This is a genomic window from Bradyrhizobium macuxiense (assembly GCF_007993935.1).
GTDB lineage: Bacteria > Pseudomonadota > Alphaproteobacteria > Rhizobiales > Xanthobacteraceae > Bradyrhizobium > Bradyrhizobium macuxiense_A.
The window spans coordinates 56,169-145,913 of sequence record NZ_VITY01000021.1; the positions used below are offsets into that span (position 1 = coordinate 56,169).

The 89,745-nt window shown below is 63.4% G+C and carries 100 protein-coding genes and 1 pseudogene (1 of these 101 cut by a window edge); 36 read left to right on the forward strand and 65 right to left on the reverse strand.

What is annotated here, in order from left to right; translation table 11 throughout:
• Positions 1 to 531 carry the 5' portion of an isochorismatase family protein gene (locus FBZ93_RS37330; RefSeq protein ID WP_146992477.1) on the reverse strand. 3 nt of this gene lie to the left of the window's left edge, so 531 of the gene's 534 nt are visible here — the first part of the coding sequence; it begins with the start codon at positions 529 to 531; the stop codon falls past the left edge of the window.
• 4 nt (positions 532 to 535) lie between these two features.
• Positions 536 to 1,150, reverse strand: a complete 615-nt coding sequence (locus FBZ93_RS37335) for a TetR/AcrR family transcriptional regulator (RefSeq protein ID WP_246667799.1) — start codon at positions 1,148 to 1,150, stop codon at positions 536 to 538.
• A 91-nt stretch (positions 1,151 to 1,241) separates the two neighbouring features.
• Between FBZ93_RS37335 and FBZ93_RS37340 the strand changes: the two genes are divergently transcribed.
• Positions 1,242 to 2,789: a 4-hydroxyphenylacetate 3-hydroxylase family protein gene (locus FBZ93_RS37340; RefSeq protein ID WP_146992481.1), complete on the forward strand. Its 1,548-nt coding sequence runs from the start codon at positions 1,242 to 1,244 to the stop codon at positions 2,787 to 2,789.
• A 234-nt stretch (positions 2,790 to 3,023) separates the two neighbouring features.
• Here the strand turns inward: FBZ93_RS37340 and mdlC are convergent, their stop codons facing one another.
• The 4 genes from mdlC to FBZ93_RS37360 form a co-directional block, all read right to left on the reverse strand.
• Complete coding sequence (gene mdlC, locus FBZ93_RS37345) at positions 3,024 to 4,652, reverse strand: benzoylformate decarboxylase (protein WP_146992483.1); 1,629 nt, start codon at positions 4,650 to 4,652, stop codon at positions 3,024 to 3,026.
• Between the two features lie 302 nt (positions 4,653 to 4,954).
• On the reverse strand, positions 4,955 to 5,839 hold the full coding sequence (gene blaBJP, locus FBZ93_RS37350) for a BJP family subclass B3 metallo-beta-lactamase (protein ID WP_146992484.1): 885 nt from the start codon (positions 5,837 to 5,839) through the stop codon (positions 4,955 to 4,957).
• A gap of 132 nt (positions 5,840 to 5,971) precedes the next feature.
• Positions 5,972 to 6,355, reverse strand: a complete 384-nt coding sequence (locus FBZ93_RS37355; RefSeq protein WP_146992486.1) for a tautomerase family protein — start codon at positions 6,353 to 6,355, stop codon at positions 5,972 to 5,974.
• A 112-nt stretch (positions 6,356 to 6,467) separates the two neighbouring features.
• Complete coding sequence (locus FBZ93_RS37360; RefSeq protein WP_146992488.1) at positions 6,468 to 6,974, reverse strand: winged helix-turn-helix transcriptional regulator; 507 nt, start codon at positions 6,972 to 6,974, stop codon at positions 6,468 to 6,470.
• Between the two features lie 113 nt (positions 6,975 to 7,087).
• Between FBZ93_RS37360 and FBZ93_RS37365 the strand changes: the two genes are divergently transcribed.
• The 4 genes from FBZ93_RS37365 to FBZ93_RS37380 are packed head-to-tail and all read left to right on the forward strand — an operon-like array spanning position 7,088 to position 10,084.
• Positions 7,088 to 7,693, forward strand: coding sequence for a VOC family protein (locus FBZ93_RS37365; protein ID WP_146992490.1), 606 nt, complete (start codon positions 7,088 to 7,090; stop codon positions 7,691 to 7,693).
• Positions 7,694 to 7,748: 55 nt separating this feature from the next.
• On the forward strand, positions 7,749 to 8,399 hold the full coding sequence (locus FBZ93_RS37370) for an isochorismatase family cysteine hydrolase (protein ID WP_146992492.1): 651 nt from the start codon (positions 7,749 to 7,751) through the stop codon (positions 8,397 to 8,399).
• Positions 8,396 to 9,769: an epoxide hydrolase family protein gene (locus tag FBZ93_RS37375; protein WP_146992494.1), complete on the forward strand. Its 1,374-nt coding sequence runs from the start codon at positions 8,396 to 8,398 to the stop codon at positions 9,767 to 9,769. The genes FBZ93_RS37370 and FBZ93_RS37375 overlap by 4 nt, the downstream gene beginning before the upstream one ends.
• A 21-nt stretch (positions 9,770 to 9,790) precedes the next feature.
• Entirely contained in the window at positions 9,791 to 10,084 is a 294-nt protein-coding gene (locus FBZ93_RS37380) for a putative quinol monooxygenase (protein WP_146992496.1), read from the forward strand.
• A gap of 18 nt (positions 10,085 to 10,102) precedes the next feature.
• Here the strand turns inward: FBZ93_RS37380 and FBZ93_RS37385 are convergent, their stop codons facing one another.
• The 6 genes from FBZ93_RS37385 to FBZ93_RS37410 all read right to left on the reverse strand — a co-directional run bounded on the left by FBZ93_RS37385 (position 10,103) and on the right by FBZ93_RS37410 (position 15,713).
• Positions 10,103 to 10,294, reverse strand: a complete 192-nt coding sequence (locus FBZ93_RS37385) for a hypothetical protein (RefSeq protein WP_050423827.1) — start codon at positions 10,292 to 10,294, stop codon at positions 10,103 to 10,105.
• A 117-nt stretch (positions 10,295 to 10,411) separates the two neighbouring features.
• Positions 10,412 to 11,302 (reverse strand): MBL fold metallo-hydrolase, encoded by an 891-nt coding sequence (locus tag FBZ93_RS37390; protein WP_146992497.1) that lies wholly within the window; start codon positions 11,300 to 11,302, stop codon positions 10,412 to 10,414.
• A 94-nt stretch (positions 11,303 to 11,396) separates the two neighbouring features.
• Complete coding sequence (hisC, locus tag FBZ93_RS37395; protein WP_146992500.1) at positions 11,397 to 12,449, reverse strand: histidinol-phosphate transaminase; 1,053 nt, start codon at positions 12,447 to 12,449, stop codon at positions 11,397 to 11,399.
• Positions 12,450 to 12,552: 103 nt separating this feature from the next.
• Complete coding sequence (locus FBZ93_RS37400; protein ID WP_146992502.1) at positions 12,553 to 13,404, reverse strand: FAS1-like dehydratase domain-containing protein; 852 nt, start codon at positions 13,402 to 13,404, stop codon at positions 12,553 to 12,555.
• Between the two features lie 27 nt (positions 13,405 to 13,431).
• On the reverse strand, positions 13,432 to 14,532 hold the full coding sequence (locus FBZ93_RS37405) for a CaiB/BaiF CoA transferase family protein (protein ID WP_146992503.1): 1,101 nt from the start codon (positions 14,530 to 14,532) through the stop codon (positions 13,432 to 13,434).
• An 11-nt stretch (positions 14,533 to 14,543) separates the two neighbouring features.
• The gene (locus tag FBZ93_RS37410; RefSeq protein ID WP_146992505.1) at positions 14,544 to 15,713 is read right to left on the reverse strand and encodes an acyl-CoA dehydrogenase family protein; all 1,170 of its coding nucleotides are present in this window, start codon (positions 15,711 to 15,713) and stop codon (positions 14,544 to 14,546) included.
• Positions 15,714 to 15,880: 167 nt separating this feature from the next.
• Here FBZ93_RS37410 and FBZ93_RS37415 point away from each other — a divergent pair, with 167 nt between their 5' ends.
• Complete coding sequence (locus FBZ93_RS37415) at positions 15,881 to 16,804, forward strand: LysR family transcriptional regulator (protein WP_146992507.1); 924 nt, start codon at positions 15,881 to 15,883, stop codon at positions 16,802 to 16,804.
• Positions 16,805 to 16,963: 159 nt separating this feature from the next.
• Here FBZ93_RS37415 and FBZ93_RS37420 read toward each other — a convergent pair whose 3' ends face one another.
• From FBZ93_RS37420 to FBZ93_RS37435, 4 genes are all read right to left on the reverse strand, one after another.
• Positions 16,964 to 17,554, reverse strand: a complete 591-nt coding sequence (locus tag FBZ93_RS37420) for a thiamine pyrophosphate-dependent enzyme (protein WP_146992509.1) — start codon at positions 17,552 to 17,554, stop codon at positions 16,964 to 16,966.
• Positions 17,554 to 18,114: a thiamine pyrophosphate-binding protein gene (locus tag FBZ93_RS37425; RefSeq protein WP_146992511.1), complete on the reverse strand. Its 561-nt coding sequence runs from the start codon at positions 18,112 to 18,114 to the stop codon at positions 17,554 to 17,556. Before FBZ93_RS37425 ends, FBZ93_RS37420 begins: the two co-directional genes overlap by 1 nt.
• Positions 18,115 to 18,343: 229 nt before the next feature.
• Positions 18,344 to 19,147 (reverse strand): isocitrate lyase/PEP mutase family protein, encoded by an 804-nt coding sequence (locus FBZ93_RS37430; RefSeq protein ID WP_146992513.1) that lies wholly within the window; start codon positions 19,145 to 19,147, stop codon positions 18,344 to 18,346.
• A 71-nt stretch (positions 19,148 to 19,218) separates the two neighbouring features.
• Positions 19,219 to 20,118: an alpha/beta fold hydrolase gene (locus FBZ93_RS37435; protein WP_146992514.1), complete on the reverse strand. Its 900-nt coding sequence runs from the start codon at positions 20,116 to 20,118 to the stop codon at positions 19,219 to 19,221.
• Between the two features lie 107 nt (positions 20,119 to 20,225).
• On the opposite strand from FBZ93_RS37435, the gene FBZ93_RS37440 reads away from it, so the two are divergent.
• Positions 20,226 to 20,735, forward strand: a complete 510-nt coding sequence (locus FBZ93_RS37440) for a MarR family winged helix-turn-helix transcriptional regulator (protein WP_146992516.1) — start codon at positions 20,226 to 20,228, stop codon at positions 20,733 to 20,735.
• Between the two features lie 243 nt (positions 20,736 to 20,978).
• Complete coding sequence (locus tag FBZ93_RS37445) at positions 20,979 to 21,224, forward strand: hypothetical protein (RefSeq protein ID WP_146992519.1); 246 nt, start codon at positions 20,979 to 20,981, stop codon at positions 21,222 to 21,224.
• A gap of 94 nt (positions 21,225 to 21,318) precedes the next feature.
• On the opposite strand, the gene FBZ93_RS37450 is transcribed toward FBZ93_RS37445, so the two are convergent.
• The 4 genes from FBZ93_RS37450 to FBZ93_RS37465 form a co-directional block, all read right to left on the reverse strand.
• Positions 21,319 to 23,118 carry a class I SAM-dependent methyltransferase gene (locus tag FBZ93_RS37450; RefSeq protein ID WP_246667800.1) on the reverse strand — a complete coding sequence of 600 codons (1,800 nt, stop codon included), beginning with the start codon at positions 23,116 to 23,118 and terminating at the stop codon, positions 21,319 to 21,321.
• 114 nt (positions 23,119 to 23,232) lie between these two features.
• Positions 23,233 to 24,507, reverse strand: coding sequence for a cytochrome P450 (locus FBZ93_RS37455; protein WP_146992521.1), 1,275 nt, complete (start codon positions 24,505 to 24,507; stop codon positions 23,233 to 23,235).
• A 30-nt stretch (positions 24,508 to 24,537) separates the two neighbouring features.
• A complete protein-coding gene (locus FBZ93_RS37460; RefSeq protein ID WP_146992522.1) occupies positions 24,538 to 25,809 on the reverse strand; it encodes a cytochrome P450 in 1,272 nt (423 codons plus the stop codon).
• Positions 25,810 to 26,049: 240 nt separating this feature from the next.
• Positions 26,050 to 26,439, reverse strand: a complete 390-nt coding sequence (locus FBZ93_RS37465) for a hypothetical protein (RefSeq protein WP_146992524.1) — start codon at positions 26,437 to 26,439, stop codon at positions 26,050 to 26,052.
• Between the two features lie 274 nt (positions 26,440 to 26,713).
• Here FBZ93_RS37465 and FBZ93_RS37470 point away from each other — a divergent pair, with 274 nt between their 5' ends.
• Genes FBZ93_RS37470 through FBZ93_RS37480 form a run of 3 tightly spaced genes read left to right on the forward strand, consistent with a single transcriptional unit; the run spans position 26,714 to position 29,262 of the window.
• Complete coding sequence (locus FBZ93_RS37470) at positions 26,714 to 27,862, forward strand: DUF898 family protein (RefSeq protein ID WP_146992637.1); 1,149 nt, start codon at positions 26,714 to 26,716, stop codon at positions 27,860 to 27,862.
• 4 nt (positions 27,863 to 27,866) lie between these two features.
• Entirely contained in the window at positions 27,867 to 28,985 is a 1,119-nt protein-coding gene (locus tag FBZ93_RS37475) for a M48 family metallopeptidase (RefSeq protein ID WP_146992526.1), read from the forward strand.
• 31 nt (positions 28,986 to 29,016) lie between these two features.
• Positions 29,017 to 29,262, forward strand: coding sequence for a hypothetical protein (locus FBZ93_RS37480; protein WP_146992528.1), 246 nt, complete (start codon positions 29,017 to 29,019; stop codon positions 29,260 to 29,262).
• A gap of 15 nt (positions 29,263 to 29,277) precedes the next feature.
• On the opposite strand, the gene FBZ93_RS37485 is transcribed toward FBZ93_RS37480, so the two are convergent.
• Positions 29,278 to 30,426 (reverse strand): ABC transporter substrate-binding protein, encoded by a 1,149-nt coding sequence (locus FBZ93_RS37485; protein ID WP_146992530.1) that lies wholly within the window; start codon positions 30,424 to 30,426, stop codon positions 29,278 to 29,280.
• A 366-nt stretch (positions 30,427 to 30,792) separates the two neighbouring features.
• Between FBZ93_RS37485 and FBZ93_RS37490 the strand changes: the two genes are divergently transcribed.
• Positions 30,793 to 31,005 (forward strand): hypothetical protein, encoded by a 213-nt coding sequence (locus FBZ93_RS37490; protein ID WP_146992532.1) that lies wholly within the window; start codon positions 30,793 to 30,795, stop codon positions 31,003 to 31,005.
• 186 nt (positions 31,006 to 31,191) lie between these two features.
• Positions 31,192 to 31,701: a lipocalin-like domain-containing protein gene (locus FBZ93_RS37495; protein ID WP_146992534.1), complete on the forward strand. Its 510-nt coding sequence runs from the start codon at positions 31,192 to 31,194 to the stop codon at positions 31,699 to 31,701.
• A 65-nt stretch (positions 31,702 to 31,766) separates the two neighbouring features.
• Here FBZ93_RS37495 and FBZ93_RS37500 read toward each other — a convergent pair whose 3' ends face one another.
• The 5 genes from FBZ93_RS37500 to FBZ93_RS37520 all read right to left on the reverse strand — a co-directional run bounded on the left by FBZ93_RS37500 (position 31,767) and on the right by FBZ93_RS37520 (position 36,566).
• Positions 31,767 to 32,261 (reverse strand): nuclear transport factor 2 family protein, encoded by a 495-nt coding sequence (locus tag FBZ93_RS37500; protein ID WP_146992536.1) that lies wholly within the window; start codon positions 32,259 to 32,261, stop codon positions 31,767 to 31,769.
• 111 nt (positions 32,262 to 32,372) lie between these two features.
• On the reverse strand, positions 32,373 to 33,368 hold the full coding sequence (locus FBZ93_RS37505; RefSeq protein ID WP_146992537.1) for a LysR family transcriptional regulator: 996 nt from the start codon (positions 33,366 to 33,368) through the stop codon (positions 32,373 to 32,375).
• 87 nt (positions 33,369 to 33,455) lie between these two features.
• Positions 33,456 to 34,487, reverse strand: a complete 1,032-nt coding sequence (locus FBZ93_RS37510) for a MerR family transcriptional regulator (RefSeq protein WP_146992539.1) — start codon at positions 34,485 to 34,487, stop codon at positions 33,456 to 33,458.
• 615 nt (positions 34,488 to 35,102) lie between these two features.
• Positions 35,103 to 35,900, reverse strand: a complete 798-nt coding sequence (locus FBZ93_RS37515) for a DUF2927 domain-containing protein (RefSeq protein ID WP_146992639.1) — start codon at positions 35,898 to 35,900, stop codon at positions 35,103 to 35,105.
• A gap of 93 nt (positions 35,901 to 35,993) precedes the next feature.
• Positions 35,994 to 36,566, reverse strand: a complete 573-nt coding sequence (locus FBZ93_RS37520; protein ID WP_146992541.1) for a L,D-transpeptidase — start codon at positions 36,564 to 36,566, stop codon at positions 35,994 to 35,996.
• A 225-nt stretch (positions 36,567 to 36,791) separates the two neighbouring features.
• Between FBZ93_RS37520 and FBZ93_RS37525 the strand changes: the two genes are divergently transcribed.
• Complete coding sequence (locus tag FBZ93_RS37525; protein WP_146992542.1) at positions 36,792 to 38,339, forward strand: acetolactate synthase large subunit; 1,548 nt, start codon at positions 36,792 to 36,794, stop codon at positions 38,337 to 38,339.
• A 138-nt stretch (positions 38,340 to 38,477) separates the two neighbouring features.
• Positions 38,478 to 39,014 (forward strand): hypothetical protein, encoded by a 537-nt coding sequence (locus tag FBZ93_RS37530; protein WP_146992544.1) that lies wholly within the window; start codon positions 38,478 to 38,480, stop codon positions 39,012 to 39,014.
• A gap of 363 nt (positions 39,015 to 39,377) precedes the next feature.
• Here FBZ93_RS37530 and FBZ93_RS37535 read toward each other — a convergent pair whose 3' ends face one another.
• Positions 39,378 to 39,605, reverse strand: a complete 228-nt coding sequence (locus FBZ93_RS37535; RefSeq protein ID WP_146992546.1) for a hypothetical protein — start codon at positions 39,603 to 39,605, stop codon at positions 39,378 to 39,380.
• Between the two features lie 184 nt (positions 39,606 to 39,789).
• Here FBZ93_RS37535 and FBZ93_RS40935 point away from each other — a divergent pair, with 184 nt between their 5' ends.
• Positions 39,790 to 39,930, forward strand: coding sequence for a hypothetical protein (locus FBZ93_RS40935; RefSeq protein ID WP_157863344.1), 141 nt, complete (start codon positions 39,790 to 39,792; stop codon positions 39,928 to 39,930).
• 57 nt (positions 39,931 to 39,987) lie between these two features.
• Here FBZ93_RS40935 and FBZ93_RS37540 read toward each other — a convergent pair whose 3' ends face one another.
• Positions 39,988 to 40,359: a DUF4118 domain-containing protein gene (locus FBZ93_RS37540; RefSeq protein ID WP_146992548.1), complete on the reverse strand. Its 372-nt coding sequence runs from the start codon at positions 40,357 to 40,359 to the stop codon at positions 39,988 to 39,990.
• Positions 40,360 to 40,539: 180 nt separating this feature from the next.
• On the opposite strand from FBZ93_RS37540, the gene FBZ93_RS37545 reads away from it, so the two are divergent.
• Positions 40,540 to 40,839: a hypothetical protein gene (locus FBZ93_RS37545; protein ID WP_146992550.1), complete on the forward strand. Its 300-nt coding sequence runs from the start codon at positions 40,540 to 40,542 to the stop codon at positions 40,837 to 40,839.
• A gap of 508 nt (positions 40,840 to 41,347) precedes the next feature.
• Entirely contained in the window at positions 41,348 to 42,679 is a 1,332-nt protein-coding gene (locus tag FBZ93_RS37550) for a tyrosine-type recombinase/integrase (RefSeq protein ID WP_146992551.1), read from the forward strand.
• Here FBZ93_RS37550 and FBZ93_RS37555 read toward each other — a convergent pair.
• From FBZ93_RS37555 to yhhA, 6 genes are all read right to left on the reverse strand, one after another.
• Complete coding sequence (locus tag FBZ93_RS37555) at positions 42,666 to 42,932, reverse strand: hypothetical protein (protein ID WP_246667801.1); 267 nt, start codon at positions 42,930 to 42,932, stop codon at positions 42,666 to 42,668. The genes FBZ93_RS37550 and FBZ93_RS37555 overlap by 14 nt on opposite strands.
• Positions 42,933 to 43,142: 210 nt before the next feature.
• The gene (locus FBZ93_RS37560; protein WP_146992555.1) at positions 43,143 to 43,712 is read right to left on the reverse strand and encodes a hypothetical protein; all 570 of its coding nucleotides are present in this window, start codon (positions 43,710 to 43,712) and stop codon (positions 43,143 to 43,145) included.
• Complete coding sequence (locus FBZ93_RS37565) at positions 43,713 to 44,201, reverse strand: GNAT family protein (protein WP_146992556.1); 489 nt, start codon at positions 44,199 to 44,201, stop codon at positions 43,713 to 43,715.
• Positions 44,198 to 45,136: a hypothetical protein gene (locus FBZ93_RS37570; protein ID WP_146992558.1), complete on the reverse strand. Its 939-nt coding sequence runs from the start codon at positions 45,134 to 45,136 to the stop codon at positions 44,198 to 44,200. Before FBZ93_RS37570 ends, FBZ93_RS37565 begins: the two co-directional genes overlap by 4 nt.
• A 73-nt stretch (positions 45,137 to 45,209) precedes the next feature.
• On the reverse strand, positions 45,210 to 47,330 hold the full coding sequence (gene yhhB / locus FBZ93_RS37575; protein ID WP_246667809.1) for a cyclophane-forming radical SAM/SPASM peptide maturase YhhB: 2,121 nt from the start codon (positions 47,328 to 47,330) through the stop codon (positions 45,210 to 45,212).
• A 17-nt stretch (positions 47,331 to 47,347) separates the two neighbouring features.
• Positions 47,348 to 47,521, reverse strand: coding sequence for a YhhA family cyclophane-containing RiPP (gene yhhA / locus FBZ93_RS42045; RefSeq protein ID WP_433995476.1), 174 nt, complete (start codon positions 47,519 to 47,521; stop codon positions 47,348 to 47,350).
• Between the two features lie 144 nt (positions 47,522 to 47,665).
• Between yhhA and FBZ93_RS37580 the strand changes: the two genes are divergently transcribed.
• Entirely contained in the window at positions 47,666 to 48,769 is a 1,104-nt protein-coding gene (locus FBZ93_RS37580) for a glycosyltransferase family 2 protein (protein WP_146992562.1), read from the forward strand.
• Positions 48,770 to 49,136: 367 nt separating this feature from the next.
• Here the strand turns inward: FBZ93_RS37580 and FBZ93_RS37585 are convergent, their stop codons facing one another.
• The 8 genes from FBZ93_RS37585 to FBZ93_RS37620 all read right to left on the reverse strand — a co-directional run bounded on the left by FBZ93_RS37585 (position 49,137) and on the right by FBZ93_RS37620 (position 58,217).
• Positions 49,137 to 49,946 (reverse strand): hypothetical protein, encoded by an 810-nt coding sequence (locus tag FBZ93_RS37585; RefSeq protein WP_246667802.1) that lies wholly within the window; start codon positions 49,944 to 49,946, stop codon positions 49,137 to 49,139.
• 31 nt (positions 49,947 to 49,977) lie between these two features.
• The gene (locus FBZ93_RS37590) at positions 49,978 to 50,814 is read right to left on the reverse strand and encodes a S1/P1 nuclease (protein WP_167529406.1); all 837 of its coding nucleotides are present in this window, start codon (positions 50,812 to 50,814) and stop codon (positions 49,978 to 49,980) included.
• A 54-nt stretch (positions 50,815 to 50,868) separates the two neighbouring features.
• Positions 50,869 to 51,879: a DUF3616 domain-containing protein gene (locus FBZ93_RS37595; protein ID WP_146992565.1), complete on the reverse strand. Its 1,011-nt coding sequence runs from the start codon at positions 51,877 to 51,879 to the stop codon at positions 50,869 to 50,871.
• A 297-nt stretch (positions 51,880 to 52,176) separates the two neighbouring features.
• The gene (locus FBZ93_RS37600; RefSeq protein WP_146992567.1) at positions 52,177 to 54,237 is read right to left on the reverse strand and encodes a phospholipase D-like domain-containing protein; all 2,061 of its coding nucleotides are present in this window, start codon (positions 54,235 to 54,237) and stop codon (positions 52,177 to 52,179) included.
• A gap of 147 nt (positions 54,238 to 54,384) precedes the next feature.
• Positions 54,385 to 55,194 (reverse strand): S1/P1 nuclease, encoded by an 810-nt coding sequence (locus tag FBZ93_RS37605; RefSeq protein WP_146992569.1) that lies wholly within the window; start codon positions 55,192 to 55,194, stop codon positions 54,385 to 54,387.
• Between the two features lie 725 nt (positions 55,195 to 55,919).
• On the reverse strand, positions 55,920 to 56,546 hold the full coding sequence (locus tag FBZ93_RS37610) for a BRCT domain-containing protein (protein ID WP_146992571.1): 627 nt from the start codon (positions 56,544 to 56,546) through the stop codon (positions 55,920 to 55,922).
• Positions 56,547 to 56,636: 90 nt separating this feature from the next.
• Positions 56,637 to 56,879, reverse strand: a complete 243-nt coding sequence (locus FBZ93_RS37615) for a hypothetical protein (RefSeq protein ID WP_146992573.1) — start codon at positions 56,877 to 56,879, stop codon at positions 56,637 to 56,639.
• Between the two features lie 96 nt (positions 56,880 to 56,975).
• Positions 56,976 to 58,217, reverse strand: coding sequence for a tyrosine-type recombinase/integrase (locus FBZ93_RS37620; protein ID WP_246667803.1), 1,242 nt, complete (start codon positions 58,215 to 58,217; stop codon positions 56,976 to 56,978).
• A 399-nt stretch (positions 58,218 to 58,616) separates the two neighbouring features.
• Between FBZ93_RS37620 and FBZ93_RS37625 the strand changes: the two genes are divergently transcribed.
• Together FBZ93_RS37625 and FBZ93_RS37630 are read left to right on the forward strand one after the other, a co-directional pair.
• Positions 58,617 to 58,952, forward strand: coding sequence for a hypothetical protein (locus tag FBZ93_RS37625; protein ID WP_246667804.1), 336 nt, complete (start codon positions 58,617 to 58,619; stop codon positions 58,950 to 58,952).
• Positions 58,953 to 59,168: 216 nt separating this feature from the next.
• Entirely contained in the window at positions 59,169 to 59,495 is a 327-nt protein-coding gene (locus FBZ93_RS37630) for a hypothetical protein (protein WP_146992575.1), read from the forward strand.
• 12 nt (positions 59,496 to 59,507) lie between these two features.
• On the opposite strand, the gene FBZ93_RS41805 is transcribed toward FBZ93_RS37630, so the two are convergent.
• Positions 59,508 to 59,642, reverse strand: coding sequence for a hypothetical protein (locus FBZ93_RS41805; protein ID WP_283810882.1), 135 nt, complete (start codon positions 59,640 to 59,642; stop codon positions 59,508 to 59,510).
• Positions 59,643 to 59,676: 34 nt separating this feature from the next.
• On the opposite strand from FBZ93_RS41805, the gene FBZ93_RS37635 reads away from it, so the two are divergent.
• Entirely contained in the window at positions 59,677 to 60,357 is a 681-nt protein-coding gene (locus FBZ93_RS37635) for a ParA family protein (protein WP_021081815.1), read from the forward strand.
• A 194-nt stretch (positions 60,358 to 60,551) separates the two neighbouring features.
• On the opposite strand, the gene FBZ93_RS40940 is transcribed toward FBZ93_RS37635, so the two are convergent.
• Together FBZ93_RS40940 and FBZ93_RS37640 are read right to left on the reverse strand one after the other, a co-directional pair.
• Positions 60,552 to 60,698 (reverse strand): hypothetical protein, encoded by a 147-nt coding sequence (locus tag FBZ93_RS40940; protein WP_167351861.1) that lies wholly within the window; start codon positions 60,696 to 60,698, stop codon positions 60,552 to 60,554.
• A 147-nt stretch (positions 60,699 to 60,845) separates the two neighbouring features.
• A complete protein-coding gene (locus FBZ93_RS37640) occupies positions 60,846 to 61,142 on the reverse strand; it encodes a DUF4282 domain-containing protein (protein WP_050422462.1) in 297 nt (98 codons plus the stop codon).
• Between the two features lie 321 nt (positions 61,143 to 61,463).
• Here FBZ93_RS37640 and FBZ93_RS37645 point away from each other — a divergent pair, with 321 nt between their 5' ends.
• The 3 genes from FBZ93_RS37645 (at position 61,464) to FBZ93_RS40945 (ending at position 62,808) form a co-directional block, all read left to right on the forward strand.
• On the forward strand, positions 61,464 to 61,928 hold the full coding sequence (locus tag FBZ93_RS37645) for a MaoC family dehydratase (RefSeq protein WP_146992577.1): 465 nt from the start codon (positions 61,464 to 61,466) through the stop codon (positions 61,926 to 61,928).
• An 82-nt stretch (positions 61,929 to 62,010) separates the two neighbouring features.
• Positions 62,011 to 62,493: a MaoC family dehydratase gene (locus FBZ93_RS37650; RefSeq protein ID WP_146992579.1), complete on the forward strand. Its 483-nt coding sequence runs from the start codon at positions 62,011 to 62,013 to the stop codon at positions 62,491 to 62,493.
• Between the two features lie 171 nt (positions 62,494 to 62,664).
• Entirely contained in the window at positions 62,665 to 62,808 is a 144-nt protein-coding gene (locus FBZ93_RS40945; RefSeq protein ID WP_016841369.1) for a hypothetical protein, read from the forward strand.
• A 180-nt stretch (positions 62,809 to 62,988) separates the two neighbouring features.
• Here FBZ93_RS40945 and FBZ93_RS40950 read toward each other — a convergent pair whose 3' ends face one another.
• The 3 genes from FBZ93_RS40950 to FBZ93_RS37660 form a co-directional block, all read right to left on the reverse strand.
• A complete protein-coding gene (locus FBZ93_RS40950) occupies positions 62,989 to 63,126 on the reverse strand; it encodes a hypothetical protein (protein ID WP_167350178.1) in 138 nt (45 codons plus the stop codon).
• Positions 63,127 to 63,352: 226 nt separating this feature from the next.
• Positions 63,353 to 63,772: a hypothetical protein gene (locus tag FBZ93_RS37655; protein ID WP_021081820.1), complete on the reverse strand. Its 420-nt coding sequence runs from the start codon at positions 63,770 to 63,772 to the stop codon at positions 63,353 to 63,355.
• A 154-nt stretch (positions 63,773 to 63,926) separates the two neighbouring features.
• On the reverse strand, positions 63,927 to 64,856 hold the full coding sequence (locus FBZ93_RS37660) for a hypothetical protein (protein ID WP_146992581.1): 930 nt from the start codon (positions 64,854 to 64,856) through the stop codon (positions 63,927 to 63,929).
• Between FBZ93_RS37660 and FBZ93_RS37665 the strand changes: the two genes are divergently transcribed.
• Entirely contained in the window at positions 64,825 to 65,118 is a 294-nt protein-coding gene (locus FBZ93_RS37665) for a hypothetical protein (protein ID WP_146992582.1), read from the forward strand. The two genes, FBZ93_RS37660 and FBZ93_RS37665, sit on opposite strands and share 32 nt — an antisense overlap.
• Before the next feature lie 13 nt (positions 65,119 to 65,131).
• On the opposite strand, the gene FBZ93_RS37670 is transcribed toward FBZ93_RS37665, so the two are convergent.
• The 4 genes from FBZ93_RS37670 to FBZ93_RS37685 form a co-directional block, all read right to left on the reverse strand.
• Complete coding sequence (locus FBZ93_RS37670; RefSeq protein WP_146992584.1) at positions 65,132 to 65,566, reverse strand: nuclear transport factor 2 family protein; 435 nt, start codon at positions 65,564 to 65,566, stop codon at positions 65,132 to 65,134.
• Between the two features lie 201 nt (positions 65,567 to 65,767).
• Positions 65,768 to 66,028: a hypothetical protein gene (locus FBZ93_RS37675; protein ID WP_146992586.1), complete on the reverse strand. Its 261-nt coding sequence runs from the start codon at positions 66,026 to 66,028 to the stop codon at positions 65,768 to 65,770.
• A 125-nt stretch (positions 66,029 to 66,153) separates the two neighbouring features.
• Positions 66,154 to 66,597, reverse strand: coding sequence for a nuclear transport factor 2 family protein (locus FBZ93_RS37680; RefSeq protein ID WP_146992588.1), 444 nt, complete (start codon positions 66,595 to 66,597; stop codon positions 66,154 to 66,156).
• A 477-nt stretch (positions 66,598 to 67,074) separates the two neighbouring features.
• Positions 67,075 to 67,896, reverse strand: a complete 822-nt coding sequence (locus FBZ93_RS37685; RefSeq protein WP_146992590.1) for a hypothetical protein — start codon at positions 67,894 to 67,896, stop codon at positions 67,075 to 67,077.
• 140 nt (positions 67,897 to 68,036) lie between these two features.
• On the opposite strand from FBZ93_RS37685, the gene FBZ93_RS37690 reads away from it, so the two are divergent.
• The 3 genes from FBZ93_RS37690 (at position 68,037) to FBZ93_RS37700 (ending at position 69,361) form a co-directional block, all read left to right on the forward strand.
• Positions 68,037 to 68,273 (forward strand): hypothetical protein, encoded by a 237-nt coding sequence (locus FBZ93_RS37690; RefSeq protein WP_146992592.1) that lies wholly within the window; start codon positions 68,037 to 68,039, stop codon positions 68,271 to 68,273.
• Between the two features lie 80 nt (positions 68,274 to 68,353).
• The gene (locus tag FBZ93_RS37695) at positions 68,354 to 68,545 is read left to right on the forward strand and encodes a hypothetical protein (protein ID WP_246667805.1); all 192 of its coding nucleotides are present in this window, start codon (positions 68,354 to 68,356) and stop codon (positions 68,543 to 68,545) included.
• 429 nt (positions 68,546 to 68,974) lie between these two features.
• The gene (locus FBZ93_RS37700) at positions 68,975 to 69,361 is read left to right on the forward strand and encodes a hypothetical protein (protein WP_146992595.1); all 387 of its coding nucleotides are present in this window, start codon (positions 68,975 to 68,977) and stop codon (positions 69,359 to 69,361) included.
• A gap of 13 nt (positions 69,362 to 69,374) precedes the next feature.
• Here FBZ93_RS37700 and FBZ93_RS37705 read toward each other — a convergent pair whose 3' ends face one another.
• The 8 genes from FBZ93_RS37705 to FBZ93_RS37740 all read right to left on the reverse strand — a co-directional run bounded on the left by FBZ93_RS37705 (position 69,375) and on the right by FBZ93_RS37740 (position 76,597).
• Positions 69,375 to 69,656: a hypothetical protein gene (locus tag FBZ93_RS37705; RefSeq protein ID WP_146992597.1), complete on the reverse strand. Its 282-nt coding sequence runs from the start codon at positions 69,654 to 69,656 to the stop codon at positions 69,375 to 69,377.
• A 9-nt stretch (positions 69,657 to 69,665) separates the two neighbouring features.
• Positions 69,666 to 70,433 carry a DpnI domain-containing protein gene (locus tag FBZ93_RS37710; protein WP_146992599.1) on the reverse strand — a complete coding sequence of 256 codons (768 nt, stop codon included), beginning with the start codon at positions 70,431 to 70,433 and terminating at the stop codon, positions 69,666 to 69,668.
• Between the two features lie 45 nt (positions 70,434 to 70,478).
• Positions 70,479 to 70,895, reverse strand: coding sequence for a pyridoxamine 5'-phosphate oxidase family protein (locus tag FBZ93_RS37715; RefSeq protein WP_146992600.1), 417 nt, complete (start codon positions 70,893 to 70,895; stop codon positions 70,479 to 70,481).
• A 3-nt stretch (positions 70,896 to 70,898) separates the two neighbouring features.
• Positions 70,899 to 73,823, reverse strand: coding sequence for an excinuclease ABC subunit UvrB (gene uvrB / locus FBZ93_RS37720; protein WP_146992602.1), 2,925 nt, complete (start codon positions 73,821 to 73,823; stop codon positions 70,899 to 70,901).
• Positions 73,824 to 73,933: 110 nt separating this feature from the next.
• On the reverse strand, positions 73,934 to 74,125 hold the full coding sequence (locus FBZ93_RS37725; protein WP_146992604.1) for a hypothetical protein: 192 nt from the start codon (positions 74,123 to 74,125) through the stop codon (positions 73,934 to 73,936).
• Between the two features lie 11 nt (positions 74,126 to 74,136).
• Positions 74,137 to 74,373, reverse strand: a complete 237-nt coding sequence (locus tag FBZ93_RS37730; protein ID WP_074130212.1) for a hypothetical protein — start codon at positions 74,371 to 74,373, stop codon at positions 74,137 to 74,139.
• A gap of 78 nt (positions 74,374 to 74,451) precedes the next feature.
• Positions 74,452 to 75,702, reverse strand: coding sequence for an NAD(P)-binding domain-containing protein (locus tag FBZ93_RS37735; protein WP_146992605.1), 1,251 nt, complete (start codon positions 75,700 to 75,702; stop codon positions 74,452 to 74,454).
• A complete protein-coding gene (locus tag FBZ93_RS37740) occupies positions 75,695 to 76,597 on the reverse strand; it encodes a LysR substrate-binding domain-containing protein (RefSeq protein WP_146992607.1) in 903 nt (300 codons plus the stop codon). The genes FBZ93_RS37735 and FBZ93_RS37740 overlap by 8 nt, the downstream gene beginning before the upstream one ends.
• Positions 76,598 to 76,703: 106 nt before the next feature.
• On the opposite strand from FBZ93_RS37740, the gene FBZ93_RS37745 reads away from it, so the two are divergent.
• Positions 76,704 to 76,937 carry a hypothetical protein gene (locus FBZ93_RS37745; RefSeq protein WP_074130215.1) on the forward strand — a complete coding sequence of 78 codons (234 nt, stop codon included), beginning with the start codon at positions 76,704 to 76,706 and terminating at the stop codon, positions 76,935 to 76,937.
• Between the two features lie 9 nt (positions 76,938 to 76,946).
• On the opposite strand, the gene FBZ93_RS37750 is transcribed toward FBZ93_RS37745, so the two are convergent.
• Positions 76,947 to 77,582, reverse strand: a complete 636-nt coding sequence (locus tag FBZ93_RS37750) for an SCO family protein (protein WP_146992609.1) — start codon at positions 77,580 to 77,582, stop codon at positions 76,947 to 76,949.
• On the reverse strand, positions 77,579 to 78,694 hold the full coding sequence (locus FBZ93_RS37755) for an MBL fold metallo-hydrolase (protein WP_146992611.1): 1,116 nt from the start codon (positions 78,692 to 78,694) through the stop codon (positions 77,579 to 77,581). The genes FBZ93_RS37750 and FBZ93_RS37755 overlap by 4 nt, the downstream gene beginning before the upstream one ends.
• Positions 78,695 to 78,914: 220 nt before the next feature.
• On the opposite strand from FBZ93_RS37755, the gene FBZ93_RS37760 reads away from it, so the two are divergent.
• Positions 78,915 to 79,622, forward strand: coding sequence for a glutathione S-transferase N-terminal domain-containing protein (locus FBZ93_RS37760; RefSeq protein ID WP_146992613.1), 708 nt, complete (start codon positions 78,915 to 78,917; stop codon positions 79,620 to 79,622).
• A 120-nt stretch (positions 79,623 to 79,742) separates the two neighbouring features.
• Here FBZ93_RS37760 and FBZ93_RS37765 read toward each other — a convergent pair whose 3' ends face one another.
• Positions 79,743 to 80,528, reverse strand: a complete 786-nt coding sequence (locus FBZ93_RS37765; protein WP_146992614.1) for a crotonase/enoyl-CoA hydratase family protein — start codon at positions 80,526 to 80,528, stop codon at positions 79,743 to 79,745.
• 89 nt (positions 80,529 to 80,617) lie between these two features.
• On the opposite strand from FBZ93_RS37765, the gene FBZ93_RS37770 reads away from it, so the two are divergent.
• Positions 80,618 to 81,214 (forward strand): TetR/AcrR family transcriptional regulator, encoded by a 597-nt coding sequence (locus FBZ93_RS37770; protein ID WP_146992616.1) that lies wholly within the window; start codon positions 80,618 to 80,620, stop codon positions 81,212 to 81,214.
• Between the two features lie 77 nt (positions 81,215 to 81,291).
• Here the strand turns inward: FBZ93_RS37770 and FBZ93_RS37775 are convergent, their stop codons facing one another.
• A complete protein-coding gene (locus FBZ93_RS37775; RefSeq protein WP_146992618.1) occupies positions 81,292 to 83,073 on the reverse strand; it encodes an adenylate/guanylate cyclase domain-containing protein in 1,782 nt (593 codons plus the stop codon).
• 81 nt (positions 83,074 to 83,154) lie between these two features.
• On the opposite strand from FBZ93_RS37775, the pseudogene FBZ93_RS37780 reads away from it, so the two are divergent.
• A pseudogene (locus FBZ93_RS37780) lies at positions 83,155 to 83,463 on the forward strand (TetR/AcrR family transcriptional regulator); the annotation flags it as partial.
• A gap of 1,313 nt (positions 83,464 to 84,776) precedes the next feature.
• Complete coding sequence (locus FBZ93_RS40955) at positions 84,777 to 85,697, forward strand: hypothetical protein (RefSeq protein WP_349643279.1); 921 nt, start codon at positions 84,777 to 84,779, stop codon at positions 85,695 to 85,697.
• Between the two features lie 117 nt (positions 85,698 to 85,814).
• Here FBZ93_RS40955 and FBZ93_RS37790 read toward each other — a convergent pair whose 3' ends face one another.
• Positions 85,815 to 86,489 (reverse strand): HAD family hydrolase, encoded by a 675-nt coding sequence (locus FBZ93_RS37790; RefSeq protein WP_146992620.1) that lies wholly within the window; start codon positions 86,487 to 86,489, stop codon positions 85,815 to 85,817.
• A gap of 328 nt (positions 86,490 to 86,817) precedes the next feature.
• Here FBZ93_RS37790 and FBZ93_RS37800 point away from each other — a divergent pair, with 328 nt between their 5' ends.
• Positions 86,818 to 88,380: a DUF1800 domain-containing protein gene (locus tag FBZ93_RS37800; protein WP_146992623.1), complete on the forward strand. Its 1,563-nt coding sequence runs from the start codon at positions 86,818 to 86,820 to the stop codon at positions 88,378 to 88,380.
• A complete protein-coding gene (locus tag FBZ93_RS37805) occupies positions 88,377 to 89,606 on the forward strand; it encodes a DUF1501 domain-containing protein (RefSeq protein ID WP_146992625.1) in 1,230 nt (409 codons plus the stop codon). The genes FBZ93_RS37800 and FBZ93_RS37805 overlap by 4 nt, the downstream gene beginning before the upstream one ends.
• Positions 89,607 to 89,745: the final 139 nt, after the last annotated feature.

Sequence of the window (89,745 nt, forward strand, 5' to 3'; positions counted from 1 at the left end):
CTTGATCAGCGCAATCGCCTCGCGAAACCGGGGATGCGCCGCGGTTTCCAGCCATTCGAACACCACCATCTCGGTGGTCACAATCTCGGCGCCGTGCCGCTCCATGCGGCGGATCGCGGTTTCCTTGTCTTCGGCGCGGCGCGAGCCCAGCGCATCGCGCACGACATAGACCTTGCGGCCCGCGTCGATGAGGCCGAGCACGGTCTGCTGCACGCAGACATGCGCCTCGCAGCCGGCGACGACGAGGTGCCTGTCGGGTGGGACCGCGCCGAGGAATTCGCGCTCGCGGACGGCGTCGAAGGTCATCTTGTGGATCAGTCGCACCTCGGTGGTCGCAAGCTCGGCGACGGTCGCGCCGAGGCCCTTGGCATTCTGCTCGGTGAAGACCGTGGGAATATCGACGAGCCCGGCCATGTCGATCAATCGCCGCGCATTCCTCACCGCTGTCGTGCCCTGATCGATCGCCGGCATCAGGCGGGACTGGAAGTCGACGATCAGCAGCAGCGACCTTCTCGGATCGATCGTCAGCATGGCCTCACTCCTTGCCGAGTTGCGCGATCTTCTCGCGCAGATAGGCGTCCATCAAATCGGGCGCCGAGGCGCCGAACATTCGGATGCGGCCGGTGTGCAGCAACAGCAGCAAGCCGGTCGCATGCGCGAAGCAATCCACCATCACGGTGTTCGCCTTCTGCCTGGACGCGCCGAGCGCCTCGGACGCTTCCGCAATCGGATGCAGCGCGGCCTCCAGCGCGGCGTTCAGTTCGTGGTCGCGATCATGGCCGAGACCGGCCGGCTTCATGCCGCCGCGAAACAGATAGAAGCCGAGATCGAGGTCGCGCGGGTTCTCCGCGTAGTAGCGGAAGAAGGCCATGCCCGCCGCATGCAGCCGCTGTTTGGCGCCGCGCGTCGTCGCGACCGCGGCGCTGACGGCCTCGCCGAGCGAGGCCAGCGATTGCCGCAGCACCTCGGCATAGATCGCTTCCTTGGACTCGAAATGGAAATACAGCGCCGCCGGCGTGTAGCCGGCCCGCGTCGCGATCGCCCGCAGGCTCGCGCCCTCGAGGCCTTCTTCGGCGAACACGCTGCGCGCCGCATCGAGGATCAGCTCGCGCTTGTGGCGGCTGATCGCTTCCTTCCTGCTCTCGCGCATCTGCATATCGGGCCGAATCCGTTCTTGACTCAATTCTAACAGTGTTCAATAATTTAACAGTGTTCAAATAAATGAGCAAGGGAGAAGCGCCATGCTGATGACGGCCGCGGACTACCGGGAATCCCTGCGCCGCTACAAGCCGCGAGTGTTCGTCAACGGCGCGGCCGTGGCGAGCGTCGCGGACGAGCCGCTGCTGGCGCCCGGTGTCGCGGGTGTCGGCGTGACCTACGATTTCGCGCATCGCGCCGAGCACATGCCGATCATGACGGCGCGGCAGGCGACCTCGGGCAAGACCGTCAACCGCATGCTCCACATCAATGAGAGCGCGCAGGACCTGCTCTACAAGCTCGAGGCCGTGCGGCTGGTGTGCCGGACCTCGGGCTGCGCCCAGCGCTATCTCACCCATGATGCGCTGAACGGGCTCTACCAGGCGACGAAGCTGACCGACGATCGGCACGGCACCGACTACAGCCAGCGCTTCCTCAACTACCTGCACGAGGTGCAGGACCAGGACCTGACGCTCGGGGTCGCGATGACCGACGCCAAGGGCGACCGCTCCAGGCGCCCGGGCCTGCAGGCCAATCCGGACGTCTACGTTCATATCAAGGAGCGTCGCCCAGACGGCATCGTGATCCGCGGCACCAAGGCGATCGTGACCGGCGCGCCCTACATGCACGAATTCCTGGTCATGCCGTGCCGTACCCACGTGCCCGACGACAAGGATTTTGCAGTGTGTTGCGCCGTGCCTGTCGATGCGCCCGGCGTCACCATCGTCGCACGCCCGGCCGGCCGGCCCGGTGAGGCCAGCGCAAAGTTCTCGGCGAAGTATGGCCAGTCGGTCGGCGTCGTGATGTTCGACGACGTGTTCGTGCCGCATGACCGTGTCTTCCTCGCCGGAGAGACCGAGGAGGGCGGCTTCCTCACCACGTCCTACGCCACGCATCACCGCCACTCCTGCATCGGTGCACGCGCCGGCTTCGGCGATCTCCTGATCGGCGCCGGCGCGTTGATGATCGAGGCCAACGGGCTCGATGCCGAGAAGCACGCCCATATCCGCGAGGCGATGGTCGAGCTGATCACCATCACCGAGAGCTTCTATGCCTGCGGGGTCGCCTCCTCAGTCTATTGCACCAGGGACCCGGCGGGCTCGGTGATGCCGGATGCGGTGTTCTCGAACATCGGCAAGCTGCTGCTGGCGACCAAGATCTACGACATGCACCGCGTCGCGCATTACGTCTCCGGCGGTCTGATCGTCGCGTTGCCGGGCCCCGACGAGGACCACAATCCCGAGACGCGCGCCTCGCTCGCTGCCGTGATGGGCGGACGGCCGGATATTCCGGCCGAGCAGCGCGCCGAGGTGGCGCGGCTGATCGAGGACCTCACGGTCTCGCATGAAGCCGGCTGGTATTCAGTGATCTCGCTGCACGGCGGCGGCTCGCCGGAGGCGATGAAGCGCGAGATCTGGCGCAATTATCCTGTCATGGAGAAGGCCGAGCTGGTCGAGAATCTGCTCGGCCGCGGCCTCGTCGACGAGGGCCAGCGGGTGTCGAAGCAGCCCGGCCGCTGCTGCGCCACCGGCTGCGAGGTGCCGACGCCGTCAGCGGTTGTGTTGGAGAGTGAGAACGCCCTCGTGAGGTGAGCACGCTAATCGGGCTCCCTCCCCCCTTGCGGGGGAGGGCTGGGGAGAGGGGTAAGCCCCGGGCGAGATGATTGCGGTGAGTCTCGCTTTCGCAATTCCGATCGGGTTTCGTTGAGACTCACATTGAGAGAGCACGCCGTGTGGCACCCCTCTCCCTAACCCTCCCCCGCAAGGGGGGAGGGAACCTGGCCGCCGGTGCCTTCCTTACGAGTGCGTGGGAGTCGCGCTTATCCCCTAGCTCTTCTGCGTGTAGAGCAGCGGCACCGCGGAATCCACCATCACCTCGATCAGGCTGGCACCCTGATGCGACAAAGCGCGCTGGTAGGCGCCAGGAAGCTCGGCCGATTTGGTCACCCGCACCGCGTCGCAACCCATGCCTTCGGCGAGCTTGACGAAATCGATGCCGGGCAAATCGAGGCCCGGCACGTTGCGCACCTGCATGACCTGGCTGAACGAGCGCATCGCGCCGTAGCCGGAATTGTTCATCACCACGACCGTCAGCGGCAGCTTGCGCTGCGCCGCGGTCCATAGCGCCTGGATCGAATACATCGCCGAGCCGTCGCCGATCAGACAGACCGTGCGACCTGTGCCGCGGCCGAGCGCCATGCCGACCGCCGCCGGCAGGCTGTAGCCGAGGCCGCCACTCGCCATGGTGTAGAAGCTGTCCTGGCCGCGCATCGGCATCGCCTTCTGCATCAGCGGACGATGCGACGGCACTTCCTCGACCAGCGCATCATGCGGCCCCATCGCGGCCGACAGCGCGTGCAGCGCGTATTCGGCGGGGATCGGATCGCCGGCCGCGGGCGCCGGCGGCAGGATGCGGCCGGCCGGCGCGATGCGCCTGGTCTCGGGCAGCAGCTCGAGCAGCGCCGTCAGTGCCGGCTTCATCGTCGCGACGATGCTGTGGCCGGTCGGCGTCATCGCGGCGGCGTCGGCATCGTCGGTGATCTGGAAGATCGTGGTCGCGCCGTCGAAGATCGCGGCATGGCCCTCGACATGGAAGGTGAAGACCGGCGCGCCGACCACGACGACGAGATCGTGATCGCGCAAGGCATCGGAGAGCTGGCCAGGCGCGGCGTGCAGGAAGCCGGCAAATTGCGGATGCCGTTCGGGGAACGAGCAGCGCGCCGAGAACGGGCTCGCCCACACCGCGGCCTTGGTCTTCTCGGCGACCTTGACCATGAGATCGACGGCCTCGGCGCGATCGACGGCGGGGCCGACGACGAGGGCAGGGCGCTTGGCCTCGCCTAGCGCGGCCACCAGTGCCTGCATCGCGGCCGCATCGGGGCCGATTTCGCGGCTGACCTGGCGGGCGTCGAGCGGCTGTGTCGCGTGCGCCCAGTCGTCGATCGGCACCGAGACGAAGGTCGGCCCGCAGGGCGGCTGCATCGCGACGTAATAGGCGCGCGCGATCGCGGCCGGCACGTCCTCGGCGCGCGCCGGCTCGACCGCGAATTTCACGTAAGGGCGCGGAAATTCGGAGGCGCGCTCGGCATAGAGGAACGCCTGCAGCGGCATGATCGAGCGCGCCTGCTGGCCCGCGGTGATCACCATCGGCGTCTGGTTGCGGTAGGCGTTGTAGATGTTGCCGAGCGCGTTGCCGACGCCGGCCGCCGAATGCAGATTGACGAAGCCGGCATTGCGCGTCGCCAGCGCATAGCCGTCGGCCATGCCGACGACCGAGGCCTCCTGCAGGCCGAGCACGTAATCGATGTCGTCGGGCCAGTCGCTCAGGAACGGCAGCTCGGTGGAGCCGGGATTGCCGAAAACCTTCCTGATGCCCCACGCGCGCAGCAGCCCGAAGGTGGCGTCCTTGACGCTGACGGTCTTGCCTTTGCTGGCGGCGGGTTTGCGCGACGACATCGGGCGGCTCCCATTTCTGTCTTGTTTGGTTCCGTCATTGCGCGCGGCAAAAGCGGAAAGGCAATCCACCTGTCGATGGATTGCCTGACGATGTCAAGCCGCGGCGGCCTGGTTGCCGCGGCAACGGCTGAAAATTGCCAAGGCGGTCCACGTCATCCCCGCGCAACGGCTACGCCGTTGTCGCTGGAGGTGCGAGCGGAGCGAGCCTCGAAGGATGCGTGGCCCGAGTGTGGCCGTCGATCCTTCGAGACGCGCGCTGATGCGCGCTCCTCAGGATGACGGATGACGTTCCCGCTGTGCAGCTAGTTGGCCTTCAGCGCCGCGGTCTGCTTGGCGAGCTGCTTGTCGAAATCCTGCTCCAGCCCCGCCACATAGCTGGCGTTCTCGCCCGGCTTGACGAACGGGTTCGGTGCGCCGTCCTTCATCTGCGCGCGCTTGGCCTGCATGTCGTAGACCTCCGGATGCGGCCCGAGCAGCACGTCGACCTTCATCGCCTTGACCTTGGCGAAGGTCGAGCGGTAGTCGTCGACGATGCCGGGATAGGTCGGACGGCCGACCAGCCGGTTCAGCGCCACGGTTCCGCTGCAGAAGAACAGCACGTTGCGCTGCGCGTTGCCGTCCTTCACGGTCATCTCCCAGCTGGTGCAGCCGGGCGAATGGCCGGGCGTCGCGTGCGCGGTCAGCGTGGTGTCGCCGAGCGTCACCTTGTCGCCTTCCTTCACGGTGCGGTCGACCTTGACAGGCGTAAAGGCCAGATCGGCGTTGCTCTCGTCGCCCGGATAGTAGCCGCCCTCGAGCAGGGGCTTGTCGCGCTCGCCGGCGATCATTTGCGCGCCGGTCTCCTTCTTGATCTCGGCAAAGCCGCCGGTGTGATCGAGATGGGCGTGGCTGTTGAGGATGATTTTGATGTCGGCGACCTTGAAGCCGAGCTTCGTGATGTTGTCCTTGATCATGCCGGTCGACTGCTGCATCGCGGTATCGATCAGGATCAGGCCTTGCGACGTCTTGATGATGTAGACCGCGATCCCGTCGGTGCCGACATAGTAGATGTTGTCGATCAGCTCATACGGTTCGAACGGCGCGGTCCATTTCTTCATGACCGTGGCCATGAAATCCTTCAGCGTCTGTGCCTGCGCACCGGTTGCGATCAGCGCGAGCGCGCACAGCGCGGCTGCGATCGTCCTCATGGTTTTGCCTCCCCTGCCTGTTATTGTTCGTGCACGGGCCGCACTATGCGTGCTGGCAACGCCGGGAGCAAGCGGCCGGCGGCAAGCCGCCGGACAAGGCGACCCGCCGTCCGGCGCATGCCTGTTCTGCGATCAGCTCGCGTATTGCGCGATGCCGTTGCCGAACGACCAGTTTTCCTTGGCAACCTCGACGAGGTTGATGAAGACATCGTCCGGGCGTACCTGCAGCTGGCTCTGGAAATCGTCGGCGATCCGCTTGTAGAACGCTTTCTTCATCTCGATCGAACGCCCGGCATTCAGGGTGATCTGGATGAAGATGAGATCGTCGCTGTAGGTGTTGCCGAGATAGTTGTCGGCGTAGTTCAGGTCACCGCGATCATGCTCGGTGATGATCTGAAACTTGTCGTTCTCCGGCACGTTGATGATCTCCCGCATCGCCTTGTAGACGATCTCGCCCAGTGTCTTGCGATACTCGGCGGACCTGCCGCGCTTCAGGTCGATACGAACGAATGGCATGGTGGTCTCCTGTATGATGCGGGACCCGGCCGGATCGGCCCCGTGTGATCGAGACGCTGCGGCGGCGCGAATGTTTTGCGCGTCGTCCGCCTGCGCCGGCGGCGTCGGAAATTCAGCGGGCCGCCTTGAAGGCCTCCCAGCGCGCGTCGCGTTCCCTTTGGTATTTCGGCGTCCGTTCCCCGGCCATGTCCTCGCGATGTACCGGCTCGCCGCAGGACTCGCAGACCGGGCCGAGCCCGGCCGGCTTGCCGCAGACGAGGTGTGTGTAGTTCATCGAGCGCCCCTCCCTCGGTGATTTGCACCAGGTCTCGCCCCAGGCGCGCAGCGCCATCAGCACCGGAAAGAACGCCGCGCCCTTCTCGGTGAGGTGATATTCGTGGCGCAACGGGTGCTTGTTGTAGACGCGCCGCGTCACCATGCCGTCCGCTTCCAGCTTTTTCAGCCGCGCAGCGATCATCTGCGGCGTGCCGCCGGTCTGCGCCTGGATTTCCTCGAAGCGATGACTGCGCGCGAACAATTCGCGCAAAACCAGTACAGTCCAGCGGTCGCCTACGACGGTTTCGGCGCGGGCGACCGGACACAGCGTTTGGTCAGTCGTGTTGTCCTTGATTTTCGCCATCACGATTTCTTCATCGGTCTTGTGACTATGAATTTCATAGCAATATGGCCCGGCATCGTCGCAAATGCAATGGGCCGCATTCGGCCCGGTCTTTCATCACCAAGGAGCGAGCCATGACCACCGAACAGGCGCCGGCAGCGGCGAAAGTCGATCTGAAGCTCGAGGTCGTCGTCATTCCCGCCGCCGACGTCGACCGTGCCAAGCGCTTCTACCAGGACCTCGGCTGGCGGCTTGATGCCGACTTCGTCAGGCCCGACGGCTCGCGCGCCGTGCAACTCACGCCGCCGGGTTCGCCGACCTCGATCCATCTCGGCTCGGGAGCCGGGCTGCCGCGCTTCCTGATCGTCAACGACATTGAGAGGGCGCGCGCCGAGCTGATCGCGCGTGGCGCCGACGTCAGCGAGGTGTTTCATCGCGGCGCCGAAGGTCGCATCAAGGGACCGGATCCGGAGCGCCCGAGCTACGGCTCGCTCGCCACCTTCAACGATCCCGACGGCAATGTTTGGCTGCTGCAGCAGGTCACGCAGCGGCTGCCGGGCCGCGTCGACGGCAACAGCACGACTTTCAATTCATCTGCGGATCTCGCCGCCGCGCTCCGCCGCGCAGCGGCAGCCCATGGCGAGCATGAGAAGCGGACCGGCGGACACGATGCGAACTGGCCGGACTGGTACGCCGAATACATCGTCCGCGAGCAGGCCGGCAAGCCGCTGCCCGAATGACCGGAAGGTCGCCACAACACTCGCAACAGGCCGCGCGCGGCCAGGGAGACATTCGATGCCTGAGACCGTTTATCCGCGCGAGAGAACCGCGCTGCTGCTTGTCGATCCCTACAACGATTTCCTCTCCAAGGGCGGCAAGGTCTTTCCCCGCATCAAGCCGATCGCCGATGAGGTCGGGCTGCTCGACAATCTGCGTCGGCTGGATGGCGCGGCACGCGCCGCCGGTGTGCAGGTCGTGATCGTCCCGCACCGGCGCTGGGAGCCGGGCGACTATGAGGATTGGGATCACCCCAACCCGAGCCAGCGGCTGATCATGCAGCGTCACAGCTTCGCGCGCGGTGAGTGGGGCGGGGAATGGCATCCGGACTTCGCGCCGAAACCGGGCGATCTGATCGCCGGGGAGCATTGGGGGCAGAGCGGCTTTGCCAACACCAATCTGGATTTCCTGCTCAAGCAAAAGGGCATCACGCATGTGATCGTGGTCGGTCTGCTCGCCAACACCTGCATCGAGTCGACCGCCCGCTTCGCCATGGAGCTCGGCTACCACGTGACGCTGGTGCGCGATGCGACCGCAGCCTTCTCGCACGACATGATGCACGCCGCGCATGAATTGAACGGCCCGACCTACGCGCATTCCATCCAGACAACCACGGAGGTGATCGCGGCTTTGCCGGCGGCATCTCGCTCAAAGGAGCCAGTGCAATGACCCCGACATCTGAGACATCAGGCGCAATCGCAGCAAGCCAATCGAACCGGGAAGCCATCGACCAGGACAGACGCAGGCTGCTCACCGGCGCGGCGCTGGGCCTGGCTGCCGCCGGCGCTGCCAGCCTGTTTCCGGCGCGCCCGGTTGCCGCGGCCGCCAATGATGCGATCCGTCCGTTCCATATCAACATTCCCGAGGAAGACCTCGTCGACCTCCGCCGCCGTCTCGCGGCAACCCGGTGGTCCGACAAGGAGACCGTCAATGACGACTCGCAGGGCGTTCCGCAGGCGATGCTGCGCGATCTCGTCAGCTACTGGCAGACCGATTACGACTGGCGCAAGGTCGAAGCGCGGCTCAACGCCCTGCCGCAGTTCATCACCGAAATCGACGGGCTCGACATTCACTTCATTCACGTTCGCTCGAAGCACGACAATGCCTTGCCGCTGATCGTGACGCATGGCTGGCCGGGTTCTGTCATCGAGCAGATGAAGATCATCGGCCCGCTGACCGATCCCACCGCGCATGGCGACAGCGCATCGGACGCGTTCCATCTCGTGATCCCGTCGATGCCGGGCTACGGCTTCTCCGGCAAGCCGACTACGGTCGGCTGGGATCCCCAGCGCATCGCGCGGGCCTGGGTCCAGTTGATGAAGCGGCTCGGCTACAGCAAGTTCGTGGCGCAGGGCGGCGACTGGGGGTCGCCGGTCTCCAACGAAATGGCCAAGCTCGGTGCGCCGGAGCTGCTCGGCATCCACGTCAATCTGCCCGGCGTCGTTCCGCCCGAGGTCTTCAGGGCCGTCTCCACGGGTGGTCCCACGCCGGACAATCTGTCGGCGGAAGAGCAGCACGCCTTCGAGCAGATCAAGCTTCAATTCGCCAAGCGGCGTGCCTATGCGCAGATCATGGGCACCCGCCCGCAGTCGCTGGCGGCGTTCGCGGATTCACCGGCGGGCCTTGCCGCCTGGCTGCTCGATCACGGTGACGGCTATGCCCAGCCGGCTTCCGCGATGCAATCAGCCGTGCTCGGACATGCCGTCAACGGCCATTCCGCGGGTGCACTGACCCGCGACGACGTGCTCGACAACATCACGCTGTACTGGCTCACCAACAGCGCGATCTCCTCGGGCCGCCTGTACTGGGAAAACAAGACCAACCTTTACCTGCCTGCCAATGTCACGATCCCCGCCGCGGTCACGGCGTTTCCCGGCGAGAGTTTTGTGGCGCCGCGGAGCTGGGCGGAAAAGGCCTATCACAAGCTGATCTACTTCCATCAGGCCGAGGCCGGCGGGCATTTCGTGGCATGGGAGCAGCCCGACATCTTCAGCAGAGAAGTTCGGGACGCGTTTCGGCCGCTCCGCAGCCTGATCTGAGAATTGAAAGGAACATCCGTCATGCCGAAACTTGCACTTATCGCCACGGTCGAGGTCGCGCCGGAGAAGCGGGACCAGGTCTTGTCGCTGCTATCGGCGCACGGCGCCCGCTCGCTCAGGGATGAGCCGGGCACGCTCCACTTCGACATCCTGGTGCCGCGCGAGGACGGGTCGAAGCTGCTGATCTACGAGGTCTATCAGGACGACGCCGCGTTCGAGGCGCATCGCAATGCGCGATCGATCGCACAGTTCCGCGAGGAGAGCGCCGGGCTCGGCATCAAGATCACCGCAACGCGGTGCACGCCCGCCGTTTAGGTGCCGTTGCGAGCGGCGTCATGCCCGGTTGAGGCTGGCGCCGCGCTCGGACAAAACCTTCTCGGCCTTCGGCGTCAGCTCGTAGAGGTCGCCGTCCTTGGCGACGTACCCCTCCTTGATGAGCCGGTCGACTTCGCCCTGCACGTCATCGGCAAAGGCGATGGATTGCGCGATGTCGCAGAGAACCGCGACCTGTTCGTCTCTAAGCATGGCGTCCTCCGTCAGGGCGGGGAACGCGCAGGCCGGCATTCGGTTCCAGCGGGTCGGATCATACGGCAGAACTTCGCACACACTAACCGTCAGCCGCGACGCACGCGCCTTGGAGCTTCACCGAGGCACGGTGTCGAACACCGGTGCGAAGCCACCGCCGTCTGGGCGAATATGGGCGCAGCGGGCACCGCGGAAGTGGGCTGGTATGACGAGCCGGCCGCTATCCGCTGCTTCTGCCAGGATTTTCACGCGTGTCTCGCGCGCGAGCTGCGGGTCGGTGCAGGATGAGGTGGACAGATCGGGCTGGAAGATCTGCACCGGATTGTGCACGGCATCGCCGCAAAAGATTGCGCGATGCTGCGCGTAGTCGATACGTAGCCCCATCTGCCCGCTGGTGTGGCCCGGCAACGGGACCAGCCGCAGGCCCGGTCCCAACTCATGGCCGTCGTCGACCAGATCGACGCGGCCGGCCTCGACGATCGGAATGACGCTTTGCTCCAGCGCGCGGGCGTGGATCGGCGGAGCGCGGCCGGCATCATGCTGCGTCATCCAGTCGGCAAGCTCGCGGCGGCCGAACAGATAGCGCGCGTTGGGAAAGGTCGGCGCCCAGCGGCCATTGTCCTGGCGCGTGTTCCAGCCGACGTGATCGACATGCAGATGGGTGCAGAACACCAGATCGATATCGCCTGGATCGACGCCGCTCGCACGCAACCGATCAAGGAAGCCGCTGCCGCACCGCCGATGCCAAGCCGGAATCTCCGGGATGTCCTTGTGCTCGCCGATGCAAGCGTCGATCAGCAGCGTTCGTCCGCCCGCTCGGATCACAAAGCTCTGGATCGCGTGCTTCGCGATATCCCGGGCGAGATCGATGAACACCGGCTCCAGCACATCACGATGCGCTTCGATCAATCCGCGATCGTATCCCGGCAGGAACTCGGACAGCGGAAGCCCGAAATCGTCGTCGTCGACGATGACATCGACCGTTGCGTCGCCGATCGCAAACCGCATGACAGCTCCTTCCCGAAGAACCGTGCATCTTGCCGCGCGGTCACTATGCAGGTTGGCGCCATCGATCGCAAGCTGCGCCGTTGCCGAACGGCTATCAGACCATGTCGCGCAGCAGCTCGATCAGGCGGCCGCATTCATCGTCCGTGCCGACCGTGATGCGCAGGAAATCCTCGATCCGCGGCTTCTGGAAATGCCGCACCAGGACGCCGCGCTCGCGCAGCTTCGCGGCGAGATCCGCGCCGCGATGGCCGCCATGGCGCGCGAACACGAAGTTCGCAAGGGACGGCAGCACCTCGAAGCCGAGCGCGCTGAGGCCGCGGACCAGCGCCTCGCGACTGCTGACGATGCGTTGCCGGGTCTCGTCAAACCACCCATCGTCCTCGATCGCGGCGACCGCACCCGCGATCGCAAAGCAGTCGAGCGGATAGGAGTTGAAGCTGTCCTTGACGCGTTCCAGCGCCTCGATCAGCGGACGCTGGCCGATCGCGAAGCCGACCCGCAATCCCGCCAGCGCGCGCGACTTGGACAGCGTCTGGATCACCAAAAGATTGTCGTGGCGCGCGACCAGCGGCACCGCGCTCTCGGCGCCGAAGTCGACATAGGCCTCGTCGACCACCACGAGACGGTCGGGATGCTCGACGACCAGCGCCTCGATCGCGGCACGCGGCAGCGCGACGCCGGTCGGCGCGTTCGGATTGCACAGCAGGATGGCGCTGCCCGGCCGCCGGTAGTCGGCGAGATCAATCCGCATCGCGGCATCGAGTGGCACCAGTTCGTATCGCGCGCCATAGAGGCGGCAATAGACCGGATAGAAGCTGTAGGTGATGTCGGGGAACAGCAGCGGCGCGTCGTGCTTCAGCAGCGCCGGGAAGCTGTGGGCCAGCACCTCGTCCGAGCCGTTGCCGACGAATACCTCGTCTGACGTGACGCCGTAGCGCGTCGCGATCGCCTCGCGCAGGGCGGTTGCGCGCGGATCCGGATAGAGCCGCAGGCGATCCGCGGTCGCAGCGATCGCGGCCAGCGCGCGCGGCGACGGCGGGTAGGGATTCTCGTTGGTATTGAGCTTGATGAGGCCGTCGATCTTGGGCTGCTCGCCGGGCACATATGGCGACAGATTGTGGACGACCGAACTCCAGAAGCGACTCATGATCTGCGATCCAGGGATGAATGCGATCACAATACGGAAGACGAGGCGCTGATGAAAGCGCCTCTTTTTCCCCTCGCACTCTGATAGGTGTCGAGCTCGCGCCTTACCAGGTCGCGGTGCCCTTCATGGTCGGCTGGCCCTCGGCATTGGCGGTCCACAGCTCCATGCCGCCGTCCTTGTCGTTGGCATTGACCGAGAACTCGCTGCCTTCGAACAGCGGCTGTACGCCGCGATAGGACAGCTTCTTCGGCGGCTTGCCGCCACGGAGTTTCGCGGCGAGCTCGACGATGAAGGAGGCCTGCAGCGGGCCGTGGAAGATCAGGCCCGGATAGCCCTCGACCTTGGTGACGTAGTCGCGGTCGTAGTGGATGCGGTGGCCGTTGAAGGTCAGCGCCGAATAGCGGAACAGCAGCACCGGATCGGAGACGTGGCTCTCGCGGTGCTGCGCGACCGGGGGCGGCGGCGCCTTCGCGGGCGATGCCGCCGGCGTGCTCGTCATCTCGCGATAGACGATGTCCTGCCGCTCGCGGATCGCGAGCCCGCGCGAGGTGGTCACCTCGTGATTGACCGAGACGAAGCACAGCGTGCCGGTCGAGCCGGATTTCACCGTGACGTCGGCGATCTTCGAGGTGCGCTTGGCTTCATCGCCGATGCGCAGTGCATCGAAAAATTCAAGCTCGCCGCCGGCCCACATCCGGCGTGGCAGCGGCACCGGCGGCAGGAAGCCGCCGCGGGTCGGGTGACCGTCGGGGCCGAGCTGCGACATCGGAAACACCGGCTGCGCCAGGCACCAATGCGTGGTCCACGGCGCGGCATCGCCGGCCTTCGGCTCGCCGATCTCCTGGAACAGCGTCGCGCGCAGCCCCATGACGAGATATTTGGTGACGACGTCGGAGGCTTCCGTCGTCTTGCCGATCCATTGGCGGAGATGATCGAGGTCGAGTTTGTCGGTCATGACTGTGTTGCCCGGGCAGGAGAAATCTCAGGAACGTTTGATGCGCTCGCCGATCGCGGGCACCTTGCCGTAGTGCCTGTGCTCGCCGACCACGATCGCGCCCGGTGCCGGATAGCTGACACGGCCGTTCGGCGTGTCGACCTCGATGCGGCGCAGATGCGGATGCCTGGCGAGGTCGTCCATGCTGTTGACCTCGGCAAAGGCGATGTCGGCCTCGACAAGCTTGGCCAGCAAATCCTCGCGCGTCAGTCTGCCGAAGCTGTCGCTGACGATCTGGTCGGTCACGGCGCGGTTGCGCACGCGCTCGACCATGTTTGCAAAGCGGGGGTCGTCGGGGAGAGTGGGCTGGCCCAATATCTTGGCGCACAGCGCCTTCCACTCGCGCTCGCTCTGGACCGAGATCAGGATCTCCTTGCCGTCCTTCGAGCGGAACACGCCATAGGGCGCGATCGAGGGATGGGCGAGGCCGATCCGTTTCGGCGCCTTGCCGTCCTCGGCATTGAGCAGCGGCACGGTGAGCCAGTCGGCCATCACGTCGAACATCGAGATCCGGATGTCGGCCCCCTCTCCGGTGCGGCCGCGGCCGATCAGCGCCTCGAGGATCGACGCATGCGCGGTGGCGCCGGTCGCGACGTCGACGATCGACATGCCGACGCGCGAGGCGCCCTCGGGTCCGCCGGTGATCGAGGCAAGGCCGCTGTCGGCCTGGATCAAGAGGTCATAGGCCTTGCGGTCGGCATACGGTCCGGTGTCGCCATAGCCCGTGATCGTGCACATGATCAGCTTCGGATAGGCCTTGCGCAGCCGCTCGCGCGAGAAACCGAGCTTGTCCATCGAGCCGGGCTTGAGGTTCTGCAACAGCACGTCGGCGCCTGCGATCAGCGCCTCGAGCTGCGCGCGGCCTTCCTTGGTGGTGAGATCGACCACCGCGGAATCCTTGCCGCGGTTGAGCCAGACGAAATAGCTGCTCTGGCCCTTCGCGGCGGCGTCGTAGCCGCGGGCGAAATCGCCCTCGGGCCGCTCGATCTTGATGACATGGGCGCCAGCGTCGGCGAGGCGTGACGAGCAGAACGGCGCGGCAACCGCCTGTTCGACGGCGATGACGGTCAATCCCTCAAGCGGCAGCATGATCAGACAACTCAGTAGGAGCGGGGCATGCCGAGCACGTGCTCGGCGACGAAGGAGAGGATCAGGTTGGTCGAGATCGGCGCCACCTGGTAGAGCCGCGTCTCGCGGAATTTGCGCTCGACGTCGTATTCCTCGGCGAAGCCGAAGCCGCCATGGGTCTGCACGCAGGCGTTCGCCGCCTCCCAGGAGGCGTCGGCCGCCAGCATCTTGGCCATGTTGGCCTCGGCGCCGCAGTCGAGCCCGGCCTCGTATTTGCGGGTGGCTTCCTTGACCATCAATTCGGCCGCGCGCATCGAGGCGTAGGCCTTGGCGATCGGAAACTGGATGCCTTGATTCTGGCCGATCGGCCGGCCGAACACGCTGCGCTCCTTGGCGTAGTTGGTCGCCTTGGCGATGAACCACTTGGCATCGCCGACGCATTCGGCCGCAATCAGGATGCGCTCGGCATTCATGCCTGAGAGGATGTAGCGGAAACCCTTGCCTTCCTCGCCGATCAGGTTCTCCGCCGGCACCTTCATGTCGGTGAAGAACACCTCGGTCGTGGCGTGGTTCATCATGGTGCGGATCGGGCGGATCTCCAGCCCCTTGCCCTTCACCTCGCGCATGTCGACGATGAACACCGAGAGCCCGTCGGTGCGCTTCTTCGATTGCTCCTTCGGCGTGGTGCGCGCCAGCAGCACCATCAGGTCGGAATATTCGGCGCGGCTGGTCCAGATCTTCTGGCCGTTGACGACGTAATGGTCGCCCTCGCGGCGCGCGAAGGTCTTCAGCGATGAGGTATCGGTGCCGCTGGTCGGCTCGGTGACGCCGAACGCCTGCAGCCGCAATTCGCCGGTCGCGACCTTCGGCAGATATTTCGCCTTCTGCGCGTCGTTGCCGTGCCGCAGCACGGTGCCCATCGTGTACATCTGGGCGTGGCAGCCGCCGCCGTTGCAGCCGGCGCGCTGGATCTCTTCCAGGATCGCCGCCGCCGCCGACAGCTTCAGGCCGGCGCCGCCATATTCCTCGGGGATCAGCACCGAGAGATAGCCGGCTTCCGTCAGCGCATCGACGAATTCCTTCGGATAGGCCATCTGGCGGTCGAGCTTGCGCCAGTATTCGCCGGGAAACTGCGCGCAGAGCTTTGCGACGGCGTCGCGGATGTCGGAATGGTCGTCGGTGTGTTGATCGTGTGCGGTCATTGTTTCGTCTTGTTGGGTTCTGTCTTGCCGAGAGGTTGCGCCAGAGCGTTTTCGAGCGACGTGGAAGCCAATTCGCGTGAAGAAAACGCCCGCTGTTGTGGGGTCCCGGTAAACTCCCTATGCTGTTTTGTTATAGCGTATGAACCTGCCTTCCAGGATTGGCAAGTATGGATTTCCGCCAGCTTAGGACCTTTGCGTGCGTCGCGGAACTCGGGAGTCTGAGCAAGGCATCCGATACCTTGCGGGTCGCGCAGCCGGCGCTGAGCCGGCAGATCAAGCTCTTGGAACATGAGCTGCGCACCGAATTGTTCACGCGCAACGGCCGCGGCATGGTGCTGACCGATGCCGGCCGGCTGCTGCTGGCGCGCACCGGCGGTATCGTGCGGCAGATCGACCAGATCCGCGACGACATCCAGTCCGCCGGCGGCGCGCCGTCGGGGCGCGTCGTGCTCGGCCTCGTGCCGACGGTGAGCTGCGTGCTGTCGGCGCGGCTGGCGCGGCGCACCGTGGAGCGCTATCCCGGCATCTCGCTCTGCATCGTCGAGAGCTACAGCGGCCATCTGATCGAGTGGCTGCATCGCGGCGAGATGGATCTTGCGGTGATCTACGGCCCGTCGGTCGACCTGCATCTGGCGGTGCAGAGCCTCGGCCGCGATAGCATCGTCGCGGTCGGCCCGCGCGGCAGCGGGCTGAAGCAGAAGAAGCAGGTGGAATTCGGTTGGCTGATGCGCCAGCGCCTGGTGCTGCCCAGTCATTCGCACGGCCTTCGTGCGCTGCTCGAACATGCAGCGGCCAGAAAGAAGATCGATCTCGACGTCAAGCTCGAGGCGGATTCGTTCCGCGTGCTGACCAGCCTGGTCGAGGAGGGGCTCGGATACACCATGCTGCCGCCGTCCTCGGTGCGCGCCGAGGTCGCGGACGGCCGGCTCGAGACCGCGCCGATCGCGCGACCGGCGCCGCGGCGCGAGCTGACGCTGGCTTCGCCGGTCGAGCATCCCGGCTCCAACGCGATGACGTTGATCGCAAGATTGCTGCGCGACGAGGTCGCCGCCCTGCGCGCCGAGGGGCTCTGGGATATCCAGCTCGCCTGAGCGCGGCGGCACTCATTTCCGTCATTGCGAGCCACCCGGTCGGCGCGTAGCGCCGCCGGATGACAGGCTCCGCGAAGCAATCCATCGCACGGCATACGCGAAGGCATGGATTGCTTCGTCGCTGTCGCTCCTCGCAATGACGACATAACGTACACGTGCTCAGCTCACCTTGAAGCCGAGATGGCCGCGGAAGCGGTTCTTGAGATAGGTGCCGTCGCGCGGCGGCAGCGCGCGCTCGACTTCGCCGGACGCAATGCGAATGCGCGCGAGCCGTGGGCCGCCGGCGAGATCGCGCAGGCTGTTGCGGAAATTCTCGATGCCGGCCATGTCGGCGATGTCAGAGACATTGCGAATGCCCGCGCCGCTCGCGATCACCTCGAGCTTTGCCCCTAAGCCGGAGTGGCTGGGCTGCATGCCGGTCTCGCCGAAATGGCCGTTGTCGAGCACCGCGATCGAGAGATTGCCGGGCTGCTTGGTGGCGATCGTGAGGAGGCTGCCGATCCCCATCAGCTGCTCGCCGTCGCCGGTGACGACCAGCACCGGGCGCTTCGGCTGTGCCAGCGCGAGGCCGAGCCCGACCATCGCGGCGCCGCCCATCGCGCCCCAGAGATAGAAGTTGCCGGGATGCTCGCCGGCATCGAACACGTCGTAAGAGGAAGAGCCGAGCCCGGAGATCACGAGCAGGTCGCCGCGGTCGGCAAGCAGCGCCTTCACCGCGGCGCGGCGGTCGAGTGTGCCGGTTGCTGACATCAGTGCGTCTCCTTGGTCCACTTCTTGCGGCCGATCATCCGCTGCGAGATCAGCACCGCGACCTGCTGGTCGCCGTCATAGGCGAGCGAGGCGGCGGCCGAGATCACTTCCTCGGCGTCGTCGGGGTTCTCCAGCCGCAGCACCGTGGTGCCCATGATCTCGAAGGCCTGCGGCGTCGCGCGGCCCATCGGGATCTGCCAGGGATTGAACTCGGCCCATTCGCCGCGCATCGTCACCAGCGTCAGCAGCGGAAAGCGGCAGCTCGCCATCAGTGAGAGCATATTGACGCAATTGCCGACGCCGCTCGATTGCATCAGCAGCACCGCGCGATCGCCGCCGAGCCAGGCGCCGGCGGCCAGCGCCACGCCTTCCTCCTCGGTGGTCAGCACCGTGGTCTTGATGCCGGCATCGGCGTGCGACAGCTTGATCAGCTTGGAATGTCCGGCGTCGGGGACGTAGCACACCTGCGCCACGCCGAAGCTCTTCAGCGTGCGGTAGATCGCAACCGGCCAGTCGGTGCTGGTCGCGCTGTCCTGGTGAACGGCAATCTGGTCCATCATGGCCTCGGTAAGGGGCGCGCAGTGGCGCGTCCTCATACCGAAGCCTTAGCGTGCGGGGAGGTTTAGCTCCCGTCGCATCTGTTTCGCGCAGCTATGCCGGAATTGTATATCTCTGTCATTGCGAGCGACGCGAGGCAATCCATCTCTCCTCACGCGCGGAGGGATGGATTGCTTCGTCGCTTCGCTCCTCGCAATGACGGGGAAGCAGCGCGGCCAGTGACCGTCGAACTCAGCCGTTCGGCTGCAGGAACGTGCCGTATTGCTTGCTGGCCGCGACCGCGGCGGCGGCCTGTCCGATGACGCGCATCGCCGCCATCATGGGCCAGGGCCCAAGGCTGATCCTGCGCACGCCGGCGCGGGCGAGATCGCCGATTTCGGGAACGCCCTGCGTCACCATGATGTTGACGGGCAGCGGCGTCAATTGCACGAACCGCTCGATCAGCGCGAGGTCGGTGAGCCCGGGCACGAAGATTCCATCGGCGCCGGCATCGGCATAGACCCTCGCGCGCCGTGCCGCCTCATCCAGGCATTGCTCCGGCGAGCCGAACTTCAGCAGAAACGGGTCGGTGCGCGCATTGATGAAGAGATCAATTCCAAGTTTTTGCGCGGCACCCCGTATAGCCGTGATCTTCGCGGCTTGCTGCGCGGGATCGACGAGCTGCCGCTTTCCGCCAACAAGCCCGTCCTCGAGATTGATGCCGATCGCGCCGGCCTTCAGGATCCTCGCTGCCGAATGCGCGGCGGCCTCCGCCGTGTCGCCATAGCCCGCCTCCAGATCGATCGACACCGGAACCGGGACGGCGGCGGTCATCCGCGAGACCAGGCCTTCCACCATGTCGAGCGGGGCGTTCTCTCCGTCGGCATAGCCGAGCGCAGCCGCGACCGCTCCGCTGCTGGTCGCCACCGCCGGCGAGCTCTTCGCGATGGCCTTGGCGGTGGCGACGTCCCAGGCATTGAACAGGACGAGCGGATCGCCCTGCTTGTGCAGACTGCGAAACGTTTCGGCGTGGTGTTGCTGTGTCGTGGCGTCCATTGCGCGCACTCCTTCTCAGAGAATTTGAAAATCGCGTTGGTTGGCACGGCCGCTGGTTGCGGTGCGCCTGCTCAGGCGGCGGCGTGCGTCGTGAACCAGTCCATGATCAGACCGGTGACCACGGCCTCACGCTCGAGGTGCGGGAAGTGCCCGACATCGGGCAAGACAACGCGCTGATGTGGCCCCTTGAAGAGCGGTTCTTCCTGCATCGAATACCGTGCTGTCGGATCGTTGCCGCCATAGATCGTCAGCGTCGGCGTATGCATGTCCTTGATCGGCAGCCGGCCCGCAACTCCCGCATCGACCAGGCCGTTGTAGTATTTCAGCGCCGCCTTCATGGTACCGGGAGAGCTGAGCGTCTCCTTGACCGAGCGGAGATGCTCGTCGTTCTGCAGGGTTGGCGACCACAGCTTCCAAAGGTAGTCGACGAAGGGAAGTCCCTCGATGTTGACCGCCGAGTGAGCGCCGGGCACCGTGAAGAAATAGACATGGAAAACCGATCGAACGGCATCGGGATCGCTCCTGAGGCTCGGGATTGTGATCGGGTGCGCGGTGTTCATGACCACCGCGGCCTTGATCGCCGACGGTGCCGTGGCCAGCGCCTGGAAGGTTGACGTGCCGCCCCAATCCATGCCGACGACGCAAGCCTGTCCGTCGTCGCTCAGCGCGGCGATCAGCGCTTCGAGGTCTTGGCCCAGTGCGATCGGATCGAAGATGCCGTCGGCCGGAATTTCAGTCGGCGCATAGCCGCGCAGGAACGGCGCGACCGCACGATAGCCGGCAGCCGCGAACGCCTGCAGCTGCTTGCGATATGACCAGGCGTTGTCGGGAAAGCCGTGCATGAACATGACCAGCGGTCCGCTGCCCTGTTCGAGATAGGCAAACCGCACGCCGTTGGCCTGCACGTATTTCAGGGCGGGTTCGCTGCCTGCGGTCTCAGGCGTTGCCATTGCGCTGCTTCGGGTCGTCATCGCCGCTCTCCATTTTTGGTCGTTGTCGCTCTTCCGGTTAAATATGTGCGTAGCGCACATATCTGGTCAAGTTGTTTTTTGTGCGCAGCGCACATATTGTTGGCGGCATGGAAAACGGAATCGCCAATCTGCTGGGCGCGCTGTCGCTCGCCGTCATGGATCGCATCGAGCAGGGTGCGCGCGAGGTGGTCGGCCGCGGCGGCGAGACACCCGCGGCGCTGATCGTCATCGGCTATGGCCAGGGCATGACCAACGACAAGCTGAGGCGGATCCTCGGCCTGTCGCATTCCGGAACGGTCCGGCTGGTCGATCGCCTGGTGTCCGATCGGCTGGTCGAGCGCCGGGCCGGCAAGGACGGCCGCGAGGTCGCCTTGCACCTGACGCCGTCAGGCGCTGCATCTCGCAACGAGCTGCTGGCGTCGCGGATTTCGGCCGTCACGTCGCTGCTGGATGTGCTGTCATCGGCCGAACGGAAGCAGCTTGCAACGCTGATCCACGAATTGCTGGCAAGGCAGGACACCTCCGAGATGGATCGCTTCACGATCTGTCGGATGTGCGACGACCGGGTCTGCACCAATTGCCCGTTGCCGACCAACAAGGGCCAGCACGCTCGCTAGAGGGATGTCTTCACTGTGAAGGAAGCGGCGACAAGAGGAGCGGCAAACTAATTTATGCCGCTTGCTTTACCCGTTTGAGTTGAGAGGTTAGCCTCGGACGTTTCTTTAGGGAGTGCTCATGAAACTATTGGTTTTTACTGCCGCTTCGGTGGCATCCATCATGTTCAGCGTAGGGACGGCTTCGACTGAATGGACTCCGGCTGGCGTCGCCTGTGTCAATAAGAAAACGAAGAGGGGGGAGATATGAGAACAATTGCACTCGTGCCGTTTGTCACGGTTGCGCTTGCGCTCAGCCTGTCTCCAGCCTCAGCAGCCAAGAAGGGCTACGCTGCCGCTCGCGCTGCTTGCCTCGCGCAGGCTGGTACGACGGAAGCCATCTTCTCGGCACGCAAGGCGACTTATGCCCAGGGCGGCATCTACAAGGAATGCATGACCGGGAAGGGCTTCGATGTGACGGTCCGGAAGAGTAATGGGGATCGGCTGTACTGACGGACGGCTTACGAGAGTTACCAGGCGTCCTACGGGGCGCCTTTTGTTTGCAATCATTGCGCACGTCGTCTCGTCACGCTCTGGCTCCTTGCCGTCAGTTCGTGCGCTTTTGCGCCGTGAACACGTACATGTCCCAGAACGTCTCGGGATGATCGACCTCGAAGCGGTGCCACTGCTCCAGATCGGTCTCGTCGGCCGCGCCCGCAAACTGCTTGTGGAATTTTTCCAGCAGCGCCGGATCGTCGAACGGCTCGAAACCCCCAAACGACAGGCCATGATCGTTCAGGAACGCGGCGATCTCCGGAATGGTGAGGCGGTGCTCCATGACGTTGAACAGCAAATCGCGGCAGCCGCTCATGCTGTAGAAATCCTTGGCGCCGATCAGCGGTCTCCATTGCTCGGCCTCGCGGAAAATCTCCTGCCGGCACCGCCTGATGTCGTCGGCACTGGCGCGATAGTTGCGCGCCGTGATGCGGGCACGCGCTTCCACAATGACGCGGCGCGCCAGTTCGCTGTACAGGCCGATGCGCATCGTGCCGCCCGGCCGCAGCAGCGAGGCCAGCACGTGCCAGCCGGCGAAAGGTTCGGCGAGATGATGCAGCACGCCGACCGACTCGATGCTGTCGAAGGCGCGGCCGATCGAGCCCAATTCCAGGATGTCCGCCTGCGCATACTCGACATTGCGCAAGCCCAGCTCGCGCGTCTTGCGGCGCGCATAGGCGAGGCTGGTCGTGCTGATGTCGACCGCGAGCAGGCGTGCGTTCGGATAGACCTGCGCGATCTGGATTGCGTGCGAGCCGGTGCCGCAACCGGCGATCAGAATATCCCGTTCGGCTTGCTGTTCCGCGGTCGCGACCGTCTTTCCCCGCGTCCGATCTGCGACGAATGCCGTCAGCGGGTTCACGGTCCAGCGCGGATAGGGATTTTCCTCGTACTGGCGCATCACCTCGACCGATACGTCGTTCTTGATCGGGGTGAGCGTTGCAATGGCGCCGCGTTCGTCCATCTCCTCGCGCGGCTCGCGAAGCTGCACCCGCAACAGGCCGGTTGTGGCCGCAGGCCAGTCCCGGCGCAGCAGCGCGTCCGCCGCCGGCAGGGCATGAAGCGGGAAGTAAGCCGCGACCACGGCCAGCGTGAGCGGCGTGATCGCGGCGCCGGATGCCAGGTCCTGCAGCAATCGCTCGCGCAGTGCGCCCGCGCGTTCGGCCTCCGCCTCGGTCTGTGCATGGACATATTCGTTGATGAAGCATTGCCGGGCGAGCGCGCATGCAAAGCCAACGATATCATCGTCGGCTTCATGCTGCTCCTGCTCGCTCGCGAGCCGCAGCAGTTCCGCCCGTGCATGTCCGAGCAGCACTTCGAGCTGCATGCTCGCCAGCGTCGTCGTTTCCATCGCGCAGCGCAGAAACAGATCGCTGGCCAGCGGAGTAACGCCTTCGGTGCCGAACAAGTCGGCGTTCGTCACCGGTAGCGGCCACTTGCCGGCGATCCGCTGGACATAGCGGGTGACGGTTGGGCTCTGCAGGATGAAGCCGACGGCCTTCGCGTCCATGCCGAGCGCAAGTGCCTTACTGAAATGCGCGGCGGCTTTGCCGCGATTGCCCAGCGCCTGGTAAGAATTGCCGGCATTGTAGTGGCAGGCGGCATTCACGTCGTCGGCGGCAATCGCTTTCGCGAAGGCCTTCACGGCGGCCCGGTGGTCGCCGGCGGCCTGCGCCATCAGGCCGAGCAGGTTCAGGCTCTGCACATGGGCAGGCTCGCGCGCAAGAATGTCCCGACAGATCTGCTGCGCTTCGTTGAAGCGGCGCATCCCATAGACGCGGCTTGCCTCGGCGGCAAGGTCGGCGATGCTGAGGCCTGCGGAGCCGAAGCCAGGTGCACTCTTGCCGGACACGTCCCGCTGCTTACCGGCCGCACGCCGTTCTTTTCGGTTCATGATCCGTCAACTGGCCCAGGCTGCAAGACGCGGCAAGACATAGGGCCGATCGCCATTGCAGCCAAGGATTATTCAGCCCGGGATCCGCACCGGCAGGTTCTCGATGCCGCGGACGAAGCTGGAATAGACCCGCTTCGGCTCGCCGACCACCTCGATGCGGTCGAAGCGCTTCAGCATCTCCTGCCAGACGATCTTGAGCTGCAGTTCGGCGAGCCGCATGCCGACGCAGCGGTGGATGCCGAAGCCGAACGACAGATGGATGCGCGGCCGGGCGCGATCGATGATGAACTCGTCGGGACGGTCGATCACCTCGTCGTCGCGATTGCCGGAGACGTACCACATCACGACGCGGTCGCCCTTCCGGATCGTCTTGCCGCCGATCTCGGTGTCGACAAGGGCGGTGCGCCGCATATGCGCCAGCGGCGTCTGCCAGCGGATCACCTCCGGCACCATGGTGTCGATCAGCTCGGGGTTCTCTTTCAGTTTCTGGAATTGGTCGGGATGTTCGTGCAGCGCCAGCACCGAGCCGCTCATGGTGTTGCGCGTGGTGTCGTTGCCGCCGACGATCAGCAGGATGATGTTGCCCATCAGATTGTCGGGATCCATGTGCCGCGTGGCGTCGCTATGCGCCATCATCGACAGCAGATCGTTGCGCGGGGCCGAGTTGACGCGCTCGTTCCAGAGCTTGGAGAAATAGGCGTAGCACTCGTCCATCTCCTGCCGGCGCTGTTCCGGCGAGTCGACGATGCCGCTCTTCGGCAACGCGGTGGAGACGTCGGACCAGCGCGTCAGCTTGCGCCGTTCCTCCCAGGGGAAGTCGAACAGCGTCGCCAGCATCTGGGTGGTCAATTCGATCGAAACGCGCTCGACGAAATTGAAGGTCTCGTTGCGCGGCAGATTGTCGAGCACGCTGGCCGAGCGCTGGCGGATCAGCTTCGCCAGCTCGTCGAGATGGGTCGGCGTGAACATCGGCGACACGGTCTTGCGCTGATGGGCGTGCTTCGGTTGGTCCATCGCGATGAAGCTCGGATAGTCGTAGCCGGGCGGCACGTCGCGGATCGAGATGCCGCCGAGCGTGGAATCCGAGGAGAAGATGCCGTGGCTGGTGTCGACATGCATGATGTCGTTGTACTTCACCACAGACCAATACGGCTCGATCGGCGCATTGGTGCAGTAATGCACCGGCTCTTCCTTGCGCAGCCGCTCGAACCACGGCCACAGCGTGTCATTCTGGAATAGCCTTGGCGCGCCGGGATGGAAATCCTTCAATGGCGTCGCATAGGCTTCCTCGCGCGCCTGGCGCTTTAGCTCGGCCCGGTCGGCACGGATGGCGGTCTGGACGTTCATGGCTCTCGATCCCGGTTGGCTCGCGACGCGTCAGGCGGCAATGCGCACGGGCAGCGTCTCGTAGCCCTTGATGAAGCTGGAATACACCCGCTGCGGCTCCTCGACCACCTCGATCGTGTCGAAGCGCTTGAGGATCTCCTCCCAGATGATCTTGAGCTGCAGCTCGGCGAGGCGCAGGCCGACGCAGCGGTGGATGCCGAAGCCGAACGAGATGTGGGTGCGCGGCCGGGCGCGATCGATCAGGAACTCGTAGGGCTTCTCGATCGCCTCCTCGTCGCGATTGCCCGAGACGTACCACATCACGACCTTGTCGCCCTTCTTGATCTGGCGGCCGCGGAATTCGAAGTCGGCGAGCGCGGTGCGCCGCATATGCGCCAGCGGCGTCTGCCAGCGGATCACCTCGGGCACGAAACTGTCGATCAGCGCGGGGTTCTCCTTGAGCTTGCGGTACTGCTCCGGATGCTTGGCGAGCGCATAGATGCTGCCGGACAGCGTGTTGCGCGTGGTGTCGTTGCCGCCGACGATCAACAGGATCAGATTGCCGAGAAAGTTCTTCGGATCCATGTTCCGCGTGGCGTCGCTGTGCGCCATCATCGAGAGCAGATCGCTCTTCGGCGGCTGGCCAGAGCGCTCCTTCCAGAGCCGCGCGAAATAGCCGGCGCATTCCATCAGCTCGGCCTGCCGCTCATCCTCGGTGGCGACGAGGCCGCCGGCGCCGGGCAGGGTGGTCGCGACGTCGGACCAGCGGGTCAGCTTGCGGCGGTCCTCCCAGGGGAAGTCGAACAGCACCGCGAGCATCTGGGTGGTCAGCTCGATCGAGACCTTGTCGACCCAGTCGAACACCTCGCCGCGCGGCAGATTGTCGAGGCACTCGGTCGAGCGCTTGCGGATGTTGATGGCGAGCTCGTCGAGATGCGTCGGCGTGAACATCGGCGCCACGGTCTTGCGCTGCGCCGAATGGCGCGGCTGGTCCATCGCGATGAAGCTCTCGCGGCGCAGATCCGGCGGCACGTCGCGGATGGTGATGCCGCCGAGCGAGGCGGCCGAGGAGAACACCGAATGATTGGTCTCGATGTCCATGATGTCGTTGTAGCGGGTGATCGACCAGTATGGACCGAACATCGAGTCCTTGCAGTAGTGCACCGGATCCTCGCGGCGCAGCCGGTCGAAATACGGCCAGAAGGTATCGGTCTTGAACAGCTCGGGATGGCCGGGATCGTAGTCCGACAGCGCCAGCGTGTTGGCGCGTTCGCGTGCGGCATCCAGATCGGTGGTGTCGACGAGATCGATGGTCCCGTGCATGAGCGGCTCCTCAACCGTTGCAGCAGCCGGGGCATCGCCGGCGCGCCATGTTTTACCGAATTACATTCTCATTCCGCGGTTTGCGCAAGGGGCCTCAACGCGCATTTGGCCGCATTGGTAGCCGGCCAAAGCGGCCGAATCCGGGCCTTTCCGGCCGTGGAGCGGCATGGCGGTGACCACGCCCGTTTGAAACGCCGTTTGATTTGGTCTGATGGTGTCGTGCGAACAGTGCAGGGGCAGCTATTGACTGGCGGGTTTTTCGCCGCCGGTCTTTTCGCTGGCGGGTTTTTCGCAGGGGTAGGTGTCCTGCATTCCCCACAGCAGCAGCGACGCGATCGCGACATCGCCCTTCGCTGCCCGCTTTTCGGCTGACTTGAGCATGATCTCTTCGGTCTGCTCGGTGGTCAGTGCGAGGTCGCCGGGCATGCAGAACAGCATTTGGCCGCCATGGCGTTTGAGCCAGGCATTGGAAGCCATCATGCCGCCCCTTGCGCCGTCCAGGTACATATAATTGAAGATGCGATAGTTCTCGCCCTTCGGATTGCGGTAGGAGTCGAGGCGTATATCGGCGGCCGCAGCGGGAGCTGCCGCGATCGCCAAAATCCATGCCGACAAGATCCACTTGTTCATCGCCATCTTCCCTCGCGTGCGGCGGCGTGTTCATCGCCTGATTCGTAAGTCATGCAATTGCCTCCCTGGGTTCGAAGCTCACGCTCGACCGGCAAATGGGGCAGGAAAGACCGCGCCGCTTCCGGCGGTCCCGTTAAGGCATAGCCAACCGCACCCGGCCAAAAACCGCCCCTGGCTCTCGACCCCGTGTGAAACCTGGATCACACTCGCAGCGACAAACCTGTGCTTTTGATGCGCAGAGATTGTCCCGTCCTGGAGCTGTTCCGTGAACGACATGAGCTGGACCCCGCCGGGGCCACCGCCGCCGCTGCCGCAACCGGTTCCGCCGCCGATGCCGGTGGCGTTTTCAGGGAGCCGGAAGGAGTTCTTCCGCCTGGTCGCGCGCGGCGCCGGGCTCGAGCTCGTCACGGTCGGCTTCTACCGGTTCTGGCTCACCACCGACATCCGCCGCCACCTCTGGTCGAACACCCTGATCGACGGCGACGGAGCGGAATATACCGGCCGCGGCAAGGAGCTCCTGATCGGCTTTTTGGTCGCGCTCGCGATCCTGGTGCCGGTCTATCTCGGCTACGCCCTGCTCGTCATCGAGGCCGAGCACGGCCAGACTTTCTCCTCGTTTCCGCTGGTCGCCTTCTTCTATCTGTTCGGCCAGTTCGCGATCTACCGCGCGCGGCGCTACCGGCTGACCCGCACGGTGTGGCGCGGCGTCCGTTTCTGGATGAGCGGCTCGGGCTGGATCTATGCGCTGAAGGCCTCGCTATGGGGCTTCCTGGTCGTGATCACGTTCGGCTTTGCGCTGCCATGGCGCGAGGCGGCGCTCGAACGCTACAAGATGCGGCACTCCTATTACGGCGATCTGCAGGGCTCGTTCGAGGGCCGCGGCTGGGATTTCTTCAAGCGCGGCTGGTGGCTCTGGCTCCTGATGCCGTTCGCGATGGTGACGATCTTCGGCCCGTTCGCCTATGCCGCGTTCAAGGCGATCGAGTGGCGCTGGTGGCTGTCGGGCATCCGTTTCGGCGAGGTCAGGCTTGAATCCACCATGCGGCGCAGCGCGCTGATCGGCCTGTACTGGAAGGTGATCGGCTGGGCCATGCTGCTCGGCGCCGTGTTCTCGGTCTATCTCGTGCTCTGCATCTTCCTGGCGGCCAGCATCGACGGCTCCTCGATCGAGACCTTCTTCAAGACCGAGGCGTTCGCCAAGAGCATTCCGCTGATGGTCATGCTCGGCATCGGCTATCTCGCCCTTGCACTCGCGATGAACGTGGTGATGCGGGTCTATCTGATGCGCGATCTCTGGGTCCGGGTGCTGTCGACGACCATCGTGCATAACATCGGCGCGGCGGCCAACGTCACCGCGCGCGGCGATCTCGCCAATGCGCTCGGTGAAGGTTTTGCCGACGGCCTCGACGTCGCGGGATTCTAGCGTCATGGAATCCGATCTCGACCAGGCCAATTCCGCGGCGTCGCCGGTCCCGGGCGCGGTGTTCTTCGACGGCGCATCGAGCCGCCGGCGCAGCGTCGCGCTCAGACTGTCCGATGCGCTGGAGATCAGGGAAGACGGCGAACTGCTCGCGCGCTGGGCGTTCGCCGACATCCGCCGTGCCGACAGCCCGTCCGGCCTGCTGCGGTTGAGCTGCCTGACGGCTCCGGCGTTGGCGCGGCTCGAGATCCGCGACGCGCAGCTGATCGCCGCGCTGGTCGCGCGCTGCGACAAGCTCGAGCAGGACCTGCCGAACCGCAAGGGCGTCGCCGGCATCGTCGGCTGGTCGCTCGCGGCCGCGGTGTCGATCGTGCTGGTGGTGCTGTTCGGCGTGCCGCTCGCCGCCGAGCGGCTGACGCCGCTGGTGCCTGATTCCTTCGAGCGCCGCCTCGGCGACGTCGCGGAAGCGCAGGTCAAGGTGGTGTTCGACGGCAAGCCGTGCAGCAACGCGGCGGGACAAGCGGCGTTCGAGAAGCTGATCGGCAAGCTGCGGGAAACCGCGGGGCTCGACAATTCGGTGCAGTCGGGCGTGCTGGCAACGCCGGTGCCGAACGCCTTCGCGCTGCCCGGCGGCAAGGTCTATTTGTTCGAAGGGCTGCTGGAGAAGGCCGAGAACCCCGACGAGATCGCCGGCGTCGTCGCGCATGAGCTCGGCCATCTCCGCCATCGCGACAGCATGCGCGAGCTGATCCACAATGGCGGCACCTCGTTCCTGATCGGGCTGTTGTTCGGCGACATCAGCGGGTCCGGCGCGCTGATCTTCGCCTCGCGCCAGCTGGTGACGTCGTCCTATTCGCGCGATGCCGAGACCAACGCCGATACGTTCGCGATCGAGACCATGCACAAGCTCGGCCGCCCGGCCAAGCCGATGGGCGAACTGATGTTCCGCGTCACCGGCAAGGAAGGCGGCAAGGGACTCTCGCTGGTCTCCAGCCATCCGCTGACCGAGGATCGCCTCGAACGCATGGGCCGGGCGGACGCCGACACTCTGACGATCGGCAAGCCACTGCTGTCGGCCGCCGAATGGCAGGCGCTGAAGGGCGTGTGCGCATCGGGCAAGACGTGAGGCGAGGGGATTTCGACGCTGGAGCAATCCCATGCCGCGTGACGACAGATACTGGTTTCCCGCCAAGCGCTACGGCTGGGGCTGGGGACCTCCGAGCAACTGGCAGGGCTGGGCGGTCCTCGCCGGCTTTGTGGCGCTGGTCGCCGTCGGCGCCGCGACGATCCTGCCGCATTCTCCGGCGCGCTTCGTCGCCTACGTTGTCGTGCTGAGCGTCCTGCTCACCGCCGTGTGCTGGTGGAAGGGCGAGCCGCCGCGCTGGCGCTGGGGCGGCGACTAGCCCAATTTTGTACGCCTACTTCACCAGCCGGAACTTGCCGCCCTCGACCTTGATCAGGAACGCCGAACGCTCGTCATAGCCGTTGTGGTCGGTTGGGCTCATGGTCGAGAGGCCGTTGTTCAGATAGACGTCCTTGCCGCGCTCCAGTTCGTCGCGCAGCGCGGCGCGGAATTCAGCCGTGCCGGGCTTAGCGGTCTTCAGCGCATTGGCCGCCGCCCGCTTGAACAGCGTGACCGCGTCCCACAGATGCGCGCCGAAGATGTTCGGGCTCGAGCCGTTGGCCTTCTCGTAGGCCGACACGAACGCGTCGCGCGCCTGGCGGAACGGATCGCTCGCCGGCAGATCGTCGGCGATCGTGAAGGCCTCGCCGGTGAAGATCGCGCCCTCGACATTGGCGCCGCCGAGCTTGATGAATTCCTCCGACGCGACGCCGTGGGTCTGGAAAATCTTGCCGGCATAGCCGCGGCTGCGCAGCGCTTCCTGCGGCAGCACGGCCGGCGTGCCGGCAGACGCAATGAACACCGCCTCCGGGTTGGTTGCGATCACCTTCAGCGCCTGGCCCATCGCGCTGGTGTCCGAACGCGCATAGACCTCATGCGTCGTGACGGTAATCCCGAGCGGAGGGGCGAGCCGCGACACCTCCTTGTAATAGCCTTCGCCATAGCCGTCGGAGACGCCGATATAGCCGAGCGTCTTGATGCCCGACTTCGCGATGTATTTCAGGATCGCCGCCGCCATCAGGTCGTCGTTGGGTACCACCTTGAACGCCCAGCGGCGGCGCTCGTCCATCGGCTGCACGATCGCGGTCGCCGCCGCGAGCGAGATGATCGGCGTCTTGGCTTCGAAGGCGACGTCGAGCATCGGCATGGTCACGGGGGTGAGCGAGGAGCCGATCAGGATGTCGACGCCGTCCTGGATCACGAGCCGCCGGGCGTTCTGCGTGCCCTTGGTGGGATCGGACTCGTCGTCGAGCGCGATATAGGTGACCTTCTCGCCGCCGATCTCCTTCGGCAGCGCAGCGATGGTGCGCATCTGAGGCTGGCCGAGCGCCGAGCCCGGTCCGGATCCCGACACCACGACGCCGACCTTGATGTCGGCACGTGCATCCGGCGCGACCAGCATCGCGCCCGCCAGTACCCAGAGTCCGGCCACAGCCAGCTTCATTGCAAATCCTCCCAGCATGTTCTTTTTGTAGAATGGCGGCCGATGATAGCCGACCGGTGTCCGGTTTCGCATCATATTGATTCCGCCGCATCGGTCTGTCCCCCTGATTGGGGACAGCCGGGCGGCCAGAACCGCCGTTGCCCGAAGCGTCCTGAACCTCGCGTTTACCAATCCCCTAAAGGCCGCGGGAACCAGTTTCCCTAATCGGGCGGCAATCTCCGCCTGTTATCCAGGGATCGGAAAAGGGAGTACGAACCATGTTCAGCATTGTTCGGATCCTCGTCTTGATCGCATCAGCGTATGCGGGATCCGTGGTAGCGGAAGTGCAGTTTGACGGCGCGCCGCCGTCGCCAGCGGTCGACGTCCATGAGTGAACCTCATCCGATCGCGCCCGAGCACGCGCGCGCCATCTGCGACGAGATTGGCGAGAGGCTGCGCTATGCCCTGCGCGGCGATTACGCCGATCTGCCGCCAAGGCTGCGCGAACTCATGGACGAATTGTCGCTGCAGGATTGCGAGGCGCCATCGCTGGTGCCGGCTATGGCCGACATGATGCGGCCGCTGGTCGTCGCAGCCTAGGTCTTGGCTCATCGATAAGCTGCTGATGGTCTCATCTTGACCAGAGCGGATATCGCAGCGGCGCGGAATGCGCTTTGATCCGACGCATCTTCCAAGCGAACGCGCGCTACGTCGTAGTAGCGGTTTGTGCTAACGTTGGATGACTGCGTACCTGACCGATTGGCTTCGATCTTCTCTGAGGCATCAATGACCTTGCGCGCGATTCTTGCAGCATGCTCGATGGCAGCTCTTGGAGTTCTCACGATGGCATCCGACGTGCTGGGCCAAAAGCAATCTTTCAAAGAGCAGCTGGTGGGGACCTGGACCCTGCTCTCCTGGGAGCAGAAGAAGGCTGATGGCACTACGCTCGAGCATTATGGGAAGGCTCCAAAGGGCATCGCCTTCTTTGATGCGGATGGACGGTACATCATCACGGTGATGAAGTCGGATCGCGCCAGGTATGCGAGCAATGCCCTCAGGCAGGGCACCCCTGAAGAATACAAGGAAACTGCCGAGGGCACGATAACCTACTTCGGGACCTATTCGGCGAACGAGGCCGATAGCAGCATCTCGATCCACGTCGAGGGCAGTTCTTTTCCGAACTGGAATGGTTCAGATCAAAAGCGCTTTGTCGCGATTGCGGGAAATCAACTGACGCTGACTGTCCGTCCCCCGGGCGGCGATGTCGTTGAAGTGATTTGGACACGGGCAAAGTGATCGAGCCGGGTCGATCCGCTTCCGAGCCCCGAGCGGATCTGCCGTCGGTCGTCTCCGCTCGCCAACTATTCGAGCCGAAAGGCGTCTTTCACGGGATAACCCAGATTCACGCCTATCTTCCAGGCGCCATCTATCTTGCTCAGCAAATAGGTCCCGCCCGATCTGTTGAGTTCGCTGCCGTCCGCCTTGTAACGCGCGTATGTGCCGCCTGCGATGGCGTGTGCGGGGCCAAGGAGCTTTACTCCGAAATCAATCCATTCAGTTTTGGCGTAGCCTTGATTCACCGCCGCGTCGCGATACTTCTTGTACCAATCTAACGCCTCATCCTTTGTCGCGAAGGACGTGAAACCTCGCGGTCCTGCGGTGACGAATGGAGTACTGATGATCTGCGCCACGGCAGCCATGTCGCCGCGGCTGTATGCCTCAAAATATTCGTGCATCAGCCTGTCGATTGCACTCCTATCTGTGGCTGGATCAATGGACTGAGCGCGCGCAGCAAGCGGGATTAACATCAGCGCGGCGGCGATTGTCAGCGTGATTTTCTTTACCAGCGGCGTCATGGCCGTGCCCCCTTTCTCAGCGGCGCGCTGACCAATGGAACTGCGGTCCGGGACCCCTGGTCCGCAATCCACACCGGGCCGGAGAACACCGTCGGGCCTCAGCGCGCCGCGTCACACGTTCTTCGCGACCTTCCTGGTCCGTGTCGGGCCGGCGCCGGCGATTGCCGGCTTGATATTCCACACTGCGCGCACGGCGGCGAAGGCGTGGGCGATCACCGGCTCCTGGCGGCGGGCGGCGAGGCTGACGAAGGAGAGATCGCAGGTCAGCTTCACCTTGTCGGCGACCACGAACTGATGCGGGCGCGCCATCCGCGGCGCCAGCACGCTGTCACGCGCGAGGCTGAGGCAGAGACCGGATTCGACGAAGTCGATCATCGCCTCTTCCTGGTCGGTGTAGCCGATGCGCTTCGGCAAGGCGCCGAGCGGCCGGAAAATGTCGTCGAGCAGCCGCCGGTGACCGGAATGCGGCGGTGTCGCGAGCCAGGGCAGCTCGGCGAGCTCCGCCCAGCCCTTGCCGATGACCCGGTCCCGCCAGCCGATCGGCGCGATCACGCGGTAGTCGTAGCAGAGCAGCGGCGCCAGCTGGTAGCGGCCGTCGGCAATGGTCCGCTCGGCGAAGCTGTGATGGACGAGGTGCTCCTGCGGCGTGGCGTCGACGTAATAGCCGACGTCGAGTTCGCCCCTGCCGATCTGTGCCAGCACGTCGTCGCTGACGCCATGGCGCAGGAAGACCTCGGTGCGTTGCGAGGACATCGCAAGGCTGCGCACGAACGGTCCGAGCCGGGTGAATTCGGGGTCGAGGATGGTGCCGACGCGCAGCGTGCCGCGCTGCGCCTCGTTCAACGAATCCGCCATCGCCTTGAAGTCGGATGCCGCCGCCACCGCCCGGTGCGCCAGCGGCAGCAGCGCGGCGCCGGCCTCGGTCAGCGTGAAGCCGCCGGGTGTGCGGTTGAACAGCTGCAGTCCGGTGCTTTCCTCGAGCGCCTTGAGTTGCAGGCTGACCGCCGGCTGGGTCAGTTTCAGCATCGCTGCAGCGCGCGATACAGTGCCCTCACGGGCAACCGTGATGAAGCAACGCAAGGCCTGGGTACGGGGAAGCTCGGTCATCGCGTGTGCTTATAGCACACTTTTCCTGAGCGCATCCGTCCTGCGTCATGCATTGTCATATGATGATAATACAACCCATGCGAGAAGTCAGGATGGCAGCCGCGCCACCATGCCTTCGGTTCGCGCGCGCACCTCCGGCGAGGCGAGGCAGGTCGCAACCGCTTCATAGCCTGCCGCACCGGGAATGGGCCTGACGCAGATCGGCAGGCTGTGATTGGCCGGGCACAGGATGATCGCTTCGTCGTCGCCGACGGCGTCGAGGTCCAGGATCGCGCTTGAGCGCGTCAGGAAGAACTGTGGCCGCGCCTGCGGTCCACGGCGGCGCAGATGCGCGATCACCGCCTCCTGGCTGGCCGCATCGAGCCCCTGCTCGAGCATGTCGATCACCGGGATCGCGCCGTCGTCGGCCTCGAGCCATGCGAGCAGGGTGGTGAGCGCGGCAGAGTCCACGGCGCCATCTGCCAGCAGGACGGCAAGGCTCGCCTCGACCCTCGCCTTGTGCGCCGGGTCGGCGTCGAGCCGCGCGCGAACCGCCGCACCGCCGTCGGCGGCACGGTCCAGTCCGACGAAGCTGGCGCCGGGCAGCGCTTCTGCGAGCCGCTGCGCAAGGCGCGTCTTGCCGCTGCCGAGCGGGCCGACGATGTAATTCAGCGATTTGACGTCGCGCAGCTCGAAGCGCTCGCCGCCCCACGGCCATGGCAGGTCGAATGCGACGCGGAGTGCCGGCCGTGCCCTGACCGCACCGATGAGGTCGCGCGTCGCGGGCATTTTGCCGCGGCCGAGGTCGGTGCGCAGCCGCCGCACCCGGGCGATGCTGTCGCCGCAGTGGCGGATGCGTGCTTCGAGCGTGGCCTCGTGCGCGGCCAGCACGCGGCCGAGGATGGCGGCGTCGCCGTTCAGGATCCGCGCCACCTCTCCGACACTGAGGCCGAGCGCACGCAGCTCGACGATCTCGGCGCAGCGGGCCATCTCGGCCGGACCATAGGCACGCCATCCCGCCGGTGTGCGGCCGGGCGCGATCAGGCCGCGCTCCTCGTAGAGGCGCAGCGCTTTCGCCGAGATGCCGAGCTGCCGTGCAGCTTCGGACGGGCTGAGGAAACGGGCAGCAGGAGCATTCATCGAATCACCTCGCGTCGTCTGACCGCGCCTCTATGGAGGCGGCCGCAGGGGCAAGGTCAAGCGGGGAGGGGGGCTGTGCTGAATCCGGTGGGGTGAGCACGCTTCCCAGGCTCCCTCTCCCACGCAACCGGGGTCTACCCCGGTTGCGCGTCATAAGTTTGCGCAAGTCGGGCAGGCCCGACTTGCGGGCGGGAGAGGGTGGGGAGAGGGTGTGCCCCGGGCGAGACGATCGATGAGGGCACAGCTCTCGCAAGTTTGTTCGCTTTTCGCTTTGACAGATACGGATAGCGCACGTCGCGTGGCACCCCTCTCCCCAACCCTCCCCCGCAAGGGGGGAGGGAGCCCTGCCGCCGGTGCTCACCTCGCGCGCCAATCACCGAGTTGCCCGACAGCGCAGGCCCCTGCATGGGAATGTTTGATCCATCAGCCGTGCAACATATTCGATGTCGTCCCTGCGAAAGCAGGGACCCATAACCACGAATGGCGATTGGTGTGCGACGCTAAAACGACGAGTCCTTTCAACAACAGCCGCCGCGGCGTATGGGTCCCGGCCTTCGCCGGGACGACAGCTGTGTGTGCCGCGAGCGTGTGCGCCGATCGCGGGCGCAGCCACCATCACTCCAGATGGTTCACCTTCGCCACCCAGGCGCGGACGTCGGTGAGCACGTCGGGCAGCGCGGCCTTGACCTCCTGCACGTTCATGCCGGGCTTGATGCGGGGGTCGTAGAGCAGATTGAGCAGATATTGGTCGTAGACGTCGAAGAAGCCCATCGAGACGCTGTCGTTGAACATGGTCCACGGCACCGTCGCGGTGTCGTTGATCGGGCCGAGCGATTGCAGCAGCTCCTCATAGGCGCAGTCGAGGAAGACGAAGTCGCCATTGTCGACGGTGAGGATGACGTCGGAATGCTCGATCTCGTAGTTCTCGTTCTTGCGGAAGCCGGACAGGCATTGCGGGTCGAGCGAGGAGCGGATCTCCTTGGCGCGCTCCTGCCCGTAATAGGTGGCGATCGTGCGGTTGAGTTCGCGGTCGCGCACCATCTTGACCACGACATTGGCCGTGTCGTGATTATCGGTCATCGCGATGTCGAGATGCTGCACCTTGCTGCGGATGTCGGCGACGACCTTGGCGAGCTGGGCCTTGCGGTCGGCGCGGTTGCCGTCGGCAAACACGCGCACCGCCCTGTCGTATTTGCGGATGCGGTCGACCCGTCCGGCGAGATGATATTCGGCGCCGAACGCGGTCTTCAGGAAACCCTCGACGATCTCGGCGTCGGTGAAGGCCTTCTTCTCGTTGCGCTGGCGCGCGACGATGGCCGGCACCTCGGCAGCGGCAGGCACGGGGATTTCAGTGAGGCAAGCGGCGAGCGTTGCGGGGAGAAGGAGCAGGATCGAAGGGCGGTGCTGGGACATCATGACAACGCTGCCGCAAGGTGTGCGGCAGCGCAAGGCGGGATCGGCGAACTTGCCGGATGGCGGCGCCCGATTCCGTTGAAATCGCCGCGATCAGTTCTTCACCACGACGGTGGCGCCGACCGAGACGCGATCATAGAGGTCCTTGACGTCCTCATTGGTCATGCGGAAGCAGCCGGACGAGACCGCTTGTCCGATCGTCTCCGGCTCGTTGGAGCCGTGAATGCGGTACAGCGTCGAGCCGAGATACATCGCCCGCGCGCCGAGCGGATTCTCGATGCCGCCGCCCATGTGGCGCGGCAGATCGGGGCGGCGGCGCAGCATGTCCGAGGGCGGCGTCCAGGACGGCCATTCCTTCTTCGCACTGATGCGGTGCACGCCGCTCCAGCGGAAGCCGTCGCGGCCGACGCCGATGCCGTAGCGCAGCGCCTGGCCGTTGGCCTGCACCAGATAGAGCCGGCGCTCGGCGGTGTTCACCACGATGGTGCCGGGGGCGTAGTTGGTCGGGTAGTCGACGGTGGTGCGCGGGATCGGGCTTGCGCCACCGCCGCCGAAGAAGCTCGGGGCTTCGGACTGGTAGCCACGGGAGTCGAAGAACTGAGCCTGGGCCTGGCCGGCACCTGCCAGGATCGTGAGCGCGGCAAACATCAAGGCAAACGGGCGCATGGTCGTCGTCCTCGCGAACAATCAAATATGTGCTCAGACAGGCCACAATTACCGGCGTTTCGCAAGCGACGAAGCCGTGACCTTAGGCACTTTCCGGCAACACGGTTTAAAAAGGCAACAGACCGCAGGCGATACCAGCATTGTCCGGCCAAACCTTTGACGAAGCGGATGAAGAATGGTTGATCTGGAGCGGCCACAAGAACATCTCGAAACGGGAGCGAGAGCATGAACGGTGCGGAAAGTCTGGTACGGACATTGGTCGCGGGCGGCGTGGATGTCTGTTTTACCAATCCGGGCACCTCGGAGATGCATTTCGTCGCGGCGCTGGACAAGGTCCCGGGCATGCGCTGCGTGCTCGGCCTGTTCGAAGGCGTGGTGACCGGCGCGGCCGACGGCTATTTCCGCATGAAGGGAACACCGGCCTCGACCTTGCTGCATCTTGGGCCCGGCCTCGCCAATGGCCTTGCCAATCTGCACAATGCCAAGAAGGCGCATTCCGGCATCGTCAACATCGTCGGCCAGCACGCCACCTACCACATCGGCTACAACGCGCCGCTGACATCGGATATCGAGGGCCTGGCGCGGCCGATGTCGTCCTGGGTACGAACGTCGCCGGATGCCAAGTCGGTCGCGGCCGATGGCGCGGCGGCGATCGCCGCGGCAAAGAGCGCGCCGCCCCAGATCGCAACGCTGATCCTGCCGGCCGACACCGCCTGGAACGAGGCCGACGGCATCGCCGAGGTGCCTGTCGATACGCAGCGCCCGAGCTACTCGCCGCAGGCGGTCGACACCGCGGCGAAGATCCTGCACGGCGATGCCGCGCACACGCTGCTGCTGGTCACCGGCAGCGCGCTGACCGACCACGGGCTGGCGCTCGCCGAGCGCATCGCCGGCAAGACCGGCTGCACCGTGATGGGCCAGACCTATCACCCGCGCATGGCGCGCGGCCGCGGCCGCTTCTCGATCAACCGCATCCCCTATGTGATCGAGCAGGCGCTGCCGATCCTGAAGAATTTCCGTCACATTGTACTGGTCGAGGCCAACGATCCGGTGGCGTTCTTCGCCTATCCGAACAAGCCGAGCATGCTGAAGGCGGAAGGCTGCGAGGTGCATCGCATGACCGCCTGGGGCGAGAATTCGGTCGCAGCCCTCGAGGCGCTGGCCAATGCGCTGCATGCGACGGCGCAGGACGTCAAGCCGCAGCAGCATCCCGAACTCGTCAAGCCGACCGGCGCGCTCAACCACTCGACGATCGCGCAGGCGATCGCCTGTGCGATCCCCGACAACGCCATCATGGTCGATGAATCCGTCACCACCGGCCGCGGTTTCTTTCCGCCGACGGCGGGGGCTGCGCCGCACGACTGGCTGCAGAACATGGGCGGCTCGATCGGCTTCTCGACGCCGGTGGCGACCGGCGCTGCGGTTGCCTGTCCGGACCGCAAGGTGATCTGCATGGTCGGCGACGGCAGCGCGATGTACACGATCCAGTCGCTGTGGACGCAGGCGCGCGAGGGGCTCAACGTCGTGACCATCGTGTTCGCCAACCGCATCTACCAGATTCTGCGTGGCGAGTTCGACGGCGTCGGCGCCGGCGAGCCGGGCAAGCGCGCGCAGGACATGCTGAAGATCGATCGGCCGACGCTCGATTTCGTGGCGCTCGCGAAGGGCATGGGCGTGCCGGCGGTGGCGGTCACATCAGCGGATGAGTTCAACAAGGCGCTGGCGAATGCCGTCGCCGAGCCGGGCCCGCGGCTGATCGAAGTGCAGATGTAGCACGCATGATTTGAAAAGGCCGCGGCGGCGGTAGTGCATGATCCGGAAAAGTGTGAAGCGGTTTTCCGAAAAGATCATGCTCAAAAGAAGCTAAAGTGCGATGAAGCTCATCGCGCTTTTGTCCAGTCGGAGGCGCCAATGCAGACCGAGCTGAACAAGGTGATCGCCGCCGTGCAGGAGTTTTACGCGCAGGAGACGTTCCTGCTGGAGCGCGATCTCGGCGAGCGAACGCTCACTCACCGGCTGGCGGTCTATGTCGAGCGGCAGTTCTCCGGCTGGCAGGTCGATTGCAACTACGATCGGCTCGGCGAGCGCACGCTGCGGCTGCCGCGCGGCTCGGGGAGCTCGACCGATGACCATCTCGGCAAGTCGATCTATCCCGATATCGTCGTGCATCAGCGCGATATCCCGAACAATCTGCTCGCCATCGAGCTGCGCAAGGACAGCAATCACCAGCCGCTCGAGCACGATCAGCGCAAGCTGGCCGCGCTGACCGATCCGAACGTGTGGTTTGCCTATGCGATGGGCGTGCTGGTGATCGTCGGGCAGGACGGCGTGAGCTTTTCCGAAGTCTATGCCGGCGGCACGATCGACAGCGCCGCGTCGCGCTGGTTTGCCGAGCGCGTGCAAGAGAGCGGGCTCGCGGCACGGCACGACAATGGCGCTCCGCGTTAAGCCTATCGACGATTCTCGCTGCGGATTGCAGTGATAGCCCGTTTGGATCATGCGTCGCCGCTGCACGCACGGCAGAACAGAAGGTGCGGGAGGTGGAGCAATTCCTGGAGCCGGTGGTCATTTTTCAGAACGATCCGATGGCGGTGCGGATTATCGGCTCTGCGCCTCTTTCGCTCCCCCTCCCGCACTTCAATTCGCTGGCCCAGCTCACTGGTCCAAGCTCTACTGTTTCAAGCCGGCGGCGCAGCTGAATGCGACGTCAAAGGCCGAGGCAGCATCCGCACCGAGACAGTAAAAAGGCCGCCTTCGGGCGGCCTTTTCCGTTTCGTCTTGTCCGTGATCGCGGTGTGCGATTGTTTCTGTTTATTGCTTGGTCGCATCGTCGCCGGTCGCGGCGGCGCCTGTCTTGGCTTTCGATTTCTTTGCGGTCTTCTTCGCTTTCTTCTTCGGCGCCATCTTGGTCGCCTCGCCCTTGGCCGCCGTGTCGCCGCTTTGCGCCGCAGGGGCCGTGGTGCCGCCTGCCTTGTCCTGCGCGAGTGCAGCGGACGAGACGAAGGCGAGGGCGGTGGCGGCGAGGATCAGTGTTCGCATCGGATGGTTCTCCCAAGTTGGTTTCCGGCGCCCCTCAACGGGACAGAATGTCGCAGGTTCCGCGAGCCCGATCAGCAGTCCGTGAGCTCAGCGTGATCGGCCCCCCCCCCCGGTGCGATCCGGGCGGAACCTGGAACCGGGAGCTGCGTTATGTCGCCGGGCAGGAGTTCCGAGGAGAGACGCCATGCGCTGGCGGTCGATGACGGAAACCACCAATACGGTGCTCGACACCGCCCCGGAGAACACGTTCTACGCGGTGGGCTGGACGGTCAGCGGCGTGGCGACGCTCGCCACCATCGTCGCGGTCTGGATGTTCGGGATCTGAGGGCAGGCGTTTCGCGCCGGCGTTCGGCTTGCGACCCGCCGGCGAGCGGTTGCGTGTCTACTTTCGCAGGATGACCAGCGCTTCCCGATAGAGCTGCGAGAAACACACCAGCAGCGCGCTCGACAGCAGGAACATCGCCATGCTGTCGTAATCGGCGGCGGTCGGCCAGGCGAACTCGAAATAGGGCGGCATGAACGCCCACCAGACGATCGGAACCGTGATGATCGTGGCGAAGGCGCCGGCCGGCGCGCCGCCCATCAGGCCGGCGATCAGGATCGCCGGCACGAAGCCCGCGAAATAGAGTTGCATACCGAAGCTTGCGAACATTTCCTGCGTTGCGGTGGCGAGCACCACGGCCAGCAGGGCGACGACGAACGTCGACAAGGACCAAGGCCGCAGCTTCAGAATGTAGTCGTTGCCCTTGCGCATCGAGACTTCCCGGCCTCCGCGAGTTCCGGGAAGGTAGCCGAGGAGGCCTGCAAACAAAACCCCGTAGGACTCCGTGGAGGGCAGGGTCTGCTCGATACAGTGAAAAGGAACCGGCCCGGTCAAGCCCCTGCCGCATTGTCGCGCTTATTGCACCGCGGCGGGTGATGGTGGGACAGCGCAATGCTGGAAATTCTGATTGTCGTTGTCGTCACCGGGATCGGGTTCGTAGCCGGGTACGGCGTCCGCGAGCTGATCTCGCGCCACCGACGGCGGTCTTCCCCGCGCGTTCGCGCGCCGCGGCTTCGGGCCGCGAATGACGACACGTCCGCCCGCGGCTGGTATCGGCCGACCGGCACGCAACCCGCCGATCAGGCCACCCCGCCATCCGACGAACTCGACGGCGCCGTGCGCGATCTGCTCGGCGAACTCAGCCGACGCACCGCCAACCCGTCACCCGCCCCGCACCGCCGCCGGCAGTGAGCCGGAATGCCGGCCGCATCGCACGCGCGTCGGCACCTTTGCATGGGGTTGTTTTCGACATTTTGGATGAGGCGGTCCCGAACGGCGCCAGAATGTCGACAATCGTCCGCACCCGGCGATTTGGGAAGGGGAATGGTGGACGCACAAGGGATCGAACCTTGGACCTCTCCCGTGTGAACCACAATATGTAGATCTGGCCCGACCACGCCCGGCCACAGTTTTGTCTGAATAATCCATTTTATTACAGTGGATTGTGTTCGATTTGACCCCAGTAGGCCATAAGCGACCATACTGCATTTTGTGTGCCCCTGTTGTGCCCACCACAGATTTTCCCGTGGGGCACACAATTCGGGGAAGCGTCTGTGCCTCGGTTATTCTCGAAGGCACCGTCCTTCCACGCTCGTGTGCCCCGGGGGCGGAAAAGCGAAGAAAATCAATGGTGCTTTCCCGCTGCTTGAATGATCTGGGCGCCCACGGGGGCACACCGTGACGAGGAGCGTAGGGATTCATGCCTGAGCCGAGCAACCAACTGACACTCACCGACGCGGTGATCCGCAGCGCCACGATGCCACCCGGAAAGGCGCAGCATTATCTCCACGACGATAAGCTGCCCGGCCTCGCGCTGCGCATGCGCGCTACCGGCGGCCGGACTTGGGTTTACCTCTTCACCAAGCCGGGGGTGAGGGGCACCCAGCGCAAGACGCTCGGACCATGGCCCAAGTATAATGAGAAGGTTGCACGCAAGGCCGCCACTATTGCCGCTGGCGACGTGTTCAAGGGCACGGACCCTAATGACGCGAAACGAGAGGCGAGGCGGCAACAAGTGGCTGAGAAGCACCGCACAACGCTGGCAGACCTCATTGTTGAGGATAGTCCCTACCAGACGTCCTTGACCGGGCGCCAAGTCGTCAACTGGAAGCCGGCCATGTCGGCGTTGCGGCGTGGACTCAAGGAGCACGCCGAGGGTGGTGTGGGTGAGCTGACGCGACGGCAAATTATGGCTGCAGTCGACCGAGTCGCCAAAACCGGAAAGCGTGGCGCGGCCAAGGACCTGCGCAAGCATACCCACACATTCCTCGAATGGTGTGTTGGCGAGGGTTATGTCGACCACAATGTACTTGCCGGCTATCGCGAGCCCAAGGAAACCCGCGCGCAAAGGGTGGGACGCAGAACGAGGGGCCGCGCCCTGACTGACGAAGAAATCATCAAGGTCTGGCATGCATCCGGCAAGCTCGGCACGTTTGGGCTGCTGACGAGGATGTGCCTACTCGGTGGCCCGCGCCGGAGCGAGCCAACCATGATCGAATGGCAAAAGCACATCATGGATGACCGCATCACCTTCGATGCGGCCTGGACCAAGATGGGTTTGCACCACGATGTACCGCGCTCTCACCTTGTTGATGAGGTGCTCGCGGGCGCGAGGCATTTCCAGCGCGCGACGTCCGACTATGTCTTCCCCTCGCCAAAGACCGGCGGCCAGATGTCGGGCTTCACCAAGATGGTCGACCGTTTGGTCAAAGAGGCTGGTGTCGCCAAGTTCACTATGCATGACTTGAGGCGCAGTCTGCGTACCATCATGTCGCGCTGCGGCTACGACAATGAGATCCAGCGCCTGTGCGTCGGGCAAAAGCCAGGCGGTATCGATCAGGTCTACAATCACGACGAACGGTGGATCATCCGCAAAATGGCATTCGAAGCAGCTCATGACTACATCGCGGAATTGATCGGCGCGATAAGGGTTGGCAAAGTCGTGCGCCTGCAGCGGACGAATCCGCTTGATCCGATCAAGGCCGAACTGCTCGGCCGTCTCCGGGAACACTATGCGGCTAAGATGGCTTAGTGGTTTTGTCGCATCCGGCCAAATAGTCGCGGACAGCGTCGACACGATAAAGCGGGCGGCCGTCGACGTAGCGCCATTTCAGCGGGTGGTTCGGATCGCGCCGCCATTGCTCCAGCGCTCCAGGCGTGCGTCGGATGATCGCGGCCGCCTCTCGTGCGGTCAAATTAGAGCCGCCCGGCAACGTATCGATATCGAACGTCGCGGGCGGCGGCATGCCACGGTTCTCACGATTACGCTTCGTGGCACTCGGCATTTTGCTAGATCCTGCGAATTCAACTGACTCGATCCGAGTCTCTTCGTCCTTGCTGCACATGCCTTCGTCTTGAGTTTTGATGGGCCTAAGGCAATGAAATCCTAGGCCGATCCAGCAAGAAAGAATCAAGTGCGCACGTACGGCTGTTGGCTAGGCGTGGCGTATGAATAGGACGAATTGGTTCGATTGGTCTGGGACGCCCGGGAGCGCTTAGTCCTTAGTACCAGCCGACCTGCGGCCGCGGAATAGCTGCAGCACGCCATCAATTGGAATGGCTGGATAGCCGTGGCGCAGAAGCGATTGCCACAGCTGCATGGCCATCCGCAGCGAAGCGTGGCAGCGTGGTGAGCAAGGAAGATGGCTAATTAAACCTTTGCCATCCGTGTAGCCTCGCGGGTCTATTGCGCGGAACAATCCGTCGAATGAACGCCGACGAAGTGCGAGTGCCCATTTCTCAAGCCCCTCATCTCCGAAGGAAGCAGCCTTCAGGCAGCAGCAATGCGGGTAGCCCAAGGCCCGACCCAGATGATACGTGTGAGCAACTGGACTGCGATCAATAGCTAATATGTGCCGACTCAACGCCGGCGAATCCGAGATCACCACGAATCCATCAGGATCATTTATTACGTGCAGCCCGCGACGACGAATCCAACGAATACACTCGGCCTGCTTGGGCCCTTCGTGCAGAAGCAATTGGGTACGGATCGCGGGGCGAATACCAAAATGCAGGTGGAGCAAGTCAATACGCGCCGATGGCTTTAGTGCCACGGGAATACTCATCTACTTGGCCGCTTCTCTCCGCCTTACCATGATTAGCTGTTTAACGCCCGGAATGCCGGCATCCACAAAACCTGCTTCCTCCGCCGCGCGTCGAGACGCAACGTTCGACTTTCGCATGTGCGCATAGATCGGGTCGTAGGTGCTTGCGTCGCTTGCGAGCCGGTAGCCTATACGCCCAACATGTCGACCCTGGCTGATCTCGTTGAGATAAATTTGTATTGAGGCGTGCTCTCCTATTGGCTCCTCGTCGATCCAGTTGATAAATACGATGCCGGCGCGCTTGCCCTTGAGCTCAATTCGCCAAGCTTCGCCTTTAGGTCCGCCCCCGCGTCCCGTCGCTCCCTTTGTTCGTACGATCGCGACATCTTTCGGATCGACTGGCGACGCACTGCGCGATCTCTTGGGTGCAGGTTTCGGTGTTGGACGCCTTGGCGCGCGCCGTTTAGAAGTGGTCCTCTTTTTCGTGGTCTTCGCTTTTTTGACCATCATCGGAGCTTCTCCAACAGTGGTCGGAGACGAGCATCGGCGGCTGACCAGAATTCGGCGGGGAAAAAGCCTGGCGAGAAGGAGACGGACACGTCTGATATGCCGTTTAAAACTCGCTCATCGTGAAGTATGCGTCCGACGCGATCAATCTCTTGAAGGATCTCTTCGGCTGGTGGATTCAGTGCTTCCGCGCGCTCGAGCCAAGCGTTGTCACCGTCGTATCGATTATTGAAATAGTCCATGTCGATGTGGACCAGGATGGGTGCATCAGCTGGAATGTCGGCAAGAAGGACCTCGGGATCGTTAGTCGCGAGATAAATGTTGGCACCGTCCCGACCAGTCCTGGGGACCGGTTTGACCGCAGGACGTGAGGCTGTGGGATCAAGTAGAGTATCCCGTTCGTGATATCGCTCGATCTCATACTTGCTGGTCGATCGTACTTTTGGCGGTTGGCAGAAATGCCGGACGTCCAGATGGTCGAACGTGTGAAATAGCAGGGTGAAGAAGCTTCCCATTCCGATTGCGCCGCTGTCGATCGCGTCGAGAATGGTGTTCGGCTGCCGGATATCGACCACCTTGCCTGCTATGGCATCGACGTAACCAGTCTCTGTCGCGAAGAGCCGAGGGCTGCCGAAGTCGCGGTGATCGTCGAAATGTAGAAGGGTTAGCTTTTGTCCCGGTCGGCGAGGATTCTGATTGAGCCACTGCGCCCAACTGTACAGGGTCCAAGTATCGTACAGTGACGTCAGGATATAGCGGTCTCGGCGACGAGACATTGCCATCGTGCCTGGCGATACGGTTGAATCCCACCAAGCGAGCCCATCCAATAACCTTGGGTCTACATGCCGGTCTGTGGAGGTCGGCCAGTACAGCGAGACCTCCCAGTTGTCACCAATTAGCGTCGCGTCAGCATCTTTGTCACAGAAATAGTCTCTCAATGCGCCGTGCCGAGCGGTCGTCGATCCCGGAAGACGGTCTTTCGGGATCCGAAAAATCGGTGTGGACCTTCCTTTAGGTGACTCTGGCACGGTCGAGTACCTGTGCAAGGGTACGGCCCGCCTCGGTCAATGGGCAACCCATCAATGTCTCCATGCCGACGGCGAGGTGTCGATCGGTGTCAGCTAATTGATTTATCGCGCGATTGTGAAGGCGCGCAGGACCGCGGTCGCGAACATGCTGCCAGAATCTGCGGAGCTCAACGAAGACAAATATCGCATGCAGCAAGCCGCTTGGGGGTCTCAAGTCCTGGCGCCAAGGCGAGACCACCTTGAGGCTGTTCGGTTGAACCATCGGGAATAACCGCTCCAGCAGATAGAGCTTCTGGTGTCTGTATTCATGCACCAGGGAGTCGGCCAAATCATAAGCGTCGATGAATCCTTCGGCCTTGGTAACCGATACGTACAGCGCTCCAGGTACCGTGTTGTCGCTGAAGGATACGATCTTGTCAGGGTGGGCACCTGGATCACGCACCAACTGGATGGATCGGCAAATGCTCACAATCTCTGTTGCGATTGCAGGACGCCATTGGTGGATGATCGCCAGGGCATGATCGACGAGCGCCTGTGCATTTAAGCTAACATCCGGCGGCTCAAATGCGATAGCGGTGCCGAATGGTTTCCGCAGCCACTCATCATCTTGAGCTATCTCAATTCCGGATTCCGAAGAAGTCAAAAAGCCTACGAGTTCACCCGCAGTTGGTGTAAGAGGAGAACCGTCGACCGAGAATACGGGTCGTTTTGCGATAGCCGCCCACATCGCTCGAGTCCATGCAACCGTGGCGGGGCGCAGGGATACTTTGCGAACTTCTTGTTCGTCGAGCATCCTGAACTTGGTTGCGACTTCTTCGTCGATTAGACTATCGGCGCGAAGACGCTCGACCAGATCCGAGAGCTCCCTTGACTGGGCAGCACCTGCTGAATCGACCAAACCGCTGACGCAGGCAGGCGAGGTCTCTGCGAGCTCGAACTCTTCGAGCGAGAAGCTTGGAAGCCCGATATCTCTCCGTTCTCCTTCGCTCGAGCCGAGCGCCTTTGCAAGACGTTGCCGAATATGGGCGATTAGGCTCTGCATCTCTCCGCAATAGACGGTGGGATTTCGGAAACCGTTTGACCCGTAGCGATGGGGGAGTGACCCTCCGCCACAGATGTCGACTTCGACGCACTTTTGGCAGGTGTCGGACAATCCCTCCTTCCGGAGGAGCCCCCTATGGGCCTCGATGGCCGGAGAAGCAGCGATCGCGGCGACTGATGTGTTCGCCAGATCTTCGCCGAGGCTGGTTGCTCCATCGCGGGTGATCTTGAGAACATCGAGATCATGGTAAGATCCGTCGGTTTCGATTGTGAGCAGGCTCACGTCTCCGAGGCCGAATGCATCGGTCCTGGACGGTAATCCAGCAGCTGCGTCCAACAAAGCATCGAATGTCCGTATCGGGAGGGTGGAGTACTCGTCGAACCAGGTATCAAAAGCCTGCTTAAGCCACGCAGAAAAGATGTCGGGGTCTTGTTCTCGGAACGGTGGCTGGCGGAGGTGATTCGCATCCGGAAGGAGGAAATCCAGCCTGGGAACTTTGTGCTCCGCGAAGAACGCAAGAAGCTCACTCGGCGCGAAGTGCGGGTCAATCACCGCAATAACGCCGGCGAAGATGGAACGATGCTCGTTCAGAAGTTTCAGCGCCTTCATGGTCCGCACGAAAGACGAGCGTCCCTTTCGGGTCACGCGGTGCCGATCGTTAACCTCCCGCGGCCCGTCCAGGCTCAACGAAATAGCGATATTCTCGCTCTTCAGAATATCGATTGCGTCTTCTGTGAGTAGCAGCCCATTCGTTTGCAGGCCAAAATCTACCCGTGTTGCCGGCTCGAGAGCGGCGCGGATTGCCTTGGCGAACGCTGATAGCTCTGACGCTCCCAGCAGCAGCGGCTCGCCGCCGTGGAAGATGACCAGGCAGTGCTCTAATTCAACTTCCTTAGCGTATTCGGCCAAACGGCAGACAAACTCTGCCTGATTGTCGCCAGACAAAAGTCGCGGCAGTGAACGCCACGACTGATCAGCGTGATGATAGACGTAACAATACTCGCAATCGAGATTGCAACGGGACGCGACCTTGACCAGAAACGATGTGAACCTGGCCCCCACCAATCCAGCCGTTCTCCCTACGAACGGCTGTGACGGTGATGCATGCGATCGTAACTCGTGATTACTTCGCTGGCCTCTGCCGTCTCAAGAACACGCGCCTGAAGCCGCTGCAGCGCGGGATTCGAAAACGTTGATTTCAAAACGGCGCCACGAAGGTCCGCCGCTTGAGAAGTTTCTTCCCTAATCGACACGATTCATTCTCTCCCTCTTGGAATTGCTAACATAGGTAGTAATTTTTTGGGAATCAACTGGCGAATTCACCATTCAGACCTGGTCGGCTCAAACGGCTTCGCCGTGCGGCCAGGCTTCGAGCAGATAGGCAGGAGTCCAAAGGCATGCTTCACGCGCCAGTTGAGCTAGTTGTCCTCGTACTGCCCTGCCTCAACGAAGAGAAGACGCTTGCCGCGACCTGCAATTCGCTTGGTTTCGGCCTTGATGGCCAAAATCAGCCGGCCAACGCCGTCCTGGTTATGGTGGATAATGGATCTGTCGACGACACGCCAAACATCATGTCGCAAATCCGTTTTCGGTCGCCGGCTCATACGGTGATCATCCGACATGAAGCAGAACGAGGATACGTTCCGCCCCGTCGCGCTGGGATAGCCTTCGCACAAGAAATAGCGCAAGAGCGCCATGTCTCTGATCAGAAAACGCTTATTGTTCAAGTGGATGCCGACACCGAGTATTGCCCATTCTATGCTGACCTGCTGAGAGCGGCGGCCGACCGTGTCGGCGAGAACGTCATGCTAGAGGGACTGTCCCTGCGTCCTCTCGATTTTCCGGCAAGGTACCCGGCCTATGTAGGCGCAGTTGAGCAGACCGATCGGCCACTCTTCCCGCACATGGTCGACGAGGCGCACGACATTTTAATCGACGATAAGTTATCATCTTTCCGATTGAGCGACTATTTCTTGTGGGGCGGGCTGCACCGAGAATACCTGCCTTCTGGTCTTGAAATACACGCAGAGACTTCGCGATTATACATTAGGGCGCGATTTCGGAAGGCGCGCAAGGAATTCATCGCTCAAGCATATGCTAGGCCCTCTCACAGAAGGCTCCTTGAAGATCCACTGGCGATTTTTGCCTCAGCCGGCTTTCCACGCGAGCCGGGCTGGGACACCTGGTGGCGTGTGGGTGCTGCGCCGCAAGATGCCGCTTCGATAGATTTGTCGCAACCTATCTGGAAATCGGCGGTCGCGCTGCGCAGGGCTCACCAGCTGCTACTTCAAGCAGCACTACCGTTGCACGTGTGTCGGTTGACAGATAAGGCATCAAACCTCGGCGCGCAGTTTGCGCGATTCGAGTCGATTTTAGAACATTTCGATGATCTGACGGCGAACAGCCTTTTGGAGCACCCGGGGCTACTTTTTGCGCGCGGCTTCGAACTGCTCGATTCCGAACGAAGCGTCGAGCGGCTTAACGCCTTGGTCGTCAACTAGGCGCTTACCAGCGAAGATGTGAGTAGAATTAGGTCGCTTGCTCGGTTGGCCGCGGCTTCGTGCCTCCAACGGTTTCCCGCTAGCGTTCGGTCTGGAGCGCTCTGTTGCCTGCCACCTCATAAAGAGAGGCCGTCAAGTAATAGCCTCATCGGCTCAAACGGCGCGTCGGCGACCGCGTTTGTCGAAGTCCCGGCCTCCAAGGACAACGAGATCTATGTCGACTTCAAGATAGGTGGCCGTTCTCTCGACACGCTAAGCGCGCCTCTTTGGAGCATATTGGAGCGACTCGGAACTCCTCTGCATCCGACCCGGTGACGATCAGTTTCCAGCGCTCTCGGGAAGCTTACCTTCTAAGATTGGGGACGTTTCATTTCTTAGGCAAAAGGCACTGTCCTTCGTTGCCTGTCGCGGTGAATGCGTCGAACAGGCCAGGGGCTACGCTCGTGCCGTTGAACATGACGGCGATCTGCTTTGCGATGCCAAAGGCATCCTCGCCCTCTCTCTTCGCCGTCCGCTTGGCATTGATCGTCCGCACGATGTTCCATTCGTCGTGAGACCCGAAGCTGAAAGCTACGGACGCGCGGAGCCCGTAATAGTTTCGGAAGTCCGCCTTTTTGATTTCAGCTAGCTTGCTGTCGGTTTTGGCGAGCTCCTCGTAAAAGCGTTCCAATTTCTCCAGATCGGCTCGGCCGTCAAAGGAAAAAAAATATGCAAAATCGGAAGGTCCCGCGAAGTATATGAAATCGAAATCGCGGCCGAAGCCGTCGGTGCCTTCGAGGACGCGCGTCCACATCAGCATATAGTCCTCGCCTTTCGCGGTCCCGGGCAGTGAAAACTCCTTCGCGGCGGTGTTCAGGAGCCACAGGGACCGGGGACCGAAACGCTCCTCAACCCGCTCTTTCGTCTGCGCCGCTATCTTGACGTTGACGGGAAGATAGCTGCCTTGAATGGTTGAAATCGGAATGCTGAGATATCCGATGGCTTTCCCCTGTTGACGCTGCGCGGAGATGCGGGCGCGGATTTCGTCGACGCGGGTAGCGATGACGCTTTTGAGGTCGTTCTGAACGCAGTAGCAGAGCGCGTTTGGCGTGCATTCGGTGGAGGTTTCGGCGCGAGCGGTGGTGGCGGTCGCATATGCGGTCAGAGCCGCGACTGCGATCATGTTGCAAAGCTTCATTCCGGGCTCCCATGCATGTCGGGTCCAAAAATCAGGGACAAGTGGTTGTCGGTTTAAGCGTATCCTTCAAATACTTCGCGAGCCGAATGCCGGCGACAGCAAGCTGACGGTCCACAACCGGCAGCGCCGTAGTATAGTAATTCATCTCCAGCGCGCTGCCGTCCGGAATCCGGTAAGCGGTCTCCCGCGCAAACTGGTGCGCCTCAAGCGCCCAGTCGACCGGGGATCCGGCGTCAAGGCCTGTCACGTCGCGTCCGGGAAACCACGTCGTTTCGAGCCGGGTGACGTGCGCGCCCCAAGCGAAGACCGTGTGCATGATGATGTCGGTATCCCAGATCGCATGCAGCTTCACATTCTTGCCGAAAAACGTGACGACGACATCGTTTCCGCCATGGTCGTTGTGGTCGGTATCGTGCAGCGGCTGGTGAATGTCGCCGATGAGATGAACGAGGAATTTGAGCGCCTGCGCGCGCTCGGCCGGCGTTTTCGCGCAGTCGGCGAGGAGAACCCGGTTTCGCTCGATCGCGTTGATGATGCATTCGCCGTTTTTAGGGTCGGGCTTGCAGTCGACCTGCGGATCGTAGGTGCCCCGTTCCAGTGGAATGTTGACGAAATGCCAGTTGCGGGTCTCGTCATGCTCCGCCCGGTAGTCGTCGGCCCAGCTGGCGATTGACGCCAGCGATACGTTTGTATCCTGCGTTGCTCCCGGAATCTCCGACTTAAGTAATAACCGAATTTTTTCAAGGGTCGGCGGGTCGAGCCGATGCTCCGCAAGCTCGGCGACGATGGAGTGACCCTCCTGACCCCAGGCGAAGGCCTGTTCGCAGGGCAGCGCGAGCGCTAGGATTGCTAACCAGATCGTTTTCATAGCTCCTCCGGGGCGTGACATCCGATAATTTTCACTGTGAAAGTTGCGGCGGCATCACGGGGCCTCGATCTCAACCGGCGTCGGCGCACCCTCCTTTTCACTGTCGAAGAGGATCAGGACGCGCAGCCCGGATGGGGTTCGGTCCAGCGGCAGGAGACCCTCGGGCTTCCGCGCGGGATCGAAGGAAGACAGTTCGGCGAGCATCCGGACATTCTCGCTTTCTCCGTCCCAGGCGTAGACCGCATACGCGCCGGGTCCGTTCTTGACAGGCCCCGCGAGAATAAGAATGCCACTCTCAAACACCGCGAGGTCGCGCACGCCGCGGCCGTCTCCCAAAGGCAGCCGGAAAACCTGGTGGTTCGTTCCTGATCCGCCGAACAGGGTATCGAGACGGACCGACAGAACGACGGCGCGGTTGCCGTCCAGAACCGGGCCGCGAAAGCCGGCCAGCAGCAAGAGATCATCCTTGATCGCGACGCCTTCGATCGTCAGACCATTGTTTTCTAGCCGCTGGTCCATGAAAGGAGCAAGCAGAGGCTCCGCCGTGATGATCTCTCTCAGCCTCGGCGTGCGCTCGATCTCCGAAGCAGTGCCGTCTTCGCCCGTGGCACGGAAGCGGACGATCTGGCTGCTTGCGGAGATCCGCGCCTTGATTTCTTCAGCCCCCAGCTTGCCTTTCTTGTCTCGCGGATGCCCGTGTGAGCCCATCACGTAATAGCGGCCGCCGGCAAAGGCGACGCCTTCGCCGTCAAGCTCAAGCGCCTCGCCCTCGAATTTGTCGCCGATCAGACTGACCGTGCTGCCCGCAACGAGTTCTCCGTCGGTAACGGTGACGAATTGCGCGTCCTGCACGTTGTCGTCGATGACAAGGCAAGAACGCGGAAACCCCTGCGCGGCCGCGCAGGCGACGCCGCTGACATCCTTGGCCTTGCCGCCGTCCTTTCCGAGTAGCTTGTGTTTGACCGGCCAGGCGTCTCCGCTTTCGCCGAAAGCAGACTGCATCCACCCGGCCGCGACAAGGCCGAGAAGCAAAGCGCAAGTCCTGCTCATCCTGGCAAAAGTCATCAGCGCGTTGCTCTCGACTGGCGGCGGCTCACGCAGAAACACAAACGGTGATCGCCATTAATGCTGAGAAGAGACGACTTTCCGTTGGTGGACTCCGACAATCCTGCGTGAGCGTATAAGTCGTTCGAATCCATTGAAAAACTTTCAGGAGACCAAAGTCCTTAAAAATGAGCGTTTGCCGTTCTGCGCTGTTGGTCAAGGCTACCGCCTCGTCGAGAATGATGACGCCCAAAAACTTGAATGCGTTTTCCCGGTCGTTGTGAAGATAAAGCGCGTAATGGCCACACGGTTTCGCCGTTACCCTCGCTTCTTTCCCGCCGCTTTCTTCTTTTTGGCGGTTTTCTTCCTTTTTACGGCTGTCTTCTTTTTGACCGCCTTCTTCTTTTTTACGGTCTTCTTCTTCACAGCCTTCCTCGATTTTTTCTTCACGGCTTTTCTCTCTACCGCTTTAGCGGCCTTTTTCTTCTTTTTGGGGACGCCTTCTCCCTTTGCCGCCTTCTTGGCGTCCCTGCGCGCCTTTGCCGCGGCGCGCTTGTCCTTGGCGCGCTGCTCTTCATTGTCGAATACATCGGGGTCACGCGCCGCCTGGGGCACCCAGGTCAGACTGGGGTCCGCGAAAAACATGAGCCTGCGGATGCACTTGAAATTTTCATCCTGAAAGAAAGGCGCAACCCAGACCGCGCCGGTGTCCAGGATGGCCGCTTTTCTCTTGGCTTCTTCCTCATCCTCATGATTCATCGCCGCGCGGTTGGCTGTCATCCGGAAAAAGAAGTGACGGAAGATGCGGTCGAACTCCGTCATGTAGATATCGGCGACGCGGGTGTCGCCCCGTATGAAGAGCATATTCTCATCGTTCGCCGTGAGCGAAGCGCCTGAAAAATTGGCCGAGCCCGTACATACGAGCGGGTCATCCGACAGCGGATCGATCAGGAGGAATTTCGTATGAACGAAGAATACGAACCCTTTGCCGTCCTTGCGCGCCAGTTCCTCCTCGACGAACCATTTTTCGAGCGGGAAATTCGGAATGGGGACGAGTTTCGTTCCGCCCGCGCCCTTCTCATTCTTAAATGAAGTCTTCGTAACCTTCCCGAGCACCGATCCGTTCGACATGATGAGACGGCCGTGGCTGTCCCGCTCGGCCTTGCGCGCGTCCGCTGTCGCGGGCTTTTCGAGCAGCACGAAACGCATAGAGTCCTGCTGTTTGCCAAGCGAGCGAAGAAGGATGGGATCGACGGTAAAGGCCGCGGTGAACATCGATGAGGTCCGCGCGTCCTCGATCCGCTTCCCGTACCAGTCGAGAAGATTGTCGGCGATACGCGGAGAGAAGAATGCCGTCACGGGCTCCTCCGGCACGACATTCGGCGGATTTGGCGTGAGGCGTATCGCGGCTTCACGCGCCGGTACTCCGGTCGGATTCCCTGACAAGTCCTTCCAGTATTCAAAGTATTTGTTGGGAATCGCAGAGGCGTCCCTGCTGCCGCCGGTGACGACGTGCCCGACATTGGTCTGCCCGAGAAAGCCGGAGGGAGTAAAGTTTACTGACCCCGTCCAGACCGCTTTTGGACGCTCGCTTTTATCCAGCCAAACCATGAACTTGTTATGCGGCGTTTGCGGCCGTGTCCGTTCGATCAATCTTGACCGCGGAAAATCAACTCTGTCGATCGCGCTGTCATTCGCGCTGGTCTTGTGGTAGATAATTTTAACGTCTACGCCGCGGCCGATGGCCGCCTTGAGCGCGTTTAGCAAAGGCAGGTAAGTGAACTCGTAAGCGACGACGCGAAGCATCTCTCCCCGCGGGACGCCGTTGATATAATCGACGCAGGCTTCCTCAAGCCCCCGCGAGAGCCATTGTGACGTTTCTTCGGTCACCCGGTTTTTGTCGTCGACCTGATTGTACATCTCCTCGGTCAGTTCCCGATTTTGAAGTTCGACCGAGTACGCGCGGCTTGCCACCACGCCGCGATTGAACCAGATGCCGTGCTTGCCGTCGTTTTCTTTTTCGGTAGTGACCTGAACGGTAACTTTGTGTTTTGGAACGAGCGCCCCAGGGCCGCCGTACATGGCCATGATCGTATATTCGTATTCGGTATCTGGCTGGGCTTCGTAGTCGGACCAGAGAAAGCTCTGGATCGGGTGTTGAAGCGTCGAGTATTTGGCTCCTTGCACAGGATTTGGAACGAGACTCTCGAAGTACTTTGTGCCGGTCAGCCAATGGGTTTGTCCCCCGCTTGAGACCTGAAACGCAAACCCCCTGAGGCCCTCACGATCCGCGGGGGTGATGTCGATCGCCATCAGCACCACACGGGTCCCGGCAATGGCGCTCACGCGCAACGGCCCGTCAGCTTCCTGCTTCCTCATCTGTGCCCTCAATGCGCTTGATAGATGCAATTTTAAGGTGAATTATTTCCGGACGTCGACCCGGTCGTTCGCTGCAACCAATGCGCACGGTTAGTTCGAAATAGAGCCTGGTTGCAAAAATGCCGGCAAACCTTGAACGCGAAACAGTCAATCTCCGAATGCAGTGTCAAGAAGTTTGCCCAATCGCACGCCGGCTTTCTGCAATTGCTCCTTCACTATAGGTTCGTTGCTTTTCAGATAGTCTGCGTCAATCGTTACGCTCCTGTCCGGCTTGTCGCAGGACTGTCCGTGCTTTTCGCAATACTTCGTTGCGATGGCTTCCGCGAGCGCGAAGGATTCGTTGGCCCAGTCCCGGGGGTCGGAGGCGGCCCACTTCGTTTTCTTCTCCGGAGTTATTTCTTCAATGAGGCTTGAAGCCGCCTCTGATATATCGGTGCCGACCGCGTCTTCGAGCAGACAGGTGTCCCAGGCCGAATGAAGGTTGCCCGAGCATTCGCCCTGTACGTCTATTTCGTTTCCACCGAGATCATCCTTGAATGAAACGTGAAGCGGCTGGTGAATGTCGCCGACCCAGTGCCCAAGGAATTTAAGGGCGATAAGCCTGTCCGCGGCCTTCGCGTTCCTGGAAGAAAGTACTTCAGAGTCGTTCAATATCGCGGTGAGCACGCACTTGTCGGCCGTCGGGCATTCATCCGATTTCAGTCCCGTCGAGTCGCGGGGCAAATTGATGAAATGCTCCGGCTTGCGCCTGCGGGGGTGATCCGGGAAAACGCAGGATTCCGCGAATGTGTCGAACTCGGTATCGGCGCGGATCAACTTCCGGATTGCCGCGCGCGTGTCTGGCAGGGCCAGCCTGAAGGCGATCTCACAGACAATCTTGTGGCCGGTATCTCCCCAGGCGAATGCTGCGTTGCAAAATACGAGAAGGGCGAAAAAGGCAAGCGGAAAACGGAACATGTAATCCTCCCCCTAGGCAATGGCTGAATGCTATCACCCATAAGTTGCAATGTGAAGGCGGTGCATGAGCTCGAAAGGTCCGCAGAATCCGGGCGGTGCAGCCAAGACGCGATAAATCCATCGCAACTGTTCGGCGGCATGACTCTCCGCACGGAAAAATCAGGTAGATATCACTATGCCTGCGAAGAGAGCAGCTTACCCCCGAACAGATAAGTGCTGTGAGGCCTTATGAACGGGTGGTCAGTCACGGACGAGCGGACGAGTACCAATATGGCCAGTTGACCGTGCTTCGCGCGACGAGCGTCTGCTGCGAACGGCTTGGGCCAGCCCTATGCCCTCCTTGATCTAGGAATGGATCCTGGCAGCCCCTGCGGGAGTTGAGCGAACAACATCTTACTTCTTCTGCGGCTGGCGCAGCTCTTCAATCTTCGCCCCGTGACCGGCAGCCTCAGACGCGTTCGGTGCTACAGCCTCGGCTCTGCATCGAGTTTCGGGCGGAGTGCCGCATACGCGCCCCATCTCAGCCCACCCGACGCATTTACCATTCGGGCCACGATAACCAGGGCCGCCTCGTTGTCCGCATTCCGCGGCCGCCGGTCCTACAATACAGAGCGATAAGGCGATGGCGGTGAGAAGCGGGGCGGTCAGGAGGAATGCGTCGAATAGAAGCTTGGCAATGCCACAAGGTCGTGGATGGCACGCCTCTCGCCGGTCAAGTGTGATCCTCAAGTTGAAAGGTACCCTCTCCAATGAGGCTCCGAGACGATGCAAATGGGCCAACCGCTGTCGCGCCACTCGCACGCCTTCATGATCTTATTGCCGAAGGATGAGTGCTTCCAAGAGTCGGTAGCATAGATGCCAATCACCAGAACATTCGTCTTCTGAGTTAAGGTCCCGACCTCGGCTCCTAGGTCTTCGACCGCGCGCTCGCATTCCTTGCGACAGCCAAAATTGAAGGTCCCCGTGAAGCAGTACCGTTGACCCGGAAACGTCAGTGCTGGCTCTGGGTCGTTCAGAGGTAGGGATGTCGACTTGAGGATTTCTCCCAAGCCGCCGATATCGCGGTTGGAGAATTGGTTTAGCGTGTCGAGCAACTCCACCTTTTCGTCGTCGTCGAGTTTGCCGTCGGCTAGCATTTCGGTAATGCGCTCGTAGAGGACCCGCACCACCGGCTGATCGCTTATGTGGAGGTTGGCGGCGAGCCATTTCTGAAGGAATTCGACTTCTGCCTGGTTGATCTGATTGTCCGCCACGAGCCCTCGAGCGATGCCAATCAACTCGTCAATCTGCCGGCTGCCAATTCTGTCACCGCCAACACGGTTGTAGAAATCGTCTCCTGAGCGAATAGCCATGGAAGCTCCAAAAAGAGCGGAGAGAATTGCAATCCTTGCTGTGGCGCCGGGGCGCTAACCTGACGGCGGGTGCGCCGATCAGAGTCTAACTCAGTACCGCGGCGTCCGATGTCCGGTGGCGCCGGTGTACGGGTTCACGTTGCCGCTGGTGCCGTAGTTGTCGCGTTGGGTGCCGTTAGGATTTGTGGCCTGGTACGGCTGCACGTAGGTGCCATTGCTGCGCGTGTAGCCGGAAACCCCGTGGCTGTTCGGATTGGACCCGGAGCCGAGGTATTGTGCGTGCGCGGCGGTGGCGGTCAGCATCAACGCGGCTGCAAGAGCGACTTGCTTCATTCTTAGGGTCCCCCGAATGTTGTGGTTGGTTGTGGATCAGCCAACCACGGGAGGGCGAGCCGTACAACCACTGGTTAGTACGGGGCCATCACGCTACTAAAGTAGTGATGGCGCGCCATGCGCGGCCGATGGCCCAAGCCGGTCCCGGCGAATCCCATCACCGCCCCGGCTTTGGGCTGGTAAGGCCGTGAGGTGTTCTGCCCAGCGTTCGAGCGCGTCGCGCATCTCTACCGCGTACCGCGCGCGGTTATATACACCAGCAACGCCCGCCCGGTGGCCGCTGACGTGGTTTAGGATCGCTTCCACGATGTGTGGCAAGACGCCAAGCCGGTCGGCCATCACAGTGGACGCCGATCTGCGAAGATCATGGACGGTCCAATGGGGTAGGGGTTCGCCCATGGCTTCCGCAATGCGCGCATCAAGCGCCGCCTTCGACTTTGACCAGCCCGAGAACCCGCGATGCGGATCACCGCTGCGTCGGGGTCCGTCACCAAAGAGAAAGTCTCGGCCATCTCGGCGGAGTGGGAGTAGGGCCAAGGCGGCGGGAACCAATGGCAGCAAGTGCTCGCGATGGTTCTTGGTCCGGCTGGGTGGCAGTGTCCAGAGTCCCCAACTAGTATCAAGTTCGGGCCATTGCATACTGCCTACTTCATCACGGCGTTGAGCTGTGAGTAGCAACAGACGCACGATGCGCCCGTAATCGTCACCGTCACAGGCCTGCCAGATGGCTGATAGTTCCATCTCCGTGAGGACCCGTTCGCGACTTCCCGGCTGCGCTGGTCGATTGGTGCCGAGGACCGGGTTCGCGGGAATGTCGAGACCCTCGCGTATTGCCCAGTTGAACATTGAGGATAGGGCTGTCCGGGCGCGGGCCGCCGAGACCGCTCCATGAACTGATGCGATGTCAGCGATACGAGCCGAGATATGACGGCGGGTGATTTGGAAAACCGAGACCGGATGCAGGGGTTTCCAGCTGACCAACAAGTAGCGTTCGACTTCTGAATAGGTCCGGGGCTTCAGTCTTTCTTTGGCGTTCCGGAGATATTGGTCCGCGATTACCGAAAGCGTGTCGGCCGCCTGCAGGCGCGCCTTGGCTTTCTCGTCCGCGGGGTCTTTGCCGTTGGCAACCAGGCCCAAAAGCCGCTTGGCTTCCTTGCGTGCCCGCTCGGGTGTCCACGGCGCGCCGTGAGGGCCGATCGTGACGAAGCGCTGCCGACCGAATACGCGGTACTTGAGGACGTAGGTCGCCTGATCGCGTTGGCGCCGAACGCCAAAGCCCCGCACCGCTTCGCGATGGTCCGCGTCCCAAATAGTCTCGCCCGGCTTGAGTGCTTGCACTGCTCGGATCGTTATACTCGAAACAGCCATCTATCGCCTCGGTAGCTACCACGTAGCTACCACCATAGCGCGAATTGCAGCGCAGACAAGGCGGGGCCCGGCGGGGCTTATTAGTTGATAATACTCCAATTTTCGTACGGAAGGCGGGAGTGGCGTAGCACCGGCGGAGCCCTTGCCGTGTCTGTGGAACAGGAGGTCGGTGGTTCGAGCCCACCCAACTGTACCATCCGCAATCATCACCCAGCGGGACATCGCCAGCTGAGGCCATCGCGAGATCGCTCGCCGCTTCCTTGATCGCCGCCGGCGTGTCATCTCGTCCGCTTGCACTTCTTCGTCGCATCACCCACACTCCGCGCAACGACGCCTTAACGATGCCTTAGTGCCACCTTGGGGGGACGCATGGGGACCGCCGGTTCAAGGAGTTTTTCGTTTGCGTTGATATCAGCCGTCGCGCTTGCGGCGCTGTTGCTTCCGGGCCGGGGTGAGGCCTACACGCCCGACCAGCAGCAGGCCTGTACGCCGGATGCGTTCCGGCTCTGCGGCCCCGAGATTCCCGACGTCGATCGCATCACGGCCTGCATGATCAGGAACAAGGCGCAGCTGTCGCCGGCCTGCCGTGTGTTCTTCCGCGGCGGCCCTGAGCCGCGTGAGGCGAGCGAGCGCGAGGAGCGGCGGCCGGTCGCAGCCAAGCGGAAGGTCCACAAATCGCACAAGACGAAGAAGTCCACGCACTGACCTAGTTCCCATTGCGCGCGCGCAAGCGTCGCTCGCTTACTGCGTTGTCTTCACGCGAACCGACGTCACTTCACGCGCAAACGCGCGTGGATTGCTGGGCCGCGATTTCAAGGCTGCGATGCGCGACAGACTGACGCCTTGTGACGCTGTCACGCAGCATCATCTCTGAGGCTTGTGTTGTTTGCCAAATCCGTTCCCGCCTGTGGAACGGACGGAGTGGGACGCGTGAGCGAATACTACCAGCAAGAGATCGATCGGCACTTCGCCTGGTTCGAGGCCAAGCTGCCGGACAAGCCGGCGCGCTTCGTCGCGTGGCTGCGCAAGCCGTCGTCGCGCTATGTGCGGATTCCGCTCGCGATCCTCCTGATCATCGGCGGCATCTTCAGCTTCTTGCCGGTGCTCGGACTCTGGATGCTGCCGCTCGGACTCCTTTTGTTCGCGCAGGATGTGCCGTTCTTGCAGAAACCGACGGCGCAATTGCTCGGCTGGATCGAGCGCAAATGGATTGCGCGTGAGCGCGCCAAAACTGCCGAAAAGCGCTAGGCGTGAGTCATATCAAACGCTTAGCGCTTCCATTTGCGGTTGCGTCATAAGCATGGTGTGACTCAAAAAGCAAAATGCACCGGTAATCTTGGCCACTTTGCGGATTGCAAGAAATTTTTTCTTTCGCGAATCAGCGTGCTGATTCATTTTCGCCTCCTGGGGTCAATCTGGAGGCCAACGTATGAACGTGATTGTTTTCGCTTCGCGTAAGGGGGGCTCGGGAAAAAGTACCCTGGCTGCTCACCTCGCTGCGCAAGTGCACAAGGCGACGAAGCCCTGTCTGCTGATCGATGCCGATCCGCAGGGCTCGCTGACGCTCTGGCACAAGCTGCGCGGCACCAACGAGCCGGCGATCAAGACCGCGGTGAACTCGGTCAGCGGGATCATTGCGCAAGCCAAGCGCGACGGCATCGAGTGGGTGTTCATCGACACGCCGCCGAATCTGTCGGCCGTGGTCGACGACTCCATCAAGAACGCCACGATGGTGATCATTCCGGCGCGGCCCGGCGTGTTCGACGTCAACGCAGTGCAGGAAACCATTCAGACCTGTCGCTCGATGCGCAAGCCCTATGCCGTCGTGATCAACGGCGCGCCCGCGCAGCGTGACGGCGCCGAAAGCCGCATCGTCGCGATCGCGCGCGAAGCGCTGGCGAAATTCCGCGCACCGGTGTGGAGCGGCCAGATCACCAACCGCGCCGATCTTCTGATGGCGCTCGGCCAGGGTGAAGGCGCCCGCGAATATTACGCGGAAGGCCGCGCCGCGGCCGAGATCAATCGGCTGTGGGCCGCGATCGAACGTTCGATCAAGGCGATCCGCGGCACGGCGTCGGCGTCCGGCGCGATGCACAAGCAGGCGGCGTAACAACGCCGCTTTGGTTCGAACTGGAAAGAACGCGCGGTACCCGCGCGTTTTTTATCGTGAGCGTCGTTGCGAGGAGCCAACGGGTCCGGACCTCTGGTCGTCCCCATGACAAACTCCGCGACGAAGCAATCCATGTCTCCGCCAGCGGTGGAATGGATTGCTTCGCTCCGCTTGCAATGACGGAGCAGGTGGCGTTACGCCACCATCAGCAGATAGAACACGATCACCGGCGCCAGGGTCAGGATCACCGACCAGATGCCGACAGCCCATAGAATATCCTCGGTCGTGAAGCCCGGCGCGGTGCCCGGCCTCACGGCAATAAAACCATTCCTGGAAGTCACGACGCCCCCGCGTTGGTCTCGGCAATGCTGGGGGTGATACGCGAGCGGATTTAAGATCCCGGTCGGAATTTCGCTGGCATTTGTGCGCGGGGACTACTTCGGATTAACCACGGCATCGGCGGCAGCCCTCCGGCCGGAGGCTGAGCCTCAGTGCATTCCCGCATCGCGATCGCGGATCGCGCCGAGATGCTCGTTGATCCGGAACACGATCAGGATGAACTCGGCGATGATGCGCGAGAACACGATGCCGACGAAGACGCTGGCGATCGACGCAAGCAGCTGGATGAAGCCGACGAACGGGCTGATCGCCATCGCGGTGAGGCTCCACAGGATGCCGGAGATCCCGAACAGCACGATGACCGCGATCACCAGCCAGTAGAACGTCTTGATGATCGTGGGCGTGATGAAGCGGTCCCACTGAAACAGATCCTGGAAATCGAACATCATGGTTCTCCCGGCCAGCCGAAATATGATTCGCGTCTCGTTCATCCTACTGCGTCACCCCCGGCGTGATCACTTCGTCCCGGGAGCCTGCGGGGAGGCGTCCATCGGGACGAGGCGTTTCGCCGGGCCAAATGGTGCGGGACGGCGCCAAAGCGCCTCCGCGACCTGTGGGATCGATACCGCAGGAGCCCAATCGGTCCCGCCAAAGCCTGGCCCCGGACCGGGCGCCGGCAGTCCAGGGGCGAGCTATGCGAGTGGGCCGGTTGTGATTGCTGCAAATAACGGCCACAATCGGGCTTCCCTCCGGCATATCCTCACCCAATGACCACGCTGACCTTCGAAGACTTCAAGCCCGGCCGTTTCGGCACGTTCGGCCCGCGCCATGTTTCACGCGAGGAAATCCTCGCCTTTGCCGCCGAGTTCGACCCGCAGCCGATGCATCTCGACGAGGAGGCGGCGCAGAAATCCATGCTCCGCGGTCTGTCGGGCTCCGGCTGGCATCTCGGCTCGCTGATGATGCGGATGCTGTTCGACGGCTTCATCGGCCGCACCGCCTCGCTCGGCTCGCCCGGGGTCAACGAGATGCGCTGGGTGGCGCCGCTGCGTCCGGGCGACGATTTGACGCTGGACGTCGACGTGGTCGAGGCGCGTGTCTCGAAGAGCCGGCCGCAGACCGGCATCGTCACCTTCAAGGGCACGATCCGCAACGCGCGCGGCGAGATGCTGTGCGAGATGGAGTCGCCGATCATCGTCAGCCGCCGGGACGGCGCGGGTAAGCGAGCATGATCCGGAAAAGTGCGAAGCGGTTTTCCCTCGCGACAAACGCGGAACGCGTTTGCGCGGAGATCATGCTCAGGACATAGACCAGATGCGTTTCTTTGAAGATATCGAGATCGGGGCGCGGCGCGAGTTCGGCTCCTTCACCTTCACCGCCGAGGACATCAAGCGCTTTGCCGCGCAGTTCGATCCGCAGCGCTTCCATCTCGACGAGGAGGCGGGGCGCAACTCGCTGTTCGGCGGGCTTGCCGCGTCTGGCTGGCATGTCGCCAGCGTCTGCATGAAGCTGCTGGTCGCCGACGGCAAGCGGCTCGCCGCGGAAGCCGCCGCGCGTGGTGAGAAGGTCGCGGTCTGGGGGCCCTCGCCGGGCTTCCGCGAGCTGCGCTGGATCCGCCCGGTGCTGGCGGGCGATACGATCAGCTTCACCAACCAGGTCGAGACCAAGCGCACGTCCGAGAAGCGGCCCGAATGGGGCATCCTTCAGGCGCGCAACACCGGCGTCAATCAGCGCAATGAGGTGGTGTTCTCGTTCCTCGCGACCGCCTTCGTGCCGCGCCGGAATCCCGGTTCCTGATGTTGCCCGCACGCCTCTGATGTTGCACGGACGCCATGGTGGCAGACTAAGTCTGCCGCCGACGCAGTTGTGCGTTGCGTGGAACTCATTTTTTGCTAACGCATTTTGAACCTTTGTCCCTGCCTTATGTTTGAGGGCACGGACATCCGGGCAAGCACCACTGGGGATACCATGGCAGATCGCAGCGCGCTGAAACTCGTCGGAATTATCTTCGCGACGGTAACGGTTGTCGTGATGCTGGCGACCGGTATGGTGGTGAAGGGTTTTGCCGACGGCAATTATTCCTTCGAGACCACCGCGAGCATCGATCGCTGATCGACCGTCTGTAACTCCGGGCGCTGCTGGCAGCGCCAACTGCGCGCAGTTGCGCCTTTCAATGTGACCCCTCGGCAGGCTGCGTCACACTTCTTCCAGAAGCTTCTTGGTTGGGCATCATCTTTTCGGAAGACCGCTTCGCACTTTGCGGCAACGCGGCCCTTCGGGCTTGGGCATGCTCTAGCGATTCCAGATCAGCACCATGACGACGGTCGCGGCCGCCAGGATGCCGATGAACCGGATCATGATCGTGCCGATGCCCTGCTGCGGCTGGCGCAGCGGTATGGGATCGGCGTTATCCGGCCGGACGCTCTGCATGAATTCTCTCCAAATGGATGCCGCGCCAGGCGCGGTCCGGACACGAATTCCGGATTGGACGCGGGCTCGGCACCGAAAGTTCAAATCGGCTTCTGCAAGAATTGACGCCGCGGAGTTTACACCGCGCTGAATAACGAAACGTTCCGCGTTGAATCCGCCACGCAAAACGAAACCGCCGCCTTCCGGTCGGGAGGCGGCGGCGCCGGCTTTTTGAATTGATCAGGTATCAGCTGTTGCGCAGGCCGTCGGCGGCGCGCTTCCACTGCGAGACGTTGTCGGCGATCATCCGCGTCGACTTCATCGCGGCCTGGCTGAGCTGGGCATAGCCGGAGATCTCGCGCTGGACGCGCTGGCCCTCGGCATGCAGCAGGTCGCGCAGGCTCTCGAGCTCGCCGATCAGCTTCTCGATCTCGGCCAGCGAGGTGCCGGCGACACGCTGGATCAGCGAGTTGACGTTGCTGACGGTGGCGTCGGTGTTGGTGTCGGTCGGCGCGGTCTCCGGGCTCGCCACCGGCCGGCGCAGATAGGCAATATCGTTGCGCACGAAATCGCGGATGCCGGCTTCGACTTCCGAGACCGCAGCGAGGTTGGTGTCGACCTCGGACGTCGCCTCTGTGGCTTCCTCGGTACGGTTGGTGGCGTTCATCGGCTTTCCCCTGGTTCGCAATAGCGAAGCGCGGCTTGTCCCCCGCACGACGAATTGATGAAGTTACGGACCTATCAGTGCCGCCGAATTTGACCGCATCTGGGCCAAGTTGGGGCAATGCCTGATCATTAGCGCGACAGGGCTAACAGATCGTTCACCATGAGTGCTTGTAGCCGGCGCCGATGCTCTTGTTGATCGTGCCCTGGGGGGTCTCGCCGACCGAGCCCGAGACGGTGACGCCGTCGAACAGCTTCTGCTCGGCGCCGATCCGGCGCAGCCACCGGTCGTCGGAGGTCGACGACAGCGTCTGGCCTGCGGTGATGCTGGTGCCGGTGTCGGTAACGGACAGTCGGGCTGACTGATCGGTGTCGTAGCTGTGCGAGGGGGTGCCGATGATGCCGGGCACCGGGACCACGCCCTGCTGGATCAAATTATAGCCGCCCTGCAGCGTCAGCGAATATTGCTCCGACAGCGGGACCGACTTGCTCAGGGAGGTGCCGACCTTGCTCTGGTCGGCGCCGGGATCGACCCGCGCCTCGACCGAGGTCTTGTCCCAGATCGACGCCACGCCGGGCGCGGACATCGAGGCCCAGGCCGAACCGCCGGATTGCGGCAGGCTGCCGCCATTGGCGAGCCGCTCCGACAATTGCTCCGAGGTCGTCGTCGCCCCCGGTTTGGCGACTGTCATGTCGGCGCCGACGCGGGTGTCTAGGAACGGCGAGATCGACTGCTTGACCGATACGGCCGACGAGCCGTTGGCGTTGTTGTTGGTGGTCCAGGACGGATCGTTGCCGGCGACGCTGCCGCGCTTGGCGGCGCTCCTCGGCGCCAACGTGGGCAGGCTGGTGGAATCGGTGTCGAGCTGGCTCCAGTCGAGCTTGCTCTGGTCGATGTCCTTCAGGATGTCGGCGTCATTGCAGTCCGCCGCCGGCGGCGCCTCGCCGGCTTCGGCCTCGGCGCTGTCGGCCGGGGTGTCCTTTGCGGGGTCTTTCGCAGTCTCCTGGACGGCGGGAGCGATCTGCCATGGTGAGCTCTGGGCGCCGGCCGAAAACGTGATCGCCACGCTGAAGCCGGCCGCCAGCACCGGCAGCCTCGCCCAGCCAAATCGCAATGTGGAAGTCATTCCCAGCCCGCAAATTCCAAAGCGGCAGCACGCATTTGCCGTGGCGCAAAATTGCGGCAACGGCATCGCGAAAGCAAGTGATAGACGCGTGATCGTCATGTCCAGGACGGGCGCGCGCTCGCGCATCACGCCGCCCGGGCGCGGCCGTTCGGGGCTGGCAAAACTGGCCGCGCTGCCGGGGCACCTTGACGAAGGCGCGGCCCCGGACATGACGAAGGCGTGAAATCAGGAAGCCGTCAGACCGCGATGCGCGGCAGATGGATCGGGTAGCCGACGGTTTGCTCGACCAGGTCGAAGCTATCGACCAGCACGCGGAAGCTCGTGAGCTTGCCGGCCCTGAACTGCGCGAAATGCGCGATCCTGAGCGAGATCGGCTTGTTGGAGTCGAGCGCCGTCAGCGAGTAGCGCAGCATCGAGGCCGCGGAATCCACGCCAAGCATGATGGACTCCCGGTCGAAGCGGTGCACCCGCAGGTTCTCGCCGATCTGCCGGATCACCTCGAGCACGGCGGCCTTGCCGCGGCGCGAGCCGAAGAAGGAAAACAGGTCGATCGGTCCGTAGATGGCCCATTCGACCTCGTCATCGAGCATGAGCTCGATGTCTGCAAGCTGGCGTTCATTGATCGCGCGATGCAACGCGCGCGAAAAACGCCAGAGGCTATGCTCTGTCATTTGTGGTCTCGTCCTGAAACTGGATTTTCAAAGCAAACGAATGGCAGGCGGTCAGCGCCGACGCCTTGCCAGGTTGCTGCACATCGCTATTGCCGGCTCAAATAGTGCGGAACGGCCAAAACGCAAATGACTTTTTTGCAATGCACAATTGCGCCGGATTTGACCGGAATGTGACGCTCGAAAGCGCTCCGGTCACACAATTCAGCGGTCGCGCTGCCGCACCGGCTGCCGTTCGATCACGATCTCGGCGTCGCGGATCGCCACCACGGCGAACAGCAGCGCACCGCCGATGCCGCCGATCGCGGCGCCGAGCGGCATGAAGGTGAAGAACACCAGCGTTCCGCTGTCGAGACCCGAGGTTCTGGCCATTCCGATCCAGGTGAGCCCGGCTCCGATGCCGAGAGCGGCGCCGCCGAGGGCGCCCAGTGCAAGACCAAGCACAGCGAGCAATGCGATTTTCATGGTGATTTCAGCCCCGACCGCAACAAGCCCAGTGATAGGTCAGCGGCAGGCCTTCGAGGTTCAACGCAGTCGTCGCGAATTTGCCGGGCGGGGCGCCGGAATGCATGGCCGCAGTTTCGCCGAAGCTAGTCTGCGTTCTGCCCGGTCAGCGCTGCCGCGACGTCACGCTCCAGCACCTGCTGGACGAGGTCGAATGTGTCGATGATCTCGCGGATCTCGGTGATCTTGCCGTCGTGCAGCGTATAGAACACCGCGACGTCGAACTGCACCACGCGGGCATTGGTGCGCTTGCGGAAGAACACGCGGAGCTGCGCCGCGACCTTGTCGCCTTCGGCCACCACGATCGGCGCTTCATAGCGCATGTCGGAATAGCGCTCGTGGATCGTGGTCCACATCTGGCGCAGCGCGGCCTTGCCGCGGTGCTGGCCCATATGCGGGAGGATGTCGACCGGGGCGTTGGCAAGGAACGCGACATCGTCGCTGCAGCGGTCGAGCGCGCCCTCGATGCCGCCGGCGTAATAGACATCGAGGAAGTTCAAGACGCGTTGCCGGTTCGAATCCTCGCCCATGATCGACTCCGCCGGTTCCATCCGACTCGCCTTTGATCTGCCTTCGCCCACATTCTGAGCCGAAGCGCGTTCCACAATCAAACACATGTTTGACGCGCGAAATGCGATTAGGTTCGGCAACCACCGCGTGCATTGTGGCACAAATTGCGCAGGGAGTGCCGGGCGCCGCCGCTCCGACCGCGTCTCGAAGACGTGAAGCGCGCGGCGGCAGGTGACCTCGAATTAATGAAACCTCCGCGCGGACCCCCGGTTGGACTCGCACGGGCGACGCATCCGCGACCAGGAGTTCCTGATGAGAAACACCGTGCCGCTTGCTGTCGCCGTCATGCCGGTTGCCTCCAAATAGCCGATCAAGAGCGCGCGCCGCGCGACGGTGAGCCGGCGCTGGCGCCGGTCGAGGCCTTGAGCTCCTCCGGGGCCGGCCGGTGAGATCGCGCCGGCTCGCTGTCGCGGTGCCCTAATCCGCCGGCGCGGCCTTTAATTCGCTGGCGCGGCCTTGCCGGTCACGAGGTCGATGATGAACCGCTTCTTCCGCTCCGAGCCCTCCGGCACAAAGGCCTCGCCGGCCTGGAGGTCGTAATAGAGCTCCTTCGACTTCGGAAAGCCCTCGCCGCAGGCGGTGCGGATGATCTCGTCGTCGGCGTAGTCGACATCGACCGCAACCGTGTTGCGGCGCGGGCCGGCGGCGAGGTTGGAGAGACCGAAATATTTCGGCCCTTCGTTGCACGTCACGACATTGGCGCCATAGGCGCTGACCGCATCCTCGGCCCGGAGCAGGAAGTCCGGCGTGATCTCGATCCGCTTGCCGGGCTTGCTGGAAAACTCCATCCGCGCCACCGCGCTCTCGACGATGCCCTGGCCCATGTGGCCGACCGTGCAGATCAGCACATCCTGCTGCGTGTCCTTGGCCACAACGATGCAGTCGTGGCCTTGCGCGCCGGGCAGGAAGCGCAAGAAACGGGTGGCCTTGCCGTCCTGCTCGAACAGCGCGACGCCGCCGAAATCGGTCGCATGCGGCTCGCACTCGCTTTCATAGTTCACGACCAGCAGCGCGCTGCTCGCGGCGAGGAAGCGTCCGGCGTAATGCTCCGTAGTCAGTTTGACATCGCACGCCCGACCGCCGGGATAGGATTTCGCCCGCGTGCAGGTCGATCCCTTGATGTTGGCGCTCGCGCAGAATGTCGCGAGCAGCGCGTGGTCGCTGTCCTCTGCGCGGGCAGGGCTCATGATGAACAGCACGCCAAGTGCGGGCGCGAGAACGGCCGAGAGGAGGGCAATAGCAATCGTTAATGTCCGCATGATCTTCAAAACACTGTCCGCAATGCGGCGGCATTTAGAGCATGATCGAGACGCGTGCGCAGCGCATTTCTGCGGCGAAGCGGCGGGAACCGGCAGGGTGGCTTGGCCGTTGACGCCAGACAATTCCATTGGAGCTCATCATGAAATCGATTCTTGTCGCATCCATTCTTGCCGTCAGTGCGTTTGCCGCAACTTCGCCCGCCGACGCCAAGGGCTGCATCAAGGGCGCGGTCGTCGGCGGTGTCGCCGGCCACTATGCCGGCCATCACGGCATGCTCGGCGCCGCCGCCGGATGCCTCTACGGCCGCCATCACGCCAAGGAGCAGGAACGTCAGCGCCAGCAGCAGGCGCAGCCCTCGCAGCAGGAGAAGCTGTAAGGTCCAGCCTGTCGTGAAGTCACGTTTCCGGAACGCCGCCCGCGGGGGCGGCGTTGTCTTGTTACGTAACGGAGACGATGATGACGAAACCAAAAACCAAGACCATCCAGCCCGTTCCCGACGACAACAAGAGCCACAAGGGCCCCGGCAGCACCCCCGGCGTTCCCCTCGACACCACCAAGGGCCATCGCGACGACGAAAAGCACAACATCCGCGAGCAAGCCGCGCACGGCAATCTGACCCAGAACACCAGCAACAAGCGGTCAGGGTAGGGCGTGGCGGCGCCGCATCCTCAGTGTCGTCCCTGCGAAAGCAGGGACCCATAACCACCGCCTTCGATCGTGAACGGGATCGCGGCCCGAGCGTCGTGCAACAATGTGCATTTGGGGTAATGGGTCCCGGCCTTCGCCGGGGCGACGATGTGGATAGCTCGCTTCAACCTGCCAAACAGCTTGTTCAGTGTCATCACTCGCGCATGCGTGTGATCCAGTATTCCAGCCGGTAGGATGGGTGGAGCGAAGCGATACCCATCACCTCGCCACGCTGCACAATTGATGGGTATCGCTGCGCTCCACCCATCCTACGATTCTGCGCTTCCGATTGCCCGATCCGCGTCCGGGCGTGATCCGCATCACGGCACCCGCGAGCGCGCGCCGTTAGCGTAGCGGCATCGGATCACCCGATCGCCAAGGATCGCCGCCATGAACGCCATCGCTGCACCGAAATCGCCTGCGCAGAACCGGCTCGAAGGCTTTGCGCTCACCGCCATGCTCCAGGGCCTGCCGATCTTCGCCGCCGCCGTGCTGATGCTGAAGATCATGGACGCCCCGGAAATCGTCAGCGAACGCTATGGCGCGGTGATCTACGTCGTGCTCGCTTCGCTGGTCTACGCCGCGATCACGCCATGGCTCGCCGCGAGATTTCCGAACCGTCTCGCGCACGCCTACGCGCCGGTGTTCTTCGATGCCAGCCTGTCGTTCTCCGAGAAGATCGCGCAATGGCGGAGCCAGCCCACGGTCTCGCTGCAACTCATGACCACGATGATCATGATGTCGCTGCTGGCGGTCGCGGTGGTCAGCGTTCGGTGAAGAACGCCTTAGATTAGCCCAACTCCGTCGAGGCCAAAAATTCCTCCGCCTGCGCGCGCGTAGGGAAGCGTGCGACTTCTTGATAGTCGGGATCATGCTCTGCTGAGACGGGCGAACGGATCACGATGAATTCGCCGTTCTCTTCCTCGATGAATTCGGTAAGGTCTTCACTTCTGGTCGGCGCCATGTGACGCGCGCCGCAATGAGGGCAGTCGTCGTCGCACGTGCAGGACCATTCGCCTGTCCAGCGGCGGCGGCAACGTTCACATCTATAGAAATTGAGAAACCAAGCCATGTCGACCTCTCAAGATTTCAATCGGTAATTGCCTCGAGCCAGGAACTCGATAAACCCACGATCGCGCAAGAATTGAAGCTGCTGGCGAATCTTCGGCCGGACGTTCTGATTGCCCGGATACAAATCGCCGAGGTGGCGTTCAAAGGCATAGACTTCTTCGAGGGTAAAGTCGCGCTTGCCCAGCGATTCAACACATTTCATCACGTCGAGCAGCCACCCCCGCGACTCCAGCGATTGATCGCGGAGAAAGAGTGTCTTCTGCCATTCCGCAAGAACCAGCTCCTTGTCGCGAATGACGCCGTTTTGGACGATGTGGATTTTCCCCGACTCCGGCACTTTCCCGAGCAGGATGTTTGACCCGATCCAGCCCGCGCGCCGCGCAGTCGCGGCCAACGGCTTGCGTTCCTCGATGATGTCATGGACGAAGAAGTGCTTCGGGACGATCAACAGATTGACGACTGCTAGCGTCTTCAGATCGTAGTTCATCAGCAGAAGGTTGGGATTGTTGCTCGCCGCGAGCCGCTCGCATTTCGTCTTGTAGGCGCCGTCAGCAACCTTGGGGCCGAACTTCCCCTTCTGGCTCTTGAGCTCGAACTCCTCGCTGCACGATCCGCACAGGAAATCCGCCACCGGACTGTTGTTCGGAAACTGCGACATCTTTGCAGTGCCGCAGTGCGGACAATAGGCCCAAGCCTTGACCCAGGCCTCCGTCCAGGCGCGGGCGCTTTGGGAGCCGCTGGTGTAGGAGGTTTGCGATTCTTCGAAGCCGAGTTTCATGAGGCCAGCGTAGCGAAACCGAACCAAATTTCCAGCGCTACACGTCTACGCCAGTTTGATCTCCTCAACCCGCGCCGGCACCGCGCCAAAATCGCTGAACCGCATCCAGCGCGGCCGCACGCGGACATAGCCGATGGTCGGCCATGCCTCGCGCTCCGGGCCGTCGGGCCACGCCGCGAAATACACCTGTTTGCAGGCGGTGAGCTCCGCGCCGGTTGGAAAGTCGGCGACGCCCTCGAGCTGCGCGGTCTGCTCGGCGTCCCAGCCGATCACAAGTGCTACGCGGGGATCGGCGCGGACGTTCTGGTATTTGCGCGAGGTGGTCAGCGTATCGAAGATGATCTCGAGATCGTCGCCGACTGCGATGCCGACGACGGCGGCCTGCGGTTCGCCATCGTGCACTGTGCTGACCACAGCGACCCGATGCTTCCGCAGGAATGCCAGAAGCGCGGCGCGCGTCAGGGCCTACCGCTTCTTCCACCCACCCCGTTTCCCCGGTGCTCCTCCGCTGCTTCGCGGCGAGGGGCCGAACTCCGGCCCCGACTGCCGCGAGTCGGTCGGCTGGATGATGCGGCTCGTGGTGCCGAATGGCTTTGCCGGCAGCGCGCCGCTGGGGCGGAACGGCAGCGATTCCGGGCCGTGCATCTCGTCGAGGTCGGGCTTGTGCACGCGGGAGCCGGACTTGGCGCCGCGGCTTGCCTTGAGCGACGTCTGCGCCGACTTGTTCTTCAGCGCGCTGACCGGCAGGTTGGCGGCATCGCCGTACTTCCTGGTGCCGGCATAGGCGCCGGCCTGCTTCTGCACATTGCGCTGCTTGGCGGTGGGATCGTCGACCACGGCCATCTCGGTGGCGCGCAGCCGCTTGACCTCGTCGCGCAGGCGGGCGGCTTCCTCGAAGTTCAGATCGGCGGCGGCCTCGCGCATCCTTGTTTCGAGATCGCCGAGCACGGCCTCGAAATTGTGCCCGATGCTGATGACGTCGTCGGCCATGCCGCCGTCGCCGATCTCGACCAGCACGTGGTCGCGCTCGTAGACCGAATTGAGGATGTCGCCGATCGACTTCTTCACGCTCTCCGGCGTGATGCCGTTGGCCTCGTTGTACTCGACCTGCTTCTCGCGGCGCCGCGTGGTCTCGGCCATCGCGCGCTCCATCGAGCCGGTCATGCCGTCGGCATAGAGGATCACCTTGCCGTCGACATTGCGCGCGGCACGGCCGATGGTCTGGATCAGCGAGGTCTCGCTGCGCAGGAAACCTTCTTTGTCGGCGTCGAGGATCGCGACCAGCGCGCATTCGGGAATGTCGAGGCCCTCGCGCAACAGGTTGATGCCGACCAGCGCGTCGAACGCGCCGAGGCGCAAATCCCGGATGATCTCGATGCGCTCGATGGTGTCGATATCGCTGTGCATGTAGCGGACGCGGATGCCCTGCTCATGCAGATATTCGGTGAGGTCCTCGGCCATGCGCTTGGTGAGCACCGTGATCAGCGAGCGATAGCCGGCCGCGGCCGTCGCGCGGACCTCGCCGACGAGATCGTCGACCTGGGTGCGGGCCGGGCGGATGTCCACCGGCGGATCAATCAGGCCGGTCGGGCGGATCACCTGCTCGACGAACACGCCGCCGCTCTCGTTCAGCTCCCAGCCGCTCGGCGTCGCCGACACCGCGACCGTCTGTGGCCGCATCATGTCCCATTCCTCGAAGCGGAGCGGGCGGTTATCCATGCAGGAGGGCAGCCGGAAGCCGTATTCGGCGAGTGTCGCCTTGCGGCGGAAGTCGCCGCGGAACATGCCGCCGATCTGCGGCACGGTGACGTGACTTTCGTCGGCGAACACCAGCGCGTTGTCGGGCACATATTCGAACAGCGTCGGGGGCGGCTCGCCGGGGCGGCGGCCGGTGAGGTAGCGCGAATAGTTCTCGATGCCGGCGCAGCTGCCGGTCGCTTCCATCATCTCGAGATCGAAGGTAGTGCGCTGCTCCAGCCGCTGCGCTTCCAAGAGGCGACCCTGGTCGTTGAGCTGGTCGAGCCGCATCTTCAATTCGGATTTGATCGACTTGATCGCCTGCACCAGCGTCGGGCGCGGCGTTACATAGTGCGAATTGGCGTACATCTTGATGAATTCGAGCTCGTCCTGCTTGTGGCCGGTGAGCGGATCGAACTCCTCGATGGTCTCGATGGTGTCGCCGAACAGGTTCACCCGCCAGGCGCGGTCCTCGTAGTGCGCCGGGAAGATGTCGATGACGTCGCCGCGGACGCGGAAGGTGCCGCGGGTGAATTCGGCCTGGGTGCGCTTGTATTGCAGCGCGACCAGGTCGGCGATCAATTGCCGCTGATCGATGCGCTCGCCCTTCTTCAGCGCGAAGGTCATCGCGGTGTAGGTCTCGACCGAGCCGATACCGTAGATGCAGGACACGGAAGCTACGATGATGACGTCGTCCCGTTCGAGCAGCGCGCGCGTCGCCGAGTGGCGCATGCGGTCGATCTGCTCGTTGATCGAGGAATCCTTCTCGATATAGGTGTCGGTGCGCGGGACGTAGGCTTCCGGCTGGTAGTAGTCGTAATACGAGACGAAATACTCGACCGCGTTGTCGGGAAAGAAGTTCTTGAACTCGCCATAGAGCTGCGCGGCCAGCGTCTTGTTCGGCGCCAGGATCAGCGCCGGGCGCTGCGTCGCCTCGATCACCTTGGCCATGGTGTAGGTCTTGCCGGAGCCGGTGACGCCGAGCAGCACCTGGGTGCGGTCGTTGCGGCCGATGCCTTCGACCAGCTCCGCGATCGCGGTCGGCTGGTCGCCCTTCGGCTCATAGGAGGACTTGATCTCGAACCGCACGCCGCCTTCGGATTTCTCCGGGCGCGGCGGCCGGTGCGGGGTCCACACCCGCATCGAGCCGTCATCCTTGCGGAACTCCGGGCGGCCGTCGCGGATCAGGTTTTCCAGCGCGTCGGCGGTCGCCTTGACGCCGAGCGCCTCCATCTTGCTGCGCGGCGGACGGGCGAGGGCTTCGTCATCATCCTCGGCGGTGGGCAGGCCGAGCTGCCGCGCCAGTTCCGGATCGAGCGTCGGAATGGTGGCCGAGGTGCCGTAATTGGCCTGCGGGGCCTCCTCGAGGCCGGACGCGTCGCGCTTCGCATCACGTTTGGCGACACCCTCGCTGGTCTCGCGCGTCGACGCCCGGGCGCGATGCGCCGCGGCCTCGCCGCCGGCGCGGCGGTCCCAGGAATTGTCCGGCGGCGGCTGCAGGCCGGTGCCCGAACCCATGCCGGCGTCGCCGCGATTGATCGCGGGATTGAGCAGTTCGGCAAGCGCGGGCCCAATCGGCTGGACCTCGGGCCGGTGTGCTTTGGATTTGGGGGTTTTGCCGGGCTTTTTCGGGGTGTTCGGTGTCTTCGCCATGGCCGGAATATGGGACGAGTCCGGCAGCGAGAAAAGGGCAATCGGCGCCTGGAATTGCCTGCCGGCGAGGCTGCTGACAGCAGGGTGTCAGCAGCAAGCCGGTCGGGCCGTCAGGCCCGCGGCCGGTCGACGATATCGAGATGGATCCCGCCGCAGCCGTCGCAGCGCATGGTCCAGTATTCGGCGGCGCGGCCGGGAATCACGCGCAGCAGCGAGAGCCGGGCTGCGCATTCCGGGCAGCTGGTGCGGACCTGCGCCGGCCAGACCGGATCCGGCTCGCATTGCGGGACCACGGCGAGCACCACGTTGCCGGTTACGCCGACGCTTCGGTTGCCGGCATCGTCATGCCGTAGCGCTGTGGGAACCGGTCGATAGTCTGCTTCGCGTCGGCGATCGCCGCATCCGGATCGGACCACGCAAAGCCGATGTCGAGCATCGGAAACGGCATGCCATCGATGACGACCGGCCTTTGATCGACCCGTTGAATCCTGGCGTGCCATTGCCCCTTCCCCACTTCAAACGACTTGATCTCAAAACCGCTATAGATCATGGCGACCTCGGGATGCCCTTCTCAAAGGAAGCACGGGCGCGCGGCGCCCTATGTGAACCAGATCACAAGTCGCGCGGTTTATTTCCGCGGTGCAATGCGGTTCCAGCCTTTTGTTTGGGCCGCGATATGGTCGGCGAGCAGGGCCGCGTCGTCGCCGACGCCGGACAGGAACGAGGATTTCATCTTCGACAGCCATTGCAGGCCGAGGAAATAGAGGCCCGGCACCTCGGAAACGCCGTGGTGGTGTCGCGGTGCGCCATTGGCGTCCAGCACCGGTATCTCGATCCAGTACAGGTCGAGGCCATAGCCGGTGGCCCAGATCACGCTGCCGATTCGCTCGGCGCCGAGGTCGATGGTCTCGAAGGGCGCAGTGAGGCACGGCGGATCGGGCAGGCGGACGCGCGCCAAGGGATCGCCGGGATGATCGAGGCCGCGCGTCGCGATGAAGTCGTCGACGATCCCGAGGAAGGTCGCGTAGTAGGCATCGCCATTGGCGATGTTGGTGACGAGATCGGGCGCGATCGCGAGCACGCCGTCGCGCGCCGCCGTTACACGGCCGAGCAGCGTCACGCCGTCGGCGGCGAAGCGGCGGAAATCGATGGTGTGGCCGCCATGGGCACCCGAGATCACCGGCAGCAGGCGCGACGGGCCGCGCTGCTCGACCGGGGTCTCGTCGACACCCATCTCGGCCAGCCACCAGAACAGGTCGCGGCCGCGATAGCGGCGCGGCAGGCGGTTGTGACGTCCGACCGACAGGAAGACATGGCGGCCGGCGCGCACCAGTTCTTCGGTGATCTGCGCGCCCGAGGCGCCGGCGCCGATCACCAGCACCGCGCCGTCAGGCAATTGCGCGGGATTCTTGTAGCCGCTGGCATGAACCTGAAACAGGCCGGGATGCTCGCGCAGCACGTCGGGCCGCAGCGGCCGCTGATAGGGACCGGTAGCAATCACGACGTTGCGGGCGGCGATGCTGCCGCCGGCGCATTCGGCAAGGAAGCCGCCGGCATCGCGGCGCAGTCGGGTGACTTCGACGCCGCAGCGGAGCGGCGGCGCGACGAACGCGGCATAATCCTCGATGAAGGCGATGATGGCAGCGGTGTCCGAGAAGCCGTCGGGATCGCTGTGCGGAAACGCGAACTCCGGCAGCCGCACCGACCAGTTCGGAAACTGGAACATCAATCCGTCCCAGCGTTCGCTGCGCCAGCGCTCGGCGATCCGCCGCCGCTCCAGCACCAGATGGCCGACGCCGCGCTGCTTCAGCCGGTGGCTCATGGTCAGCCCGGCCTGGCCGCCGCCGATCACCAGCGTATCGACCGTCTCGTCAGGCATTGCGCGCTCCCTTGCGGCGAGCGGCCGGTTCGGTCGCGGCGCGGATGATCCAGCGCCGGAACGCGGCGAAATCGCGCTGCTCGGCGTGGAAGCCGCGATAGACCAGATACCAGCGCATGCCCTTCGGCACGCTGAGCGCAAACGGCGCCACCAGCCGGCCGGCGGCGAGATCGTCATCGATATAGGGCCGGATCCCCATCGCGATCCCGAGCCCGTCGCTCGCTGCCTGCAGCGCCTGGCCGTAGAACTGGAATTCCGGCCCGCGCGCGGTCAGGCGCGGCACGCCGGCGGCCTTCAGCCAGGACGGCCAGTCGTCGGGCGAATGCGCGACGCGGATCAGGCTCGGCCCCTTGAGGTCGCCGGGACGCTTCAAGCCGTTGGCGAGCCGCGCCGTGCACACCGGCATCAGGTCAGCGGCGAACAGCGGCTCGGCGACGAGGCCCGGCCAATGGCCGTCGCCGAGCTGGATGCCGCAGCTCCAATCGTCGGCGAACGGCACCGCCATGCCGCCGGTCGTGATCCGCACCTCGATGTCGGGCTCGGCTTTGCGGAACTCGGCGAGGTGCGGGATCATCCATTTCATCGCGAAGGTCGGCCCGACGCCGACGGTCAGCACGCGCGAACTCGCCGACGCCGTGACCTGCGCGGTGAGGCCCGCCAGCGCGTCGAAGATCGGCGTCAGGCCGCCTTGATAGGCGCGGCCGGCCGGCGTGGTGACGAGGCGGTTCGCCTTGCGCTCGAACAGCGCGACGCCGAGCCGTTCTTCCAAAAGGTGCACCATCCGGCTGATCGCTGCGGCCGAGACGTTGAGCTCGCCGCCCGCCGCCGCAAAGCTGCCGGTCCGCGCCGCGGCCTCGAATGCCTTGATGCCGTTGAGAAAGAGCAGCCGCCGCATGAACCCTCAGGAAAGCTGATGCAAGGGCAAGATAACTCAGTTTGCGGAACGAGGCCAAGCGGCGCAGAAATATGCAGACAATCCCTGCTGACCCGGCGAGGACCCAATGACTGAGACCACAGACGCCCTGGTGCTCGATCTCGTCGAATGGGTCGCCCGCGAGCCACGGCGCTATGCCGAGGTGCTCGAGGTCTGGCGCACCTCATGCCCGCGGCTGACGATCTGGGAAGACGCGGTCGACCGCGGCTATGTCGCGCGCCGTCCCTCGGTCGAGGGCATGCGGGTGATGGTGACGGAAACCGGCGAGACCTTCTTGCGCGCGCATGGACGGATGCATTGACGCGACGCGTCAGCGCGCCGGCTCGGCGAGTCGCGGCCGGATGATCTCGACCATCCGGTCGGCGGATGTGCCTGGCGGGAAGAAGCCGAGATAATTGCCGTCGCGGTCCATCAAATAGATGTAGGCGGTGTGATCGACGGTGTAGTCGCCGGCGTCCTTGAGCGGCACCCTCGCGTAATAGACCTTGTAGGCATCGGCGACCTGGCGGATCGCTTCAGCGCTGCCGGTCAGCCCGATCAGGCGCGGGTGAAACAGCGGCACGTATTCGGCGAGATGGCTAGCGGTGTCGCGCTCGGGATCGACCGTGATGAAGATCGGTTGCACCTGATCGCCGTCAGGGCCGAGCTTATCGAGCGCCAGCCCGATTGCCTGCAGATCGGTCGGGCAGACGTCGGGGCAATAGGTGAAGCCGAAATAGACCAGCATCAGCCTGCCGCGAAACTCCTTGTCGGTGCGCTCATGGCCGGCTTGATCGGTCAGTGTGAACGGGCCACCGACCGGCTCCCTGTTCCACATCAGGATGTCCATGATCTCCGCGGCCGAGCGCGCTGATTGCTGTGCCGCATCGCCGGCCAGCACGGGCGCCAGCGTCAGCCAGAGGCCGGCGCCGGCGCACGCGATCGAGCGCAGTTTATTTCGTCTCATATGCCGAAGGAGAGGCGGCTGCCGGTGGTGGTGACCATCACCTTGTCGCCCATCTGCGCGGTCGCCTCCTGCACGAAGTTGAGCCCGGAGCAATGCATCGGGACCACGACGTCGGGATCCAGCTTCTTGATCTCGGCGACGACCTCGGTGAGGTAGTCCTTCGGCGCCGGTCCGAGGTGGAAGCCGCCGACGATCGCGTGGACCTTCTGGATGCCCGAGACCTCCTGCGCCTGCTTCACCGAGTTGACGATGCCGACATGGCCGCAGGACGAGATCACGACCAAGCCAAAATCCTTCACATTGAAGCAGGTCGCGTGTTCATGGATGTGCTCGTCGGGCACGATCTTGCCGTCCATCTCGGCCGGCAGATAGTGGCTGGCGTTGCAGCCGAGCCCGTCCTTGATGCCGAACTCGACCCAGGTCTGCGGCAGCACGCGCTCGATGCTGCGGCGGGTGATCTTGCCGGTCGTGAAGGCGTGGCCGGCGATCACGGTCGGCGTCTCGCACAGCACGGTGGTAACGCGCTGCGCGGCGAGCTGGCGGCGATCCAGCGTGCCGAAATCGGCGAACTGGCCCTTGGTCGGGGTCGGGCTGACGCGGTGGCAGAAATTATCCTCGCCGCCGGCATAGAGCTTGACGTCGGCCGGCAGCTTGTCGCGGAATTTGTCGAGGAAGCCGTTGAGGCCGCCGAAATGATCGTAATGCCCGTGGCTCACGATCAGGGCGTCGAGCTTCGACGGATCGACGCCGACCAGCGCCATGTTGTTGAGCAGGACGTCCGGGGTATAGCCGTAGTCGAGCATCAGAGTGCGCTGCGCGCCCTTGGCCTCCGACTCCAGCCACAGCGACAGGCCCCATTCATTGTGCAGCGAGCGCTGGTAATCGGCGTTGCGCGACGCCGGAACGATTGAGACGCCGTTGGCCTGTTTCGGCTTGAAGAAGATGTCGAAGCTGGAATCGACCAGCACCCGGATCGACAGCTTGTCGACGGTCGGCACCTCGATCGGCGCCGCGCTCGCGATCTCGACGCAGGAGAATGCGCCGGCGGCCGCCGCGCCCGCGATCGCCGCCGAGCCTTTCAGGAATTCGCGTCGTGCCAAATCACGTGTCATCATAGTCCCCCTTGTTCTGAAAATTTTTCAATACGAAGCACGCGGAGCCTAGGTGCAATCGGGGCGCGGCTCAATCGGGCGCTTGCACTGTTTGCAGATCACATTCGCGCGCTGTGCAATGCGCCGCCATTGACTTGGCCGCCGCTTTGCGCCCAACTTCATGCAATCGCATCTTTCTCGCGATGCGTCAGCAATCCCTTGCAAATGCAGGATCACGCCCATGATCGATCTCCACTACTGGTCCACGCCGAACGGTCACAAGATCACGATGTTTCTTGAAGAGACCGGGCTCGAATACAAGGTCTTCCCGGTGAACATCGGCAAGGGCGATCAATTCAAGCCGGACTTCCTGCAGGTCGCGCCGAACAACCGCATTCCGGCCATCGTCGATCACGCCCCGAAGGGCGGCGGCAAGCCGATCTCCTTGTTCGAGTCAGGCGCGATCCTGCTCTATCTCGCCGAGAAGACCGGAAAATTCCTGCCCGAAGATCTCTACGGCCGCTATGACGCGATCCAGTGGACCTTCTGGCAGATGGGCGGGCTCGGGCCGATGGCCGGGCAGAACCATCACTTCCGCAACTACGCGGTCGAGAAGCTGCCTTATGCGATCGACCGTTATGTCAACGAGACCAACCGGCTGTACGGCGTGCTCAACAAGCGGCTTGCCGACCGCGAATTCATCGCCGGCGAATATTCGATCGCCGACATGGCGAGCTATCCCTGGGTCGTGCCCTACAAGAACCAGGGCCAGGAGATCGACGACTTCCCGCATCTGAAGCGCTGGCTGGAGACGATCGGCAAGCGCCCCGCGACCGAGCGCGCCTATGCCAAGGCCAAGGAAGTCAACCCGAATTTCGGCCAGCCCGCGATCCGCACCGAGGAAGAGCGCAAGCTGCTGTTCGGACAGACCGCGGCAGTGGTGCGGTAGGCCCCACTCTCTCTCCGTCATTGCGAGGAGCGAAGCGACGAAGCAATCCATCTTTCCGCGCGCGCGGATCGATGGATTGCTTCGCTTCGCTCGCAATGACGGATGCGTCAGAATTGGAGCTCACGCTCCCACACATTTCGCCGGCCGCCGCTCCTTCCACGCCGCCAGCCCCTCGGCGAGATCGCGGCTCGGCACCAGCGCGGCGAACTGCTCGCTCTCGACCAAGAGGCCCTCGGCAATCGGCATGTTGAGCCCGCGCGTCACCGCGGTGATGGTGCCGGCGACGGGCGAATGCCTGGTGATGCGGCCGGCGAGCTCGTGCGCCGCCGTCAGCAATTGATCCTGCGGCACGATCTGGTTGATCAGCCCGATCTCGCGCGCGTGCTCGGGCGGGAACGGATCGCCTGCGAGCAGTAGTTCGAGCCCGCGCTTGCGGCCCGCCAGCCGCGGCAGCCGCTGCGTGCCGCCGAAGGTCGGGGGCATGCCGAGCTTGATCTCGGGTTTTGCGAACAGCGCACGGTCGCTGGCGATGGCGAGATGCACGGCCTCGGTGATCTCGCAGCCGCCCCCGAAGGCGAGCCCGTTGACCGCGGCGATGATGGGCTTCTTGAATGCCTCCAGCCGCGCGGTCATGGCTTGTCCCCGGCGGACGAAGTCGCGCACCGCGACAGCTGCGCCCTGTTTGACGCTGTGAGAGAATTCCTTGATGTCGGCGCCCGCCGAGAACGCGCGCTCGCCGGCGCCGGTCAGGATCACGGCGCGCACCGCGGCATCGCCCTCGATGCGGTCGAGCGCTGCCATCAGCTGATCGATCAGCGCGTAGTTCAGCGCGTTAAGCTGCTCAGGACGGTTGAGGGTGATCAGGGCGATCCCGTCTTTGATTTCGAGCAGGATGGGTTCGGGCATGTGCAGTCTCCGGCATTCGTGTGCGTCGGAGTGGAATGTAGGGCTAGCTGCAAATTGTGTATATTCACTGGTTAGTATACATACGGCGGATGCCCAGACCCTCCGAGCCCACCCGCGCGCGCATCGTCCAGGCGGCGAGCGCGCTGTTCTACAATGAAGGCATCCGCCGCGTCAGCGTCGACGAGGTCGCCGCCAAGGCCGGCCTCACCAAGCGCACGCTGTATTATCACTTCAAGAGCAAGGACGATCTGGTCGCCGCCTATCTCGCCGCACGCGACCAGCCCAACCTCGCGCTGTTCCGGACCTGGTTCGCGGAGGCCGAGGGCGGCCTGCCGGCGAAGGTCGAGGCGATCTTCAGGAACCTCGCGCGCTCGGCGCGGCATCCGAAGTGGAAGGGGTGCGGCTTCCTGCGCACCTCTGCCGAGCTTGCCAACATGCCTGGTCATCCCGCGATCCGGATCGGCGCCGCGCACAAGAAGAAATTCGAGGACTGGCTGCGCGCGATCTTCGCGGAGCAGGGGATCGCCGATCCGCTCAAGCTCGCTCGGCAGATCCTGCTGCTGCTGGACGGATCATTCGCCGTCGTGCAGCTGCATCGCGACGCCAGCTACATGGAGACCGCCGGCGAGGCCGCGCGCACGCTGATCGAGACGGCGCTGAAGAAGCCGGGGCGGAAACGCGGGTAGGCGTGCAAAGCCGGAAATGAGGATCGGACGCGAAACCGGCATCTCCGACTTAAGGGAAAGGACAGCACCTGTACCCCTCATTCGGGAAGCCCAGCCTTGCGCAAGCCCTCGACTAACTTGGCGAGATCCACCGATAGACGAACAGGGTATACCTCGCTCAGATTTGAGATGCACAACGACGGATCGAGTTCACGTAAATGGGCCATCGCTTCTCGTGCTTCATTCATGTGACCAGCGAGCGCGTGGCTGGCTGCGAGAATGCGATTGGCAGCTGGGAAGTTCGGCTGCTCGCGAAGCGCACTATTTGCCCATACGATCGCTTCGTCGTAACGACCCGCGAGAAAATGCGCAAACGCAGTTCCGACATGCATGTTGTAGAGGATGGGATCGAGTGGGCTCAGGCGCATTGCCCGGGCATGATGTTCGATCGACAGGTCCAACTCGCCTCGATAGGCCCTTACCCAGCCGCTGAGGTTCCACGCAGCCGACAAGTTCGGATTCAGTGCCAGTGCCCTGTCAATAAAAGCGGCGCCGTTGTCCAGGTCAGATACAAACCAGACGATCGCGTGCCCACCCCTGGACAGTGCGACGGGATCGTCCTTGCCTAGCTCCACGGCGCGCCTGGCCAAGCGGGCGCCTTCGGAATTTTCGCGCGCGCGATCAACCACCCATCCATTAAGCTTCCGCCAGATATAACACCATGCGGCCATGCCATGAGCAGAGCCAAACTCGGGATCCAGCTCCATAGCTTTGTAGAATTGGCGCAACGCCTCGTCATTGGTAGCTCTCGTCCAATGGTTGACGTTTGCCATTCCCCGTAGAAAATAATCATAAGCATCGAGGCTCTCGGTCGGCTTGCGCGTCGCGCGCTCGATCTCGGCTTGTTCCAGCTTTGGCGCAATTTCGCCAACGACGCGCGCCGCAACCTGGTCTTGCAGCTCGAAGATGTCCTGAAGTCCGCCGTCAAAGCGCTCTGCCCACAGATGCACGCCCGTTGATGCATCGATCAGCTGCGCTGTTATGCGAATGCGGTTTGCTGCCTTGCGAACGCTCCCTTCAAGGATATAGCGCACGCCCAAGTCGCGGCTGATTTGCTTGACGTCAACAGCCCGACCCTTGTAGGCGAATGATGAATTGCGAGCGATCACGAATAGCTGACGAAACCGCGATAATGCAGTGATGATGTCTTCGACGATCCCGTCGGCAAAGTATTCCTGCTCGGGGTCGCCACTCATGTTCTGAAACGGCAAGACGGCGATTGATGGCTTGTCGGGGAGCGATAGTCTGGGCGCAGTCGAGGCCGTAGCCCCGGCCGGCGCTTTTACCGCGGTCGCGTTGCCGAATTGAAGCGAATAGACGCGAATAGGCTCGGCGATGTTCTTCAGCCTTGTCTCACCAAGATCACTGATTGCCAGATCGAGTCGCGATTTCACTTGTCGATAAGCATCCTCCGAAAGACATATCGCTCCAGGCTGGGCGACGCCCTCCAGTCGTGCCGCGATATTGACGCCGTCGCCCATCAGGTCGCCATCGCTTTCCTCGACAACGTCGCCGAGATGAATGCCGATGCGAAATTCGATCCGACGCTCAGGCGGCACGCCGGCGTTACGTTCGATCATCGAGTTCTGAATCTCGATGGCGCAACGAACGGCATCAACGACGCTTCGAAACTCGACAATCGCTCCATCGCCGGTACGCTTCACCACCCGTCCTTTGTAGACCGCGATTGTCGGATCAATCAGGTCGCTTCGAACTGCGCGCAACCTTGCCAGGGTACGGTCCTCGTCCGCGCCGGTTAGCCGACTGAACCCAACGACGTCTGTCACCATTATCGCGGCAAGCTTTCTGGACTCATCCATGCCCTGCCTCCCCGACGGAAACAAACTCGTTGGCCAGTTTAGCACATTTTGGGGATGCTCATGTGAGGTCAAAGCTCGCCGCGGCATCCGAAGTGGAAGGGGTGCGGCTTCCTGCGCACTTCCGCGGAGCTTGCCAACATGCCTGGTCATCCCGCGATCCGGATCGGCGCCGCGCACAAGAAGAAATTCGAGGACTGGCTGCGCGCGATCTTCGCGGAGCAGGGGATCGCCGATCCGCTCAAGCTCGCTCGGCAGATCCTGCTGCTGCTGGACGGATCATTCGCCGTCGTGCAGCTGCATCGCGACGCCAGCTACATGGAGACCGCCGGCGAGGCCGCGCGCACGCTGATCGAGACGGCGCTGAAGAAGCCGGGGCGGAAACGCGGGTAGGGCGTGCACTTGTAAAGGGCGCCCGCTACGCTCCCAAGAACGCGACCCAGAATCCGGATAGGATGCATCTGAATGAGAGTTTTTCGGCACTATCATTGCGACCACGGACATCGGTGGACTGTCCAACGACAGCAGACTGAAGACGAGCACGCTTCTGATCTGATTTGCCCAGAGGGGCACCCGACGATCACTTGCCAAATAGAGCTTCCAGTTGACGATGTGCAGATACTGATCAGTCCCGCAGCCAGGGTTGTCGATCAACTAAGACGGCAGCGCACCCTTGACGGGCGATACTATCTGTCTCTGCTCGACAAGAATGGAAAGGAATTGTGTGCATCCAGGGAGGATTACGACTGGGATGCCGTCGTGAAACTCTCCGCCTTCTTCAGAGATAAGGGGACCGAGCAGGCGCTGGCCTGGTGGGCAAAGCGCGATCCTTAGTGGATATCTGACATCGGCTCTGCGTCGAAAGCCGCCAAGGCCGCCGAGCCGAGTGGCATCCGTTTGACCTTCAGAAGCGGGTCCTATGAGAAAGCACCCGTGCCGATCAGGGTCCGTCATTGCGAGGAGCGAAGCGACGAAGCAATCCATCGCTTCGCATATGCGGGATGATGGATTGCTTCGCGTCGCTCGCAATGACGGCGCGGATCGTTCTTGCAGCGCCAGCACCGCGTCGAGGTCGGGCGGCACGGCCGCGCGCAGGCTGATCAAGACAGCGTTGGAGAAGCCGAGACGCGGGCGCCTTTAGGGCGAAGGGCACTTACACGATTTCGGAATATTAGAAGTATATCCCTGAGTTGCCCGACGTGTCAAGCGGCCCGGCCGAACGCTGGAGGCAGCCGGCTCCTTTGCATGGGGTTGTTTTCGATATTTTGGCGGCGCGCCTGCGGGCGGCGAGTTCCTCCACCGTTCCCGCAGATACGAGTTGCATTCGGGCAACATCGTCCGGAAAGATGGGGCGTTAACCTTCATTCGCCATTGCGCGACCACGCCCTGAGCAGATGATCGCATCGTCACATGCTTGCAATCTGGCTCCCGAGGAGCCCGTGGAGGCTGGGATAATGAATTCGCGGCGGGTGCGGGCGGCAGCGTTGAGCGGGACGGTCGTTCTGTCAGGCTGTCTTGTCTCATGGTTTGCGGCGTTCGGTTCGGCTGGCATCGAGAAGATCGGTGCGTCAGTCACCGATGCGTCGGTCACCGGTGCATCAGTTGATGATTCCCGTGCACCTGAAGTCGTCGCCGATGCCGTATCGGCGACATCACCAGCAACTGCCACGTCGAACGCTGCCGTCGACGGCCCTCATGCACCGACCATGAGCGAACAGGAAGCGGTGGCGACCGCCGATGCTGCGCCGGCCGTGCACGAGGCGGAACCTGTCGTCGAGGCCGCGTTGACCGATCCGGCGCTGCCGGCGGACATTCAGCCGCTGCAGGCGCCGGCAGCGAACACGCCGGATCCGGAGCCTCGCGTGGTCAAGCCGGCGGTGGACTCCGTCGAAATTCTCGACGAGTGCTGGGACGTCAACGCCTGCGTCGATCGCTATCTGTGGGCGCTCTATCAAAGGACGCCCAAGGAAGACACCATCAAGGTGCCTGAGCAGAGGCAGGTGACGGTCAAGAGAAAGAAGAAGATGGTGACGGTCACCAGAACCTTCACCAGGCTCGTCGATGAGGATTTCGCCTGGAAGGACACCAAGGCGGCCGAAAGAGCCGGCATGCCGATGATGGACTACGTCATGGGAGGCGTCGATCGGAGCTTCAAGCTGAAGCTCTTTCATGCGCTTCTCGCGGCGGAACAGGCCGGACTGTCGCCCGGCATCACCAGCGCCTTCCGCGATGACTACCGCCAGTCGATTGCAAGCGGGCTGAAGGCGGCCAGCAACAAGTCGTATCACGGCGGCAGCTTCCGTGGCGGCTACGGCCATGGGCTCGCGGCCGACATCGTCAGCATCGACGGCGCGACACGCGACGACCGTTGGAGATCGTCGGAGAGGCTCTGGAAATGGGTCGACGCGCACGGCAAGGAGTTTGGCGTCGCGCGCCCCTATCTCGATTTTGACCCGCCTCATCTGGCGCCGATCGATGGCAAGGAATATGCCGCTCACCGCGGTGGCGGCAAGACGCGACAGGCGGCGCTGGATGCGAAGACGCGCAGCCGCCACGCGGCGCGCGTTGGTCACGCCGCGGCGAAACGCGCAAAGACCGCGAAGTCATCGAAGGTGCGAACGATCTGAGCGGGATCGCGATGGTGCGGATGGTGGGGTAGCCCACCGGAGCGACGCAAAGCGTGGTCCGATGACGGCTCCAGCGTAACCCACCAGCGTGGTACCCAAAAGTGTTCGCAATAACGCTTAAAGCGCGCCGCGCTCCTGCAGCAGCGCCAGCACCGCGTTGAGGTCGGGCAGCACGGCCGCGCATTTCGCGCGGGTCTCTTCCGTCGGCGGCGCCATATCGGGGACCATCAATGTGATCGCGCCGGCGGCATGCGCGGCGGCAACGCCGTGGTTGGAATCCTCCACCGCGATGCAGGCTGCCGGCGTCACACCAAGCCGCGCGGCGGCCTTGAGATAGAGCGCCGGGTCGGGCTTGCCGTGCGTCACGTCATCAAGCGTCAGCAGCGTGTCGAAGCGGTCGCGGATCCCGGCGAGGGTGAGATGGCGCTCGGCGGTACGGCGCGATGACGAGGTCACGATCGCGGTCCGGCAGTCGGCGGCGGCAAGGCCGTCGAGCAGCTCGATCGTGCCGGGCTTGAGCGGCAGGCCGGCGTCAAACATGCGGTCGCGGGTAACGATGAAGGTGCGATTGACCTCGGCAAGCGGAAATGCAGTGCCGTAATGATCGCGCAGCATCGCCTCGCAGACCGGGCCGGGAAGGCCGACCATCGAATGGCACAGCGCGACGACATCGTCGGCGTAGCCGCACGCATTCAGTGCCGCCACCAGACTCTCGAAGTAGACCTTCTCTGTGTCGAGCAGCGTGCCGTCCATGTCGAGCAGGACAGCGTCGACGGACCAGGGTGCGTTCACGTGTATGTTCACTTGCCGGTCACCGCTGCTTGCTGTTCCGCCAGTTTCCGCAAGCATGCCGGGCAAAGGCAGTCGGCGCTATCGGTTGGCATTGGCAGGCGAAAGCTCTCGTCGGAGCACCAGCACGAACCCGTGAGCGAGCAGGAAAACTCGCTGCCGCAGGCCGTGCAGGCGAGCCGGCGTGGTGATGCTTGTTCGGAACGTTCGGTTGACGAGAGGTCCATTTCTAACCGCGATTTAATGCACGAATTAATCTCGGGTTCATCCCGGACCGCGCTATGATGCCGTGTAACAGATATAGCCGGGATAGGCCGTTAAGGGAATTCTGATGGCCCGTGATTCGCAAGCCGCGCTGATTGCCCTCAACCGGTTTGGATTTGGCGCCCGCGGCGGGGCGTCCGGCGACTTCATCAACGCAGCCTCCGATCCGCGCGGTTTCGTGCTGGCGGAACTGGCGCGCCCGAACGGCGCGCTGCTCGAAGTGCCGGGCCTGCTCTCGACGCCAGAGCTCGGCAGGCAGGTGTTCGACTATCAGTTCGAGATCCAGCAGGCGCGCAACGCCGCGAAAGCGGCGCAGCAAGGCGCGAGCGAGACGCCGCCGCAGGCACCGGACGCGAAGCCACAGCAGCGGCGCAACCTGTCGCTTTCGTCAGCGGCCAAGGAGATCGCCGGCAAGGATCCGGCGATGCAACCGGCCGACAACGCCAATGGCGCGATGTCGCCGTCCGCGACGATGCAGCCACAAGCCGGTCCGCCGAAGCCGCCGGCGCCGCCGCTCAACATCATCCAGAAGACGTTCCGCGCCGAGGCGCTGGCGCGGCTGCAGCGCGGCGTGGTCGCCGATTGCGGATTTGTCGAGCGGCTCGTGGTGTTCTGGTCCAACCACTTCTGCATCTCCGCCAACAAGGGCGCGCTGGCGCGGATGTGGGCCGGCTCGTTCGAACGCGAGGCGATCCGCCCGCACGTGCTCGGCCGCTTCGGCGACATGCTGAAGGCGGTCGAGCAGCATCCGGCGATGCTGTTCTTCCTCGACAACCAGCAATCGCTCGGGCCGGAGTCACGCGCCGGCGTCAACCGCAATCGCGGCCTGAACGAGAACCTCGCGCGCGAGATCATGGAGCTGCATACGCTTGGCGTCGGCGGCGGCTACACCCAGGACGACGTCACGGCGCTGGCGCGCGTCGTCACCGGCTGGACCTTCGCCGGCCGCAAAGGTCAGCTCGGCACACCAGGCAGCTTCGTGTTCAACGCCAATGCACATCAGCCGGGGCCGCAGCAGGTGCTGGGCAAGACCTATGCGCAGGCCGGCATCGCGCAGGGTGAGGCGGTGCTGTCCGACATTGCGCGGCATCCCTCGACCGCGAAGTTCATCGCGACCAAGTTCGCGCGCCACTTCGTTGCCGACGATCCGCCGCCGGCACTGGTGGCGAAACTGCAGGATACGTTCACGAAGACCGACGGCGATCTCAGGACGCTCACCACCGCGCTCGTTCAGTCCAACGAGGCGTGGCAGGCGCCGCTCACGAAGATGCGCTCGCCTTACGAATTTCTGCTCGCCTCCGGCCGGCTGCTGGCGCGCAACCCGGAGGATCCGGGCCGTTATCTCAACGGCCTCAATTTGCTCGGCCAGCCGCTGTGGTCGCCGGCCGGGCCGAACGGCTTCCCGGACACCTCGGCGGCCTGGGCGGCGCCTGAAGGCATCAAGCTCAGGCTCGACATCTCGGCGCAGCTCGCCTCGCAACTCGCCGACCGGTTCGACCCGCGCGACCTGCTCGAACTCGTTGCCGCGGATGCCGCCGCGCCGGAGACGCGGCGCACCATCGAGCGCGCGGAATCGCGGCAGCAGGCGCTGGCGCTCCTGTTGATGTCGCCGGAATTCCAGAGGAGATGACGATGGATTGCTCCGAGAGCCTGACGATGCAGGCGACGTCGCGGCGCGCGCTGCTGCTCGGCGGCGCCTCCTTTGCAGCCTGGGCGTACTTGCCGAAATTCGCGCGCGCCGCCGATGGCCGCGATCCGCGCTTCGTCACCATCATCCTGCGCGGCGCGCTCGACGGCCTTGCCACTGTCGCGCCGGTCGGCGATCCCGACTATGCCGGCCTGCATGGCGCGATCGCGCTGAGGGCCGATGGACCGAACGCGGCGGTGATGCTGGATCAATTCTTCGGCCTGCATCCGGCGATGCCGGAATTCGCGCGGATGTATCGCGCCAAACAGGCCGCGGTGGTGCATGCGGTGGCGACCTCCTATCGCGACCGCTCGCATTTCGATGGCCAGGATGTGCTGGAGAGCGGCTTCCCCGGTCCCGGCCGCGTGCAGTCCGGCTGGCTCAACCGCGCGCTGGAAGCATTGCCGAAGGGCGAGCGGGTAACGAGTGCGCTGGCGGTCGGCCCGACCACGCCGCTGGTGTTGCGCGGCGCAGCGCCGACCGTCGGCTGGGCCCCGACCGCGCTGCCGCAGGCCGCCGACGACACCGCGATGCGGCTGCTCGATCTCTACCAGCATCGCGATCCGACGTTGGCGAGCGCGCTGACGCAGGGCTTGCAGCTCGAGAAGCAGGCGCAGGGCGATGAGATGAAGCCGAAGCCCGGCGGCGGCGGCGTGGCGGCGATGCGCCTGGTGGCGCGCGGCGCCGCCAGGCTGATGGCGGCCGATGATGGCCCGCGGATCGGCGCGCTCGCCTTCGACGGCTGGGATACCCATGCCAATGAAGGCGGTCCGGTCGGCCGGCTTGCGCAACTGCTCGGCGGTCTTGATGGGGCGCTGGCCGAATTCCAGAGCGGTCTCGGCGCGCGCTGGCGCGACACCGTGATCGTGGTCGCCACCGAGTTCGGCCGCACCGCGCGCATCAACGGCACCGAAGGCACCGACCACGGCACCGGCACCATCGCGCTGCTCGCCGGCGGCGCGGTCCATGGCGGCCGGATGATCACCGATTGGCCGGGGCTGAAGCCGGCAAATCTCTACCAGGCCCGCGACCTCGCCCCGACCACTGACCTCCGCGCCGTGATCAAGGGCGTGCTGCACGACCAGTTCGGCCTCGGCGAGCGCGTGCTGGCGGATACGGTGTTTCCGGACAGCGCGCCGGCGAAGCCGATGAAGGGGCTGGTGGTGTAAGCGCCAACCCCAATCGCCGCGTCGTCCCGGCCAAGCGAAGCGCGAGCCGGCAACTGTTATGTTGAAGGAGCCGCCCGATAGGGTTTTCGGTCGCGCATCATCGCGTTGAGGATGGTGAGCAGCTTTCGAGCGACGGCAA

What these genes read in the sequence shown, in the direction of transcription:
- FBZ93_RS37550 (WP_146992551.1), top strand. Translation starts at nt 41,348, where the DNA reads ATGCCTGAGCCGAGCAACCAACTGACACTCACCGACGCGGTGATCCGC.
- FBZ93_RS37765 (WP_146992614.1), bottom strand. Translation starts at nt 80,528, where the DNA reads ATGCCCGAACCCATCCTGCTCGAAATCAAAGACGGGATCGCCCTGATC.
- FBZ93_RS37460 (WP_146992522.1), bottom strand. Translation starts at nt 25,809, where the DNA reads ATGCACGGGACCATCGATCTCGTCGACACCACCGATCTGGATGCCGCA.
- FBZ93_RS37680 (WP_146992588.1), bottom strand. Translation starts at nt 66,597, where the DNA reads ATGGGCGAGGATTCGAACCGGCAACGCGTCTTGAACTTCCTCGATGTC.
- FBZ93_RS37380 (WP_146992496.1), top strand. Translation starts at nt 9,791, where the DNA reads ATGCCGAAACTTGCACTTATCGCCACGGTCGAGGTCGCGCCGGAGAAG.
- FBZ93_RS37650 (WP_146992579.1), top strand. Translation starts at nt 62,011, where the DNA reads ATGCGTTTCTTTGAAGATATCGAGATCGGGGCGCGGCGCGAGTTCGGC.
- FBZ93_RS40950 (WP_167350178.1), bottom strand. Translation starts at nt 63,126, where the DNA reads ATGCAGAGCGTCCGGCCGGATAACGCCGATCCCATACCGCTGCGCCAG.
- FBZ93_RS37645 (WP_146992577.1), top strand. Translation starts at nt 61,464, where the DNA reads ATGACCACGCTGACCTTCGAAGACTTCAAGCCCGGCCGTTTCGGCACG.
- FBZ93_RS37480 (WP_146992528.1), top strand. Translation starts at nt 29,017, where the DNA reads ATGCCGCGTGACGACAGATACTGGTTTCCCGCCAAGCGCTACGGCTGG.
- FBZ93_RS37730 (WP_074130212.1), bottom strand. Translation starts at nt 74,373, where the DNA reads ATGATCTATAGCGGTTTTGAGATCAAGTCGTTTGAAGTGGGGAAGGGG.
- FBZ93_RS37605 (WP_146992569.1), bottom strand. Translation starts at nt 55,194, where the DNA reads ATGTTCCGTTTTCCGCTTGCCTTTTTCGCCCTTCTCGTATTTTGCAAC.
- FBZ93_RS37675 (WP_146992586.1), bottom strand. Translation starts at nt 66,028, where the DNA reads ATGAAAATCGCATTGCTCGCTGTGCTTGGTCTTGCACTGGGCGCCCTC.
- FBZ93_RS37755 (WP_146992611.1), bottom strand. Translation starts at nt 78,694, where the DNA reads ATGACACGTGATTTGGCACGACGCGAATTCCTGAAAGGCTCGGCGGCG.
- FBZ93_RS37565 (WP_146992556.1), bottom strand. Translation starts at nt 44,201, where the DNA reads ATGATGGTCAAAAAAGCGAAGACCACGAAAAAGAGGACCACTTCTAAA.
- FBZ93_RS37455 (WP_146992521.1), bottom strand. Translation starts at nt 24,507, where the DNA reads ATGAACGTCCAGACCGCCATCCGTGCCGACCGGGCCGAGCTAAAGCGC.
- FBZ93_RS37595 (WP_146992565.1), bottom strand. Translation starts at nt 51,879, where the DNA reads ATGACTTTTGCCAGGATGAGCAGGACTTGCGCTTTGCTTCTCGGCCTT.
- FBZ93_RS37560 (WP_146992555.1), bottom strand. Translation starts at nt 43,712, where the DNA reads ATGAGTATTCCCGTGGCACTAAAGCCATCGGCGCGTATTGACTTGCTC.
- FBZ93_RS37800 (WP_146992623.1), top strand. Translation starts at nt 86,818, where the DNA reads ATGGCCCGTGATTCGCAAGCCGCGCTGATTGCCCTCAACCGGTTTGGA.
- FBZ93_RS37540 (WP_146992548.1), bottom strand. Translation starts at nt 40,359, where the DNA reads ATGCGCAAGGGCAACGACTACATTCTGAAGCTGCGGCCTTGGTCCTTG.
- FBZ93_RS37635 (WP_021081815.1), top strand. Translation starts at nt 59,677, where the DNA reads ATGAACGTGATTGTTTTCGCTTCGCGTAAGGGGGGCTCGGGAAAAAGT.
- FBZ93_RS41805 (WP_283810882.1), bottom strand. Translation starts at nt 59,642, where the DNA reads ATGAATCAGCACGCTGATTCGCGAAAGAAAAAATTTCTTGCAATCCGC.
- FBZ93_RS37530 (WP_146992544.1), top strand. Translation starts at nt 38,478, where the DNA reads ATGCAGACCGAGCTGAACAAGGTGATCGCCGCCGTGCAGGAGTTTTAC.
- FBZ93_RS37335 (WP_246667799.1), bottom strand. Translation starts at nt 1,150, where the DNA reads ATGCGCGAGAGCAGGAAGGAAGCGATCAGCCGCCACAAGCGCGAGCTG.
- FBZ93_RS37415 (WP_146992507.1), top strand. Translation starts at nt 15,881, where the DNA reads ATGGATTTCCGCCAGCTTAGGACCTTTGCGTGCGTCGCGGAACTCGGG.
- FBZ93_RS37445 (WP_146992519.1), top strand. Translation starts at nt 20,979, where the DNA reads ATGAGAACAATTGCACTCGTGCCGTTTGTCACGGTTGCGCTTGCGCTC.
- FBZ93_RS37710 (WP_146992599.1), bottom strand. Translation starts at nt 70,433, where the DNA reads ATGAAACTCGGCTTCGAAGAATCGCAAACCTCCTACACCAGCGGCTCC.
- FBZ93_RS40955 (WP_349643279.1), top strand. Translation starts at nt 84,777, where the DNA reads ATGAGCGAACAGGAAGCGGTGGCGACCGCCGATGCTGCGCCGGCCGTG.
- FBZ93_RS37525 (WP_146992542.1), top strand. Translation starts at nt 36,792, where the DNA reads ATGAACGGTGCGGAAAGTCTGGTACGGACATTGGTCGCGGGCGGCGTG.
- FBZ93_RS37535 (WP_146992546.1), bottom strand. Translation starts at nt 39,605, where the DNA reads ATGCGAACACTGATCCTCGCCGCCACCGCCCTCGCCTTCGTCTCGTCC.
- FBZ93_RS37500 (WP_146992536.1), bottom strand. Translation starts at nt 32,261, where the DNA reads ATGACGCCGCTGGTAAAGAAAATCACGCTGACAATCGCCGCCGCGCTG.
- uvrB (WP_146992602.1), bottom strand. Translation starts at nt 73,823, where the DNA reads ATGGCGAAGACACCGAACACCCCGAAAAAGCCCGGCAAAACCCCCAAA.
- FBZ93_RS37670 (WP_146992584.1), bottom strand. Translation starts at nt 65,566, where the DNA reads ATGACAGAGCATAGCCTCTGGCGTTTTTCGCGCGCGTTGCATCGCGCG.
- FBZ93_RS37705 (WP_146992597.1), bottom strand. Translation starts at nt 69,656, where the DNA reads ATGGCTTGGTTTCTCAATTTCTATAGATGTGAACGTTGCCGCCGCCGC.
- FBZ93_RS37495 (WP_146992534.1), top strand. Translation starts at nt 31,192, where the DNA reads ATGACCTTGCGCGCGATTCTTGCAGCATGCTCGATGGCAGCTCTTGGA.
- FBZ93_RS37615 (WP_146992573.1), bottom strand. Translation starts at nt 56,879, where the DNA reads ATGAAGCAAGTCGCTCTTGCAGCCGCGTTGATGCTGACCGCCACCGCC.
- FBZ93_RS37685 (WP_146992590.1), bottom strand. Translation starts at nt 67,896, where the DNA reads ATGCGGACATTAACGATTGCTATTGCCCTCCTCTCGGCCGTTCTCGCG.
- FBZ93_RS37690 (WP_146992592.1), top strand. Translation starts at nt 68,037, where the DNA reads ATGAAATCGATTCTTGTCGCATCCATTCTTGCCGTCAGTGCGTTTGCC.
- FBZ93_RS37430 (WP_146992513.1), bottom strand. Translation starts at nt 19,147, where the DNA reads ATGGACGCCACGACACAGCAACACCACGCCGAAACGTTTCGCAGTCTG.
- FBZ93_RS37505 (WP_146992537.1), bottom strand. Translation starts at nt 33,368, where the DNA reads ATGACCGAGCTTCCCCGTACCCAGGCCTTGCGTTGCTTCATCACGGTT.
- FBZ93_RS37420 (WP_146992509.1), bottom strand. Translation starts at nt 17,554, where the DNA reads ATGTCAGCAACCGGCACACTCGACCGCCGCGCCGCGGTGAAGGCGCTG.
- FBZ93_RS37385 (WP_050423827.1), bottom strand. Translation starts at nt 10,294, where the DNA reads ATGCTTAGAGACGAACAGGTCGCGGTTCTCTGCGACATCGCGCAATCC.
- FBZ93_RS37400 (WP_146992502.1), bottom strand. Translation starts at nt 13,404, where the DNA reads ATGACCGACAAACTCGACCTCGATCATCTCCGCCAATGGATCGGCAAG.
- FBZ93_RS37760 (WP_146992613.1), top strand. Translation starts at nt 78,915, where the DNA reads ATGATCGATCTCCACTACTGGTCCACGCCGAACGGTCACAAGATCACG.
- FBZ93_RS37655 (WP_021081820.1), bottom strand. Translation starts at nt 63,772, where the DNA reads ATGAACGCCACCAACCGTACCGAGGAAGCCACAGAGGCGACGTCCGAG.
- FBZ93_RS37390 (WP_146992497.1), bottom strand. Translation starts at nt 11,302, where the DNA reads ATGCGGTTTGCGATCGGCGACGCAACGGTCGATGTCATCGTCGACGAC.
- blaBJP (WP_146992484.1), bottom strand. Translation starts at nt 5,839, where the DNA reads ATGAGGACGATCGCAGCCGCGCTGTGCGCGCTCGCGCTGATCGCAACC.
- FBZ93_RS37475 (WP_146992526.1), top strand. Translation starts at nt 27,867, where the DNA reads ATGGAATCCGATCTCGACCAGGCCAATTCCGCGGCGTCGCCGGTCCCG.
- mdlC (WP_146992483.1), bottom strand. Translation starts at nt 4,652, where the DNA reads ATGTCGTCGCGCAAACCCGCCGCCAGCAAAGGCAAGACCGTCAGCGTC.
- FBZ93_RS37360 (WP_146992488.1), bottom strand. Translation starts at nt 6,974, where the DNA reads ATGGCGAAAATCAAGGACAACACGACTGACCAAACGCTGTGTCCGGTC.
- FBZ93_RS37545 (WP_146992550.1), top strand. Translation starts at nt 40,540, where the DNA reads ATGCTGGAAATTCTGATTGTCGTTGTCGTCACCGGGATCGGGTTCGTA.
- FBZ93_RS37580 (WP_146992562.1), top strand. Translation starts at nt 47,666, where the DNA reads ATGCTTCACGCGCCAGTTGAGCTAGTTGTCCTCGTACTGCCCTGCCTC.
- FBZ93_RS37740 (WP_146992607.1), bottom strand. Translation starts at nt 76,597, where the DNA reads ATGCGGCGGCTGCTCTTTCTCAACGGCATCAAGGCATTCGAGGCCGCG.
- FBZ93_RS37510 (WP_146992539.1), bottom strand. Translation starts at nt 34,487, where the DNA reads ATGAATGCTCCTGCTGCCCGTTTCCTCAGCCCGTCCGAAGCTGCACGG.
- FBZ93_RS37640 (WP_050422462.1), bottom strand. Translation starts at nt 61,142, where the DNA reads ATGTTCGATTTCCAGGATCTGTTTCAGTGGGACCGCTTCATCACGCCC.
- FBZ93_RS40945 (WP_016841369.1), top strand. Translation starts at nt 62,665, where the DNA reads ATGGCAGATCGCAGCGCGCTGAAACTCGTCGGAATTATCTTCGCGACG.
- FBZ93_RS37735 (WP_146992605.1), bottom strand. Translation starts at nt 75,702, where the DNA reads ATGCCTGACGAGACGGTCGATACGCTGGTGATCGGCGGCGGCCAGGCC.
- FBZ93_RS37775 (WP_146992618.1), bottom strand. Translation starts at nt 83,073, where the DNA reads ATGGATGAGTCCAGAAAGCTTGCCGCGATAATGGTGACAGACGTCGTT.
- FBZ93_RS37365 (WP_146992490.1), top strand. Translation starts at nt 7,088, where the DNA reads ATGACCACCGAACAGGCGCCGGCAGCGGCGAAAGTCGATCTGAAGCTC.
- FBZ93_RS37610 (WP_146992571.1), bottom strand. Translation starts at nt 56,546, where the DNA reads ATGGCTATTCGCTCAGGAGACGATTTCTACAACCGTGTTGGCGGTGAC.
- FBZ93_RS37520 (WP_146992541.1), bottom strand. Translation starts at nt 36,566, where the DNA reads ATGCGCCCGTTTGCCTTGATGTTTGCCGCGCTCACGATCCTGGCAGGT.
- FBZ93_RS37405 (WP_146992503.1), bottom strand. Translation starts at nt 14,532, where the DNA reads ATGCTGCCGCTTGAGGGATTGACCGTCATCGCCGTCGAACAGGCGGTT.
- FBZ93_RS40935 (WP_157863344.1), top strand. Translation starts at nt 39,790, where the DNA reads ATGCGCTGGCGGTCGATGACGGAAACCACCAATACGGTGCTCGACACC.
- FBZ93_RS37470 (WP_146992637.1), top strand. Translation starts at nt 26,714, where the DNA reads ATGAGCTGGACCCCGCCGGGGCCACCGCCGCCGCTGCCGCAACCGGTT.
- FBZ93_RS37355 (WP_146992486.1), bottom strand. Translation starts at nt 6,355, where the DNA reads ATGCCATTCGTTCGTATCGACCTGAAGCGCGGCAGGTCCGCCGAGTAT.
- FBZ93_RS37625 (WP_246667804.1), top strand. Translation starts at nt 58,617, where the DNA reads ATGGGGACCGCCGGTTCAAGGAGTTTTTCGTTTGCGTTGATATCAGCC.
- FBZ93_RS37515 (WP_146992639.1), bottom strand. Translation starts at nt 35,900, where the DNA reads ATGTCCCAGCACCGCCCTTCGATCCTGCTCCTTCTCCCCGCAACGCTC.
- FBZ93_RS37770 (WP_146992616.1), top strand. Translation starts at nt 80,618, where the DNA reads ATGCCCAGACCCTCCGAGCCCACCCGCGCGCGCATCGTCCAGGCGGCG.
- FBZ93_RS37700 (WP_146992595.1), top strand. Translation starts at nt 68,975, where the DNA reads ATGAACGCCATCGCTGCACCGAAATCGCCTGCGCAGAACCGGCTCGAA.
- FBZ93_RS37485 (WP_146992530.1), bottom strand. Translation starts at nt 30,426, where the DNA reads ATGAAGCTGGCTGTGGCCGGACTCTGGGTACTGGCGGGCGCGATGCTG.
- FBZ93_RS37585 (WP_246667802.1), bottom strand. Translation starts at nt 49,946, where the DNA reads ATGAAGCTTTGCAACATGATCGCAGTCGCGGCTCTGACCGCATATGCG.
- hisC (WP_146992500.1), bottom strand. Translation starts at nt 12,449, where the DNA reads ATGAGTCGCTTCTGGAGTTCGGTCGTCCACAATCTGTCGCCATATGTG.
- FBZ93_RS37600 (WP_146992567.1), bottom strand. Translation starts at nt 54,237, where the DNA reads ATGAGGAAGCAGGAAGCTGACGGGCCGTTGCGCGTGAGCGCCATTGCC.
- FBZ93_RS37340 (WP_146992481.1), top strand. Translation starts at nt 1,242, where the DNA reads ATGCTGATGACGGCCGCGGACTACCGGGAATCCCTGCGCCGCTACAAG.
- FBZ93_RS37370 (WP_146992492.1), top strand. Translation starts at nt 7,749, where the DNA reads ATGCCTGAGACCGTTTATCCGCGCGAGAGAACCGCGCTGCTGCTTGTC.
- FBZ93_RS37805 (WP_146992625.1), top strand. Translation starts at nt 88,377, where the DNA reads ATGACGATGGATTGCTCCGAGAGCCTGACGATGCAGGCGACGTCGCGG.
- FBZ93_RS37410 (WP_146992505.1), bottom strand. Translation starts at nt 15,713, where the DNA reads ATGACCGCACACGATCAACACACCGACGACCATTCCGACATCCGCGAC.
- FBZ93_RS37465 (WP_146992524.1), bottom strand. Translation starts at nt 26,439, where the DNA reads ATGAACAAGTGGATCTTGTCGGCATGGATTTTGGCGATCGCGGCAGCT.
- FBZ93_RS37425 (WP_146992511.1), bottom strand. Translation starts at nt 18,114, where the DNA reads ATGATGGACCAGATTGCCGTTCACCAGGACAGCGCGACCAGCACCGAC.
- FBZ93_RS37375 (WP_146992494.1), top strand. Translation starts at nt 8,396, where the DNA reads ATGACCCCGACATCTGAGACATCAGGCGCAATCGCAGCAAGCCAATCG.
- FBZ93_RS37590 (WP_167529406.1), bottom strand. Translation starts at nt 50,814, where the DNA reads ATGAAAACGATCTGGTTAGCAATCCTAGCGCTCGCGCTGCCCTGCGAA.
- FBZ93_RS37745 (WP_074130215.1), top strand. Translation starts at nt 76,704, where the DNA reads ATGACTGAGACCACAGACGCCCTGGTGCTCGATCTCGTCGAATGGGTC.
- FBZ93_RS37440 (WP_146992516.1), top strand. Translation starts at nt 20,226, where the DNA reads ATGGAAAACGGAATCGCCAATCTGCTGGGCGCGCTGTCGCTCGCCGTC.
- FBZ93_RS37490 (WP_146992532.1), top strand. Translation starts at nt 30,793, where the DNA reads ATGAGTGAACCTCATCCGATCGCGCCCGAGCACGCGCGCGCCATCTGC.
- FBZ93_RS37555 (WP_246667801.1), bottom strand. Translation starts at nt 42,932, where the DNA reads ATGCCGAGTGCCACGAAGCGTAATCGTGAGAACCGTGGCATGCCGCCG.
- FBZ93_RS37695 (WP_246667805.1), top strand. Translation starts at nt 68,354, where the DNA reads ATGACGAAACCAAAAACCAAGACCATCCAGCCCGTTCCCGACGACAAC.
- FBZ93_RS37435 (WP_146992514.1), bottom strand. Translation starts at nt 20,118, where the DNA reads ATGACGACCCGAAGCAGCGCAATGGCAACGCCTGAGACCGCAGGCAGC.
- FBZ93_RS37750 (WP_146992609.1), bottom strand. Translation starts at nt 77,582, where the DNA reads ATGAGACGAAATAAACTGCGCTCGATCGCGTGCGCCGGCGCCGGCCTC.